This is a genomic window from Kitasatospora sp. NPDC036993, from assembly GCF_055607525.1.
The window spans coordinates 282,622-396,714 of record NZ_JBVJRP010000006.1; the positions used below are offsets into that span (position 1 = coordinate 282,622).

Annotated in this window: 94 protein-coding genes, 1 tRNA gene, 2 pseudogenes and 2 riboswitches (2 of these 99 cut by a window edge); of the genes and pseudogenes, 55 read left to right on the top strand and 42 right to left on the bottom strand. The window is 72.3% G+C overall.

Annotation, left to right across the window (positions count from 1 at the left end; translation table 11 throughout):
* From ACZ7C5_RS15205 to ACZ7C5_RS15225, 5 genes are all read left to right on the top strand, one after another.
* On the top strand, positions 1-913 hold the 3' portion of the coding sequence (locus ACZ7C5_RS15205) for a sugar ABC transporter substrate-binding protein (protein WP_470322726.1). It extends 386 nt beyond the left edge of the window; 913 of the gene's 1,299 nt are visible here — the last part of the coding sequence; its start codon lies off the left edge, out of view; it ends in the stop codon at positions 911-913.
* Positions 914-1,064: 151 nt separating this feature from the next.
* The gene (locus ACZ7C5_RS15210) at positions 1,065-2,684 is read left to right on the top strand and encodes an ABC transporter permease subunit (RefSeq protein ID WP_401083409.1); all 1,620 of its coding nucleotides are present in this window, start codon (positions 1,065-1,067) and stop codon (positions 2,682-2,684) included.
* Complete coding sequence (locus ACZ7C5_RS15215) at positions 2,681-3,538, top strand: sugar ABC transporter permease (protein WP_401083411.1); 858 nt, start codon at positions 2,681-2,683, stop codon at positions 3,536-3,538. Before ACZ7C5_RS15210 ends, ACZ7C5_RS15215 begins: the two co-directional genes overlap by 4 nt.
* A 201-nt stretch (positions 3,539-3,739) precedes the next feature.
* Positions 3,740-4,204, top strand: coding sequence for an SRPBCC family protein (locus tag ACZ7C5_RS15220; RefSeq protein WP_401083413.1), 465 nt, complete (start codon positions 3,740-3,742; stop codon positions 4,202-4,204).
* Between the two features lie 9 nt (positions 4,205-4,213).
* Positions 4,214-4,861, top strand: coding sequence for a nucleotidyltransferase domain-containing protein (locus ACZ7C5_RS15225; protein ID WP_401083415.1), 648 nt, complete (start codon positions 4,214-4,216; stop codon positions 4,859-4,861).
* 253 nt (positions 4,862-5,114) lie between these two features.
* Here the strand turns inward: ACZ7C5_RS15225 and ACZ7C5_RS15230 are convergent.
* The 3 genes and pseudogenes from ACZ7C5_RS15230 to ACZ7C5_RS15240 form a co-directional block, all read right to left on the bottom strand.
* Positions 5,115-5,366, bottom strand: a pseudogene (locus ACZ7C5_RS15230) (DUF6879 family protein); the annotation flags it as partial.
* 70 nt (positions 5,367-5,436) lie between these two features.
* Positions 5,437-5,706: a hypothetical protein gene (locus ACZ7C5_RS15235; RefSeq protein WP_470322727.1), complete on the bottom strand. Its 270-nt coding sequence runs from the start codon at positions 5,704-5,706 to the stop codon at positions 5,437-5,439.
* Positions 5,703-6,140 carry an ATP-binding protein gene (locus ACZ7C5_RS15240; RefSeq protein WP_401083420.1) on the bottom strand — a complete coding sequence of 146 codons (438 nt, stop codon included), beginning with the start codon at positions 6,138-6,140 and terminating at the stop codon, positions 5,703-5,705. Before ACZ7C5_RS15240 ends, ACZ7C5_RS15235 begins: the two co-directional genes overlap by 4 nt.
* 225 nt (positions 6,141-6,365) lie before the next feature.
* Between ACZ7C5_RS15240 and ACZ7C5_RS15245 the strand changes: the two genes are divergently transcribed.
* Positions 6,366-7,235, top strand: a complete 870-nt coding sequence (locus ACZ7C5_RS15245) for a helix-turn-helix domain-containing protein (protein ID WP_401083422.1) — start codon at positions 6,366-6,368, stop codon at positions 7,233-7,235.
* Positions 7,228-7,449 carry a DUF397 domain-containing protein gene (locus ACZ7C5_RS15250; protein WP_401083424.1) on the top strand — a complete coding sequence of 74 codons (222 nt, stop codon included), beginning with the start codon at positions 7,228-7,230 and terminating at the stop codon, positions 7,447-7,449. Before ACZ7C5_RS15245 ends, ACZ7C5_RS15250 begins: the two co-directional genes overlap by 8 nt.
* 65 nt (positions 7,450-7,514) lie before the next feature.
* On the opposite strand, the gene ACZ7C5_RS15255 is transcribed toward ACZ7C5_RS15250, so the two are convergent.
* From ACZ7C5_RS15255 to ACZ7C5_RS15275, 5 genes are all read right to left on the bottom strand, one after another.
* Positions 7,515-8,531: a ribonucleotide-diphosphate reductase subunit beta gene (locus ACZ7C5_RS15255; RefSeq protein WP_188299268.1), complete on the bottom strand. Its 1,017-nt coding sequence runs from the start codon at positions 8,529-8,531 to the stop codon at positions 7,515-7,517.
* The gene (locus tag ACZ7C5_RS15260) at positions 8,531-10,948 is read right to left on the bottom strand and encodes a ribonucleoside-diphosphate reductase subunit alpha (protein WP_401083744.1); all 2,418 of its coding nucleotides are present in this window, start codon (positions 10,946-10,948) and stop codon (positions 8,531-8,533) included. The genes ACZ7C5_RS15255 and ACZ7C5_RS15260 overlap by 1 nt, the downstream gene beginning before the upstream one ends.
* Before the next feature lie 194 nt (positions 10,949-11,142).
* Positions 11,143-11,301: riboswitch (cobalamin riboswitch) on the bottom strand.
* A 46-nt stretch (positions 11,302-11,347) separates the two neighbouring features.
* Complete coding sequence (locus ACZ7C5_RS15265; protein WP_470322728.1) at positions 11,348-13,051, bottom strand: glycosyltransferase family 39 protein; 1,704 nt, start codon at positions 13,049-13,051, stop codon at positions 11,348-11,350.
* Positions 13,048-14,154 (bottom strand): glycoside hydrolase family 26 protein, encoded by a 1,107-nt coding sequence (locus tag ACZ7C5_RS15270; RefSeq protein WP_401083428.1) that lies wholly within the window; start codon positions 14,152-14,154, stop codon positions 13,048-13,050. Before ACZ7C5_RS15270 ends, ACZ7C5_RS15265 begins: the two co-directional genes overlap by 4 nt.
* Positions 14,155-14,159: 5 nt before the next feature.
* Positions 14,160-15,578 carry a glycosyltransferase family 2 protein gene (locus ACZ7C5_RS15275; protein WP_470322781.1) on the bottom strand — a complete coding sequence of 473 codons (1,419 nt, stop codon included), beginning with the start codon at positions 15,576-15,578 and terminating at the stop codon, positions 14,160-14,162.
* Positions 15,579-16,030: 452 nt separating this feature from the next.
* Between ACZ7C5_RS15275 and ACZ7C5_RS15280 the strand changes: the two genes are divergently transcribed.
* The 3 genes from ACZ7C5_RS15280 (at position 16,031) to ACZ7C5_RS15290 (ending at position 20,649) form a co-directional block, all read left to right on the top strand.
* Positions 16,031-17,251, top strand: a complete 1,221-nt coding sequence (locus tag ACZ7C5_RS15280) for a GH12 family glycosyl hydrolase domain-containing protein (RefSeq protein WP_401083430.1) — start codon at positions 16,031-16,033, stop codon at positions 17,249-17,251.
* 108 nt (positions 17,252-17,359) lie between these two features.
* The gene (locus ACZ7C5_RS15285) at positions 17,360-18,787 is read left to right on the top strand and encodes a LamG domain-containing protein (RefSeq protein WP_470322729.1); all 1,428 of its coding nucleotides are present in this window, start codon (positions 17,360-17,362) and stop codon (positions 18,785-18,787) included.
* 185 nt (positions 18,788-18,972) lie between these two features.
* Positions 18,973-20,649, top strand: coding sequence for an ArnT family glycosyltransferase (locus ACZ7C5_RS15290; protein WP_401083434.1), 1,677 nt, complete (start codon positions 18,973-18,975; stop codon positions 20,647-20,649).
* A 38-nt stretch (positions 20,650-20,687) separates the two neighbouring features.
* Here ACZ7C5_RS15290 and ACZ7C5_RS15295 read toward each other — a convergent pair whose 3' ends face one another.
* The 5 genes from ACZ7C5_RS15295 to ACZ7C5_RS15315 all read right to left on the bottom strand — a co-directional run bounded on the left by ACZ7C5_RS15295 (position 20,688) and on the right by ACZ7C5_RS15315 (position 25,310).
* Entirely contained in the window at positions 20,688-21,182 is a 495-nt protein-coding gene (locus ACZ7C5_RS15295; protein ID WP_401083436.1) for a GNAT family N-acetyltransferase, read from the bottom strand.
* Between the two features lie 87 nt (positions 21,183-21,269).
* Entirely contained in the window at positions 21,270-22,094 is an 825-nt protein-coding gene (locus tag ACZ7C5_RS15300) for a histidine phosphatase family protein (RefSeq protein ID WP_188300093.1), read from the bottom strand.
* Between the two features lie 154 nt (positions 22,095-22,248).
* Positions 22,249-23,859: a monocarboxylate uptake permease MctP gene (gene mctP / locus ACZ7C5_RS15305; RefSeq protein WP_401083439.1), complete on the bottom strand. Its 1,611-nt coding sequence runs from the start codon at positions 23,857-23,859 to the stop codon at positions 22,249-22,251.
* Positions 23,856-24,119 (bottom strand): DUF3311 domain-containing protein, encoded by a 264-nt coding sequence (locus ACZ7C5_RS15310; protein WP_401083441.1) that lies wholly within the window; start codon positions 24,117-24,119, stop codon positions 23,856-23,858. The genes mctP and ACZ7C5_RS15310 overlap by 4 nt, the downstream gene beginning before the upstream one ends.
* Before the next feature lie 399 nt (positions 24,120-24,518).
* Entirely contained in the window at positions 24,519-25,310 is a 792-nt protein-coding gene (locus ACZ7C5_RS15315; protein WP_223245170.1) for a GntR family transcriptional regulator, read from the bottom strand.
* A gap of 336 nt (positions 25,311-25,646) precedes the next feature.
* On the opposite strand from ACZ7C5_RS15315, the gene ACZ7C5_RS15320 reads away from it, so the two are divergent.
* From ACZ7C5_RS15320 to ACZ7C5_RS15350, 7 genes are all read left to right on the top strand, one after another.
* Positions 25,647-26,918 carry an extracellular solute-binding protein gene (locus tag ACZ7C5_RS15320; RefSeq protein WP_401083443.1) on the top strand — a complete coding sequence of 424 codons (1,272 nt, stop codon included), beginning with the start codon at positions 25,647-25,649 and terminating at the stop codon, positions 26,916-26,918.
* Between the two features lie 91 nt (positions 26,919-27,009).
* Positions 27,010-28,035, top strand: a complete 1,026-nt coding sequence (locus ACZ7C5_RS15325; RefSeq protein WP_401083445.1) for a carbohydrate ABC transporter permease — start codon at positions 27,010-27,012, stop codon at positions 28,033-28,035.
* Complete coding sequence (locus ACZ7C5_RS15330; protein ID WP_188300098.1) at positions 28,032-28,862, top strand: carbohydrate ABC transporter permease; 831 nt, start codon at positions 28,032-28,034, stop codon at positions 28,860-28,862. Before ACZ7C5_RS15325 ends, ACZ7C5_RS15330 begins: the two co-directional genes overlap by 4 nt.
* 6 nt (positions 28,863-28,868) lie before the next feature.
* Positions 28,869-30,422, top strand: coding sequence for a glycoside hydrolase family 3 protein (locus tag ACZ7C5_RS15335; RefSeq protein WP_401083447.1), 1,554 nt, complete (start codon positions 28,869-28,871; stop codon positions 30,420-30,422).
* A gap of 437 nt (positions 30,423-30,859) precedes the next feature.
* Entirely contained in the window at positions 30,860-32,161 is a 1,302-nt protein-coding gene (locus tag ACZ7C5_RS15340; protein ID WP_470322730.1) for an extracellular solute-binding protein, read from the top strand.
* 231 nt (positions 32,162-32,392) lie between these two features.
* Positions 32,393-33,451, top strand: coding sequence for an SIS domain-containing protein (locus ACZ7C5_RS15345; RefSeq protein WP_188300100.1), 1,059 nt, complete (start codon positions 32,393-32,395; stop codon positions 33,449-33,451).
* Between the two features lie 497 nt (positions 33,452-33,948).
* The gene (locus tag ACZ7C5_RS15350) at positions 33,949-35,469 is read left to right on the top strand and encodes a sensor histidine kinase (protein ID WP_401083450.1); all 1,521 of its coding nucleotides are present in this window, start codon (positions 33,949-33,951) and stop codon (positions 35,467-35,469) included.
* Positions 35,470-35,926: 457 nt separating this feature from the next.
* Here the strand turns inward: ACZ7C5_RS15350 and ACZ7C5_RS15355 are convergent, their stop codons facing one another.
* Positions 35,927-36,178, bottom strand: coding sequence for a WhiB family transcriptional regulator (locus ACZ7C5_RS15355; RefSeq protein ID WP_014138019.1), 252 nt, complete (start codon positions 36,176-36,178; stop codon positions 35,927-35,929).
* Positions 36,179-36,547: 369 nt separating this feature from the next.
* A complete protein-coding gene (locus ACZ7C5_RS15360) occupies positions 36,548-37,519 on the bottom strand; it encodes a diacylglycerol/lipid kinase family protein (protein ID WP_401083452.1) in 972 nt (323 codons plus the stop codon).
* 50 nt (positions 37,520-37,569) lie between these two features.
* On the opposite strand from ACZ7C5_RS15360, the gene ACZ7C5_RS15365 reads away from it, so the two are divergent.
* Positions 37,570-37,998, top strand: coding sequence for a hypothetical protein (locus tag ACZ7C5_RS15365; RefSeq protein ID WP_188300103.1), 429 nt, complete (start codon positions 37,570-37,572; stop codon positions 37,996-37,998).
* A 54-nt stretch (positions 37,999-38,052) separates the two neighbouring features.
* Here the strand turns inward: ACZ7C5_RS15365 and ACZ7C5_RS15370 are convergent, their stop codons facing one another.
* The 8 genes from ACZ7C5_RS15370 to sodN all read right to left on the bottom strand — a co-directional run bounded on the left by ACZ7C5_RS15370 (position 38,053) and on the right by sodN (position 44,542).
* Positions 38,053-39,141, bottom strand: a complete 1,089-nt coding sequence (locus tag ACZ7C5_RS15370) for an RNA polymerase sigma factor SigF (protein ID WP_470322731.1) — start codon at positions 39,139-39,141, stop codon at positions 38,053-38,055.
* Positions 39,142-39,325: 184 nt separating this feature from the next.
* Positions 39,326-39,736: an ATP-binding protein gene (locus tag ACZ7C5_RS15375; protein ID WP_188300105.1), complete on the bottom strand. Its 411-nt coding sequence runs from the start codon at positions 39,734-39,736 to the stop codon at positions 39,326-39,328.
* A 188-nt stretch (positions 39,737-39,924) separates the two neighbouring features.
* Positions 39,925-40,401 (bottom strand): GNAT family N-acetyltransferase, encoded by a 477-nt coding sequence (locus tag ACZ7C5_RS15380; RefSeq protein WP_188300106.1) that lies wholly within the window; start codon positions 40,399-40,401, stop codon positions 39,925-39,927.
* A gap of 10 nt (positions 40,402-40,411) precedes the next feature.
* Complete coding sequence (locus tag ACZ7C5_RS15385; RefSeq protein WP_401083457.1) at positions 40,412-40,795, bottom strand: nuclear transport factor 2 family protein; 384 nt, start codon at positions 40,793-40,795, stop codon at positions 40,412-40,414.
* An 87-nt stretch (positions 40,796-40,882) separates the two neighbouring features.
* Positions 40,883-41,875 carry an ABC transporter substrate-binding protein gene (locus ACZ7C5_RS15390; RefSeq protein ID WP_401083459.1) on the bottom strand — a complete coding sequence of 331 codons (993 nt, stop codon included), beginning with the start codon at positions 41,873-41,875 and terminating at the stop codon, positions 40,883-40,885.
* A 24-nt stretch (positions 41,876-41,899) separates the two neighbouring features.
* On the bottom strand, positions 41,900-42,742 hold the full coding sequence (locus ACZ7C5_RS15395) for an ABC transporter ATP-binding protein (protein ID WP_401083461.1): 843 nt from the start codon (positions 42,740-42,742) through the stop codon (positions 41,900-41,902).
* A complete protein-coding gene (locus tag ACZ7C5_RS15400; protein ID WP_401083463.1) occupies positions 42,739-43,818 on the bottom strand; it encodes a FecCD family ABC transporter permease in 1,080 nt (359 codons plus the stop codon). The genes ACZ7C5_RS15395 and ACZ7C5_RS15400 overlap by 4 nt, the downstream gene beginning before the upstream one ends.
* 122 nt (positions 43,819-43,940) lie before the next feature.
* A riboswitch (cobalamin riboswitch) is annotated at positions 43,941-44,079 on the bottom strand.
* A 67-nt stretch (positions 44,080-44,146) separates the two neighbouring features.
* Positions 44,147-44,542 (bottom strand): superoxide dismutase, Ni, encoded by a 396-nt coding sequence (sodN, locus tag ACZ7C5_RS15405; RefSeq protein ID WP_188300111.1) that lies wholly within the window; start codon positions 44,540-44,542, stop codon positions 44,147-44,149.
* Positions 44,543-44,719: 177 nt separating this feature from the next.
* On the opposite strand from sodN, the gene sodX reads away from it, so the two are divergent.
* Positions 44,720-45,178 carry a nickel-type superoxide dismutase maturation protease gene (gene sodX / locus ACZ7C5_RS15410; protein WP_470322732.1) on the top strand — a complete coding sequence of 153 codons (459 nt, stop codon included), beginning with the start codon at positions 44,720-44,722 and terminating at the stop codon, positions 45,176-45,178.
* On the opposite strand, the gene ACZ7C5_RS15415 is transcribed toward sodX, so the two are convergent.
* From ACZ7C5_RS15415 to ACZ7C5_RS15430, 4 genes are all read right to left on the bottom strand, one after another.
* A complete protein-coding gene (locus ACZ7C5_RS15415; protein ID WP_401083467.1) occupies positions 45,175-45,762 on the bottom strand; it encodes a CGNR zinc finger domain-containing protein in 588 nt (195 codons plus the stop codon). The two genes, sodX and ACZ7C5_RS15415, sit on opposite strands and share 4 nt — an antisense overlap.
* Before the next feature lie 160 nt (positions 45,763-45,922).
* Positions 45,923-46,726, bottom strand: a complete 804-nt coding sequence (locus tag ACZ7C5_RS15420; RefSeq protein ID WP_470322733.1) for an amino acid ABC transporter ATP-binding protein — start codon at positions 46,724-46,726, stop codon at positions 45,923-45,925.
* Positions 46,723-47,697, bottom strand: a complete 975-nt coding sequence (locus ACZ7C5_RS15425) for an amino acid ABC transporter permease (RefSeq protein WP_317620390.1) — start codon at positions 47,695-47,697, stop codon at positions 46,723-46,725. Before ACZ7C5_RS15425 ends, ACZ7C5_RS15420 begins: the two co-directional genes overlap by 4 nt.
* Before the next feature lie 37 nt (positions 47,698-47,734).
* On the bottom strand, positions 47,735-48,661 hold the full coding sequence (locus ACZ7C5_RS15430) for an ABC transporter substrate-binding protein (RefSeq protein ID WP_401083470.1): 927 nt from the start codon (positions 48,659-48,661) through the stop codon (positions 47,735-47,737).
* Between the two features lie 942 nt (positions 48,662-49,603).
* Here ACZ7C5_RS15430 and ACZ7C5_RS15435 point away from each other — a divergent pair.
* Both ACZ7C5_RS15435 and ACZ7C5_RS15440 read left to right on the top strand, forming a co-directional pair.
* A complete protein-coding gene (locus tag ACZ7C5_RS15435; RefSeq protein ID WP_401083471.1) occupies positions 49,604-50,800 on the top strand; it encodes an NAD(P)-dependent malic enzyme in 1,197 nt (398 codons plus the stop codon).
* A gap of 98 nt (positions 50,801-50,898) precedes the next feature.
* Complete coding sequence (locus ACZ7C5_RS15440) at positions 50,899-51,861, top strand: zinc-binding dehydrogenase (RefSeq protein WP_401083472.1); 963 nt, start codon at positions 50,899-50,901, stop codon at positions 51,859-51,861.
* Positions 51,862-52,058: 197 nt separating this feature from the next.
* Here the strand turns inward: ACZ7C5_RS15440 and ACZ7C5_RS15445 are convergent, their stop codons facing one another.
* The 7 genes from ACZ7C5_RS15445 to ACZ7C5_RS15475 all read right to left on the bottom strand — a co-directional run bounded on the left by ACZ7C5_RS15445 (position 52,059) and on the right by ACZ7C5_RS15475 (position 62,650).
* Positions 52,059-53,099, bottom strand: a complete 1,041-nt coding sequence (locus ACZ7C5_RS15445; protein WP_401083474.1) for a PadR family transcriptional regulator — start codon at positions 53,097-53,099, stop codon at positions 52,059-52,061.
* A gap of 1 nt (position 53,100) precedes the next feature.
* Positions 53,101-54,009 carry a DUF4097 family beta strand repeat-containing protein gene (locus ACZ7C5_RS15450; protein WP_401083476.1) on the bottom strand — a complete coding sequence of 303 codons (909 nt, stop codon included), beginning with the start codon at positions 54,007-54,009 and terminating at the stop codon, positions 53,101-53,103.
* Positions 54,010-54,229: 220 nt separating this feature from the next.
* Positions 54,230-54,409, bottom strand: a complete 180-nt coding sequence (locus ACZ7C5_RS15455; RefSeq protein WP_188300118.1) for a DUF6104 family protein — start codon at positions 54,407-54,409, stop codon at positions 54,230-54,232.
* Between the two features lie 46 nt (positions 54,410-54,455).
* Positions 54,456-56,411 (bottom strand): protein kinase domain-containing protein, encoded by a 1,956-nt coding sequence (locus ACZ7C5_RS15460; RefSeq protein ID WP_401083478.1) that lies wholly within the window; start codon positions 56,409-56,411, stop codon positions 54,456-54,458.
* 252 nt (positions 56,412-56,663) lie between these two features.
* Positions 56,664-60,410 carry a multifunctional oxoglutarate decarboxylase/oxoglutarate dehydrogenase thiamine pyrophosphate-binding subunit/dihydrolipoyllysine-residue succinyltransferase subunit gene (locus ACZ7C5_RS15465; protein ID WP_401083480.1) on the bottom strand — a complete coding sequence of 1,249 codons (3,747 nt, stop codon included), beginning with the start codon at positions 60,408-60,410 and terminating at the stop codon, positions 56,664-56,666.
* Between the two features lie 233 nt (positions 60,411-60,643).
* On the bottom strand, positions 60,644-61,831 hold the full coding sequence (locus tag ACZ7C5_RS15470; protein ID WP_401083482.1) for a sensor histidine kinase: 1,188 nt from the start codon (positions 61,829-61,831) through the stop codon (positions 60,644-60,646).
* A gap of 81 nt (positions 61,832-61,912) precedes the next feature.
* Positions 61,913-62,650 carry a response regulator transcription factor gene (locus ACZ7C5_RS15475; RefSeq protein ID WP_030057574.1) on the bottom strand — a complete coding sequence of 246 codons (738 nt, stop codon included), beginning with the start codon at positions 62,648-62,650 and terminating at the stop codon, positions 61,913-61,915.
* Between the two features lie 616 nt (positions 62,651-63,266).
* Here ACZ7C5_RS15475 and ACZ7C5_RS15480 point away from each other — a divergent pair.
* The 4 genes from ACZ7C5_RS15480 (at position 63,267) to ACZ7C5_RS15495 (ending at position 68,522) form a co-directional block, all read left to right on the top strand.
* Positions 63,267-64,001, top strand: a complete 735-nt coding sequence (locus ACZ7C5_RS15480; protein ID WP_470322734.1) for a rhomboid-like protein — start codon at positions 63,267-63,269, stop codon at positions 63,999-64,001.
* Positions 64,002-64,215: 214 nt separating this feature from the next.
* Complete coding sequence (lon, locus tag ACZ7C5_RS15485) at positions 64,216-66,615, top strand: endopeptidase La (protein ID WP_470322735.1); 2,400 nt, start codon at positions 64,216-64,218, stop codon at positions 66,613-66,615.
* 106 nt (positions 66,616-66,721) lie between these two features.
* Entirely contained in the window at positions 66,722-67,288 is a 567-nt protein-coding gene (locus tag ACZ7C5_RS15490) for a GtrA family protein (RefSeq protein ID WP_470322736.1), read from the top strand.
* A gap of 19 nt (positions 67,289-67,307) precedes the next feature.
* Entirely contained in the window at positions 67,308-68,522 is a 1,215-nt protein-coding gene (locus ACZ7C5_RS15495) for an ROK family protein (RefSeq protein ID WP_401083750.1), read from the top strand.
* Positions 68,523-68,710: 188 nt separating this feature from the next.
* On the opposite strand, the gene ACZ7C5_RS15500 is transcribed toward ACZ7C5_RS15495, so the two are convergent.
* A complete protein-coding gene (locus ACZ7C5_RS15500) occupies positions 68,711-69,751 on the bottom strand; it encodes an ABC transporter permease (RefSeq protein WP_470322737.1) in 1,041 nt (346 codons plus the stop codon).
* A gap of 126 nt (positions 69,752-69,877) precedes the next feature.
* Here ACZ7C5_RS15500 and ACZ7C5_RS15505 point away from each other — a divergent pair, with 126 nt between their 5' ends.
* On the top strand, positions 69,878-70,327 hold the full coding sequence (locus ACZ7C5_RS15505) for a MarR family winged helix-turn-helix transcriptional regulator (RefSeq protein WP_401083492.1): 450 nt from the start codon (positions 69,878-69,880) through the stop codon (positions 70,325-70,327).
* Positions 70,328-70,538: 211 nt separating this feature from the next.
* Positions 70,539-72,035, top strand: a complete 1,497-nt coding sequence (locus tag ACZ7C5_RS15510; protein WP_470322782.1) for an MDR family MFS transporter — start codon at positions 70,539-70,541, stop codon at positions 72,033-72,035.
* Positions 72,036-72,137: 102 nt separating this feature from the next.
* On the opposite strand, the gene ACZ7C5_RS15515 is transcribed toward ACZ7C5_RS15510, so the two are convergent.
* Positions 72,138-72,389 (bottom strand): hypothetical protein, encoded by a 252-nt coding sequence (locus ACZ7C5_RS15515; RefSeq protein ID WP_401083496.1) that lies wholly within the window; start codon positions 72,387-72,389, stop codon positions 72,138-72,140.
* 26 nt (positions 72,390-72,415) lie between these two features.
* Positions 72,416-73,618 (bottom strand): inorganic phosphate transporter, encoded by a 1,203-nt coding sequence (locus ACZ7C5_RS15520; protein ID WP_470322738.1) that lies wholly within the window; start codon positions 73,616-73,618, stop codon positions 72,416-72,418.
* A gap of 337 nt (positions 73,619-73,955) precedes the next feature.
* Between ACZ7C5_RS15520 and ACZ7C5_RS15525 the strand changes: the two genes are divergently transcribed.
* Complete coding sequence (locus ACZ7C5_RS15525) at positions 73,956-75,536, top strand: C40 family peptidase (RefSeq protein WP_470322739.1); 1,581 nt, start codon at positions 73,956-73,958, stop codon at positions 75,534-75,536.
* Between the two features lie 69 nt (positions 75,537-75,605).
* Here the strand turns inward: ACZ7C5_RS15525 and ACZ7C5_RS15530 are convergent, their stop codons facing one another.
* Positions 75,606-77,885 carry an FdhF/YdeP family oxidoreductase gene (locus ACZ7C5_RS15530; protein WP_401083502.1) on the bottom strand — a complete coding sequence of 760 codons (2,280 nt, stop codon included), beginning with the start codon at positions 77,883-77,885 and terminating at the stop codon, positions 75,606-75,608.
* Here ACZ7C5_RS15530 and ACZ7C5_RS15535 point away from each other — a divergent pair.
* Positions 77,884-78,498 (top strand): annotated as a pseudogene (locus ACZ7C5_RS15535) (serine/threonine-protein kinase); the annotation flags it as partial. The gene ACZ7C5_RS15530 and the pseudogene ACZ7C5_RS15535 sit on opposite strands and share 2 nt — an antisense overlap.
* 92 nt (positions 78,499-78,590) lie before the next feature.
* Here the strand turns inward: ACZ7C5_RS15535 and ACZ7C5_RS15540 are convergent.
* Together ACZ7C5_RS15540 and ACZ7C5_RS15545 are read right to left on the bottom strand one after the other, a co-directional pair.
* Positions 78,591-80,516 (bottom strand): FAD/NAD(P)-binding protein, encoded by a 1,926-nt coding sequence (locus ACZ7C5_RS15540; RefSeq protein ID WP_470322740.1) that lies wholly within the window; start codon positions 80,514-80,516, stop codon positions 78,591-78,593.
* Complete coding sequence (locus tag ACZ7C5_RS15545) at positions 80,513-81,466, bottom strand: amino acid ABC transporter permease (RefSeq protein WP_401083508.1); 954 nt, start codon at positions 81,464-81,466, stop codon at positions 80,513-80,515. Before ACZ7C5_RS15545 ends, ACZ7C5_RS15540 begins: the two co-directional genes overlap by 4 nt.
* A gap of 660 nt (positions 81,467-82,126) precedes the next feature.
* Here ACZ7C5_RS15545 and ACZ7C5_RS15550 point away from each other — a divergent pair.
* From ACZ7C5_RS15550 to ACZ7C5_RS15580, 7 genes are read left to right on the top strand one after another with little or no spacing between them, the layout of a single operon-like run.
* Positions 82,127-83,287, top strand: coding sequence for an LLM class flavin-dependent oxidoreductase (locus ACZ7C5_RS15550; RefSeq protein WP_401083510.1), 1,161 nt, complete (start codon positions 82,127-82,129; stop codon positions 83,285-83,287).
* On the top strand, positions 83,284-83,838 hold the full coding sequence (locus tag ACZ7C5_RS15555; RefSeq protein WP_401083512.1) for a GNAT family N-acetyltransferase: 555 nt from the start codon (positions 83,284-83,286) through the stop codon (positions 83,836-83,838). Before ACZ7C5_RS15550 ends, ACZ7C5_RS15555 begins: the two co-directional genes overlap by 4 nt.
* 13 nt (positions 83,839-83,851) lie before the next feature.
* A complete protein-coding gene (locus ACZ7C5_RS15560) occupies positions 83,852-84,799 on the top strand; it encodes an ABC transporter substrate-binding protein (protein ID WP_401083514.1) in 948 nt (315 codons plus the stop codon).
* A gap of 42 nt (positions 84,800-84,841) precedes the next feature.
* Positions 84,842-85,840 carry an amino acid ABC transporter permease gene (locus ACZ7C5_RS15565; RefSeq protein ID WP_401083516.1) on the top strand — a complete coding sequence of 333 codons (999 nt, stop codon included), beginning with the start codon at positions 84,842-84,844 and terminating at the stop codon, positions 85,838-85,840.
* A 53-nt stretch (positions 85,841-85,893) separates the two neighbouring features.
* Positions 85,894-86,646 (top strand): amino acid ABC transporter ATP-binding protein, encoded by a 753-nt coding sequence (locus tag ACZ7C5_RS15570; protein ID WP_188296175.1) that lies wholly within the window; start codon positions 85,894-85,896, stop codon positions 86,644-86,646.
* A 55-nt stretch (positions 86,647-86,701) separates the two neighbouring features.
* Complete coding sequence (locus tag ACZ7C5_RS15575) at positions 86,702-87,688, top strand: ABC transporter substrate-binding protein (RefSeq protein ID WP_470322741.1); 987 nt, start codon at positions 86,702-86,704, stop codon at positions 87,686-87,688.
* 59 nt (positions 87,689-87,747) lie between these two features.
* Positions 87,748-89,016, top strand: a complete 1,269-nt coding sequence (locus ACZ7C5_RS15580; protein ID WP_470322742.1) for a serine/threonine-protein kinase — start codon at positions 87,748-87,750, stop codon at positions 89,014-89,016.
* Positions 89,017-89,224: 208 nt separating this feature from the next.
* Here the strand turns inward: ACZ7C5_RS15580 and ACZ7C5_RS15585 are convergent, their stop codons facing one another.
* Entirely contained in the window at positions 89,225-89,980 is a 756-nt protein-coding gene (locus ACZ7C5_RS15585) for a TetR/AcrR family transcriptional regulator (protein WP_401083522.1), read from the bottom strand.
* 117 nt (positions 89,981-90,097) lie between these two features.
* On the opposite strand from ACZ7C5_RS15585, the gene ACZ7C5_RS15590 reads away from it, so the two are divergent.
* The 3 genes from ACZ7C5_RS15590 (at position 90,098) to ACZ7C5_RS15600 (ending at position 94,884) form a co-directional block, all read left to right on the top strand.
* Positions 90,098-91,819, top strand: a complete 1,722-nt coding sequence (locus ACZ7C5_RS15590; protein ID WP_401083524.1) for a DUF885 domain-containing protein — start codon at positions 90,098-90,100, stop codon at positions 91,817-91,819.
* 172 nt (positions 91,820-91,991) lie between these two features.
* On the top strand, positions 91,992-93,605 hold the full coding sequence (locus tag ACZ7C5_RS15595) for an MFS transporter (RefSeq protein WP_401083526.1): 1,614 nt from the start codon (positions 91,992-91,994) through the stop codon (positions 93,603-93,605).
* 289 nt (positions 93,606-93,894) lie between these two features.
* A complete protein-coding gene (locus tag ACZ7C5_RS15600) occupies positions 93,895-94,884 on the top strand; it encodes a trypsin-like serine peptidase (protein WP_470322743.1) in 990 nt (329 codons plus the stop codon).
* 102 nt (positions 94,885-94,986) lie between these two features.
* On the opposite strand, the gene ACZ7C5_RS15605 is transcribed toward ACZ7C5_RS15600, so the two are convergent.
* Positions 94,987-95,058, bottom strand: a tRNA-Arg gene (locus ACZ7C5_RS15605).
* Between the two features lie 194 nt (positions 95,059-95,252).
* Between ACZ7C5_RS15605 and ACZ7C5_RS15610 the strand changes: the two genes are divergently transcribed.
* The 16 genes from ACZ7C5_RS15610 to ACZ7C5_RS15685 form a co-directional block, all read left to right on the top strand.
* Positions 95,253-95,702: a response regulator gene (locus ACZ7C5_RS15610; protein WP_401083752.1), complete on the top strand. Its 450-nt coding sequence runs from the start codon at positions 95,253-95,255 to the stop codon at positions 95,700-95,702.
* 84 nt (positions 95,703-95,786) lie between these two features.
* On the top strand, positions 95,787-97,448 hold the full coding sequence (gene argS / locus ACZ7C5_RS15615; RefSeq protein WP_401083530.1) for an arginine--tRNA ligase: 1,662 nt from the start codon (positions 95,787-95,789) through the stop codon (positions 97,446-97,448).
* A gap of 90 nt (positions 97,449-97,538) precedes the next feature.
* Positions 97,539-98,930, top strand: coding sequence for a diaminopimelate decarboxylase (gene lysA, locus ACZ7C5_RS15620; protein ID WP_401083532.1), 1,392 nt, complete (start codon positions 97,539-97,541; stop codon positions 98,928-98,930).
* Between the two features lie 139 nt (positions 98,931-99,069).
* Positions 99,070-100,362: a homoserine dehydrogenase gene (locus ACZ7C5_RS15625; RefSeq protein ID WP_188297497.1), complete on the top strand. Its 1,293-nt coding sequence runs from the start codon at positions 99,070-99,072 to the stop codon at positions 100,360-100,362.
* Between the two features lie 10 nt (positions 100,363-100,372).
* A complete protein-coding gene (thrC, locus tag ACZ7C5_RS15630; protein WP_401083534.1) occupies positions 100,373-101,518 on the top strand; it encodes a threonine synthase in 1,146 nt (381 codons plus the stop codon).
* Positions 101,519-101,858: 340 nt separating this feature from the next.
* Entirely contained in the window at positions 101,859-102,797 is a 939-nt protein-coding gene (thrB, locus tag ACZ7C5_RS15635) for a homoserine kinase (protein ID WP_401083536.1), read from the top strand.
* 602 nt (positions 102,798-103,399) lie between these two features.
* Positions 103,400-105,499 (top strand): transcription termination factor Rho, encoded by a 2,100-nt coding sequence (gene rho / locus ACZ7C5_RS15640; RefSeq protein WP_470322744.1) that lies wholly within the window; start codon positions 103,400-103,402, stop codon positions 105,497-105,499.
* Positions 105,500-105,639: 140 nt separating this feature from the next.
* The gene (locus ACZ7C5_RS15645; protein WP_401083540.1) at positions 105,640-106,776 is read left to right on the top strand and encodes an LCP family protein; all 1,137 of its coding nucleotides are present in this window, start codon (positions 105,640-105,642) and stop codon (positions 106,774-106,776) included.
* Positions 106,777-106,914: 138 nt separating this feature from the next.
* Positions 106,915-107,136: a 50S ribosomal protein L31 gene (rpmE, locus tag ACZ7C5_RS15650; protein ID WP_380229858.1), complete on the top strand. Its 222-nt coding sequence runs from the start codon at positions 106,915-106,917 to the stop codon at positions 107,134-107,136.
* 151 nt (positions 107,137-107,287) lie between these two features.
* A complete protein-coding gene (prfA, locus tag ACZ7C5_RS15655; protein ID WP_188297739.1) occupies positions 107,288-108,367 on the top strand; it encodes a peptide chain release factor 1 in 1,080 nt (359 codons plus the stop codon).
* 64 nt (positions 108,368-108,431) lie between these two features.
* Positions 108,432-109,298 carry a peptide chain release factor N(5)-glutamine methyltransferase gene (gene prmC / locus ACZ7C5_RS15660; protein WP_401083543.1) on the top strand — a complete coding sequence of 289 codons (867 nt, stop codon included), beginning with the start codon at positions 108,432-108,434 and terminating at the stop codon, positions 109,296-109,298.
* A 117-nt stretch (positions 109,299-109,415) separates the two neighbouring features.
* Complete coding sequence (locus tag ACZ7C5_RS15665) at positions 109,416-110,063, top strand: L-threonylcarbamoyladenylate synthase (protein ID WP_188297741.1); 648 nt, start codon at positions 109,416-109,418, stop codon at positions 110,061-110,063.
* Positions 110,064-110,095: 32 nt separating this feature from the next.
* Positions 110,096-110,737 (top strand): arsenate reductase/protein-tyrosine-phosphatase family protein, encoded by a 642-nt coding sequence (locus tag ACZ7C5_RS15670; RefSeq protein WP_401083754.1) that lies wholly within the window; start codon positions 110,096-110,098, stop codon positions 110,735-110,737.
* Between the two features lie 119 nt (positions 110,738-110,856).
* Positions 110,857-112,137 carry a serine hydroxymethyltransferase gene (locus ACZ7C5_RS15675; protein ID WP_401083547.1) on the top strand — a complete coding sequence of 427 codons (1,281 nt, stop codon included), beginning with the start codon at positions 110,857-110,859 and terminating at the stop codon, positions 112,135-112,137.
* Between the two features lie 172 nt (positions 112,138-112,309).
* On the top strand, positions 112,310-113,599 hold the full coding sequence (locus ACZ7C5_RS15680; protein WP_401083549.1) for an MraY family glycosyltransferase: 1,290 nt from the start codon (positions 112,310-112,312) through the stop codon (positions 113,597-113,599).
* A 297-nt stretch (positions 113,600-113,896) separates the two neighbouring features.
* Positions 113,897-114,093, top strand: the start of a protein-coding gene (locus ACZ7C5_RS15685; protein WP_188297744.1) for a hypothetical protein. Its footprint extends 247 nt past the window's final position; the window shows 197 of its 444 coding nt (coding positions 1-197); it begins with the start codon at positions 113,897-113,899; its stop codon lies off the right edge, out of view.

The following is a 114,093-nucleotide window of genomic DNA, read 5'->3' on the forward strand; positions in this document are numbered from 1 at the left end:
GCTGACCGCGGCGCAGAAGGCGCTGTTCCAGCCCGCCGCCCTGGAGGCCGTGAACCACGACGGCCGGCCGTACGGGCTGCCGTACGCGACCGAGAGCCTGGTGCTGTTCCGCAACACCGGACTCGCCCCGGACGCGCCCGCCACCTTCGAGGACCTCGCCGCCGCGGGGCAGGGCGCCGTCAAGGCGGGCCGGAGCGAGGTCCCGCTCGCCCTGCCGATCGGCCAGCAGGGCAACGCGTACGCGTTGCAGCCGCTGTTCACCTCGGCCGGCGGCTACCTGTTCGGCACCAAGGCGGACGGCGGCTACGACACCGCGGACCTCGGGGTCGGCGGGCCGGGCTCGATCGCGGCCGGCGAGCTGTTCAAGCAGTACGGAGAGAAGGGCGGCGGGCTGTTCAGCCGCTCGGTGGACACCAACGCCATCGCGCTGTTCACCGGGGGCAAGACGCCGTTCCTGGTGGCCGGACCCTGGGCGCTGGGCCAGCTCAAGCAGGCCGGGCTGCCCTACGCGATCTCGCCGGTGCCCGGCTGGGCGGGCAAGGGCCAGGCCAGGCCGTTCGTCGGGGTGCAGAGCTTCTACCTCTCCGCCAAGGCCAGGAACCTGCCGCTGGCCCAGGAGTTCCTGTTCCGCGAGATCGGCTCCGAGTCGGGCCAGCTGGCGCTCTACCAGGCCTCGCCGGAGCCGCCCGCGCTGACCTCCGCGCTCGCCAAGGCGTCCGCGACCGACCCCGACATCGCCGCCCTCGCGGCCGCCGGGGCGGGCGGTCAGCCGCTGCCGACGATCCCCGCGATGAACGCGATCTGGGGGCCGCTCGGCCAGGCCGAGGCGAACATCGTGGCGGGTGCGGACCCGGCCACGACCATGAAGCAGGCCGGGGAGGCCATCCGCGCCGCCCTGGGCCAGGCCCGCTGAGCCTCCTGCCTCCTGCCCGCCGCTCCTTCGTGCACCGCTCTTCCGTACACCGCGCCCTCGTACACCGCGCCCTCGCGTGCCGGCCCCCCGCACGCGCGCAGCCACCCGGACGGCCACCACCTCCGGGCGCCCTCCGGACCAGGGACCACCCATGACCTCCCCCACCCTTCAGGACAGCAGGCGCCCGGACGACGACTCCGCCGCCACCCCGGACCGCCCGCCCCGCCGGGCCCCCCGCCGGTCGGGCGCCGTCACCGCGCTCCTGGTGAAGACCGCCCTGCTGGGCGGCGTCGCCGCCCTCGCCGTCTTCGCGGCGCCCCGGCTGTACGACGGCGGGCACTGGGCCGCGCTCGGCGTGCTGGCCGCCGCCGTCGGCGCGACGTTCTGGATCTACCTCTCGCCGCGCCGGCTGCCCGCCAAGTACCTGCTGCCGGCCACCGGGCTCTTCCTCGCCTTCGTGGCCTACCCCGTGCTGTACATCGTCGCGGTCTCCTTCACCGACTACGGCGACGGCCACCTGCTCACCAAGGACCAGGCCGTCCGCAGCCTCGTCGAGCAGTCCGTCGAGCCCGTCCCCGGCAGCTCCTCGTACGCGCTCACCATCGCCACCGGACCGGAGGGCGGTCCCCTGGTGCTGCTGCTCACCGACCCGGACACCGGGCAGGTCTCGGCGGGCACCGCGCGCGGCCTCGCCCCCGCCCCCGCCGGGACGGTGGCCGGGCCGGACGGCCGGGTGACCGCCGCCCCCGGGCTGAGGCTGCTCACCTTCGGCCAGGTCAACGCCCGCTCCGCCGAACTGGCCGGCCTGCGGGTGCCGGTGGGCGGCGACGCCTTCGTCGTGAGCCAGGGCCTCTCGACGGCCACCACCGCCCGGCCCGCCCTCGTCCACGACCGGGCGGCCGACACCCTCACCGACACCCGCGACGGCACCGTCTACCACCCCGTCGACGGCCGGTTCACCGCCGCCGACGGCTCCGGGCGCACCCTGCCCGTCGGCTGGCACCGCACCGTCGGCTTCGCCAACTTCACGGCCGTGCTCACCAGCCCCGCCATCCGCGGCCCCTTCCTGGGGGTGCTCGCCTGGACCTTCGGTTTCGCCCTGCTCTCCACCGGCGCCTCCTTCGCCCTCGGCCTCGGGCTCGCGCTCACCCTGAACCACCCGCGGCTGCGCGGTCAGCGGGTCTACCGCTCGCTGCTGCTGCTGCCGTACGCGATGCCCGCGTTCATCGGCATCCTGATCTGGCAGAGCATGTACAACCGGGACTTCGGCCTGCTCAACCAGCTGCTGCACACCCGGATCGACTGGCTGGGCGAGGCCTGGAGCGCCCGGTTCGCGGTGGTCCTCACCAGCCTGTGGCTCGGCTTCCCCAACATGCTGCTGATCTGCACGGGCGTGCTCCAGGCGATGCCCGCCGAACTGAACGAATCCGCCCGGATCGACGGCGCCGGGCCGTGGACGGCGTTCCGGGCGGTCACCTTCCCGCTGCTGCTGGTCGCCGCCGCACCGGTGCTGATCTCGTCCTTCGCCTTCAACTTCAACAACTTCAACGCCATCCAACTGCTCACCGGCGGTGGGCCGTTCGACGGGGCGGGCGGCACGGCCGGCTCCACCGACATCCTGATCAGCTACACCTACCGGCTGGCCTTCGGCGGGCAGGGCGCCCAGTACGGATTCGCCGCCGCGCTGTCCATCGTCATCTTCCTGCTGGTCGGGCTGATCACGCTGGTGGGCTTCCGCCGGACCCGCGCCCTTGAGGAGCTGAACGCATGACCACCACCCGCTGGCTGCGCCGCCTCGGCTGGCGGCACCTGATCGCCGTGCTCGCCGTCTGCTTCGCGCTCTTCCCGCTGCTGTTCGTGCTCTCCGCGGCGCTCAACCCGCTCGGCACGCTCCAGTCGTCCACCCTGCTGCCCCGGCACGCCTCGCTCGCCAACTTCACCGCGCTCTTCACCGACGGGCAGTACCCGTTCGCCCGCTGGCTGGGGAACACCGCGCTGGTCTGCGGCACCTTCGCGGTGCTCAACGTGCTGCTCGGGGTGCTGGCCGCGTACGCCTTCTCGCGGTTCCGCTTCCGGGGGCGGCGGTTCGGGCTGATGGCGGTCTTCCTGGTGCAGATGTTCCCGCAGTTCCTCGCGGTGATCTCGCTCTACCTGATGTTCGCGAAGATCGGCGACGTGCTGCCGGCGATCGGCCTGGACACCCCGTGGGGGCTGGTGCTGGTCTACCTCGGCGGCGCGATGGGGGTGAACACCTGGCTGATGAAGGGCTACCTGGACACCATCCCGCGGGAGATCGACGAGGCCGCCAAGGTGGACGGCGCCGGACACGCCCAGATCTTCTTCCGGCTGATCCTGCCGCTCGCCGCGCCGATGCTGGTGGTGATCTCCATCCTGTCGCTGACCGCCGCGCTCAACGACGTGATCCTGGCGAACATCTTCCTGACCTCGAACGACTCCAAGACCGTCGCGGTCGGCCTCTACGGGATCATCTCCGGCCAGCAGGACCAGAACTACGGGCTGTTCGCGGCCGGGGCGCTGGTGACCTCGCTGCCGGTGATCGTGGTCTACCAGTTCCTCCAGCGGTTCCTGGCCCAGGGGCTGACCGCGGGGTCGGTCAAGGGCTGAACCGGGGGGAGAGAGGGTGTGAGGGCGGGGCCTGTCCTCGTCCGGTGTCCCGGCCCGGTGTCCGGGCCCGGTGCCCCCGTCCGGCGTCCGCGCGCCGGGCGGGGGCACGCCCATGTCACGTTTTCCGGTGGCTGCCCGGTCCATCTGTCGGGTGCGGTCGCCGACGTCCGCGCCGCCGCCCGCCGAGAGAGGGGAACGACCATGGAGACCCTGACCGTTCGACGCGTCATCGCCGCACCGATCGAGGACGTGTTCGACTGGTGTGCCACCACCACCAACCACACCCGCTCCCCGCTCATCCTCCGGGCCCGGCTTGCCCGGCCGGGAGCCGACGCCCCGTACGGCGTGGGGGCGGTGCGGCTGCACACCTGGGCGATCGGCTGGTTCCGCGAGCGGGTCACCACGTACGACCGGCCGTACGGCTTCGACTACACGGTCGAGCGCAGCGTGCCGCCGTCCCGGCACGAACTCGGCCGGATGACCTTCACCGAGGTCGCCGGCGGGACGGAGGTCGTGTGGACGACCACCTTCCAGGTCCGCCTGCCCTTCGGCGCGGCCCTCACCCGGGCGGTGGCGAAGCCCGTCATCGCCCACACCTTCGGCCGGATCCTCGCCGCCGCCGACGCCGCGCTCACCGCGGGGCGAGCGGGCGGGGGTCGGCAGTAGGTTGTGATGATGACTGACTCCCTGCCGCCCGGCGGCGTTGTGTTCGACGCGGACGAACTGGATGCCCGGTGGGCGGACGCGTGGCGGCCGGAACAGGTCGCGGAGCGGTTGGACGGGCTCGGCACACCGTGGTGCGTCGCGGCGGGCTGGGCACTGGACCTGTTCCGCGGTGGGCAGTCGCGGCCGCACGGGGATCTGGAGATCGCGGTGCCGGCGGCGGGATTCCCGGAGGTCCGGGAGCGCTTCCCCGAGTACGTGTTCGACGCGGTGGGCTCGGGACGGGTCTGGCCGGCGGGGGGAGCCGAGGCGCTGGCGGCCACGCACCAGACCTGGCTGCGGGATCCGGCGAGCGGCCGGTTCCTGTTCGACGTCTTCCGTGAGCCGCACGACGGCGGGACCTGGATCTGCCGGCGGGACGAGGGGCTGCGGATGCCCTACGACACGGTCACCGAGCGGACGGCCGACGGGATTCCGTACCTGGTACCGGAGTTGGTGCTGCTGTTCAAGGCGAAGGCGGCGCGGCCGAAGGACCAGGCGGACTTCGACGGGGTGCTGCCGCTGCTGAGCCGGGCGCGGCGGGACGCGCTCGGCGGGTGGCTGCGGCGGGTGCACCCCGGTCATCCGTGGCTGGCGGAGCTGGGGGACCTGGCGGGGTAGCCCGGGGGCCGGGGTGCTGCGTCAGCGCAGCCCGGCAGGGCAGGGGAGGAGCGGCCAGGTGGGAGGTGAGCGGTGCACGTGCGGAAATTTCCGTCCGGATCCGGCTGGAAATGAGAGGCGGCCCCTCGCGCGGGTGAGCGCGAGGGGCCGGGCGGCCGGGCCGGGCGTGCGCCGGAAGTCGGACCGGCCGACTTCCGGCGTCATGCCTCCCGGTGGCGGGAGGCCCATTCCTGCGGGCCACCTGCTTGCCCAGGTCGGTCATGGCGCGGACCCAGGGGTTGTCCGAGGCCTCGGCCGGGGCGAGGAAGTCCGCGAACTCCTCGCGTTCCTCATCCACGTCGTAGACGGCCAGCGTTTCGAGTCGGAACGCCGTTCGCTTGAACGTCTCGAAGAGCCGGCCGAAGTGCTCACCTTTGAGCATGGACGTCTTCCTCCAGGGGCGGCGTGGTGATTGTGACCTGTCTTGATGCTCCCGATCACCGGGGAACACGGTCAAGGACGCCATCTTTCGAGAACAGGAAAGCTGTTCGAATCCGCTCCCGCCCGGCGTGAACGTCGGGCGGGAGCGGGGGAGTTCAGGGGCTGGTGGTGATGGTGATCAGGTGGCTGGTCCAGTCGGTCATGTCGCCGACGTAGAGGGTGACGCTCCAGCTGTCGTTGCGGGAGAGGCAGTTGGTGACGCCCTCGCCGCCGCCGGGGCCGATGCAGAGCCGGATGAAGTCCCGGTGGGCCTCGCGGATGGGGAGGTCGCGGACGCGCTCCCAGAGGACGGGGAGGGCGTGGTCGAGGCTGGGGAAGTCGGTGGGGCGCATGATGCCGGCGATTCCGGCCCGGACGACGCTCACGCGGCGGCCGCCTCGGGGGAGATGTGGCACCAGACGAACTTCCCGACGCCACCCTCGCGCGGGCAGCAGCCCCACTGGGTGGCCAACTCCCTGACGAGCAGCAGGCCTCGGCCGCTCTCGGCGGTGGTGGAGGCGGGGCGGTACGAGGGCTCCTCGCCGTCGGCGTCGTGCACCTCGATGCGGAGCGTGTCGTCCGGGGAGAGCTGGAAGCGGACGAGGATGAGGAGGTTGTGCGGGGCGCGGCAGTGCCGGACGGCGTTGGTGACCAGCTCGCTGACCAGCAACTCGCCGGTGAAGACGAGGAGTTCGCCGGAGGGGTGGGGGAGGAGGAACTTGTGGAGCGCCCAGCGGGCGGCCCGGGGGGAGGAGCGGTGCCGGGGGAGCCAGCAGCTCCGCTCGATGGGGGCGGGTGAGGGGGAGAGGTCTTCAGGCATGGCAGGGCCACCTATGGGGTGTGCAGGTGAAAGCGGCTGAAGAGGGCATGGGGATGCCCGGTGAGTAGCCCACTGCGATCACGATGTGTCGATCAACAAGCTACGGTGAGTAGCATGCTCCTGGGGGCTTCCAAAGTGCAAGTCCCTACTTTGGAAGTGATCAAAGATTGTTGCGGCGGGCCTGGGGCGGCAGACTGACTGCGCACAGAAGCGGGGAGGTCACGCGTGCCGGTGAACAGGAATCCGACCGTCCGACAGCGGCGGCTCGCTCGAACTCTCAAAGAGATGCGGCTTGCTGCGGGAATGACGATTGCCCAATCGGCCAGACAGCTCGTCTGCGCCGAGAGCAAGATCAGTCGGATCGAGGCAGCGCAGTCCGGAATCAGGCTCGTCGATCTTCGGCTGCTGCTCGACCTCTATGGAGTGGTGGATCAGGCGACGCGCGGTCAGCTGGAGGACCTGTCTCGGGATGGACGTCTGCGTGGCTGGTGGGACAGGTATTCCGACACCCTGTCGCCGCTGTATGCCGACTACATCTCATTGGAGGCCGATGCCTCCGACGCCTACAGCGTGGAGACCTTCCTGATCCCGGGCCTCCTGCAAACGGAGGACTACACCAGGGCCGTCGTGCGGGCGCAGATAGAGGATGCCGACGATGGACAGGTGGAGAGGCTGACCAAGGTCAGGTTGGAGCGGAGGTCGGTGCTGGCTCGCGAGTCTCCGCTGCGGCTGTGGGTCGTGCTCTCAGAGTCCGCGTTGAAGCACCAGGTCGGTGGGCGGGCGGTGATGCGGGAGCAACTCGACTATGTGGTCACCATGGCGGACCGCTCGAACATCAACATTCAAGTGCTGCCGGAGGAATCGGATGTTCATGCCGCGCTCTTCGGGCCACTGGTGATCCTCAGCTTCCCTGAGAGCACTGAGACGGACGTCGTGTACGTGGACAGCCTCCTCAGCACCCTCTACATCGAGGAGCCGGGCGAGGTCTTCAAGTACTCCAACCTGTTCCGCCGGGCGTTGGCCGAGTCTCTGCCGCGCAAGGAATCGATCGCGCTCATCAAGCGCATTGCGAAAGGAAGGTACAGCGATGAGTAGCACCCCGCAGGGTGCGGCCGCTGTCGACCTCATCTGGCGAAAGTCATCGTTCTCAGGGGCTCAGAGCAACTGTATTGAGATCGCGGCTGGTGTCACCGAGGTTGTGCCGGTGCGTGACTCGAAGGATCCGAACGGGCCGGCGCTGCTCTTCCCGGCCGAGGCCTGGGCCTCGTTCCTCTCCGGGGTCAAGTCCGGAGACTTTCCGACCGGCTGAAACATCAGCGGTGCCCCGCACGGGCTGTGGCCGTGCGGGGCACCGCTGATGTCGTATCTGCTGGCTTAGAAGTCGTCGTCGAAGGCGACCGAGCCCTCGACGGCCACCTGGTACGCCGACACGCGACGCTCGAAGAAGTTGGTCAGCTCCTGGACGTTCTGGAGCTCCATGAAGCCGAACGGGTTGGTCGAGCCGTACCGGATCGGCAGGCCCAGCCGCGCCAGGCGCTGGTCGGCCACGGCCTCCAGGTACTCGCGCATCGAGTCGGTGTTCATGCCGGCCAGACCGTCGCCGCACAGGTCCTGGGCGAACTGGAGCTCGGCCTCGACGGCCTCCTCCAGCATCTCCGTCACCTGCTTCGCCATCTCGTCGTCGAAGAGGTCGGGCTCCTCCTCGCGCACGGTGTCGACCACCGACATGGCGAAGTCCATGTGCATGGACTCGTCGCGGAACACCCAGTTCGTCCCCGTCGCGAGACCGTGCAGCAGACCGCGCGACCGGAACCAGTACACGTACGCGAACGCGCCGTAGAAGAACAGGCCCTCGACGCACGCCGCGAAGCAGATCAGGTTGAGCAGGAACGCCCGGCGATCTTCCTTCGTCTGCAACGAGTCGATGTGGTCGACCGCGTTCATGTACTTGAAGCAGAACTGCGCCTTCTGGCGGATGGAGGGGATGTTCTCCACCGCCGCGAAGGCCGCGTTGCGGTCCTCCGGGTCGGGCAGGTAGGTGTCCAGCAGCGTCAGGTAGAACTGGACGTGCACGGCCTCCTCGAACAGCTGACGCGACAGGTACAGCCGCGCCTCCGGGGAGTTGATGTGCTTGTAGAGGCTCAGCACCACGTTGTTGGAGACGATCGAGTCACCCGTCGCGAAGAACGCGACCAGTCGCCCGATGAGGTGGCGCTCGCCCTCGCTGAGCTTCGCCAGGTCGGCGACGTCGGAGTGCAGGTCCACCTCCTCGACGGTCCAGGTGTTCTTGATGGCGTCCCGGTACCGGTCGTAGAACGACGGGTAGCGCATCGGGCGCAGGGTCAGCTCGAAGCCGGGGTCGAGCAGCATCTTCTGGCGGTCGTCGGACATTACTGGCAGGCCTCGCAGGACTCGGGGTTCTCCAGGGAGCAGGCGATGGCGGCTTCCTGCTCCGGGGTGAGGGTCGGACTGTTCACGGGCACCGGCGCGGGCGCGGGCGCGGCGGCACGTGCGGTGCCGGACGCGGCCTGGGCGATGCGGGTGGCCGGGCGCGAACGCAGGTAGTAGGTGGTCTTGAGACCGACCTTCCACGCGTAGGCGTACATCGAGCTGAGCTTGCCGATGGTCGGCGCCGCCATGAACAGGTTCAGGGACTGGCTCTGGTCCAGGTACGGCATGCGGGCCGCGGCCAGGTCGATCAGCGCGCGCTGCGGCAGCTCCCAGGCCGTGCGGTACAGCGAGCGCACCTCGGCGGGCAGCCAGTTCAGCTCCTGCACCGAGCCGTTGGCGTCGCGCAGCGCGTCGCGGGTCTGCTGGTCCCAGACGCCGAGGTCCTTGAGCTCGCGCACCAGGTACGGGTTGACCTGGAGGAACTCGCCGGACAGCGTCTCGCGCTTGAACAGGTTGGACACCTGCGGCTCGATGCACTCGTACACGCCGGCGATGGACGCGATGGTCGCGGTCGGCGCGATCGCGAGCAGCAGCGAGTTGCGCAGGCCGGTCTCGGCGATCCGGGCGCGCAGCGCGGTCCAGCGGTCGGCCCACTGCGGGGCGGCCGTCGGGAAGTGGTCGATGTGCAGCTCGCCGCGGGCCGCGCGGGTCTCGCCGTACGCCTCGTGGCGGCCGAGCTGCTCGGCCAGGTCGGCGGAGCGCTCGTACGCGGTGAGCATGATGCGCTCGGCGATCAGCGTCGAAAGGGCCTTCGCCTCGGCCGAGTCGAAGTCGATCCGCAGCTTGAAGAAGACGTCCTGGAGGCCCATCACGCCGAGGCCGACCGGCCGCCAGCGGGAGTTGGAGGTGCCGGCCTCGGTGGTCGGGTAGAAGTTGATGTCCACCACGCGGTCGAGGAAGGTGACGGCGGTGCGCACGGTGGCGTCCAGCCGCTCCCAGTCCATCGCGCCGGCGAGGTCGCCGGCGGAGGCCCCGGCGGCCACGTGGGCGCCCAGGTTGACCGAGCCCAGGTTGCAGACGGCGGTCTCGGAGTCGTCCGTGACCTCCAGGATCTCCGTGCACAGGTTGGAGGAGTGCACGGTGCGGCCCGGCAGCGCGGTCTGGTTGGCGGCGCGGTTGGAGGCGTCCTTGAAGGTCATCCAGCCGTTGCCGGTCTGCGCCAGGGTGCGCATCATGCGGGCGTACAGGGTCTGCGCCGGGATGGTGCGGACGGCCTTGCCGGCCTGCTCGGCCTTGAGGTACGCCTCGTCGAAGTCGGCGCCCCACAGGTCGACCAGCTCCGGCACGTCGGCCGGGGAGAACAGCGACCAGTCCTGGTTGGCGTTGACCCGGCGCATGAACTCGTCCGGGATCCAGTGCGCCAGGTTGAGGTTGTGGGTGCGGCGGGCCTCTTCGCCGGTGTTGTCGCGGAGCTCCAGGAACTCCTCGATGTCGGCGTGCCAGGTCTCCAGGTAGACGCAGGCCGCGCCCTTGCGGCGGCCGCCCTGGTTGACGGCGGCGACCGAGGAGTCGAGGGTGCGCAGGAACGGCACGATGCCGTTGGACTTGCCGTTGGTGCCGCGGATCAGGCTGCCGCGCGAGCGGATGCGCGAGTAGGACAGGCCGATGCCGCCGGCGTGCTTGGACAGCCGGGCGATCTGCGCGTAGCGGTTGTAGATCGAGTCCAGGTTGTCCAGCGGCGAGTCGAGCAGGTAGCAGCTCGACATCTGCGGGTGCCGGGTGCCGGAGTTGAAGAGCGTCGGCGAGGAGGTCAGGTACTCCAGGCGGCTCATCAGGCCGTACAGCTCGGCCACCTCGCGCACCGACTGCTCGCTGTCGCCGACCGCCAGGCCGCACGCGACGCGGAGCAGGAAGTGCTGCGGGGTCTCGATCACCTTGCGGGTGATCGGGTGGCGCAGCAGGTAGCGGGACTGCACGGTGCGCAGGCCGAAGTACTCGAAGCGGTCGTCGCCCTCGGGGTCGATCAGCGCGTCCAGCGCGGCGGCGTGCTTGGCGACGAAGTCGGCGGTGGCGTCGCCGATCAGGCCCTCGTCGTGGCCGACGGTGATCGAGGCCGAGAAGGACACCGAGCCCTGGCTGTTCGCCTCGTCGACGATCTCCAGCGCGAGCAGCCGGGCGGCCAGCTTCGAGTACTGGGGGTCCTCGGCGATCATCGACGCGGCGGCGTCCACGGCCAGCCCGCGCAGTTCGGCGAAGTCCGAGCCGGCGTGGCGGCCGCGCAGCGCGGCGGCGGCGACATGGCCGGGGTCCACCTCGGTGAGGTCGACGCTGCGGTCGGTGAGCAGCCGCAGCAGGGCGCCGCCGGGGTCGGAGACCGTCGGGTCGGTGAAAACGGTACCGGTGCCCTGGGCGGGCAGGGTGGCTGAGGCTGCGGTGGTCAAGGCGCTCTCTCCTGGCGGCGATCGGCGGCTGTGATCGGGGGGCCACCGGGCCGATGGGGGCAGGGGAGCACGGCACGAACGCACACGGCGTCGCGCGACGGTTACTCCCCGGCCCGCCCGCGAGGCCCGGAGGGGTACTGCTCGTGCTGGCGCGGCCTCTGCGGGAGGGCCGTGGCGCACACTGTCCGGCAGGTAATCGGACTCGCGGGCACGGCTGCTGGAGCCGCCCGCTCACCGCTGCGGGGCAGTCCCGGATTCGCACCGGGTTCCCCTGCGTCGACAGCAGAAGCGAGCATACATGTTGTGCCGCCGGACTGCGGTGGCACCATATGTTGTGGCTGTCGTGTCGCGGGTGTGGCTGAGCGGGGTGGCCCGTCAGTGCTTCAGATAGACCTTGTACGTGCTCGAATCACCGGTCGGTGAGGTGAATTGGGCGACCAGCCGGTAGTGTCCGGCGGCGGTCAGGGCGTCGCTCAGGGCCCGGTCGGTGGCCTTCGGCGCGGTGCTGTCGAGGACGACCACGGTGAACCAGCCGTCCCGGATCGCGGCCACGCTGCCGGCGTCGCCGTGGTGCTGCACCCCGGCGCCGTCGCGGTAGTCCGTGCCGGCCCGCGCGGAGACCCACTGCTCGGGTCGGGAGACGCCGCCCAGGTAGTACTCGGCGAGTCCGTCGACCTCGGTGAGGTAGCGGCCCTGGGGCTCCGCGTGGACCCGCAGGACGGCCAGCAGGCGGCCGGAGTCGGGCCCGTTCTGGTAGCGCAGGGCGGACTGCTCCAGGCCGAGGGCGAGCAGCGCGACCCAGACCAGGATGCCCAGCTGGGGGTGGCGGAAGTGGGCGCCGACCAGCCGGGTCAGGCCGACCCCGGCGAGCGGGGCGGCGAGCAGCATGCCGTAGCCGAGGTGGCGGAACAGCGCGCCGGAGGTGCCGGTCCACAGGTGGGCGGCGGGGACCAGCAGGGTGGTGACGGTCAGGACGGCCCCGAGCAGGGCGCGCCGGCCCCGGGTGGTGGGGACGGCGTCCTTCTCCGGCGCGTCGTGCTCGTTGATCTGCTCGTGGCGCGCGTAGGCGATGGTGCCGGCCACCGCGAGGACGGTGAACAGGCCGGCCCACTGGAGCGTGCCGAGCAGGATCGAGCCGGCTGAGCCGGGGGCGTTGCCGCGCGAGGGCGACCACCCCGCGACCCTGCCGAGGGTGCCGTACGGGAGCAGCAGCAGGAGGGTGCCGGCGCCCGTCAGCAGCGCGCGCAGGGCTGCTGGTCCCGGCCGCTGGTACGGCCGGGCGCAGGCGAACGCGAGGGCGACCAGGGCGGGGACGGCGAAGGCCGCGGAGTAGGCGACGGCGCAGGCCAGCGCCGTGGGTGGGGCGGCGAGCAGGGCCAGGGCCGGATGCCGTCGGGCGGTGAACACGGTGGTCCAGGCCGCGACGGCGACCAGCAGGACGGCGAGCGACTCGGGTGCGGCGTAGAAGCCGACCACGACGGTGGACTGGAGGACGGCGTAGACGGCGATGGCGCAGATGGCGACCCGCTCGTTGAACAGCCGCCGGGTCAGCGAGTACAGCAGGACGGTGGTGACCAGCGCGAAGCCGAGGCTGAGCAGCCGGGTGCCCCAGATGCCACCGGCGTTCGCGGCGGCGCCGGCCAGTGGCGGGTAGAGCCAGGGCGAGCCGTGCACCCGGTCGACCAGGTCGGTGGTGACCGGGGTGCCGTGCAGCAGGTGGGCCAGCTGCCGGCGGCCGGAGACCATGGCGGCGGCCTCGTCGGGGTGGGCGGCGGCCAGCAGGCGCAGCGAGAGCGCGGCCTGGACGGTGAGGACGGCGCCCAGCAGGCCGCGGGCGATCCAGCGGCGGCGCGGGCTGGGGCCCGGGTCCCAGCTGATCGCGGGGACCTGCGGGATGGTGTACGGGGCCAGTTCTATGTTGTCGGGGTTGTCCACCGCCACGGCCGTGCGGGGCCCGGCGGTGTCCGGTCCCGGCTCGGCGGTGTCCGGTCCTGGTTCGGCGGGTTCGGGCTCGGCGGCCCGGCGGCGGCGGGCCGCGCGGCCGTGCGGGACGGAGGGGAACTCGGACTCAGTGCTCATCTGGGGTTCCGGATGTCGAAGCCGTAACGGGGGTCGGACACGCGCTGCTTGAACGCGGCGAGGGTGTCCGGGACGGCCTCGACCCGCCAGTCCGCCCGCTTGACGATGTTGAACCAGACGAAGCCGACGACGTCGTCGTGCGCCTCCAGGCCGGAGAACAGCTGGTCGACGTCCGCGCGTTGGCGCTTGCCCTGCTCGGAGGCGGTCTCGCTGATGAAGAAGGGCTTCTTGGAGAAGCCGCGGATCTCGGCCATGGTCGGCCCGTACAGCGCCTCGAAGGTCTTCGGCCCGGTGCGGGTGAAGTAGCCGGTCATGCCCGCCCAGTCGACGTAGGTGTCGCCGGGGTAGTACGGCGCCAGGCGGGTGTTGGGCGCGGGGTCGGTGATGTTGGGGCTCCAGACCCAGATCACGTTGGTGGCGCCGGCCTGGTCGAAGATGTCGTGGACGTGGCGCCAGGCGGCCACGAAGTCCTCGGGGGTGGCGGCCTGACGGCCCCACGGGTACCAGTCGCCGTTCATCTCGTGGGCGATGCTGATGGCGATCGGCAGGTTGAACCTGGCGACGGACTTGGCGACGCCGCGCACGTAGTCGTCGGTGTCGCCGGCCGCGATCGAGGCGAGCGAGCGGTCGTGCGGTTCCCAGGCCATGAAGGGCAGTGCCCCGGCCTCGTGGATCCGGCGTGCGCCGGCGGTGTCGAAGCCGCCCTTCCAGTGGGCGTAGAACTCCAGGACGTTGGGCTGCTTGCCGATCGCGGCGCTGTAGCCGGGCAGCGCGTCCATCGTGGCGGGGACGTCGGGCAGGGCGGCGCCGAGGTACTTGTGGTCGGGCTTGAGCAGCGGCGTGACGTCGTACGGGACGCCGGCCGGCAGGGCCCTGGGCGTCCCGGCAGGCGCGCTCGGCGCGGCGCCCGGGGCCGTGCCGGGGGCCGTCGCGGGGGCGGCGCCGGGAGTGGCCGCGGCGGCGGGCCGGTCGAGGCCCTCCTGCATGGCGAAGCCGGGGTCCTCGGGGCCGCACCCGGTGGCGAGCAGCAGGCCGGCGGCGGTCAGCAGCAGGAGCGCCGGCCGGCGACGGAGCCGGCCGGCCCGTCGGAGGTGGGCGGGCATGGCGATCACACTGCTTCCGTGGGGCGCGGCTGGACGAGGACCCGGCCGACGATGGTGGCGTAGAAGAGGCCGGAGGCGAGGACGAGGGCGAAGTTGAGCGGGCCCATGGTGAGCATCCGCCAGATGCTCAGCAGCACCCAGAGCAGGGCCGTGCCGCCGCCCCAGACGATGACGCCGGTCCAGAACCGGCGGGTCTTGTTCTTCTTGGCGCCGGTGGAGCCGGTCGGCTGCCAGGCCATCCGGTTGCGGCGCAGGATGTCCCAGATGGCGAAGACGTGCGCCCAGCCGTACATCATGCGGGCGGCCCAGGCCTCCAGCCGGTAGGGATTGCGGTGCCAGAGCGGGAAGATGACCGTCGCGTAGATCAGCCCCGGCAGCACCAGCGCGGTGTTCTCCCAGCGGATCAGGTCGGGGCGGGCGAGCAGCAGGACGATCGGGATGAGCGGCGAGACGAGGGTGAACAGCGCCGTGTGGATGTAGTAGAAGAAGCCGGACAGGTAGCAGGCGCGGGTGACCGGCCGCAGCTTCGTCTGCCAGAACTTCTTGCTGGCGAGCAGGCTCATCGAGCCGGTGCACCAGCGGTACTGCTGGTTGAAGAAGCCGCCGACGTTGTCCGGGCAGACGCCGGTCGCCAGCGCCACGGGTATGTACTGGAGGTCCCAGCCGAGGCGGCGCAGGTCGAAGCCGGTGTGCACGTCCTCGGAGTGGCCGATCAGCGTGGTGCCGCCGTTCTCCTCCAGCGCCGCGCGCCGGTACACCGCGCAGCTGCCGACGCAGATGGCGCCGTCGCTGCGCTGCCGGGAGACCTGGACGGTCCGGTAGAACAGCTCCTGGACGGCTCCGGCGCCGCGTTCGATCCAGTTCTGCGAGTCCAGGATGCGGAAGAACTGCGGGGACTGGACGATGCCGAGGCGCGGGTCGGTCTCCAGGTAGGGGAGCGTCTCGTTCAGCAGGTCCGGCCGGGGCGCGAAGTCGGCGTCCAGGATGAGGATGTAGTCGCCGTCGGAGTTGCGGAAGCCGAACTGGAGGTTGCCGGCCTTCTTGAACCAGCCGAGCTTGTCGCGGGTGCCGTACACGAACCCGAAGTCGACGGCCATCTGCGCGAGCTGCGGGCTGTTGCTGTCGTCGAGGACGTACGGGGTGACGTCGCCCGGGTACTGGTCGCGCAGCCGGGCGACGTGGGTCCAGGTGTTGTGCAGCACCTCGATGGGTTCGCCGGCGACCGGCAGGAAGACGTCGACGGTCGGATAGTGCTCGGGCTGCCAGGACTTGACCAGGGCTCGGTGGGCGGAGAGGTCGAAGGTCTCGTTGAAGCCGTGCACCCAGCGGGAGATCAGGTAGTAGACGACGGTGAAGGCGAGCGGCGGTATGAAGAACAGGAACCACGGCGTCGCGCTCAGCAGGCCGATCTCGCTGGCCACCATGCAGGCGAAGCTGATGAGGGAGAAGCAGGTCAGCACCCACAGGTTGGTGCGGGCGTAGAGGTACTTCTCGGTGTTGTCCGGCGGTTGGGGGAGCAGGCCCCAGCGGTTGCGGGCGGCCGGATCGCGCCGGTTCCGGCGTCGTGAGGCGGGCGGCTGACCGCTTCCCGCGCGTCGCGCGCTCTCGGTGACCGTCACGTGCTCTACTCCCCCGGAACCGTATCGAGTCTGAACCGTCCCCGTGCGGCGGCCGTTGTCGGCCGGGCGAGAGGGGGGACGGCAGGATCGTACGGGACCGGTCGCTCCCCGTTCGCTTCCCCCTCTTACGTGGGCTGTCCGGAACCGATATCGAGTTCCGATCGTGATGTGAACGAGCGTGAGGTGAACGGCAGTGCGGCCGGGGCGCTTGTGTACGGTTGTCCGCTCGACGGGCGAGGACGGTTCGGGGAAGAGTGATGATCATCGAGGAGGGCACGGCCGGGCGCCTGGCGCGGAGCCTGCGGGCGGTCGCCGCGTTCGGCGCGGTCGCCGTACTGCTGGCCGGGTGCAGCGGCGAGGTCGGGGCGGTGGAACCGCCGGCCGCCACGGCGGCGGTGACGCCGGGCCCCGGCATCTGCTCGACCGCCCAGGAGCCGTTCCCCAAGCTGGCGATGGACGGCGGCACCAAGATCCTCGAACCGAACCCGTGGAACACCGCGGGCACGGTCTGCGTGGACCCGGTCGGGGACACCGGGTTCACGGTCTCCCGGATCGACGGCTTCGTCCCGAAGAACCCGCTCGCCCCGGGCGCCTACCCCAACGTCTCCACCGCCCCGGGCGCCGGCGGACTGCCGGTGCCGGTCAGCGCGCTCGGCGACGCCACCGCCGACTGGGACGCCAACGGCCGGGTGAGCGGCTCCTTCAACCTCTCCTTCGACCTCTGGTACGGCTCCAGCCCGGCCAACTGCCTGCCGGGGGAGAGCGCCGAGGTGATGATCTGGCTGGACGCCACCGACAACGTGCGGCCGGCCGGTGAGAAGGTGGCGGACGCCCAGCCGTTCGGGGACGCGACGTACCACGTCTACCAGGCGCCGGTCACCGGCCCGCACAGCGTGATCAGCTACGTGCGCACGTCGCCCACCCACACCACCCGCGGCCTCAACCTGCGGCTGTTCACCGCCGACGCGATGGCCCGCGGGTACGTCCCCAAGGACTCCTACCTGTGCCGGGTGCAGGCGGGCTTCGAGGTCTGGAGCGGCGGGACCGGCCTGCGCAGCGACTCCTTCGCCTTCCACAACCGGGTCGGCCTGCCGGCCGGCGAGGTCCCGGCGGGCGCGCCCGGGATCTGCCTGCGGCACGGCGGCGGCGGGCTCGCCGGCACGCCGGTGACCGTCGGGTCCTGCGGCGACCAGGCCGTCTCGACCGGCTGGACGGTGGGCAACGACGGTTCGCTGCGCGGGGGAGCGGCCTGCCTGGCGGCGGGCGCCGACCGCTCCTCGGTGACGCTGGCCGAGTGCACCGCGGGCCCGGCGCAGCGCTGGGTCACCGCCCCCGGGCAGCGGCTGAGGAACCAGGGCACCGGGCTGTGCCTGGGCACCGCGGGCGGCGCGCTCGCGGACGGTACGGCGGTGCTCCTGAGGCCGTGCGCGGACACCGTCTCGCAGCGCTGGAAGCTGCCGTACAACGGGGTGGCGTGAGCGGGGCCCGGTGAGCCGGCGTCGGGTGCCGCGGAAGGCGGCCGCACTGACGATTCGTCCGCGCACCCCCCATGGGCGTGTCGGGGCGGATGCCCTAGCATTCGGGCCATGAGCGATCGACCGGTACCGAGTGGCGAGCCGGGTCAGCCGTCCACGCCACCGCAGCAGGCACCGGCCGGGGGGGCCGCTCCGGCCACCGGTGTGCCACCGCAGTCCCCGAGCGGAGCCTTCGGCCCCGCGTCCGGCTACGGGCCGCCGCCGCCCGCTGCTCCCTCGCAGCCCCAGCAGATGACGCCGTATCCGGTCCCGCAGCCGGTGCCGCCGGTGCCCCAGCCGGGCGGCGGATCCGCCCCGGTGGTGCCCGGGCCGGTGCAGCCGGGGCCGGTGGCGCCGCAGCAGGCGCAGCCGCCCGGCGTGCCGCTGCCCGGACAGCCGCCGGTGCCGCAGCCCCTCGGCGGGCAGCCCTTCGGCGGGCAGCCCTTCCCGCCCGCCCCGCAGCCGCCGGGCCCGCAGGGGCAGGCCCCGCAGCCCGTGGCGCACTGGCAGCAGCAGGGCGGCTTCCAGCCGTCGGCCCCCGCGTCCGGCGGGCCGGCCTCCTCGTCCGCGACGCCGAACTGGGAGGCGCTGGCCGAGCGGAACGAGCAGGCGGCCAAGCGCGGCCGCCGGCTCAAGCTGGTCGGCGGGCTGACCGCCGTGGCGGTGCTGGCCGCCGCCGGTGGCGGCGGGTACTGGTACTACCAGCACGACAAGGACAAGAAGCCGCCGGTCCACGCCACCGGCACGCCCAGCCCGAAGGCCTCCAGCCCGTCGGGTCCGTCCAGTCCGTCAGGTCCGTCGAGTCCGGCGGGCGCGCCGGCCGGCAAGGGCATCGACAGCCCGCCGACCGTCGGCTCGCTGCCCGCGAAGAAGGGCCCGTCGGCGCTGAACCTGGGCGCCGACGCCAAGCAGGGGACGATGGCCGGCTTCTCCGGACAGGTCCTCAAACTGCCCAGCGGCCCGGACTCCTTCGCCTCGACGTCCGCGTCGGTCGTCGACGTGAGCAAGAGCTTCACCGTCTCCGCGCGGGTGCTGGTCGACGTGCCCAACGGCAACCGCAGCGCGATCAGCCAGGGCGACGGCCAGTACTACGCGTACTCGCTGGGCCGGGCCTCCAACAACGGGCACGACCAGTGGTACTTCAAGGTCCAGGTGCCGGGCGGCGGTTCGGCGATCGCCTGGTCCAAGGGCGACGCGACGCCCAACCAGTGGGTGCTGCTGACCGGGGTGTACGACGACCCGTCGGGCCAGCTCACCCTGTACGTCAACGGCGCTCCGCAGTCCTCGGCCAAGTCGGCCGGGGTGCAGCCGAGCGGCACCAACTCGCTGCAGGTGGGGCGGCTGAGCTCCAACTCGCAGTGGGCCGACCCCTGGCACGGCGCGGTGGCCGACATCCAGGTGTGGGACCAGGTGCTGCCCGAGGCCGACATCGTCAAGATCGTGGCCGGCCCGAGCTCGCCGCCGTCCGTCGCGCCGGTCGGTGCCTGGCTCGGCGGCTGACCCCGCCGGGCGGTGCCGCGGTCCGGTGAAGCCGGTCCGCGGAGCCCGCCGCAGGGCCGACCGGCCCTCGTGAACCTCCGGCCGCCGCCCCCGGCAGTGTGGGGCGGCGGCCGATGCGCGCCCCGGGGCGTGCGCCCCCGTCGGGGCGCGTCCGGATGCGAAGTCCCAGATGAGGAGCAGTACTGATGAGCGCGGACGGCCGCTGGATCCGGCCCGAGTCCACCCGCAAGCCCGTCCTCGGTGGGGCCGGGCCGGCCGGGACGGCCCTCGGCGAGCGTGCCCGCACGGCCGCCGGGCCCGCCCCGGCCGACCGGCGCCGCCGCAGGCCGGGCCCGCCCCCGGTGCCGCACCCGGCCCGGCCGGTCCTGCGGGCGGACTGGCTGCCGCTGCTGGCCGTGCTGCTGGTGCAGGCGGCGCTCTCGTACCACCTGATCCTCAGCAACACCGCCTTCATCGACGAGGGCACCTACATCTACGCCGGCTACCAGGAGGTCGCGCACCTGCGGCACGGCACCCCGGTGTCGACGTACGAGACGTTCTTCTCCGGCTCCCCGCTGATCTACCCGGTGGTGGTGGCCGTCGCCGACTTCCTCGGCGGGCTGAACGGCGCCCGGCTGCTGAGCCTGGCGTTCATGCTCTCCGCCACCGTGGCCGTCCACCTGGCCACCCGGCGGCTGTACGGCTCGCTCGCGGCGTTCTGCGCGGCGGCGGCCTTCGCCTCGCTCGGCCCGACCCAGTTCCTCGGCGGCCTGGCCACCTACGACGCGATGGCGCTGGCGGTCCTCGCCTGGGCCGGGTACTTCGCGGTGCGGCTGACCACCGGCGGCGGGTACCCGAGCCTGGTCGCCTCCGGGCTGCTGCTGGCGCTGGCCGGCGCCACCAAGTACGCGGCGCTGCTGTGGGTGCCGGTGGTGGCGGGCATCGCGGTGCTGGCCGGGCCGCGCGGCTCGCTGCGCGCCCGGGAGGCCTGGCGGCGCGGGCTGCTGCTCCTGCTCACCTTCGTGGTGGCGGTCGGCGCGGTGGCGCTGGCGGCCGGCGAGAAGTACGTCAACGGCTTCAACCACACCACGCTCAAGCGCGCCCCCGGCCACGACTCGTACTCCTACGTGGCCTCGGAGGCCGCCCGCTGGGTCGGTCCGCTGCTGGTGGTGGCACTGGCCGGGGTGCTGGTGCAGCTGGTGCGGGCGCGGCGGCGCGGCGGCGCGGCCTGGCCCGAGTTCTGGCTCGCCACCCTGCTGCTGCTGGCCGGGCTGATGGCGCCGGTGAACCAGATCCGCATCCACACCTGGCTGTCGCTGCAGAAGCACGTCGACTTCGGCGCCTGGTTCTCCTGCATCGTGGTGGGCCTGGTCCTGGCCCGTACGGTGCTGTGGCTGAAGGGCCGGCTGCACCTGGTGGCCGGGGTCGCGGCCGCCACCCTGGTGGTCGGCCCGCTGGCCTGGGTGGGCGCGGCCCAGGGCCGGGAGATGAACGGCGAGTGGTCGAACTCGACGGAGTTCGTCGCCGCGCTGGAGCCGTACATCGTCAAGGGCGAGGACCGCTACCTGGTCGAGAACTACAACGTCCCCGCGTACTACCTGCGCAAGCAGACGAACTGGCAGCAGTGGCACGACCTGGTGGCCGTCTTCCGGCGGGACCCGGACACCGGTCAGATGCAGAACGGCGTGCCCGCGATCCAGGCCGGCATCCAGGCCCACGAGTGGAAGGTCGTGGTCCTGGACTTCACCCAGACCGCGGCCGTCGACAAGGCGATCCAGCCCACCCTGAAGGCCGCCGGGTACCGGGTGGTCACCGTGGTGACGAGCGGGAAGCACGGCCGGTACACCGTCTACGTGGCACCCGGGTACGACAAGAAGCAGTGAGGCGCGGCGGGAGGCGGTGACGGGCGCCCGCGGCCCGCTCAGAACGCCATGGTGTAGACCATCAGGTCCAGCCCCGGGTACGGCGACCAGTCGCGCCCGGGGGTGCGCAGGAAGCCGACCCGCTCGTAGATCCGGTGGGCGGTGGTCATCTCGGGGCGGGTGGAGAAGGCCATGCCGGCCAGGCCGAGTTCGCGGCTGCGGGTGACGGTGGCGCGCACCAGCGCCTCGCCGACACCGCGGCCGCGGGAGGCGGCGGCGGTGGAGAGCATCCGTATCTCGCCCTCCCGCGGGGAGGCGATGTCCGCCCACTCGGTGCCGCCGACGGCGAAGGTCACGCAGCCGAGGACGCCGGCACCGGCCGGGTCGACGGCCACCAGGAGGTCGGCCTCGCGGGCCCGTCGTGCGGCGTCGCGCAGCAGCTCGACGTAGTCGCTGGTGGGCTGGGTGAAGCCGTCGCCGACGAAGGCCTCGACGGTGATCCGGCCGGCGTCGTCGAGGTCCTCGGGGAGGGCCTGGCGGATGAGGAAGTCCATCGGGCCAGTGTGCCGGAACCCCGTGCGGCGCGGACCTCCGGGGTCGGGCGGCCCGGGGCGGCGGAGCGGTCACCGGCCACCGGCCCGTCAGTCCTCCCTGGTCGCCAGGTGCTCGACCCCGTTCCAGCCGTCCGGCCGCAGCCGTCCCTCCTGGGCCCGCCAGAGGCTGGTGGAGCAGTTGTGCACCGGCCCGAGCGCGGTGAGCTGCTCCTCGGTGAGCCGGTCCAGCGCGTAGCGGAGCATCAGCACCGTGCAGTCGTGCGCGACCAGCAGGACGGGCCGTCCGGCCTCCTCCTCGCACAGGTCCCGCAGCACGCTGCGCACCCGCAGCGCGACGTCGGCCCAGGACTCGCCGCCCGGCGGGCGGTAGTACAGCTCGCCCATCTTGCGCCGGCGGGCCGCCTCCTCCGGGTGCTTGGCCTCGATCGCGGCCTTCGGCAGCATCTCCAGGACGCCGAGTTCGCGGTCGCGCAGCCGCTCGTCGTAGCGGACCGCGAGGGTGACGGGAACGGCGCCGAGCCCGGCGGCCTGGGCGAGCGCGATCCTGGTGGTCTCGGCGGTGCGCGCGTACGGCGAGCACCAGACGCTGCGCGGGCGGTCGGCGCTGGGCAGTCCGGCCCACCAGTGGCCGAGCGCCTGGGCCTGCTGCCGGCCGTGCAGCGACAGCGGGATGTCGGCGTCGCGGCAGCTGATCGGGACGCTGAGCGCACCGGTGGCGTCGGCCAGCTGGAACTCGACGTTGGCGGTGGACTCGCCGTGCCGGGTGGCGATCAGCACGGACGGCAGCCGGCCGGCCGCCACCGGGCGGTGGGCGGTGGCGTGGAGGTGCGGGTTCTGGGGGGTGACGTGCTGCTGGTGCTGGCTCTGGGTGGACTGGTGCTGGCCGTTGAGGGTGGTGCCGAGTTCTGCCATGGCCGCGAGCTCCCCGTGGTCGATCAGGTTCCGGCCGGATGCCGGTCCGGTCTGGTGGTGCCCGGCGTGCACGCCTGTTCATACATATGATCGCGCCGCCTTCTCCAGTGTTCACGGAGAAGGCGGCGCGATCACAGGGCGCGTACCGGGCGAATCAGTGCGCCGCTACAGGCTCCGGCGCGTTCTTCGGCTCCTCCTCGCCGGCCTCGGCGCTGTAGTCGGACGGCCTGGTCTCGTCCGGGCCGTCCGGCGCCTTGAGCGCCCGCAGCACCAGGGTGAGCGCCACCGCGACGAGCAGGTTGAGCACGAAGGCGGTCAGGCCGATGTAGCCGATCTCGCCGATGCCGGGGATCCCGGCCGCGCTGCCGCCGAAGTGCTTGGTGGCCGGGCTGGCGATCCCGTACGCCTTCCAGGTGCCGTACGCCATGCCGGCCGCCCAGCCGGCGAACAGCGCCCAGTGGTGGAACCAGCGGGTGAACAGGCCGCCGACGATCGCCACGAAGGTCTGGAGGATCCACAGCCCGCCCAGCAGCTGGAGGTTGATCGCGGCCTGCTTGTCCATGCCGAGCACGAAGATCAGCGCGCCGACCTTCACCAGCAGCGAGACCAGCTTGGCGATCCGGGTCTCGTCGGCGGGGGTGGCGGCGGGCCTGAGCCACTCCTTGTAGACGTTGCGGGTGAACAGGTTGGCCGCCGCGATGGACATGATGGCGGCCGGCACCAGCGCGCCGATGCCGATCGCGGCGAAGGCCACGCCGGTGAACCAGTCGGGGAACATGTCGGCGAACAGCCGCGGCACCGACAGCTGGGCGTTGAACCCCTTGACGCCCTTGCCGACGCCCGCCGCGATCGCCATGAAGCCGAGCAGCGCCAGCAGGCCCAGCATCAGCGAGTAGGCGGGCATGATCGCCATGTTGCGGCGCACGGTGTTGCGGGACTTGGAGGCCAGGACGCCGGTCACCGAGTGCGGGTACATGAACAGGGCCATCGCCGAGCCGAGCCCGAGCGTGGCGTACGTCCACTGCTTGTTCTCGGGGATGGTCAGCGAACCGGCCTTGGCCTCCTTGAAGTGCTGCGCGGCCGAGTCGAAGACGTGCCCGTAGCCGCCGAGCCGGATCGGGATGTAGATCACCGCGACGATGATCACGATGTAGACCAGGGCGTCCTTGACGAAGGCGATCAGCGCCGGGGCGCGCAGGCCGGAGGAGTAGGTGTAGGCGGCCAGCACGCCGAAGGCCAGGAACAGCGGCAGGTCCTTGACGAACCAGTTGGCGTTCTCCCCGCCGCCGACGCCCAGTACGTCCAGCACGGCCTGGATGCCGACGAGTTGCAGGGCGATGTACGGCATGGTGGCCAGGATGCCGGTGAGCGCGATCACCAGGGACAGCGGCCGGGAGCCGTACCGGCCGCGCACGAAGTCGGCCGGGGTCACGTAGCCGTGCACCCGGGAGACCGACCAGAGCCTGGGCAGGAAGAGGAAGACCAGCGGGTAGGCGATGATCGTGTACGGCACCGCGAAGAAGCCCGCCGCGCCGGTCGCGTACACCGCCGCCGGGACGGCGACGAAGGTGTACGCGGTGTAGAGGTCGCCGCCGAGCAGGAACCAGGTCACCCAGGTCCCGAAGCTGCGGCCGCCCAGGCCCCACTCGTCCAGGTGCGCGGCGTCGCTCGCGCGGCGCCAGCGCGAGGCGAGGAAGCCCATCACGGTGACCAGGACGAAGAACAGCACGAAGACCACGAGGGCCGGCACGTTGACGTCCCTCATCGCGCACCGCCCTTCCGGGCCGCCGTGCGGGCCTTCTCGTCCCGGTTGATCAGCAGGTAGGCGGCGACGGTGAACACCGCCGACACCGGCACCCAGAGCAGCTGGTACCAGTAGAAGAAGGGCACCCCGGCCACCGCCGGGTCGCTCTTGCTGTAGGAGGACACCCAGAGCATCGCGACGATCGGCACGAGCAGGGCGAGACCGGCCAGTACCCGCTCGGGCGTCACCGCGGGGACGGGCCTCCCGGGTGGCTCGGGCATGACATCTTCGACGGCAGGGTGATCAGAGGGCATCTTTCGGCTCCGCTCCGGAGGGGTTCCCCGTCGGCGCCGCAGCCCGGCCGGCGCGAAGCCGTACGAGCCCGCCGAGCAGCACCATCGGTGATCGGCAGTCAGATCGGTACGGCTGCGCAATCTAGAGCATGGGGTGATCCGTGTCACCGGAGTTGACGCAACTTCCCACCAGACGGACGTAACCGACCGGTGTGCGCCGTCGAAGGGCGCAAAGGAGCCGTCGGCGAGGGCGCGGAAATACGTTGTCATGGCAACGGAAAAGGATTCGCCGTCGCCGGACGTCGTCAAGCTGTCGGCGCGCAACGCAGAAGGCACCGGCGCGCGAGTCGCGTGCGCCGGTGCCCGAAGTGCGGTGGGGGAGTGCGGTTACTCCGGACGCTTCAGTCGGGTGATGAACTTGTAGCGGTCGCCGCGGTAGATCGAGCGGACCCACTCGACCGGATCGCCCTCGGCGTCGAAGGAGTGCCGGGAGAGCTGGAGCATCGGCAGGCCGAGGTCGGAGCCGAGCAGGCCGGCCTCGCGCGGGTTGGCCAGGGTGGTCTCGATGGTCTCCTCGGCCTCGGCCACGGTGACCCCGTACACCTCGCGCAGCGCCGCGTACAGCGAGTTGTGCCTGGCCAGGTTGCGGCGCAGGGCCGGGAAGCGCTTGGCGGACAGGTGGGCGACCTCGATGGCCATCGGGTCGCCGTTGGCCAGCCGCAGGCGCTCGATCCGCAGCACCCGGCCGCCGGGCTTGATGTCGAGCAGCGGGGCGAGCCGGTCGTCGGCGGTGATGTAGCCGATCTCGATCAGCCGGGAGGCGGGCTCCAGGCCCTGGGCCCGCATGTCCTCGGTGTAGGAGGTGAGCTGGAGGGCCTGGGCGACCTTGGGCTTGGCCACGAAGGTGCCCTTGCCCTGGATGCGCTCCAGCCGGCCCTCGACGACCAGCTCCTGGAGGGCCTGGCGCACGGTGGTGCGCGAGGTGTCGAACTGGGCGGCCAGGGCACGCTCGGGCGGCACCGGGGTGCCGGCGGGCTGGGTCTCGGTGAGCTGCAGCAGGTGCCGCTTCAGGCCGTAGTACTTGGGGACGCGCGCGGTCGGGTCGGTGCCGGCCTGCGTCGGGAGGTTGTTCACCTCGGGGCCGTTGACCTGGGCCGTGGTTCCCCCGTCGCTGCTCATCGGACCTGTTCTCCCGCTTCTCGCGAGGCCTTCGCCGACCCCGCCACATCGTTAACGGCTCACATCGTTGCATGTATGGCTACGGAACGAATACCTCATCACGCGATGAACGATGTGCGGTGTCGGCTTGATAACGGGTGGTCGAGATCGGTCGAACAGCCGTTGACAGGCCCATTGGTCTAGGCCAAGCTCCAGGCATCTGGTCTACACCACTAGACCGGTCACTATGAATCCCCCCACCCGTTCGAAGGGGTCGGCGGCACCTTTCCCCCCGCTTTGTGTGGGTCTGCCGCTACCGTCCGACGGGGGCACCCAGGCATCCCTCAGGAGGATGGCGTGAAGCGTCAGCTCATCGCGGCGGTCGGCGTCGCAGCAATGGTCGTCGGCCTGGCGGCTTGCAGCTCGGACGGCAAGGACAGCGGCGGTTCGTCCTCGGCGGCCAAGAACTACGACGGCAAGACCCTGACCGTGTGGCTGATGGACGGCTCGGCCCCCAAGGGCTGGGAGGAGAGCGTCAAGGCCGACTTCGCCGCGGCCTACCCGGGCGCCAAGCTCGAGGTCCAGACCCAGAAGTGGAACGGCATCGGCCAGAAGGTCACCGCCGCCCTCTCCGAGGGTTCGGTGGACGTCCTGGAGATCGGCAACACCCAGACCGCGGGCTACGCGGCCACCGGTGGTCTGCTCGACATCACCAAGGACAAGTCCGACCTGGGCGGCGCCGACTGGGCCGCCAACCTGAACGAGTCCTCGATCATCGACGGCAAGCAGTACGCCGCCCCGTGGCTGTTCACCAACCGCGTGGTGACCTACAACAAGGACATCTGGGCCAAGGCCCAGATCGCCGCCCCGCCGAAGACCCTGGAGGAGTTCTACACCGACCTGGACAAGGTCAAGGCCGTCTCCGGTGTCAGCGACGCCCTCTACATGCCCGGCCAGGAGTGGTACGTCTACTTCGGCCTGCTGACCAGCGAGGGTGGCAAGGTCGCCAAGAAGGAAGGCGACAAGTGGGTCGGCGGCCTGTCGAGCCCCGAGGGCCAGAGGGCGTTCGAGACCTACAAGAAGCTGCAGAGCCACTCGGTCACCGCGCCGAAGGACAAGGACGAGGCCACCCCGCAGCAGAAGGACCTCTTCGCCAAGGGTGACATCGGCACCATCATCGGCCTCGGCTGGGAGATCCCGAAGCCCGAGGAGCTGGCGGCCGACAAGATCGGCTACTTCGCCCTCCCCGGCGCGACCGCGGACAAGCCGACCAGCGTCTTCCTCGGCGGCTCGAACCTGGCGATCGCCCAGCAGAGCAAGAACCCCGAGCTCGCCAAGGGCTTCCTGAAGATCGCGATGAGCGACAAGAACGAGGGCCTCATCGCCTCCTCGGGCCTCATCCCGAACAAGGTCTCGCTCAACAGCAAGGTCACCGGCGACTTCGCCAAGGCCGCCCTGCCGGCCTCCGCCAACGGCGCGACCACCCCGAACGTTCCGACCTGGACCAACGTCGAGAACGAGCCGAACCCCATCAAGGAGTTCCTGACCGCGGCGCTGACCGGCGACCCCGTCGCCGCGGCCAAGAAGGCCGACGACGAGATCGCGAAGCGTCTCAACCAGAAGCAGTAAGGCAGTTGAGCGGCGTCGCTCACCGGCTCCCGGCGGGGGGTCGGTGGGCGGCGCCTTCCGTCGTGGTCGGGTTTGCAAGGAAGAGAGAGCGATGGCTGCGCAGTCGGAACGGGTGCAGACACAGTCCCCGGAGTCAACGAATTCCGTGGTGGCGTCGACAGACAGGTCCACCACCCCCGGTGCCGAACGCACCCCGAAGAGGAGCGGCAGACCATCGGACAGGCCGAGTACGGCGTCCAGGTTCGCCCCCTACCTGCTGCTGCTGCCGGCCCTCGCGGCGACGCTCGTCCTGCTGATCTGGCCGCTGATCGAGACCGTCGTGGTCTCGTTCCAGAACCTCAACAAGCGGCAGTTCATCCAGCACCTGACCGAGTGGAACGGCTTCGCCAACTACACCGACCAGCTCGGCAACTCCGAGTTCTGGGCGATCACCCTGCGCACGGTGATCTTCACGGCGGTCAACGTCGTGCTGATCATGGTGTTCGGCACACTGATCGGCCTGCTGCTCAACACCCTCGGCAAGGGGATGCGGCTGCTGCTCTCGGTCGGCCTGCTGCTGGCCTGGGCGATGCCGGTGGTCGCCGCGACCACCGTCTACACCTGGCTCTTCGACCAGCACTTCGGCGTCGTCAACTGGTTCCTGGACAAGCTGGGCTGGCACTCCATGGCCACCTTCAACTGGACCAGCGGCCAGTACTCCACCTTCTTCGTGATCATCCTGCTGATCGTGTGGCAGTCCGTCCCGTTCGTGGCGTTCAACATGTACGCGGGCCTGACCACGATCCCCAAGGAGCTCTACGAGGCCGCCCGGATGGACGGCGCCGGCTCGGGCAAGATCTGGACCTCGGTGATCTACCCGATCATGAAGCCCTTCCTCCTGGCCACGACCTTCCTCGAGGTCATCTGGGTGTTCAAGGCCTTCACCCAGGTCTACCTGATCAACAAGGGCGGCCCGGACGGCCTGACCCGCACCCTGCCGGTGCACGCCTTCCTGGAGGGCATCGGGTCCCAGCGCTTCGGCGTCGGCTCCGCCATCGCGGTGCTCACCATCCTGATGCTGGGCGCGCTGATGGCCTACTACTTCCGCATCATTCTCAAGCAGGAGGACGAGCTGTGAGGCGCTCGCTTTTCGGACGCACCTGGCCGAACGTGATCGCGGTCGTCCTCTTCGTCTTCTTCATCTTCCCCGTCTACTGGATGTTCTCGACCGCGTTCAAGCAGAACAAGGACATCGTCAGCCGGGACCCCGTCTTCCTGCCGCTGAACGGCACGTTCGAGCACTTCGACCGGGCCGTGCACGTCCCGCACTTCTGGACGTACGTCACCAACAGCCTGATCGTCACCGTCGGCGCGGTGGTCGGCTCGCTGCTGATCGCCACCCTGGCCGCCTTCGCGATCGCCCGGATGCGCTTCCGCGGCCGCAAGAGCTTCGTCCTCGTGGTGATGGCCGCCCAGATGGCGCCCTGGGAGGTCATGGTCATCGCGGCCTACCTGATCGCCCGCAACAACGACATGCTCAACAGCCTGGTGCCGCTGACCGCCTTCTATCTGATGATGGTGCTGCCCTTCACGATCTGGACGCTGCGCGGCTTCATCGCCGCGGTGCCGAAGGAGCTGGAGGAGTCGGCCATGGTGGACGGCTGCACCCGCACCCAGGCCTTCGTGAAGGTCATCTTCCCGCTGCTCGCCCCCGGTCTGATGTCGACCTCGCTGTTCGGCTTCATCACCGCGTGGAACGAGTTCCCGTTGGTCAACATGCTGAACAAGAAGGAGGCGGCGCAGACCCTCCCGCTCTGGCTCTCCTCCTTCCAGACCGCGTTCGGCACCGACTGGGGCGCGACCATGGCCGCGTCCACCCTGTTCGCCGTGCCGATCCTGATCCTGTTCATCTTCCTGCAGCGCAAGGCGGTCAGCGGCATGACCGACGGCGCCGTGAAGGGCTGAGTCAACGTGAGCATCCTCGTTCCCACCGTCACGGACAGCGACCAGCTGCACCGCGACGCCCTGACCGTCCTCCAGCCCGGCTTCGTCGGCACCGAGCCGCCGGAGTGGCTGCGCCGCCACCTCGCCGCGGGCCTCGGCTCGGTCGCGCTGTTCGACCGCAACGTGGTCGACCTCGACCAGCTGTCCGCGCTCACCGGGGCGCTGCGCGCCGAGAACCCCGACCTGCTGATCGCCATCGACGAGGAGAGCGGCGACGTCACCCGGCTGGAGGCGGGCTCCGGCTCGTCCTGGCCCGGCAACCTCGCCCTCGGCGCGATCGACGACCCGGCGCTGACCAGGGACGTCGCCCGCGAGCTGGGCCGGGCGCTGGCCGCGGCCGGCGTCAACTACAACTGGGCGCCCACCGCGGACGTCAACTCCAACCCGCGCAACCCGGTCATCGGGGTCCGCTCCTTCGGCGCCGACCCCGAGCTGTGCGCCCGGCACACCGCCGCCTGGGTCGAGGGCCTCCAGTCGGCCGGCGTGGCCGCCTGCTCCAAGCACTTCCCCGGTCACGGCGACACCGCGGTGGACTCGCACCACGGCCTGCCGGTCATCGACGTCGACCTGGACGTGCTGCGGGCCCGCGACCTGATCCCGTTCCAGGCGGCGATCGCGGCCGACACCAAGGCCGTGATGACCGCCCACATCATGATCCCGGCGCTGGACCCGAAGCTGCCGGCCACCCTGAGCCCGGCCGTGCTGAGCGACCTGCTGCGCGCCGCGCCGGCCGACGGTGGCCTCGGCTACCAGGGCCTGATCGTCAGCGACGCGATCGAGATGGGCGCCATCGCCGACACCTTCGGGATGGGCGAGGGCACCGTGCTGGCCCTGGTGGCCGGCGCGGACGCGATCTGCGTCGGCGGCGGGCTCGCCGACGAGGAGACCGTGCTGATGCTGCGCGACGCCATCGTGGCGGGCGTGCGCTCCGGCCGGCTCGCCGAGGAGCGGCTGGCGGACGCCGCCGAGCGGGTCAGGGCGCTGGGCAGCTGGGGCCGGATCGCGGCCCAGGGCGAGCGGGTCGAGCCGGACCTGGCGGTCGGCCTGCGGGCCGCGCGCCGGGCGCTCAAGGTGGTCCGGGCGCCGGGCCGGGCGGCGCAGCCGGTGAGCGAGCGCCCGTACGTGGCCTCGTTCTCGGACGAGCCGAACATCGCCGTCGGCGACGTCACCCCGTGGGGCGTGGCCGGCATGCTGGCCGACCGCTTCCCCGGCACCCGCACCCGCGAGGTGTCGGCGGCCCAGGCCGCGCCGGAGCTGCTGGACGCCCTGGTCGGCGAGGTGCTGGCCGGCGCCGAGGGTCGCCGCCTGGTGCTGGTGGTCCGGGACGCGCACCGGCACGCGTGGATGTCCGCCGCGCTGGACCGCCTGGTGGCGGCCCGGCCGGACGCCGCCGTGGTCGAGATGGGCCTGCCCCAGTCCGAGCCGGTCGGCGCGCTCTACATCGCCACCCACGGCGCCGCCCGGGTCTGCGGACTGGCGGCCGTGGAGGTCCTCACCGGACAGCCGGGAGCGGTCGGCTGAAACGATCGACGAGACGTCACCGGCCGTGTCCGGTAGGCGTCGGCCGACGGGCCCGTCATGCGCATGTCGCATGGCGGGCCCGTTCCGTTTTCCCCGCGTTGACCTGCGAATCCGTCAACTGACCGTGTTCCCTCAAGCGGGCCTTAAATCCATCTTAAGTTCTACTTACGGTGACGGAACGACAACTGGCGGCCACGCGGTACAACAGCTCTGCAACGGCCGCCCTAAGTAAGGCTTTTGGTCGTTGACACCACCTATGGTCTAGGCCAGAGTCCAGTCATCCGGTTCGAATTTCAACCTCGCCGGATGTGGTATCGGCCCTCCCCGAAGCTCTTCGCCGCCCCCTGTCCGGTTTTCCGCCGCGGGCGCCAATCACGCTGCCGGCGGGCAACACGGCTCTACACCCCTCGGAGGATGGCGTGAAGAAGCGTCAGCTCATGTCGACGCTCGGGACCATGGCACTGGCGGTCGGGCTGACAGCCTGTTCCTCGTCCGGCACACCCGCGTCGGACGGCGGCAGCGCGAACGGCTCCGCCGACGCGAAGGCCGCCGGCGGCACCGTCACCGTCTGGCTGATGGACGACGCCCAGAAGAACTGGCCGGACCTGGTCCAGCGGGTCAACGACGAGTTCGCGGCCAAGTACCCGAACGTCAGCCTCAAGCTCGTCTACCAGGGCTGGGCCGACAAGGTGGGCAAGCTCGACAAGGCCATCGCCGACGGCAACGCCCCCGACGTGGTCGAGCTGGGCAACACGGAGACCATGAAGTACGTGCTCTCCGGCGCCCTGGCCCCGGTGGACCGCAGCACCTTCGACAACTCCGACAGCTGGATCAAGGCGCTCGCCAACACCTGCACGTACCAGGACAAGCTCTGGTGCGTGCCCTACTACGCCGGCTCCCGCGTCGCCATCTACAACTCCTCGACCTTCCAGCAGGCCACCGGCAGCGCCGACTTCCCGAAGAACGAGGCGGACCTGCTGGTCGCCCTGGACAAGATCGCGGACAAGAACAAGGGCGACAAGTCCTTCTCCCCGCTCTACCTGCCGGGGCCGTACTGGTACGCCGCGATGAGCTACGTGGCCGCGTACGGCGGCGGCATAGCCAAGTTCGACAGCTCCGGCAACTGGCACGGCACCCTGCACGACCCCAAGTCCCAGCAGGGCATCAGCCACTTCGTCGACCTGGTGCGCAAGTACAACAAGGGCGACCTGGCGCAGAACGAGCAGAACCAGTTCGAGGCGATGGCCCGCGGGCGCACCGCGTCCTTCTACGGCAACGGCTACGAGGCGGCCAGCGTCACCGCGCCGGTCACCGGCGACCCGAGCATCAAGGACGCCGTCAAGCTGGCCACCATGCCGGGCCCGGACGGCAAGCCGCTGCCGACCTTCATCGGCGGCTCCGACCTCGCCGTCACCGCCAAGTCCCAGCAGGTCGCGCTGGCCACCGACTGGGTCCGGATGTTCACCAGCACCAAGTCCGAGCAGGCGCTGGCCGACAAGGACATCCTCCCGAACAACCTCACCCAGCTGAACCCGCTGAAGAACAAGCCGGCCACCGCGGCGGCCGCCAACGCCGTCCCGGACGCCTGGTTCACCCCGCTGGCCCCCGGCTGGGGCGCGATCGAGAAGCAGAAGATCATCCCGGACATGCTGACCGCGATCCTCAAGGGCAAGTCGGTGGACCAGGCCACCAAGGAGGCGGACGCCGCGATCGACCAGCTGATCAACAAGGCGTCCTGACCGACGGGGCGTCCTGACCGGTCGCCGCGCCCCTCGGCGCGCCCCTCCCGCTTCCGGCGGGGGCGCGCCGAGGGGCGCGCGCACGTGCCGACGGAGGTGCCCGGCGGCGGGTGCGCCCGTAGGATTGCGGCACGCAGAACCGCAGCGAGTGTGCGGACTCGCCGCCCGTGGAGGTCCCCGCCGGGCAGCCGCCCGAGCGGGGTCGAACCGTCACATCGGAGGCAGACCCAGATGTCCGACCCGCAGACTGTTTCCGTCCCCGGCCGGATCATGGCGGCGGAGATGGCCGAGCAGCCGGTTGTCCTCCAGCGCATCCTCGACGAGGGTGCCCCGAAGATCCGCGAGGTCGCCGCGCAGATCGCCGCCCGCAGCCCGCGCTTCGTCCTGCTCACCGCGCGCGGCACGTCCGACAACGCCGCGCTGTACGCCAAGTACCTGATCGAGATCCTGCTCGGCAAGCCGGCCGGCCTGACCTCGATGTCCACCACCACCGCGTACGGTGCCAGGCCGGACCTCACCGACGTCCTGGTCGTCACCGTCAGCCAGTCCGGCGGGTCGCCCGACCTGGTGGCCTCCACCAAGGCCGCCCGCGAGGCCGGTGCCATCACCCTCGCGGTGACCAACAACGCCGCCTCGCCGCTGGCCGAGGTCTCCGAGTTCCACATCGACGTGCTGGCCGGCCCGGAGAAGGCGCTGCCGGCCACCAAGACCTACACCGCCGAGCTGCTGGCGCTCTACCTGCTGGTCGAGGGCCTGCGCGGGGGCGACGGGGCGGCCGCCAAGGAGCTGCCGGGGCTGGCCGCCGGGGTGCTGGCCCGCAGGGCCGAGGTGAAGGCGCTCGCCGAGCGCTACCGCTTCGCCCAGCGCCTGGTCATCACCTCGCGCGGCTACGGCTACCCGACCGCCCGCGAGGCGGCGCTCAAACTGATGGAGACCACCTACATCCCGGCCACCCCGTTCTCCGGCGCCGACCTGCTGCACGGCCCGCTGGCGATGGTGGACAACGTCTCGCCGGTCATCGCGATCGTTCCGGACGGCAAGGGCGGCGAGGCCCTCCAGCCGGTCCTGGACCGCCTGCGCGGGCGCGGCGCGGACCTGGTGGTGGTCGGCCAGCAGGCGCAGGTGGAGGCCGCCTCGGCGGGCTTCGCGCTGCCGGCCGGCGTGCCGGAGGAGGTGCAGCCGATCCTGGAGATCCTGCCGCTCCAGCTGCTGGCCTACGAGGTCACCATCGCCCGCGGCCAGGATCCGGACGCCCCGCGCGCCCTGGCCAAGGTCACCGAGACGAGGTAGCCGGGGCCGGACGCGAGCCGGCCCCCGGTCCACAGTCGTGGGCCGGGGGCCGGATCTCTGAGCGGCGGAACATGGTTCGGGGGGCCGCGAGCACGAGGTCGCGGGTCCTGGGGCCGCGGGGCCGAAAACACTACGGGCCACGGCGCCGACACGGGACCCTCAACCCATGCGGCACCGTAGCCCGGAGCTGTCGTCGGGCACCGGAGTCGACCGAGAACTGTGCGGGGTCCTCGCTCGGCGGCGTCCGACCGAGGAGGGGCCGCGCGCGGTCAGGGCAGTTGCGCGGGGGCCTCTCCTTGGTGCCCTTTCATTGTGGACTAGACCAATCTCGGTTGTCCAGGCCTCTCGGCAAATTGGTCTAAACAACTTCAGGGGGGGGACGGCCGGCCACCGCGGAGCCCCGCCGGACCCTCGCCGAGCCGCCGGCCGGACCCCCGCGGAAGCCCGCCCACCGGTCCGCCGCGCCCCGCCGGGACCGGCGGCGCTACCCTCGCCATGTGCCCTCGCTGAACGAACTCGTCCGCCGCCACACCACCCTCACCGGGACCGATGTGGAGTGGCTCCACCACCTGGTCGCGGAGTGGCAGCTGCTCTCCGACCTCTCCTTCGCCGACCTGGTGCTGTGGATCCCCACCTGGGACGGCATCCGCTACGTCTCGGTGGCGCAGATGCGGCCCAACACCGGGCCCACCTCCTACCAGGACGACATGGTCGGCCACCTCGTCCCGCGCGGCCGCCGTCCGCTGCTGGACGCCGCCTTCGACGAGGGCAGGATCGTGCGCGAGGGCGACCCGGAGTGGCGCGAGGAGGTCCCGGTCCGGGTCGAGTCGATCCCGGTCCGGCGCGAGGGCAAGGTCCTCGGGGTGATCGCCCGCAACACCAACCTGCTGACCGTCCGCACCCCGAGCCGGCTGGAGCTCACCTACCTCCAGAGCGCCTCCGACCTGGCCCAGATGATCGCGGCCGGCTCCTTCCCCTACCCCGGCGTCGAGCAGGCCGACATGGACGCCGCGCCCCGGGTCGGCGACGGCCTGATCCGGCTGGACGCGGACGGCGTGGTTACCTACGCCAGCCCCAACGCCCTCTCCGCCTACCACCGGCTCGGCCTCACCACCGACCTGGTCGGCAGCCACCTCGGCCGGGCCACCGCCGACCTCGCCCCGCCGTCCCGCTCGGCCGTCCACGAGGCGCTGGTGAAGCTGGCCAGCGGCTGGGCGCCGCGGCAGACCGAGGTGGAGGCGCAGGGGGGAGTGGTGACCCTGCGGGCGATCCCGCTCAAGCCCAAGGGCGTCCTGACCGGCTCCCTGGTGCTCTGCCGGGACGTCACCGAGCTGCGCCGCCGCGACCGCGAGCTGATGACCAAGGACGCCACCATCCGGGAGATCCACCACCGGGTGAAGAACAACCTCCAGACCGTCGCGGCCCTGCTGCGGCTCCAGTCCCGCCGGATGGATTCGGAGTCCGGCCGGGCCGCGCTGGACGAGGCGGTGCGCCGGGTCGGCTCGATCGCCATCGTGCACGAGACGCTCTCCCAGGCGCTGGACGAGAAGGTGGCCTTCGACGAGATCGCCGACCGGGTGCTGGCGATGGCGATGGAGCTGTCCCAGGACGGGCGGGTGGCGACCCGCCGCAGCGGCAGCTTCGGCATCCTGTCCGCCGAGGTGGCCACCCCGCTGTCGATGGTGCTGACCGAACTGCTCCAGAACGCCCTGGAGCACGCGTTCGGTCCGACCGCCTCCGGGAACCTGGAGGTCAGCGCGCTGCGCGGACGGGCCCCCGCGACCGGGATGGGCTGGTCGGACAGCTGGAACGGCGGCGCCAGGCCGGAGGAGTACCTGCTGATCACGGTGCAGGACGACGGTCGCGGGATGCCGGAGGGGTTCGACCCGAAGACGGCCGGCAACCTCGGTCTCCAGATCGTCCGGACGCTGGCCACCGGCGAACTGGGCGGCACCTTCGACATGGTGGCCGGCCCGAACGGCGGGACCAAGGTGGTCCTGGAGATCCCGGTCCGCTGAGGCTCCGCTCCGTCGAGGCTCCGGGCCGGGGGGACCCCGGCCTGCCGGGAATCCGTGGTGCGAAGGAGCGCAGCGGGGGCGCGCACTCGGCGAGAGCGCCGGGTGAACGCCCCGCGCGCCGGAGTGCGGAAACAGAAACGAGGCCCTGTCGACCGGGGGGGTGGGTCGACAGGGCCTCTCAACCCGTTCCGGCCGTCGGGGGGAGTCGGCCGGAACGGGGGCTCTGGGTGGTGCGACACCTCGCCGGTGCGTTGCACACGGTGAGCGCCACAGCTCCACAATATTGCTCTAAGTGAACAGTATCAAGTGGCCGGGCGGGTCCGGTGTCGCGGGACCCGACTGGGCCGGGTCCTTTGTTCGGAAGGCTTCACCAGGAGGTGCAGGGAAGCCTTTGATCATGTGTCGATCGGTACTGCGGTGGCCGTCGGTGCTACGGCGTGTGATCAGACGGCGCTGATCAGGCGGTGCGGGCGCGGTTGCGGGCGGCGCGGCGCTTCATCGCGCGACGCTCGTCCTCGCTCATGCCGCCCCAGACGCCGGCGTCCTGACCGGTTTCGAGAGCCCACTGGAGGCACTGCTCCATCACCGGGCAACGGCGGCACACGGCCTTGGCTTCCTCGATCTGCAGCAGAGCAGGACCGGTGTTCCCGATCGGGAAGAACAGCTCCGGGTCCTCTTCGCGGCAGACAGCGCGGTGGCGCCAGTCCATGGTCGTCCAACTCCTCCTGCCGCGGGGGGTGGCCCGATCGGCACAATCGAATGGCTTGTGAATGTGAACGCTTTCACGAATCCCGCAACAGCAAAAGAGACCAAAGGCCTACCGGGCCCGGGTGGTCTGTGCTGGGGGGGATTCGGCGATTCGAGGGACACCCCGCGGTCGGCGCTCCTGTACTTCCGGAGTTGCCGTCGCTGCGATGTGTCCCGATCGCCATGTAGAGGTTCGCAAACCTCGGGCTCGGATACAACCCCCTTCGGGGAGGAATTTTGGATTCTTCGGTGTCGCCTAGCTCACAGCCAGTACTTCTATGGAGTGAAGGGGGCTTGTGCGTTCGAGAAGAAGGAGGAACCCCCCTTCCGGTCACACAATCACACGCAGTGCCCGCCGTACGCCTGTGAAACTGACGCGACTCCTGTCTCCAAGGTGGTCGCCGTCGACCTGGAAGGGGCTGGGTTCCTCTGAAACCAAGGTGAAGTGTCTGACGTCGTGATAGGAGACGACGTGCTTCCCCGAGGGGCCGGCCGGAGGGGCGTCGTCGCTCGAAGACGTGTACGACCGCAGGATCTGACGGACCGTTCGAGCAGTGCCGAACGCCGTCATCCGGGTGATGCCGAAGACGTCCAGATCCGTGTCGAAGGAGGCGAGCGGTGAAGGGTAGACCGGACGGTTGCCGAGGAACGTCCAGGGAGAGGTGTTGCTGACTATCGACAGGACCAGGCCGGGAACCGGCGCGCGGCCCGGCAGTTCCAGGGAGACCGGGCCGGAGCGGCGCTGGTCACGCTGGGTGAAGTAGTGCCGGAGCGCCTGGCCGACGTACAGGGCGTGGGTGGACTTGCGCCCGGCCCTGCGCTGGTCCTCGACCCGGCCGACCACCCCTGCGTCGAAGCCCAGCCCCGCGGTGAAGGTGAACCAGCGGTCCGGCAGGCCGTCGGTCATCGCCTTGCCCAGCCCGATCGGCCGCTCGCGGCCGTGCTCCAGCGCGTCCAGCAGGGCACCGGTGGCCTCCACCGGGTCGTTGGGCAGTCCCAGCGCGCGGGCGAACACATTGGTCGAACCGCCCGGCACCACGGCCAGTCGCGGGACCTTCTCGCCCGGGCCGTGCGCCAGCAGCCCGTTCACCACCTCGTTGACGGTGCCGTCACCGCCCAGCGCCACCACCAGGTCGACCGCGCCGTCCTCCGCCGCCTCACGGGCCAGGTCGCGCGCGTGGCCCCGGTACCTGGTCTCGGCGACCTCCAGCTTGAGGTCGCTGCGCAGGGCGTGGATCAGGACGTCCCTGGTCCGGCCACTGGTGGTGGTGGCCTTGTGGTTCACGACCAGGAGAGCGCGCATGGGGAAAGCCTACGGGTCGGTACGCACCGACCGGCGGCTACCCTGCTGGAGTGACCGCAGAAACCTCCGCACCCGTACCCGCGGCCGGCTCCGGCCGCCCGGCCTCCCTGACCCTGGGAGCCGCCATCACCGCCCTGGAGGGCGCCGCGCTGGCCCTCGTCGGCGTCTGGGACATGGTGGCCGCGCTGTCCGGCGAAGCCAGGCACCTGGCCCTGAACGAGTTCGGCGGAGCGGTGATCGTGCTGCTCGGCGTGCTGCCGGTGCTGGCCGCCCGCGCGCTGCTCAAGGAGCGCCGCTGGGGCCGCAGCCCGGCGGTGCTGACCAACTCGATCTGCCTGCCGGTCGCCTACTACATGGTCGAGAACGGCGGCGCGATGGTCGCGGTCGGCGCGCTGATCGGCGTGCTCGGCCTGGTGGGCATCGGCTGCCTGCTGAACCCGAAGTCGACGGCGGCCCTGTACGCCCCGTCCGAAGACTAGGGCCCACAGGGCCGACCGTGCGGCCGCCCAGCCCGAGCTGAGCGGCCGTCAGTCCTACTCCTCCACCAGCAGCTTCTCCCGCAGCTGGGCCAAGGTCCTGGCGAGCAGCCGGGACACGTGCATCTGGGAGATCCCCACCTCGGCGGCGATCTGCGACTGGGTCATGTTCCGGAAGAACCGCAGCACCAGGATCTTCTGTTCCCGGGGCGGCAGTTGGGCCAGCAGCGGCTTGAGCGACTCGCGGTACTCGACGCCCTCCAGCGCCTCGTCGGTGGCGCCCAGGGTGTCCGCGACGGCCGGCGACTCGTCGTCGCTGTCCGGCACGTCCAGGGACAGCGTGGAGTACGCGTTGGCGGACTCCAGGCCCTCCAGGACGTCCTCCTCGGAGATCCCCAGGTGCTCGGCCAGCTCGTGCACCGTGGGGGAGCGGCCGTGCCGCTGGGAGAGCTCGCTGGTCGCCGTGGTGAGCGACAGCCGCAGCTCCTGGAGCCGGCGCGGGACGCGCACCGCCCAGCCCTTGTCGCGGAAGTGCCGCTTGATCTCGCCGACGATGGTCGGCGTCGCGTAGGTGGAGAACTCGACCCCGCGCTCGTGGTCGAAGCGGTCCACCGACTTGATCAGGCCGATGGTGGCGACCTGGGTCAGGTCGTCCAGCGGCTCGCCCCGGTTGCGGAAGCGCCGGGCCAGGTGCTCGACCAGCGGGATGTGCATCCGCACCAGCTGGTTGCGCAGTTCGACCCGCTCCGGGGAGCCCTCGGGCAGTGCGGACAGCCGGACGAACAGCGCGCGGGCGGCCTCCCGGTCCGGGGCGCCCGAGCGGTGCGAGACCTGGGTGGGCACGGCGACGTGCGGCCCGGCCTCGTTCGCCTCGCCGGCCTCGTTCGCCGAGGCCGTCGCGTCCGTCGTGTTCGCCTCGTCCGTCGCGTTCGCCTCGCCGGCTTCGTCCGTCGCGGCCGTCTGGTCCACCGGGTCCGGAGGGGGCGTGGAGGCAGGCGTCGGCTCGGACGTCGGCTCGGTGGGGTGGCTCATCCGGTGGGCGTCCTTCGGGTGCGCTTCGTCGTTGGCGGCGAGGCCGGGAACGCTCGCCTGGGTCGGTACGGCAGGTCCCGCCGTCGCGAGGCCGGTACGGTCCAGATCACTCACGGCCATTCCCCCGTTCCGTTCCGGGAGCACCGGGGCCGGTGGCCCCGGAATCGTCTCGTTGGTCGTACCGCATGGGTGGCGGTACCGGAGCCGTCCGTCGGTCCCCGGAGCGGGGAGCGGCGGACGGCCCTTGCGCGGGTGGTGCTCGGTGCTGCTCGGTCGTGCGGTGCGGTGCTGCGCCCGACTAGTGGGCGGGTGACCCGCCGCGCTTCTTGTGCAGGCTGATCGTCACGGTCTTGTCCTCGGCGACCGAGGAGTCGACCTCACCGGCCAGCGCGGAGAGCACGGTCCAGGCGAAGGTGTCCCGCTCGGGGGCCTTGCCGTCGGTGGTCGGTGCGGCGACGGTCACCTTCAACGAGTCGCCGACCAGCCGGAACTCGCAGGACAGGACGGAGCCGGGCACCGCCTGCTGGAGCAGGATGGCGCAGGCCTCGTCGACCGCGATCCGCAGGTCCTCGATCTCGTCGAGGGTGAAGTCCAGCCGGGCGGCCAACCCGGCCGTCGCTGTTCGCAGGACGGAGAGGTAGGCCCCGGCTGCGGGCAGCCGGACCTCCACGAAGTCCTGAACACCGAGATCGCCGTCGATCTTGGACACCCTTGCCTCCTGGGTGACGCGCTGTGCTTTCTTGGTACCCCGCTTGTTACCGCTTGCTACCCCCGAAGGGGGTCCGGCGTCGCGGATCCGCCATCGCTCTGCCTTCCGCACCCCGGTTCGGGAGTTACTCATGGTAAGGCATTGCGACGCAGGGTGGCAGACCCTTTCTCCGGACTGCGGAAGGCCGTTCAGGGCCGCCCGACGGCGGTCAGCGCCTCGTCGGTGAGCCGGTACACCGTCCACTCGTTCATCGGCACCGCGCCGATCGACTTGTAGAAGTCGATCGAGGGCTGGTTCCAGTCCAGGACCGACCACTCCACCCGGGAGTAGCCGCGCTCGACGGCGATCCGGGCGAGCTCCAGCAGCAGTGCCTTGCCGTGGCCGCCGCCGCGCGACTCCGGGCGGACGTAGAGGTCCTCCAGGTAGATCCCGTAGGTGCCGCGCCAGGTCGAGAAGTTGCGGAACCAGACCGCGAAGCCGACCGGCTCGCCGGTGACGTCGTCCTCGGCGATCAGACCGTACAGCGCCGGGTCGGCGCCGAACAGGGCCTCGTGCAGCTGCTCCTCGGTGGCCTTCGCCTCGTGCAGGGCCTTCTCGTAGTCCGCGAGTTCGCGGACCATGGCGTGGATGACGGGGACGTCGGTGGCGACGGCGGTGCGGATCATGCCTGTGAGCCTACTGCTCGGGACCCGTCTCGTCCCAGGCCTGGAGGGAGGTCTGGTCGACGATCCGGCCGTCCCGCAGGCCGGCCATCGAGGACATCAGCACCCGGACCCCGTCCGGATACCGGCAGGACTCCAGGAAGGCGACGTGGTCGCCCTGGACCACCACCTGTTCCAGCTTGTGGGTCATCTCGCGGCCGTAGACGTCGTCCAGCATGGCGCCGATCTCCTCCCGCCCGTGCATCACCAGGGGGTGGCTGGGCTGGGTCCTGCGATCGACCATGCGCAGTTCGGCGTCCTCCGCGTAGAGCGCCAGGAGGGTCTCGGCGTCGCGGCGCTCGATGCCCTCGCGCAGCGCGCGGGTGTCGAAGGCGGTGGGGGCCGCCATGGTGGCCATGATCTCGCTCCTCCGGTCGGGTTCCGTCGGCTCGTACCTCTGAGCGTACGCCCGCCGCCGGGGCCGGAGGAGCGGGACCGGGGCCGGTCAGCGGGCCGGTACGGTGCGCAGGTACTCGGCCAGCGCGCTGATCGCGGCCGGGTTGCGCGGGCTCTCCACCAGGTCGACGTAGTCCATGACGAAGATCCGGCCGTTCCTCACCGCGGAGACGTTCGCCAGCGGCGGGAAGGACGTGAGGAACTTCCGCTTCTCCTCGGCGCCGGGCGTCGCGTAGTCGTTGATCACGATCACCTCGGGGTCGCGCTCCACCACGCTCTCCCAGCCGGCCGTGACCCAGCTGTCGGCGAGGTCGCCCATGATGTTGGTCCCGCCGGCCTTGGCGATGATCTCGTCGGCGGCGGCGAACTTGCCCGCGGTGTACGGCTTGTCCTGCCCGCTGTCGTACAGGAAGACGGACGGGCGGCGCTCCGGCTGCGGGACGGCGGCGATCTGCGCCTTGAAGCCGGCGACCAGCTTGTCGGCACGGTCCTTGACGTCGAAGATCTCGCCGAGGTTGGCCAGGTCGGTGTAGAGCGCCTCCAGCGGGTCCATCACGCCGCGCTCGGTGCCCTTGCCGCTGCGGCAGGACTCGCTGAGCACGTACGAGTCGACGCCGAGCGCCTTGAAGGCCTGCGGGGTCACGCCGCTGCCCTCGTCGAAGCCGTAGTGCCAGCCGGCGAAGACCAGGTCGGCCTTGGCGTCCAGCGCGATCTCCTTGGTGATCCGCTGCTTGGAGAGCCACTTCGTCTGCTGGTAGCCGTCCTTCCAGGCGACCTTGTCGAGCTGCCCCTTGTCGTCGGGCATCACGTAGCCGGCCATCCGGTCGGCGAGGCCGAGCGAGAGCATCAGTTCGGTGATGCCGACGTCGTTGGTCACCACCCGGGCGGGCTTCCGGTCGAAGGTGAGCTCGTCGCCGCAGTTGCGCACGGTCACCGGGTAGTGGGCGGAGTCGGCTGCGGCCTCCTTCGGGGCGATCTCGGCGCCGCAGGCGGTGAGTCCGAGGACGAGCAGGGCGGCGGTGGCAACGGCCTTGGTACGCACGGTGGTTCCTTCGGAGGGGGCGGATCAGGCGGAGTGGTCGGAGGGGGCGAGGCGGTCGAACAGCAGCTGGAGGGCGCCGGTCACCGGGTGCCGCACCGGGGTGCCCCGGACGCCGAACACCTCGGCCAGCAGGGCGGGTTCGAGTACCTCGTGGGGCGGGCCCGAGGCGACGATCCGGCCGCCCCGCAGCACGTACAGCAGGTCGCAGTGGCCCGCCGCCAGGTTGAGGTCGTGCAGCGCGGTGAGCACCGTCGGTCCGGCCTCGCGGGCGAGCGCCAGCACCTCCAGTTGGTGGGCGACGTCGAGGTGGTTGGTGGGTTCGTCCAGCACCAGCAGGCGCGGCTCCTGGACCAGCGCGCGGGCGAACAGCACCCGCTGCTTCTCGCCCCCGGACAGGCTCAGGAAGCCCCGCTCGGCGAGGTGTCCGGCGCGGACCTTGCGCAGTGCCCCGGCGCAGCGCTCCTCGTCCCCGTCGGACGGGGCGCCGAAGCCCCGGCGGTGCGGCAGCCGGCCCATGGCCACCACCTCGGCCACCGTGAAGTCGAACTCGGCGGAGTGCTCCTGGGTCAGCGCGGCCACCCGGCGGGCCGACTCGCGCGCCGTGAGCGCGTGCAGGTCGTCGCCGGCGAGCCGGACGACGCCGCCGGCCGGCTTCAGCACCCGGTAGACGCAGCGCAGCAGGGTCGACTTGCCGCTGCCGTTCGGGCCGACCAGGCCGACCACCTGCCCGGCGGCGGCCGCCAGGCTCACCTCGTGGACCAGCCGGGTGCCGGCCAGCTCCACCGAGACGGCGTCGACGGCGAGGTCCTGGGCCAGGGCCGGGCCGGTGGCTCCGGCCGCTTCGGACGGCGTGGTCACGTCGGTCATCGGGTGCCTCCGAAGGCCTGGCCGCGGCGGCGCATCATGATCAGGAAGGCGGGCACGCCGAGCACCGCGGTGAACACCCCGACGGGCAGTTCGGCGGGCGCCAGCAGGGTGCGCGACGCGATGTCCACCCAGACCAGCAGCAGCGCCCCGGCGAGCGGCGCGATCACCAGCACCCGGCGGTGCCCGGCGCCGACCAGCATCCGCGCCAGGTGCGGCATCAGCAGTCCGACGAAGCCGATCGCCCCGCTGACCGCGACCACGGTGCCGGTGACGGCGGCGGTCACCACGAACAGCTCGCGGCGCAGCCGGTCCGGGTCCACGCCGAGCGAGGCGGAGGTCTCGTCGCCCATCGCGAGCGCGTCCAGCCGCCCGGCGGCGCAGGCCAGGTAGGCGAGGCCGGCCAGCACGGTGACGGCGGCGATCGGCACCTTGCCCCAGGTGGCGCCGCCGAGGCTGCCGAGCAGCCACATCATGGCGTCCCTGGCGGCCTCGCCGCGGTCGGCGGCGAAGACCATCAGGGTGGTGGCGGCGGAGAAGCCGTAGGACAGGGCGGTGCCGGTGAGCACCAGGCGCAGCGGGGTGAGCCCGTACGCGGTGCGGGCGGCGAGGTACACCAGCGTCATGGCGGCCAGCGCGGAGCCGAAGGCGGAGGCGGAGATCGCCCACACCCCGAGCGAGGCGAAGGCGCCGAACAGCAGCACGGCGTTGGCGCCGACGGCCGCGCCGGAGGAGATGCCGAGCACGAAGGGGTCGGCCAGCGCGTTGCGCACCAGGGCCTGGACGGCGACCCCGCAGGCGGCGAGTCCGGCGCCGACCACGGCGGCCAGCACGGTGCGCGGCAGCCGGATCTCCCAGACGATCGCGTACGCGGCCGCCTCGTCCGCCTCCAGCCGGCCGCCCGTCAGCCCGGCACCCAGCAGTCGCAGCACCCGGGGCAGGCCGAGCCCGGAGGAGCCGAGGGCGACTCCGCAGACCAGCGAGAGCAGCAGCGCGGCGGCGAGGCCGGCGGCGAGCGGGACGACGGGTATCCGGCGGGTGGGCGGGCCGGCTGCACGGTCTGCGGGTGCGCGGTTCACGGGTGCGCCTTGCCTCGGGCCGCGGGTGCGCCGGGCCGGGCGCGTGCCGGGGCGTGCCGGGGCGCCGGTCCCCTCGCAGTCCGCGGCGAGTTGTCGGGAGGTCAGCGGCCGGGGGCGATCGGGCTGGCGCGGCCGTACGGGCGGGTACGGGCCGTGCTCACCGTTGCGGGTCAGCGCCGGATTCACACCGGACTTCCCCCTCGGACGCCCTGGCAGCATAACAGCCACTCAGGGCAGGCAACCCTTACCGGGCAGGGCTGGACGTGAACGCACGACCGCCCCCGTCCGGCGGTGCGGACGGGGGCGGTCGGCTGGCGACGCGTCAGGCTCAGGCCTGCTTGGTCTCCCAGAAGATCTTGTCGACCTCGGCGATCAGGTCCAGCAGGGCCTGGCCGGTGGCCGGGTCGGTGGACGCCTTGGCGGCCGAGGCGGCCTTCAGGGTGTCGTTGACCAGCTGGTGCAGCTGCGGGTACTTCTCGAAGTGCGGAGCCTTGAAGTAGTCGCTCCACAGCACCGAGATGTGGTGCTTGACGGCCTCGGCGCGCTGCTCCTTGATGATGACGGCGCGGGCGCGGAAGTGCGGGTCCTCGTTGGCCTGGTACTTCTCCTGGGTGGCCTTGACGGACTCGGCCTCGATCCGGGCCTGCGCCGGGTCGTACACGCCGCAGGGCAGGTCGCAGTGGGCGTGGGCGGTGGCGCGCGGTGCAAACAGACGAGAGAACATGGGAGTCCTTCCTTAGATCGTCTTCCCGCGCCCGAGATTACCCCTCCGTCCTCCCGGTTTCGCGATCGGGCGGGGGGCCCAGGGCGAAAGACGGACCAGGAAACGGGCCAATCCGGACATCGAACAGGTGACGGCCCGTACGGCAGACTGGGGGCGGGCCGAGCGGGAGGAGGAGCCGTGGCGCGGAGCACGCGGCCGGAGGGCGCCGGAGCGGGGCGGCGGGGCCGGGGCGGCGTGCTGCCGCTGGGGCTGGTCGACGTGGCGGGGCCGTCCATGGTGCCGACCCTGCGCGAGGGCGACCGGCTGCTGGTCCGCTACGGCGCGCCGGTCCGGCCGGGCGCGGTGGTGCTCTTCCGGCACCCGTTCCAGCAGGACCTGCTGGTGGTGAAGCGGGCCGCCGGGCGCCGGGCCGAGGGCTGGTGGCTGCTGTCCGACAACCGTCCGGTGGACAGCGACAGCCGCAGCTACGGCGCCGTGCCGGACGAGCTGGTGCTCGGCCGGGTGCTGCTGCGGCTGCGTCCCGACCCGGTCTGGCTGGCGCCGGGCCGCCGGCTGGAGCGGCTGCTGCTCACCCCCCGGCTGGCCCGGCTGCCGGGCCTGGCCCGCCGGTTCGGCGTGTGGGTCGAGGAACCCTAGGCCCCGGCCCCGGCCCCGGCCGCGGCCTCCTGGCGCTTGCGGGCCCGGTAGGCGGCCACGTTGGCGCGGGTCGCGCAGCGGTCCGAGCAGTAGCGGCGGGAGCGGTTGGTCGAGGTGTCCAGGTAGGCGTTGCGGCAGGGCGCGGCCTGGCAGATGCCGAGCCGGTCGGCGCCCAGCTCGGTCAGGTGGACGGCCAGGCCCATGCAGGCCACCGCGCTGAAGTGCGCGGTGGCGGTGGGCGAGTTGTCGGCCAGGTGCAGGTGCCAGCGCGGCCGCCCGGCGTCGTCCAGGAAGTCGTGCCCGGAGATCAGCGGGCTGACGGGGTACTCCATCAGCAGGCTGTTCAGCAGGTCGACGCCGCGGATCTCGTCCCCCTCGGCGGCGGCCTCGAAGACCCCGCGCAGGCGGGTCCGCACGGCCCGGAGCCTGGGCAGGTCGGACTCGTCGGCGAGCGTGGCGGCCCGCGAGGAGTCGGAGAACAGGCCGCGCACCGCCTCCACGGAGGTCAGCGCGTCGGTGCCGCGCTCGGGCTCCTCGGTGTTCACCAGCCGAACGGCGAGATCGGCGTACGCGGCGAGCTCCACAGGGGTCCTTCCAGAATGCGGTAACGGGCTTACTGCCTCCAGCCTATTACCCGGGCGGGGACTCCACCCTACGGCCCGGGCGGCGGCTGCGGCCCACGGCCCGGGCGGAAAACGGTCGGCGCCCGGCAGGGGAGGCCTGCCGGGCGCCTGGGGCACGGGTTCAGAGCACCTTGGACAGGAAGGCCCTGGTCCGCTCGTGCTGCGGGTCGGTGAGCACCTCGCGGGGGTTGCCGGACTCGACCACCACGCCGCCGTCCATGAACACCAGCGCGTCGCCGACCTCGCGGGCGAAACCCATCTCGTGGGTGACGACCACCATGGTCATGCCCTCCTCGGCGAGGCCGCGCATGACGTCCAGGACGTCGCCGACCAGCTCCGGGTCGAGCGCCGAGGTGGGCTCGTCGAAGAGCATCAGCTTGGGCTTCATGGCCAGCGCGCGGGCGATCGCGACGCGCTGCTGCTGGCCGCCGGAGAGCTGCGAGGGGTAGTTCCGCGCCTTGTCGGCGAGGCCGACCCGCTCCAGCAGGGCCATCCCGCGCTCGCGGGCGTCGGCCTTGCTCTCGCCCTTGACCTGGACCGGCGCCTCCATGACGTTCTCGACGGCGGTCATGTGCGGGAACAGGTTGAAGCGCTGGAAGACCATGCCGATGTCGCGCCGCTTGAGGGCGACCTCGCGGTCCTTGAGCTCGTGCAGCCGGTCGCCCTTCTGCTGGTAGCCGACCAGCTCGCCGTCCACCCAGAGCCGGCCGCCGTTGATCTTCTCCAGGTGGTTGATGCACCGCAGGAAGGTCGACTTGCCGGAGCCGGACGGGCCGATCAGGCAGAACACCTCGCCCTTCCTGACCTCCAGGTCGATGCCCTTGAGCACCTCGACCAGGCCGTAGGACTTGTGCACGTTCTCGGCGCGGACCATGGGCTCGGCGGACGCGGCGGCGCCGGCCGGGGTCTTGGTCAGGTCGGTCATACGTGACCACCTCCCTCGAGGCCGGGAACGACGTCGGCACTCGTCTTCGGGGCGGGCTTCCCGGCGAACAGTCCCCGCAGCCGTTGCAGCGGGGTGGGCGGGAGGGTGCGGTTGGAGCCTCGGGCGTAGTGGCGCTCGATGTAGTACTGACCGATGGTCAGCACCGAGGTGAAGAACAGGTACCAGAGGCTGACCACGATCAGCAGCGGGATGTTCTGGTAGTTCCTGGAGTAGATGACCTGGCCGGCCCGGAAGATCTCCTCCAGGGAGATCACCGAGACCAGCGAGGTGGTCTTGAGCATCGAGATGGTCTCGTTGCCGGTCGGCGGGATGATCACCCGCATGGCCTGCGGCAGGACGATCCGGCGCATGGTCTGGAACCGGCTCATGCCGAGCGCGTGCGAGGCCTCGGCCTGGCCCTCGTCCACCGACTGGATGCCGCCGCGGACGATCTCCGCCATGTAGGCGGCCTCGTTGAGGCCGAGGCCCAGCAGTGCCGCGACGAACGTCGGGATCAGCACGTTGGTCTGCTCGGACCAGAACTCCGGCCCCCACGGGACGCCGATCGACAGCTTGGCCCAGATCAGGCCGAGGAAGTTCCAGAACACCAGCTGCACCAGGACCGGGGTGCCGCGGAAGATCCAGATGTAGACCCAGGCGACGCCGGCCAGCAGCGGGTTCGGGGACAGCCGCATCACCGCGAGGATGATGCCGCCGACCACGCCCATGAGCATGGCGAGCACGGTCAGTTCCAGCGTCACCAGCAGGCCGTGCATGATGCTGTCGTGGAACAGGTACTGACCGACGATGTCCCACTTGAAGGCGGGGTTGGTGAAGGCGGCGCTCAGCAGCATGGCCGCGAGCACGGCGATGACGACGGCGCCCGCCCAGCGTCCGGGGTGGCGGACCGGGACGGCCTTGATGATCTCAGGCCGCCCCCTCTGCGCCGTCCCCTTGTCCAAAGAGTTCACGGTGTGGCCTCGGGGGAGAAGATGAAGCGTACGAGGGTCAGCTGACGGCGCCGTTGACGGCCGACTTTTCGATGGCACCGGCCTCGACACCCCACTTGGTGAGGATCTGCTTGTAGGTGCCGTCGTCGATCAGCGACTGGACGGCGCCCTGGATGGCCGGGGTGAGCTTGGAGCCCTTGGCCAGGGCGACGCCGTAGGGGGCCGTGCCGTAGGTCTCGCCGACCTTCTCCAGCTGGCCGCCGGACTGCTTGATCGCGTAGTCGACGACCTGGGAGTCGGCCATCAGCGCCTGGTCGCGCCCGGAGACCACGGCGTTGGTGACGTCCGTCTGGAGGTCGAACTTGTCGCCGCCGTTCTGGACGCCCGGCTTGCCGGCCTTGGCGCAGTCGGGGTCGCGGGTGTCCTTGATCTCGTCGGCCTGGGTGGTGCCGGTCTGGACGGCGACCTTCTTGCCGCAGAGGTCCTTCGGGTCGACCTTCTCCGGGTTGCCCTTCTTCACCGCGACGGCGCTGCCGGAGTTGAAGTAGGTGACCATGTCGACGATCTGCTCGCGCTCCTTGTTGTCCGTGAAGGACGACATGCCGAGCTGGAACTTGTTCGACTGGATGCCGGGGATGATCGCGGTGAAGCCGGAGTCCTGCACCTCGGCCTTCAGCCCGAGCTTGGCGGCGATGGCGTTGGCCAGGTCGACGTCCATGCCGATGACCTTGCCGCTGTCGTCCTTGAACTCGTCCGGCGCGTACGACGCGTCGGCGCCCACCACGAGCTTGCCGGCCGTCTTGACGTCGTCCGGGACGAGCGCGGCGAGCTTGGGGTCGGCCTTGACCTCGTTGACGGTGGCGGAGGCGTTGGGGGCGCCGCCGCTCTCGGTCTTGCTGCTGCTGCAACCGGTCAGCACGAGGGAGACGGAGGCGGCGACGACGCCGGCTGCGAAGAGCCGGTTGCGCTTGGTACGGGCGGTCATGAAGGGGGATCTCCATCCTGGGGGAGAGAGGTCGGGCGGAGCGCGCCGCGGGAGCGGCGCACCGGAACAGCGAGCCGGACGTCCGGGTACGGGTGCGTGGTGCCGTACGTCGTCGTACGTGCAGGCCGGGTCGTGCAGTTGCCCGGGTGCGCGGGAGCCACCCGGGGCCTTACGAGGTACTGCTTCCGCCACCCTCCGCCGAGGTGGACGTTGACCGAACCGCCTCGACCAGGGGCCTGCTCGATCCGAGATGGGGGGAATCCTGCCATCTGATGACGGTCAGGTGGCCCTCATCCAGATCAAAATCGGATAACGAGGGGTCACGCTGTCCGCTATTCGGACTTATTCCGTGACCCTGTCACTCTGCGCATAAGTATGCGGACCGGTGGGTGTCGTTCCCGGAGGCCCGCCGCCCGCGCCCCGGATGCCGCCGCCGGTGGTCCCGGCCTGCCGGGCCCACCGGCGGGTGTGTCAGAATTCGTCACCGGGTGACCCCCGAACGCTCGAACCAGACCGACGAGCCCCGACAGGCTCGGGGTGCTCAGGAACGGAAGCCTCAACGCGGCTCCGTATCCGGGGCTCCGACTCCCCTCGGATCTGTTTCACTCCTGCGGGTACGCGTGCGCTCACGCCGTCCGCCGCCGCCGGAGCCCGGTGTTTCCGACTCCGGGCCCCCGAGCGCGACGGCGCGGCGATGAACCGTGCGTGACGAGGACGAAAAGGCATAGGTGCGATGCCTCCGTCCGACCTAGGCTCGGCCCGGAAGCACAACGCGGGCAACACCAGACCCCATAAAACCCTCATCCGAGGGCGCCGCCCGACGGCAGCGCCCCGACCCTGAACACCCGGGTCCGCTTCGGCGTACCCGGTTTCCGGTTTCCGGACGGGTCGTCCTGTCCGTCGGCCCGTGCGTCCTCGCCGATCAATGACGAAGAGGTCATCGTGGCAGCGGAGATCATTCACAGCAGCACCCAGGACACCGACGATCCGGTCGACGCGGTCTTCGCGCTCCACCGCGGCGGCAAGATGGAGATCCGGGCGACCGTCCCGGTGCGCGACGCGGACGACCTGTCCCTCGCCTACACCCCCGGTGTCGCGCGGGTCTGCACGGCCATCGCCGAGCAGCCCGAGCTGGTCAACGACTACACCTGGAAGTCCAACACCGTCGCGGTGGTCACCGACGGCACCGCGGTGCTGGGCCTCGGCGACATCGGCCCGCAGGCCTCGCTGCCCGTGATGGAGGGCAAGGCCATCCTGTTCAAGCAGTTCGGCGGCGTGGACGCGGTGCCGATCGCGCTCGCCTGCACCGGGGTCGACGAGATCGTCGAGACCGTGGTCCGGCTGGCGCCCTCGTTCGGCGGCGTCAACCTGGAGGACATCTCCGCCCCCCGCTGCTTCGAGATCGAGCGCCGGCTCCAGGAGGCCCTGGACATCCCGGTCTTCCACGACGACCAGCACGGCACCGCGATCGTCACCACCGCCGCCCTGTGGAACGCGGCCAAGGTGACCGGCCGTGAGATCGGCTCGCTGCGGGCCGTCATCTCCGGCGCCGGCGCGGCCGGCATCGCCATCGCCAAGATGCTGGTCGCGGCCGGCATCGGCGACGTGGCCGTCTGCGACCGCAAGGGCGTGGTGTACGAGGGCCGCGGCGACCTCACCGACGTCAAGGCCGAGATCGCCGGGCGGACCAACCGCTCCGGCCTCAAGGGCTCGCTGGCCGACGCGCTGGCCGGCGCCGACGTGTTCATCGGCGTCTCCGGCGGCACCGTGCCGGAGGAGGTCGTCGCGACCATGGCCGAGGGCGCGTTCGTCTTCGCGATGGCCAACCCCACCCCGGAGATCCACCCCGAGGTCGCGCACAGGTACGCCGCGGTGGTCGCCACCGGCCGCAGCGACTTCCCGAACCAGATCAACAACGTGCTGGCCTTCCCCGGCATCTTCGCGGGCGCCCTCCAGGTCCGCGCCTCCCGGATCACCGAGGGCATGAAGCTGGCCGCCGCCAAGGCGCTGGCCGGCGTCGTGGCCGACGAGCTGACGCCGCAGAAGGTCATCCCCTCGCCGTTCGACGAGCGGGTCGCGCCGGCCGTCACCAAGGCCGTCGCCGAGGCCGCCCGGGCGGAGGGCGTGGCGCGGATCTGACGATCCGGCCGCACATCCGGCCGACGGCCAGGGGCCGGGACACGCGTCACACGTCCGCGTGGTTCCCGGCCCCGGCCGTCGGGGCTATCGTCCGGGGCATGTTCGCTGCCTACGCCGCACGTACCGACGCCGCCGACCCGCTGAGCGGGCTGGAGCTGGGCGACCTCCCCGAGCCGCAGGCCCGTCCGGGCTGGAGCGTGGTCACGGTCAGGGCCGCCAGCCTCAACCACCACGACCTGTGGTCGCTGCGCGGGGTCGGCCTGCCCGCCGAGAGGCTGCCGATGATCCTCGGCTGCGACGCCGCCGGCGTCGACGAGCACGGCAACGAGGTGGTCCTGCACTCGGTGATCGGCCAGAGCGGCCACGGGGTCGGCCCGGACGAGCCGCGCTCCATCCTGACCGAGCGCTACCAGGGCACCTTCGCCCAGCGGGTCGCGGTGCCCACCTGGAACCTGCTGCCCAAGCCCGCCGGGCTGAGCTTCGAGCAGGCCGCCTGCCTGCCCACCGCCTGGCTGACGGCCTACCGGATGCTGTTCACCAACGCCGGGGTCAAGCCCGGTGACACCGTCCTGGTGCAGGGGGCGGGCGGCGGGGTGGCGACCGCGCTGATCGTCCTCGGCAAGGCGGCCGGCCTGCGGGTCTGGGTCACCGGACGGAACGAGGCCAAGCGCGCCAGGGCGGTGGAACTCGGCGCCGACGCGGCCTTCGAGAGCGGCGCCCGGCTGCCCGAGCGGGTGGACGCGGTCCTGGAGACGGTCGGCGCCGCGACCTGGTCGCACTCGGTGAAGTCGCTGCGCCCGGGCGGCACCATCGTCATCTCCGGGGCCACCTCGGGGCCCAACCCGAGCGCGGTCGAGCTGAACCGGATCTTCTTCCTGGAGCTCAGGGTGGTCGGCTCGACCATGGGCACCAAGGAGGAGCTGGCCGGGCTGCTCTCGTTCTGCGCCAACACCGGCGTCCGGCCGGTGATCGACTCGGTGCTGCCGCTGGCCGAGGCCGGGGACGGCTTCGCCCGGCTCGCCGAGGGGGACGTCTTCGGGAAGATCGTCCTGAGGCCCTGAGGCCCTGAGGCCCTGAGGCCCTGAGGCCCTGAGGCCCTGAGGCCCTGAGGCCCTGAGGCCCTGAGGCCCTGAGGCCCTGAGGTCCTGAGGTCCTGAGGCCCTGAGGTCCTGAGCCTGCGGCGTCGTGACGCGCGGCGGCCCGGTGTCCCCGTCGGGGAGCACCGGGCCACCGGCGCCGTCCGGTTCCCGCGGCCGGCTCAGCCGAGCAGCCGCTTCAGCCGCTCGCCCGCGGTGCCCAGCACCGTCTGGGCCTCGGCCAGCTTGTCCGCGCTCACTCCACCGTCCCTGGCCGTGTCGCGGACCTGGTCGCGGAAGCGGTCGAGCAGCCGCTCCAGCTCGCGGGCCGGGTCCCCGGCCGGGTCGGTGCGGGCCCACGCCGGAAGGTCGGCCGGGGCGCCGGGGCCGTCCTCGTCCAGGTCGATCCTGGTCACGGTGACCTGCTCGGCGGCTCCGGCCGGTGCGGCCGGCCCCTCCGCGCCCTGGCCCCAGCGGGCCGCGTCGGCCAGCCCGGCCAGGCCCTTGGTCAGCTCGGACAGGCCTTCGGCCAGCCCGGTCGGCCAGTCGCCCTTCGCGGCGTGCTCACGCACCTGCTGCTCGACCCGGCGCTTGATCCGCAGCGCCTCCTGCTGCGCGGCGTTGCGCGAGGCCTTGGCCTGCTCGCGCAGCCGGCGGGCCTCCGCCTCGGCGGCCTTCGCCTTGGCCTTGGCGGCCTTCTCCTGCTCCCGCGCGCGCTTGGCCTGTTCCTTGGCCTGCTGCTTGAACTGGGCGAACTCCTCCTTGGCGCGCTGCCAGGACTCGTTGTCGCCCCAGGGCCCGGCCCACGGGTCGCCGCCTTCGGCGCGCTCCGGCCGGGGCGCCTGCTTGGCGGCGTTCCACAGCTCCTCGCGCAGGTCCTTGGCGCTGTCCCTGACGTCCTCGCGGATCGCCCCGGCGAGCTGTGCCACGGAGTCGTGGATCTCCAGCTCAAGGTCGTCCAACTCGCCCTGTCTGGCTTCGAGTTCGGTGCGGCCGGCGTCGGTCAGCCGGTACACCTTGCGGCCGCCCTCGGTGCTGTGGCTGACCAGGCCCTCCTGTTCGAGCTTGGCCAGTCGCGGGTAGACCGTCCCGGCGGAGGGGGCGTACAGGCCCTGGAACCGCTCCTCCAGCAGCCGGATCACCTCGTAGCCGTGCCGCGGCGCCTCGTCCAGCAGCTTCAGCAGGTAGAGCCGCAGCCGGCCGTGGCCGAACACGGGAGTCATCTCAGGCCTCCTTCGTGAGGTTCGGCGTGCCGGGACCGGCCGGCAGCTCCTTGACCACCACCGGGCCCTCGTCCTCGGACTCGGGGCGGCGCAGCACGGTGACCGCGCCGGAGACGGTGGTGACGTGGAGGCTGCCGCGGCCCTCGCCGAGCCGGCCGGAGATCTTCTTGGCGCCCCAGGTGCTGCTCATCTGGAGCTCCTCGAAGGTGCTGGAGACGTCGCCGCTGGTGGAGCCGGCCTCGACGGTGGCGTCGGCCAGCGAGGGGATGCGGACCACGACCGCGCCGCTGACCGTGTTGACCTTGACCTCGGTCTCGCCGGCCACGTCGAGGTCCAGGGTGACGGCGCCGGTGACGGTGTTGGCCTGGACCCGGTCGGCGGTGCCGGCGATCACGGTGAGCCGGCCGGAGACGGTGTTGACCTTGAGCCGGCCGCCGACGGCCTGGGCGTCCACGTCGCCGGTGACGGTGCTGGCGTCGATCCGGCCGGTGACCCCGGCGAGGGTGGTGTCGCCGTTGGCGCTCTGCACCGAGACGTGCCCGTCGACGCCGCTGACGGTGGCGTGGGCCGACACGGTGCCGACCTTGACCTCGACCTCGGCCGGGACGGTCACCGTCACGCCGGCGATCCGCTTGCGCTTGAGGGAGCCGAAGAAGCTCTTCACCGAGCCGACCGACTTGAGCCAGTCGCCGAACTCGCCCCAGCTGTTGATGTCCTTGTAGGTGACCGTCAGGACGCCGTCCACCAGGGTCACGTGCAGCGGGTCGCCGACGAGTTCGGTGATCTCCAGGCGGGCCGGGCCCTCGGCCGCCACCACGTTCACGGTGCCCTCGATGGTCCGCACGTGCAGCGCGCGCACCGTCTCGTCGAAGGTGATCCTCTCGGGGCCGTCGACCGTCCACTGGCTCATCTCTGCCGCCTCCCTCGTCGATCGCGATGTATCGCGTTCTCTTCTAAAGACGATATATCGCGTGCTGGCAGAGTCAAGCGTGTTCACCCCCGTCCCGACCCCGATCCGACCCCGATCCGTCCCCGAGGTCTCCCCTACGGGGGGCGTTCGGAACGGCGCCCGAACATGCGCGGGGCCCGGGAGGCGGTTGCCTCCCGGGCCCTCGGCGGGCGTCACCCGGTCACTCGTCGTCCTCGTCGTCGAGCCGCGCGAGCCAGGTGGCCAGCCGCTCGACCGGGACCTCGAAGTCCGGGTTGAGGTCGACGAACGTGCGCAGCTGCTCGGCCAGCCACCCGAAGGTGACCTCCTCCTCGCCGCGCCGGTTCTCCAGCTCCTCGATGCCACGGTCGGTGAAGTACACGGTTCGCTCCGGTCCGGTGGGGATTGACCTGGTCAGGATAGTCCGGTCAGCTTGCCCGCCAGGTGCTGACGGTGACCTTGGCGGCCCCGGAGACCGGGTCGGCCTGCTCGATCGCCGCGATGGCGACGTTGCGGGTGACCCGGTCGCGGACGCACAGCAGGCGGCCCGGCGCGGCCCGGTTGAACGAGAGGTCGGTGTCCGGCCTGGAGTCGATCGCGGCGGCGCACTCCTCGGCGGTGACGGCCGGTTCGGTGATCACCGCGAAGTCCGACTTGTCGTCGCCGTAGCTGGTGAAGGAGTTGGCCCGGCTGCCGCCGGTGCCGCCGGCGTTGATCACCCCGAGGCCCCACTTGAGGTCGGTGGAGCGGGGCACCACGGTGCCGGAGTCCAGGTCGATCCGGTACGCGTCGGAGGAGTACTCGGCGCTGGGGATCGCCAGCGACTTCTTGTCCAGCATCGCGGAGTAGCCGGCCGGGCGGGCCGGGGCCGAGACGGTGCTCTGCCCGGACTTCGAGGGCGCGGCCGTCACCGGGGCGGCGGAGGGGGTGGCGGAGGGGGAGGCGCTCGGGGAGGCGCTCGGCTTCGTCGGCTCCTGGCTCCGGGACACGGTGGCCGCGGCGGCCGGCTTGTCGTCCGCCTTGCCCAGCTTCTTCATCAGCACCACGCCGCCCGCGGTGCCGCCGACCGCCATCACCAGCGCGACGGTGAGCAACACCTTCCAGGACACCCCGCCCCTGCGTGCGGGCTCCGGTGCGGGCGCCGGGTCGGAGCTCACCACCGGGCCGGGCGGCGGGGTGTCGTAGGACGGCGGCTCCGGCTGGAGCCGGACGGTCGGCCGGGTGGGCGGCACCGGCGCGGCCGGGGCGCCGGTGGGCGGCTGCGGCGCGGCGTACGAGCCGATCGGCGGCGGCCCGAAGCCGGGCGGGGGCGTCACCGGCTGCCGCGGCGGGTGCACCGCGGTCGCCGGGTGGGTCGGCGCGGTGGCCGGCGGCGGGGGAGCGGCCGGCATCGCGGGCAGCGGGGTGGGCGGGGTCGAGGGCGCGGCCGGCAGCGGGGTCGGCGGCGTCCTGGGCAGGTCCGAGCGACGGGTGATCTCGGTGTTGACCTCGCGGGGCAGCCAGTCCTCGCCGAACCGCAGCTGGCCGCCGACCTCCGGGTGGCTGCGGGCGATCCGGATGATCTCGGCGGGCGTGGGGCGGTCCTCGGGGGACTTCGCCAGGCAGCGCTGGATCAGTTCGCGCAGGTCCGCGGGGACGGCCGTGAGGTCCGCCTCCTCGTGCACCACCCGGTAGAGCACCGCGGTGTCCGGGCCGTCGCCGAACGGCGCGGTGGCGCCGGCCACGTACGCGGCCAGGGCGCCGAGCGCGAAGACGTCGGTGGCCGGGGTGATCGCGCGGCCCTGGGCCTGCTCGGGGGACATGAAGGCGGGGGAGCCGATCCGGTAGCCGGTGCCGGTCAGCGCGGTGGCGTCGGCGGCCCTGGCGATGCCGAAGTCGATCACCCGCGGGCCGTCCCCGGCGACCAGCACGTTGGCGGGCTTGAGGTCGCGGTGGACCACCTCGACGCTGTGGATCGCCTGGAGGGCCTCGGCGATGCCGCCCATCAGCAGCAGCACGGTGCGCACCGGCAGCGCGCCGTTCTCGCGCACCACCTGCTGGAGGGACGGGCCGGGGACGTACGCGGTGACCAGCCAGGGGGCGTCGCCGTCCAGGCCGCCGGAGTCGATCACCTGCGCGGTGTAGAGCCCGTGGATGCGCTGGGCGTTGCTGACCTCCTGGGCGAAGCGGCGGCGGAACTCGCCGTCCTCGGCGAACTCGGGGCGCACCACCTTGAGCGCGACCGGGCGCCCGCCCGGGGTGTAGGACAGGTAGACCCGGCCCATGCCGCCGGCGCCCAGCCGGGCGAACAGCCGGTAGCCGCCGACCTCCCTGGGGTCGTCCGGAAGGAGCGGCTGGAAGACCGGCGGGAGCTTGCCGGCGTCCCGAGGCGTGTCGGCGGTCATGTGGTGATCCCCCTGGGAGAGCGGTGAGGCGGTACGGCCGCGGCGGCCCGGTGCGATGACGGGCACCGGGGGTCGCCGAGCGGCGAGGCATAACCTATCGATCCGTCAGGAGCCCGTGCACCGCGGTGCGGTTTTGGTTGCAGAGCTGGGACCTGGGCCCGGCGGCGCGGTGGACCGCGAACGCCCGCGGCCCCGCACTCCCGGTGGGGAGTGCGGGGCCGCGGGCGTTCGGACCGTGGGGGTCTCGGCGCGTCAGAGCGCGAAGACCTCCTCGACCAGTGCCTGCTGCTCGGCGATGTGCCGCTTGGCCGAGCCGACCGCCGGGGACGAGGCCGCCGTGCGGGCGACGCGGCGCAGCCGGGAGTCGCCGCCGCTGCGGCCGATGACGACCTGGAGGTGGTCGACCAGGTTCATCGCGATGAACGGCCAGGCGCCCTGGTTGGCCGGCTCCTCCTGGGCCCAGACGAACTGGACGTCGTCGCCGTAGCGGGCCAGCTCCTCCTGGAGCTCGGCCACCGGCAGCGGGTAGAGCCGCTCGACCCGGACGATCGCGGTGTCGGTGACGCCGCGCTCGGTGCGGGCCGCCTCCAGGTCGTAGTAGAACTTGCCGGCGGTGATGACCACCTTGCGCACCTGCGCCGGGTCGACGGTGGAGTCGCCGATGACCGGGCGGAACGAGCCGGACAGGAACTCCTCGGTCGCACTCGCCGCGGCCTTCAGACGCAGCATCGACTTCGGGGTGAAGACGACCAGCGGCTTGTGGTGCGGATTGTGCGCCTGCCAGCGCAGCAGGTGGAAGTAGTTCGACGGCAGGGTCGGCATGGCGACCGTCATGTTGTTCTGCGCGCACAGCTGGAGGAAGCGCTCCGGGCGGGCGGACGAGTGGTCCGGGCCCTGGCCCTCGTAGCCGTGCGGCAGCAGCAGGGTGATGCCGGAGTGCTGGCCCCACTTCTGCTCGGAGGACGCGATGTACTCGTCCACCATGGTCTGCGAGCCGTTGACGAAGTCGCCGAACTGCGCCTCCCACATGACCAGCGCGTTCGGGCGGGTCAGCGAGTAGCCGTACTCGAAGCCCATGGCCGCGTACTCCGACAGCAGGCTGTCGTAGACGGTGTAGCGGGCCTGGTCCTCGGTGAGGTACTGGAGCGGGGTGTAGTCCTCGCCGGTCTTGCGGTCGATCAGGACGGCGTGCCGCTGGCCGAAGGTGCCTCGGCGGCTGTCCTGGCCGGCCAGGCGGACCGGGTGGCCCTCCATGAGCAGCGAGCCGATGGCGAGGGTCTCGCCCATCGCCCAGTCGATGGTGTTGTCCTCGACCGAGCCGGCGCGGCGCTGCAGCTGCGGCAGCAGACGCGGGTGGACGGTCAGCCAGTCCGGGTGGTTGACCTGGGAGGCGGCGATCCGCTTGACCATCTCCTGGGAGATGCCGGTCCTGATGGAGACCGGGAAGTCGGCGACCGGCTTGCCGGCGGTGGCGTCGGCCGGCGCCTGGGCCGCGTCGCGGACCTCGGCGAAGACCTTCTCCAGCTGGCCCTGGAAGTCCTGGAGCGCCTGCTCCGCCTCTTCCATGGTGATGTCGCCGCGACCGATCAGGCCCTCGGTGTACAGCTTGCGCACCGAGCGCTTCTTGTCGATCAGGTCGTACATCAGCGGCTGGGTGAACGACGGGTTGTCGGCCTCGTTGTGACCGCGGCGGCGGTAGCAGATGAGGTCGATCACCACGTCCTTGTGGAACTCCTGGCGGAACTCGAAGGCGAGCCGCGCGATGCGGACCACGGCCTCCGGGTCGTCGCCGTTCACGTGGAAGATCGGGGCCTCGATCATGCGGGCCACGTCGGTGCAGTACATCGAGGAGCGCGAGGACGCCGGGGCGGCGGTGAAGCCGACCTGGTTGTTCACCACGACGTGCACGGTGCCGCCGGTGCGGTAGCCGCGCAGCTGCGACATGTTCAGGGTCTCCGCGACGACGCCCTGGCCGGCGAAGGCCGCGTCGCCGTGGATCTGGATCGGCAGCACCGGGAAGGTGGTGCCGCCCTGGTCCAGGATGTCCTGCTTGGCGCGGGCGATGCCCTCGACGACCGGGTCCACGGCCTCCAGGTGGGAGGGGTTCGCGGCGAGCGAGACCTTGATGGTCTCGCCGTCCAGGCCGGTGAAGGTGCCCTCGGCGCCCAGGTGGTACTTGACGTCGCCGGAGCCGTGCATCGACTTCGGGTCGAGGTTGCCCTCGAACTCGCCGAAGATCTTGCCGTACGGCTTGCCGACGATGTTGGCCAGCACGTTCAGCCGGCCGCGGTGGGCCATGCCGATGACGGCCTCGTCGATGCGGTGCTCGGCGGCGGCGTCGATGGTCGCGTCCAGCAGCGCGATCAGCGACTCACCGCCCTCCAGCGAGAAGCGCTTCTGCCCGACGTACTTGGTCTGCAGGAACGTCTCGAAGGCCTCGGCCGAGTTCAGCCGGCGCAGGATCCGCAGCTGCTCCTCGCGCTCGGGCTTCGAGTACGGCTTCTCCAGGCGCTCCTGCAGCCACTTGCGCTGCTTCGGGTCCTGGATGTGCATGTACTCGATGCCGACGGTGCGGCAGTAGGTGTTGCGCAGCAGGCCGAGGATGTCGCGGAGCTTCATCATCTTCTGGCCGCCGAAGCCGCCGACCGCGAACTCGCGCTCCAGGTCCCACAGGGTGAGGCCGTGGGTGGTGACGTCGAGGTCGGGGTGCTTGCGCTGCTTGTACTCCAGCGGGTCGGTGTCGGCCATCAGGTGACCGCGGACCCGGTAGGAGTGGATCAGCTCCATGACGCGCGCGGTCTTGTTGACCTCGTCGTCGTGGGTGGTGGCGACGTCGGTGGCCCAGCGGACCGGCTCGTACGGGATCCGCAGCGACTCGAAGATCTCGTCGTAGAAGCCGTTCTCGCCGAGCAGCAGACGGTGGATCTCGCGCAGGAACTCGCCGGACGCCGCGCCCTGGATGACGCGGTGGTCGTAGGTCGAGGTCAGCGTCATGATCTTGGAGACGCCCAGGCGGGACAGGGTCTCCGGGGCGGAGCCCTGGAACTCGGCCGGGTACTCCATGGCGCCGACGCCGACGATGGTGCCCTGGTTCTGCATCAGGCGCGGCACGGAGTGCACGGTGCCGATGCCGCCGGGGTTGGTCAGCGAGACCGTGACGCCGGTGAAGTCGTCCATGGTCAGCTTGTTGGCGCGGGCCCGGCGGACGATGTCCTCGTAGGCCTGCCAGAAGCCGAAGAAGTCGAGCGTCTCGGCCTTCTTGATGGCCGCGACGACCAGCTGGCGGTCGCCGTTCGGCTTGACCAGGTCGATGGCCAGGCCGAGGTTGACGTGCTCCGGCTTGACCAGGAAGGCCTTGCCGTCCTCCACCTTGTAGCTGTAGTTCATGCCCGGGGCGGCCTTGATGGCCTGGACCAGGGCGTAGCCGATCAGGTGGGTGAAGGAGACCTTGCCGCCGCGGGCGCGCTGGAGGTGGTTGTTGATGACGATGCGGTTGTCGATCAACAGCTTCGCCGGCACGGCGCGGACCGAGGTCGCGGTCGGCACCTCCAGCGAGGCGTCCATGTTGGTGGCGACGGCCTTCGCCGGGCCGCGCAGCTGGACCAGCTCGGGGCCGGCAGCCGCGGCGGGCGCGGCCGGCGCCGGGGCGGCGGCCTTCGGGGCCGGGGGCGCGGCGGGCGCGGCGGCGAGCGGAGCCGGAGCGGCGGCCGGGGCCTGGGCGGCCGGAGCCGCCGGGGCGGCGGGCGCGGCCGGAGCAGCAGCGGCGGGCGCGGGGGCAGCGGCAGGGGTCGGCGTGGGGCCGGCCTGGGTCGCGGCCTGGGTCACTGGGGTCACCTCGGTACCGGGCTTGTAGTCGGCGAAAAAGTCCCACCAGGCTCGGTCGACCGAGTTCGGGTCCTGGAGGTACTGCTGGTAGATCTCGTCGACGAGCCACTCATTGGGGCCGAAGCCAGTGGAGCTTGCCGAGCTGTTGGGGGTTTCAGGGGACTGTGGCGACACGGCGGCAACCGCCCTCTTCCGCTTCCTTTTGGGATGTTTGGACAGCGGGGATTAAGGCTACGCCCCTGACCAGTGATCGCGCAGTCCCCGGGGCCCAGGCGTCGCCCAGATCACAGTGCTGACCTGCACTTTGGCTGAAAAAGTGCGTTAGAAAGCCGTATCTGCGGGGAACCGATCAGCCCTGAACAGAGCCTATACCTGGACCAAACCGGACAAAAAACCGGCCTGAATTTCTAGTGATCTTCGTAGGCCTCTGTGTCGGATCTGTGACAAATGTCCCGGCCGTCGCCCTGGCGCCGCCCGGGCAGTCTGACCTCGATCCGGCAGCCGCGCGGGGACTCGGCCACCGCGATCCGCCCGCCGTGCAGGTCCACGGCCCAGCGGGCGATGGCGAGGCCCAGCCCGGTGCCGCCGTCCGCACCCGGTCCCGCGGCGGTCGCCGTGCCGCTGCGGCTGAACCGCTCGAAGACCCGGGTGCGGTCGGCCGGCGGGATGCCGGGGCCCTCGTCCTCGACCTCCAGCAGCAGGCCGCCCTCCCCGTCATCGGGCCTCGCCCGTACCGTCACGGTGCCGCCGGGCGGGGAGTGCTTGCAGGCGTTGTCGACCAGGTTGGCGACCACCTGGTGGAGCCGCTCCGGGTCCGCCACGCCGGTCAGGCCGGTCGGGCTGACCTCCAGGGCCAGCCGGACGTCCCCGCGCCGGGAGAAGGCACCGCCGGCCGTCGCGCCGTCCACGGTCACCCCGCGCAGCACGCCGTCCAGGAACTCGCGCACCTCGAAGGTGCGGGCGTCCAGGGCGACCACGCCGTCGTCGATCTTGGAGAGGTCGAGCAGGTGGGTGACCAGGCGGCCGAGCCGCTCGGTCTGCTCCAGCGCCGCCCCCAGGGTCGCCGGATTGGGCTGGACGACCCCGTCCACCACGTTCTCCAGGACGGCGCGCAGCGCGGCGATCGGCGTGCGCAGCTCGTGCGAGACGTTGGCGACCAGCTCGCGGCGGTGCCGGTCGGCGGCCTGGAGGTCGGCGGCCATCGCGTTGAAGGCGGCGGCCAGTTCGCCGATCTCGTCGCGGGAGTTCACCTCGACCCGGCGGCTGTAGTCGCCGGAGGCCATCGCGCGGGCGGCGGCCGTCATCTCGCGCAGCGGGGAGGCCAGTCCGTGCGCGAGGAACTGCATGAAGAGCAGTGAGGCGATCATGGAGAAGACCATGATGATCCGGATCTGGGTCTCGGACCGGATCGCCACGACCACCATCCCGGTGGCCAGGAACACGGAGACGATCACGAGCAGGGCGAGCTTGCCCTTGATCGAGCGGACCGGGTCGAGCGGCCGGACGTCGGCCCAGACCCGGTGGGCGGCGCGGGCGGCCAGGTTCTGCGGCCGCGCGCCGTCGGATTCCCCGTTGCGTTGCTGTGGAAAGGTCATTGGTCCCTGTAGTCCCCGCGTGGTGGCGCGGCGTCGTCCCGGACACGGGCCCCCCGGCGGCCCGTCGTCCGTGCGGCGCCGTCAGGAGAGCGGAGCCTCCAGCGCGTAGCCGACGCCGTGGACGGTGCGGATCCAGCTGGCGCCGATCTTCCGGCGCAGTGCCTTGACGTGGCTGTCCACGGTGCGGGTGCCGGAGGCGTCGGTCCAGTCCCAGACCTCGGCCAGCAGCTGCTCACGGGTGAGCACCGCGCGCGGCTGGGCGGCCAGGCAGGCGAGCAGGTCGAACTCGGTCGGCGTCAGGTGGACGTCGCCCGAGGCCAGCCGGACCCGGCGCTGCACGTGGTCGATCTCCAGCTCGCCGAAGCGCAGGCTGCCCAGGGCCGGTGTGCGGGCGGCCTGCTGGGCGCGCTCGACGCGGCGCAGCAGGACGTTGACGCGGGCGGCCAGTTCGCGCATCGAGAACGGCTTGGTCATGTAGTCGTCCGCGCCGACGCCGAGGCCGACCAGCAGGTCCGTCTCGTCGTCGCGGGCGGTCAGCATCAGCACCGGCACCGGGCGCTGGGCCTGGATCCGGCGGCACACTTCGAGGCCGTCGAAGCCGGGCAGCATGATGTCGAGGACCACCAGGTCCGGCTGCCAGGTGTGGAAGCCGTCGACCGCGCCGGGGCCGTCGTGGGCCACGGCGACCTTGAATCCCTCGGCGCCCAGCCGGGCGGCGATCGACTCGGCGATCGTGGGCTCGTCCTCCACCACCAGGACTCTGCGCTGGCTGCTCACAGTGCCACCGGTGTTGTGGTTGTCCTGCTGAATCTCTGTCACGGTCACGCCACCGCCCCCAGGGCTGCGGGCCGGCCATCTGTGGGGATGGCGGGCTCCGCTCGTAGTCTTGTTCCGTCGTGGACTGTGCCGGGTCCGCCGTCCCGCCGCGCGATCGGGAGCCGAGGACGGATGGTCGGCCGCCCATGTCTCCCGCGCACTTCGCAGCGTACGGACAGTGGATGCTTCCCGGCAGGTGGACCGGACGTTTCCGGCCCGTGGGCCGGCTGTCGGGCCGCCCTCGGACCCACTGCACGAGTGGGCACGGGCCGATACCTTACCCGGCGAATTTTCACCGCGTAACGGTACGTATGCACTCCAGTTGACGCCAAGTCGCCGGTCAGAGGCCCTGCTGTCGCGTTAATGGAGAGAAGGTCTGGACCAATGCCGGGAATCCGGCGGCCCGCCGCGGCGGCGGTCTTCACGGGCTTTTCCCAGGTGCCTCTCAGAACCTCGACGTACGGTGACCGCGACGACACCCGACCGGGCGGAATCCGCAGTGCGGGCCGGTACGTTGGACACCTGGCGGGAGTCGGTGGCTGCGGCGTGGAGCGGAGGCGGCATGGCTGGTCCGGGGCGGGGTGCCGACGGGTTCGGGACCATGGGAGCGCCGTACGGAATGCTCCGTCTCGGCCTGCGCGCCGGTGTCGTGGAGTGGCTGCTGGAACGGATGCCGACACCCCGGCGGACGCCCTTCACGCTCGGATATCTCGCCGTCGTGGGAGCCACCACGACCTTCGCCAGGCTCGCCGATCCGGAACTCGTGCAGCGGTTGCAGGAGGCCTCCAGTTCGGACGGGCACAACCTCCTCCAGCATCCTTTGCGTGCGCTCGTGCTGAGCGGATTCTGGGTGGCCGGCGAGGTGTGGATGCCGTACCTGTGGGGATTCGCCGTCACCCTCGCGCCGCTGGAACGCAGGGTCGGGCCGGCCCGGGCGGCGGCCGTGTTCGCCGCCGGGCACGTCGCGGCGACGCTGCTCTCCCAGGGGGTGGTGATCACCGCGGTGGAGACCGGGCGGATGGCGCCCGAGGCGATGGACTACCTGGACATCGGGGTCAGCTACGGCGTGCTCGCCTGCCTGGGCGCGCTGGCCGGGCTGCTCTCCTGGCGCGGGCGGCTGCTCGCGCTGGGCGGCGCCGGGCTGATGATCGCCGAGCAGATCGCCACCGACAAGGACGTGATCACCGGAGTGGGGCACCCGGCCGCGGTGCTCACCGGGGTCGCGCTGTGGCGCTGGCTGCGCCGGATCGAGCGGCGTCCGCCCCGGCCGCGTCCGGCCGCCGTGACGGCGGCCGCCCCCGCGGCCGCCCCCGCGGCCGGCGGTGCTTCCGCGCGGGTGCGGCCGGCGCGTTGACGCCGCCGCCCGGGCGGGGCCTCCCCGGGGCCGGAGCGTTCACTTCAGGCTCCCTTAAGGCGCGGTCGGTGCTTTCGGTGCTCTTTTGACGGAGCCGGAAGCGGTGCTTCCCGTGCCGAATCGTGTTCGCTCACGGCGAACTGGACGCCGGGAACATCCGGCGCCCGCGAAGCCTTAGTCAGGTCGACTCAACTTCACTGACCGGGGAGAGATCATGGCATCGACGTCCACACCGCTCACCCTGCCCGTACTGCCGCTGGACGACGAGGTCGTCCTGCCGGGCATGGTCGTCCCGCTGGACCTGAAGGACTCCGAGGTGCGCGCCGCGGTCGAGGCCGCCCGCGCGGCGGCCACCGGCTCCGGCAAGCCGCAGGTCCTGCTGGTCCCGCGGATGGACGGCTCGTACGCGGCGGCCGGCACGCTGGCCACCGTGGAGCAGGTCGGCCGGCTGGCCGACGGCGAGCCCGCCGCGTTGGTGCGGGCCGTGCGCCGGGTCAGGATCGGCGTCGGCACCACAGGCCCCGGCGCCGCCCTCTGGGTGGAGACCACGCCCTTCGAGGAGTCCTCGGCCGGGACACCGGTGGCCGGGCGGGCCGCCGAACTGGTCAAGGAGTACAAGGCGCTGTCCACCCAGTGGCTGCGCAGGCGCGGCGCCTGGCAGGTCGTCGACCGGGTGGACCGGATCGAGGGCGTCGGCGAGCTCGCCGACAACATCGGCTACGCCCCCTTCGTCACCCCCGAGCAGAAGCTCAGGGTGCTGCTGGAGGCCGACCAGGTCGCCCGCCTGGAGTACGCGCTGGCCCTGCTGCGCGACCACCTCGCCGAGGAGGAGGTCAACGACACCATCCGCAAGGACGTCGAGGAGGGCGTGGCCAAGCAGCAGAAGGAGTTCCTGCTCCGCCGTCAGCTGGAGGCCGTCCGCAAGGAACTGGCCGAGCTGAACGGCGAACCGGCCGACGAGGAGGGCGACTACCGCGCCCGGGTCGAGGCCGCCGACCTCCCCGCGGGCGTCCGCGAGGCGGCGCTCAAGGAGGTCGACAAGCTGGAGCGCGCCTCCGACCAGTCGCCCGAGGGCTCCTGGATCCGCACCTGGCTGGACACCGTCCTGGAGCTGCCCTGGAACGAGCGCACCGAGGACGCCTACGACATCGCCGGCGCCCGCGCGGTGCTGGACGCCGACCACGCCGGCCTGACCGACGTGAAGGAGCGGATCGTCGAGTACCTGGCCGTCCGCAAGCGCCGCTCGGACCAGGGGCTCGGGGCGGTCGGCGGCCGCCGGGGAGGCGCGGTGCTCGCCCTGGTCGGCCCGCCCGGCGTCGGCAAGACCTCGCTCGGCGAGTCGGTGGCCCGTGCCATGGGCCGCGAGTTCGTCCGGGTCTCGCTCGGCGGCGTCCGGGACGAGGCGGAGATCCGCGGCCACCGGCGCACCTACGTCGGCGCGCTGCCGGGCCGGCTGGTCCGGGCGATCAAGGAGGCCGGCTCGATGAACCCGGTCGTCCTGCTGGACGAGATCGACAAGGTCGGCTCCGACTACCGGGGCGACCCGGCCGCCGCCCTGCTGGAGGTGCTGGACCCGGCACAGAACCACACCTTCAGGGACCACTACCTGGAGGTCGAACTCGACCTCTCCGACGTCGTCTTCCTCGCCACCGCCAACGTGCTGGAGGCCATCCCCGAGCCGCTGCTCGACCGGATGGAGCTGGTCCGGCTGGACGGCTACACCGAGGACGAGAAGGTCGTCATCGCCCGCGACCACCTGCTCCCGCGCCAGCTGGAGAAGGCCGGCCTCGACGCCGGGCAGGTCGGCGTCGACGAGGAGGCGCTGCGCCGGCTCGCGGGGGAGTACACCCGCGAGGCGGGCGTCCGGAACCTGGAGCGCTCGATCGCCCGGGTGCTGCGCAAGATCGCCGCCCAGGCCGAGCTGGGCGAGCGCGAACTGCCCGCCGCGGTCGGCGCGGAGGACCTGCGCGCCCTGATCGGCCGGCCGCACCACGTGCCGGAGTCCGCCCAGGAGCCGGCCGAGCGCCGCACCGCCGTCCCGGGCGTGGCCACCGGCCTCGCGGTGACCGGCGCCGGCGGCGACGTGCTCTACATCGAGGCCTCGCTGGCCGACGCCGAGACCGGCGGCAGCGGGCTGACCCTCACCGGGCAACTGGGCGACGTGATGAAGGAGTCCGCGCACATCGCGCTCTCCTACCTGCGCTCGCGCGGCGCCGAGCTGGAGCTGCCGGTCACCTCGCTGCGCGACCGCGGCGTGCACCTGCACGTCCCGGCCGGGGCCGTCCCCAAGGACGGGCCGAGCGCCGGCATCACCATGACCACGGCGCTGGCCTCGCTGCTCTCCGGCCGCAAGGTGCGCACCGACGTGGCGATGACGGGCGAGGTGTCGCTGACCGGGCGGGTGCTGCCGATCGGCGGGGTGAAGCAGAAGCTGCTCGCCGCGGACCGGGCCGGGATCACCACGGTGGTCATCCCCAAGCGCAACGAGGCCGACCTGGACGACGTCCCGGCCGAGGTGCTGGAGCGGCTCACCGTCCACCCGGTGGCGGACGTGCGGGAGGTGCTGGAGCTGGCCCTGGAGCCGGCCACGGCCGCGGTGCTGGTGGCCGCCTGACCGGTGCCCCGGCCGTCCGACCGGTGCCCTGGGCGCCGGATGGGCGGCCAGGGCACCACCGGCGATCTGGAGGGCCGACGGCATCCCCGCGTGCGAGACTGCGGAGATGCCGTCCCCCACGCAGCGCGCCCTGGCCCGGGTGCCCGACCGGCTGCGCCCCTTCCTGGTGCGGCACCGCCGGCTGGTGAAGTTCCTGCTGGTCGGGAGCGGCTGCTTCGCGCTCACCACGGTGATCGACTTCGAGCTCAAGCTCACCGTGCTGGCGGGCAAACCGGTGGTCGCCCTGACCATCGCGACCGTGATCGGCACCGTCGTCTCGTACGTGCTGAACCGCCGCTGGGCCTTCCGGGCCGACGGCCGGCCGCGCGAGGTGCTGATGTTCGTCCTGGTCAGCGCGGTGGCGATCGCCGTCAACGACCTTCCGCTGGTGGCCTCGCGCTACCTGCTGGACCTGCGCGAGCCGTACACCAGCCCCTTCCGGCAGGAGGTCGCCGACTTCCTCAGCGGGATGGTCGTCGGCACCTTCGTGGCGATGCTGTTCCGCTACTGGGCGATGCGGCGGTGGGTCTTCGTCCCGCTCGCCGGGCCCGTCCCGGCCGGGCCCGCCCTGGCGGCGGCGGTGCCCCAGGAGCCCGGTCACGCGGCACCCGAGCTGCCACGGGACGTGCCGTGAAGGGGACGGGGTGAGCCTCATGCGCGAGCCGGACGCGGTCCGGACCGGGCCCGCCAGCCAGCAGGGGATGCGCCGGGCCAACCTGGCCCTGGTGCTCGGGATGATCGCGAGCGGCCCGCGCTCGCGCGCCGAGGTGGCCGCCGGGACGGGGCTGACCAGGGCCGCCGTCTCCTCCCTCGCCGAACAGCTGATCACCGCGGGCCTGGTGGTCGAGGAGGGCCCCGCCACGCCCAGCGGCAAGGTCGGCCGCCCGGGCACCGCGCTCGGCCTCAACCCGGCCGGGCCCTGCGGCCTCGGCGCCGAGATCGGGGTGCGGCACCTGGGCGCCTGCGTGGTCGACCTGCGCGGGGAGGTCCGCGCCTGGCGGCGCCGGGAGGTCTCCAACCACGACCGCGAGCCCGCCGCCGTCATGGCGGACCTCGCCCACCTGCTGAGCGGGGCCGTCACCGAGGCGGGGCTGAGCCCGGCCGGGCTCACCCTGGCCGTGCCCGGGCTGGTCGGCGGCACCGACGGAGTGCTCCGGCGGGCCGCGAACCTGGGCTGGCAGGACGTCCCGCTGGCCGCGGGACTGCGCCCGGCGCTGCGGGCGGCCGGGGGCGGCCTGGCCGGGCTGCCGATCGAGGCGGACAACGAGGCCAACCTCGGCGGCCTGGCCGAGCGCTGGCTGGGCGCGGGCCCGGAGGACTTCCTGTACGTCTCCGCCGAGGCCGGGGTCGGCGCGGCGATCGTGGTCGGCGGCCGGCTGCTGCGCGGGGCGGGCGGCTTCGCCGGCGAGTTCGGCCACGTGCCGGTCCACCCCGGAGGGCCCCGCTGCGCCTGCGGGGCGGCCGGCTGCCTGGAGCAGTACGCGGGCGAGGCGGCGGTGCTGCGGGCGGCCGGTCTGGCCGGCGCCCGGGGCGACTGGGTGAAGCTGCTCGCCGACCGCGCCGGGGCCGGGAACGCGGCGGCTAGGGCGGCACTGGCCGGGGCCGGCACGGCGCTCGGCACCGCGGCCGCCGGCGCGGTGAACCTGCTGGACCCGGCGGAGGTGGTGCTGGGCGGCGGCTACGCCAGGCTGGCGCCCTGGCTGCTGCCCGCGATGCGGGCCGAGCTGGCCGCCAGGGTGACGGTGCGGCCGTGGTCCGACGACCGGCTGACCGTTTCCCGGCTGGGCCGCCGGGGCCCGCTGCTGGGTGCGGCGGTGCGGGTCGTCCGGGCCGTCGTCGCCGAGCCGGGGCCGTTCACGGCGGCGTGACGGCCTGACGGCCTGACTGCCTGACTGCCTGACGGTTTGAGGGCGGGACGGCGGGACGGCGGGACGGCCGGGGAACGGGCCCTCGGACGCCCGGGACGGGCCCGGACGGGCCGCACAGGCACACCCCGGACGCGCCGAGCCCCCGGCCGCGGTGGCCGGGGGCTCGGCGGAGTCGGGTACGGGGCGGCTCAGGCCTCGACGGCGGCCGGCGCGTCACCCTCGGAACGCCCGCGCCGCAGCACGGCCAGCAGGGCGATGCCGATGCCGACCAGTGCCCAGACCACCATGACCAGGATCGGCAGCCCCAGGTTGGTGGAGCCGAAGTAGGCGATCGACTTGGTGGCGGTGGTGCCGGCGCCGTTGGGGATCCACGAGCCGATGGCCCGCCAGAACGGCGGCGTCATCGGCGCCGGGTAGACCCCGCCCGCGCTCGGGTTGCCGAGCACCACGAAGATCAGCACCGCGACGCCGATGCCGAGGATGTCGAACAGGCACTGGAGCGCCATGGTGAAGGCGCCGACGGTGAACACCACCAGGGCGCCGATGGCGCTGAGGCCGAGGACCGAGCCGGGCAGCGCGTCCAGCACCGGTCCGGCGATCACCGTGCCGAGCAGGCCGGCTCCGATCGAGTAGACCGCGAGGACGCCGAGGCGGATCAGCAGACGGTGGGTGTTGGCCGGCTTGGAGCCCGCGCTGATGCCCAGGATCGAGGCGACCAGGTAGCCGCCGACGCACCAGCCGATGACCAGGTAGAACGCGGAGAGGCCGTTGTTGTCGCCCTTGGCGAGCGGCACCACGTCCTGGACCTTGACGGTCCGGCCCTGGCTCTGGTCGATCGCGGTGGTGATGGTCTCGGCGGCCTTGGCGGCGGCGGTGCCGCGGGCGTTGCCGACCAGCAGGGTGTCCTGGGTGGAGGCCGGGTCCACGACCAGCGCGGCGTAGAGCTTCTGGTCCTTGATCAGCTGGGTCGCCGTCTCGGCGTCCGGCGCGGTGCTGGCCCGGACGGCGTCGTTCGGCACCGCCTCCAGCGCGCCGACCAGCTTGGGGGCGACCTGCGGCGGGGCGACCACCGCGATGGAGAGGTTCTGCGGGGCGGGCTTGTGCAGCGCCCCGATGTAGGAGGTGATGAAGCCGAGCTGGAGCAGCAGCACGCCGAACACGAGCAGTGCCGCGCGCGGGGTGACCGCGCCCTTCAGTTCGGCGACGAAACCCTGCCCCGGGGCTGCCATCCACATCTCCTTGCGTAATGGGGAAAAACGGTACTTCCAGAACCGATACTTCATACCATGAACTAGTTGGCTTGTCGCACCTCCCGCGCCGCACCGGGCTCGGCGCCGCTGCGCGATACTGGCGCGGTGAGTGACGAAGAAGCCCTGGTGGCGGTGGAGCGCGAGGTCGCGCTGATGTTCCGGCGGGGCCGGGCCAGAGTGGCGGAACTCTCACGGCGGGTGCACCCGGGGCTGGAGGGCATGGCGTACAGCCTGCTCGCCTACATCGAGCAGGCGGGGCCGGTGCGGGTGACCGACGTCGGCGTGCACTTCGCGATCGGCAAGGCGACGGTGAGCCGGCAGGTCCGGACGCTGGAGGAGCTGGGCCTGGTCGCCAGGGAGACGGACCCGCTGGACCGCAGGGCCGCGCTGGTGTCGCTCACCGAGGACGGGCGGCGGCGCTACCTGGCCGCGCGGGGCGTCCGGTTGCGGCGGGTGCGCGAGGTGATGGGCGGCTGGTCGCCGGAGGACGTGGCCCGCTTCGCGGAGCTGCTGCACCGCTTCAACGACGTCCTGGAGGAGCCGGCGGCCGAGTGACCGGGAGGTCGCCGGCGAGGCGACCGCGGCCCGTGGGTGCGGTCTTTACTTCCCCTTGAAGAAAGTTGCCTAACTCAACCATTCGGCTTATGGTTGCTTACGGCAACGAACTTTCATGATCCGCGTATCCCGCGCGCCCCGCCGAAGGACCCAGATGACCGTGACCACCGAGGCCGCGAGCGGAACCGCCGCCGCGACCGACAGTCAACAGATGACGCACCGACAGGTGATGGAGGCGCTCTCCGGCCTGCTACTCGGCCTCTTCGTGGCCGTGCTCTCCTCGACCGTCGTCTCCAACGCCCTGCCGCACATCCTGGCCGACCTGCACGGCGGCCAGTCCGCGTACACCTGGGTGATCACCGCGTCGCTGCTCACCCTCACCGCCTCCACCCCGATCTGGGGCAAGCTCTCCGACCTCGTCAGCAAGAAGCTGCTGCTCCAGATCGCCCTGCTGATCTACATCGGCACCTCGGCGCTGGCCGGCCTCTCGCAGAACACCGGCGAGCTGATCGCCTGTCGCGCGCTCCAGGGCATCGGCGCCGGCGGTGTCGTGGCGCTCGGCCAGATCTGCCTGGCCGCGATGGTCCCGGCGCGCGAACGCGGCCGGTACAGCGGCTACTTCGGCGCGGTCTTCGCGCTCGCCACCATCGGCGGCCCGCTGATCGGCGGCGTCATCGTGGACACCGCCTGGCTGGGCTGGCGCTGGTGCTTCTACGTGGGCATCCCGTTCGCGGTGGTCGCGATCCTGGTGGTGCAGCGCACCCTCAAGCTGCCGGTGATCAAGCGCAAGGCGAAGATCGACTACCTGGGCGCGGTGGTCATCACCGCCTCGGTCAGCCTGCTGATGATCTGGATCACCCTGGCCGGCAAGAACTACGCCTGGCTGTCCTGGCAGACCGCGGCCATGGTCGGCGGCGGGGTGCTGCTGGGCGCCCTGGCCGTCGTGATCGAGCGCCGCGCCGCCGAGCCGATCATCCCGCCGAGCCTGTTCAAGTACCGCACCGTCACCCTGGCCGCGCTCGCCAGCGTGCTGGTCGGCGTCGGGATGTACGGCGCGACCACCTTCCTCAGCCAGTACTTCCAGCTGGCCCGCGCCAAGTCCCCGACCATGGCCGGCCTGATGACCCTGCCGATGATCCTCGGCCTGGCGGTCTCCTCCGCGGTGGCCGGGCGGCTGATCACCAAGTACGGCAAGTGGAAGGCCTACCTGGTCTCCGGCACCGCGCTGCTCGCGGTCGGCTTCGGCCTGCTCGGCACCGCCAGGGCCGACACCAGCTACGTGCTGCTCTCCGTCTACATGGCGATCACCGGCGTCGGGCTCGGCCTGACCAGCCAGAACCTGGTGCTCGCGGTGCAGAACACGGTGCCCAGGCACGAGCTCGGCGCGGCCAGCTCGGTGGTCACCTTCTTCCGCACCATGGGCGGCGCGATGGGCGTCTCCGCGCTCGGCGCGCTGATGTCGAACAAGGTCGGCCACTACCTGGCCGAGAACCTGGCCGCGGCGCACATTCCGGCGTCGGCCGCGGCGTCCGGCGGCGGCATCCCGGACCTGGCCAAGCTGCCGGCCCCGATCGTGCCGCTGGTGACGGACGCCTTCGGCCACGGCGTCGGCACCATCTTCCTGTGGGCCGCCCCGTTCGCGGCGCTGGCCTTCGTCACGGTGCTGTTCATCCGGGAGACGGCGCTGAAGACCGCCACGGAGGGCTGACCGGCCGGGGACTGACCGGCCGGGGACCCACGGCAGCCGGGATACGCGAACGGGCCGGGGAGTGCGGACACACTCCCCGGCCCGTCGTCCTGCGTGCGGCGGCTACCTGCCGGCGATCAGCGACAGTCCGTAGAGGACGACCGCGCCGCACAGCGCGAAGCAGACGTACGCGCCGGCCAGGGCGAGCCTGCCGCCGCCCGCGGCCGCGGTGCCGCCGTCCTCACCGGCGGCACCCGCCGCGGCCTCGCGGCGGGACAGCGCCAGGATGCCGAGCGCGAAGACGGCGACCACGGCGACGGTGACGCCGAAGCTGATCCCGGCGGTCTGGGCCAGGGCGTTCCACTTGATGTGCATGGTGAGTGCTCCTCAGCCTGCGGCGCTCAGGCCGCGACCGTGGTCGAGGCGGGGGTGGGGGCGTTCGCCGTACCGGTCGGTGCGACCTCGACCGGTGCGACCTCGACCGGGGTGACGTCGACCGGGGTGACGTCGTTGACGTTGTCCGCGCTGACCGGCTGGCGGCGGGAGATCAGCCACATCGCGGCCGAGCCGGCCACCAGCACGGCGCCGACCAGGGCGATGCCCCAGTTGCCCTGCTCGGCCAGCAGGGCCGCGCCGCCGGACACCACGGCGGCGGCCGGCAGGGTCAGGCCCCAGGTGTAGACCATGCGGCGGACCAGGCTCCAGCGCAGCTCGCCCTTCGGGCCGCCGAGGCCGGCGCCCATGATGCCGCCGGAGCAGACCTGGGTGGTGGAGAGGCCGAAGCCCATGTGCGAGGAGGTCAGGATGACGGTCGCGGCGGCCGACTCGGAGGCGAAGCCCTGCGGGGGGCGGATGTCCGCCAGGCCCTTGCCCATCGAGCGGATGATCCGCCAGCCGCCCATGTAGGTGCCGAGCGCGATCGCGGCGCCGGCCGAGACGATCACCCAGACGGGGGGCAGCGCGCCGTGCGGCAGGGCGCCGACCGAGACCAGGGTGAGGGTGATGATGCCCATCGTCTTCTGGGCGTCGTTGGTGCCGTGCGCGAGCGAGATCAGCGAGGAGGAGAAGATCTGGCCGGTCTTGAAGCCCTTCTCGGTGGTCGCGGTGTCGCCCTTGCGGGTGATCGCGTAGGCCAGCTTGGTGGCACCCCAGGAGGCCAGTCCGGCGACGAACGGCGAGGCGACCGCGGGGATGAGGATCTTGGTGATCACGGTGTCGAAGTTGACGCCGTTCATGCCGACGCCGACGACGGTGGCGCCGATCAGGCCGCCGTACAGGGCGTGCGAGGAACTGGACGGCAGGCCGCGCAGCCAGGTCAGCAGGTTCCAGAGGATCGCGCCGGCCAGGGCGGCGAAGATGATCTCGGGATGGACTCCGGCCTTCTCGTTGACGATGCCGCCGGAGATGGTGGTGGCGACCTTCACGGACAGGAACGCGCCCGCGAAGTTGAGCAGGGCCGCGATGGTGACCGCGACCTTCGGACGAAGGGCCCCGGTCGCGATCGCGGTGGCGGCCGCGTTGGCGGTGTCGTGGAACCCGTTTGTGAAGTCGAAGGCGAGCGCCGTGATGATCACAACGGCCACCAGGAACGAGATGTGTTCCATACCCAAACAATCGTCTTAGTTGTCGCACGGACGTTGATGACGTCGCGACCGTAGGTCTGCTTGGTAAACGGAAGGTGAACTGGATCGGGAATCATGGTTCCGATGGTTGACTCGCGGTGACCAGTGCCTTTCATCGGAGTGACCCAGGGCGCGCTGAACTGGACATTAGCGAAGAACATGCCGGTTCGACCGGATTTGCTGAGAGCTGTCTCACAGGTCCATCGAGAATTAACCTCCCGGTCCGCGCGCGCCCTGTTTCCGGCGAGTGACCCGTGGGAGGATCTGCGGGATCCGGGAAGCCGGGACAGGGGCAGTGTGCGGCGGGGAGGACCAGGCCATGGGCGGGGCGGGGCAGAGAGCGGAGACGGCACGCGTACGGCCCTGGGTCCGGGCGGCACTGCGCTGCGGAGCCGTCCTCGCGGCCGCCGCGCTCGCGCTGCCCGTGGGCGCCCGGGCAGCCTGGGCCGCGCCCGACCCGGGGACCGGCCAGACCGCCGCCGGCGCGGACCCGCTCGCCGCCGCCAAGGCCACCCTCGGCCCGATGCTCGACCAGCTGCACGCCCTCTACCAGAGCGCCGAGGCCGCCACCGAGCAGTACAACGGCGCCGTCGCCAAGGTGGCGGAGCAGCAGACCTCGCTCACCGACCTCCAGGGCCGGTCCGACCGCCAGCAGAAGCAGGTCGACGCCGGCACCGACATCGCCTCGCAGCTCGCCGCCGCGCAGTACCGCAACGGGGCCACGTCCGCGTACGCCGAGCTGCTGCTCTCCAAGGACCCGTACGAGGCGGTCGTCATCGCCGAGCTGCTGGCCTCGGCCAGCCGCTCGCAGTCGGAGTTCCTGGACAAGCTGAAGAGCGACCGGGACGCGCTGGACGTGCTGCGGAAGCAGACCGAGGAGGCGCTGAACACCTCCCGGACGCTGGTCGCCCAGCAGGACTCGGCCAAGGCCAAGGCGGCCGCCGACCTCGCCGCGGTCGAGCAGGCGGTCGCCTCGCTGACCGGCGCCCAGCGGACCGAGCTGGAGCAGCTGGAGAAGGCCAGGGCGGACGAGGCGCAGCTCGCGTTCCTCGCTTCGGGGGCGCTCGGCAAGGGGGAGCGCACGCCCTCCTTGCAGGGGCGCGCGGCCATAGCCTTCGCGCTGGCGCAGCTGGGCAAGCCGTACCTGTGGGGCGGCACCGGGCCGGGCTCCTACGACTGCTCGGGCCTCACCTCGCAGGCCTGGCTGCACGCGGGCAGGCCGATTCCGCGCACCAGCCAGGAGCAGTGGGCACAGCTGCCGCACGTGGCGCTCGACCAGCTGCGGCCCGGCGACCTGGTGATCTACTTCCAGGACGCCTCGCACGTCGGGATGTACATCGGCGGCGGGCTGGTCGTGCAGGCGCCGCGGCCCGGGGCGTTCATCAAGATCTCGCCGATCGGCTCGATGCCGATCCTCGGAGCCGTCCGGCCCGACCCGTCCGGCGCGGCGGACGACGCCGGCGGCGCGTGGAAGGTGCCCGACCTCCCGTCGGGCTGGGACTCCGTCACGCCGATAGCGCCGAGCCCGGCCGGCCAGGTGCCGACCCCGCCGGCCGCGGGCGGCGCGGTGACGCCGCCGGTGGTGCCGGAGACGCCGGGCGGGACCGGTACGCCGAGCACGCCGGGCGGCACGGGTACGCCGACCGACCCGGGGACGCCGTCGAACCCCGGCACGCCGTCGGAGACCGGGACGCCCACGCCGACCCCGACCGGGACGCCGAACACTCCGGCCCCGACCCCGACCGACACCCCGGGGACGCCCACCCCGACCGGGACCGGGACGCCGACCGGCACCCCGACCGGCACCGGGACGGGGAGCCCGACCGGCACCGGCTCGGCGAGCGCCACGGCGCAGGGCAGCGCCACGGCGACGCTGCCGCTGGGCACGCCGACCCACTGACGCGGTCGCGCGGAGGCCGCCCCACGTCACCGGACGCGGGGCGGCCTCCGCGCCGTTCCGGCCGCCGGGTCAGGCGCCGCTGTCGGGGGCGAAGCGGATGACGACGGCCTTGGAGGTGGGGGTGTTGCTGATGTCGGCGGTGGAGTCGAGCGGCACCAGGACGTTGGTCTCGGGGTAGTAGGCCGCCGCGCCGCCGCGGGCGACGGGGTAGTGGACGACGCGGAAGTGCGGGGCGCGGCGCTCCACGCCGTCGCTCCACTCGCCGACCAGGTCGACGTACCCGCCGTCGGTGAGCCCGAGCTCGTCGGCGTCGGCGGGGTTGACCAGGACCACCCGGCGGCCGCCCTTGATGCCGCGGTAGCGGTCGTCGAGGCCGTAGATCGTGGTGTTGTACTGGTCGTGCGAGCGCAGGGTCTGGAGCAGCAGCCGGCCCGGCGGGACCTCGGGGGCGGTCAGCGGGTTGACCGAGAAGTTGGCCCTGCCGGTCGCGGTCGGGAAGGTGCGGGAGTCCCGGGGGCCGTGCGGCAGGGTGAAGCCGCCGGGGCGGCGGACCTTCTCGTTGTAGTCCTCGAAGCCCGGCACGACGCGGGCGATCCGGTCCCGCAGGGTGTCGTAGTCGGTGGCGAAGTCCTCCCACGGCACGGTGTCCCGCGGGCCGAGCACGGCGCGGGCGAGGCGGCAGACGATCGCGGTCTCGGAGAGCAGACCGGGCGCGGGCGGACGCAGGCCGCCGCGCGAGGCGTGCACCTGGCCCATCGAGTCCTCGACGCTGACGAACTGGGCGCCGCGCCCGGTGACGTCCCGGTCGGTGCGGCCCAGGGTGGGCAGGATCAGCGCGCGGGCGCCGGTGACCACGTGCGAACGGTTGAGCTTGGTGGAGACGTGGACGGTCAGCCGGCAGCGGCGCATCGCGGCCTCGGTGACCTCGGTGTCCGGGGTGGCCGCGACGAAGTTGCCGCCCATCGCGAAGAACACCCCGATCCGGCCGTCGCGCATCGCGCGGATGGTGTCCACCGAGTCGAGTCCGTGCTCGCGCGGCGGCTCGAAGCCGAACTCCCCGCCCAGCGCGTCCAGGAAGGCGGGGGCCGGCCGCTCGAAGATGCCCATCGTCCGGTCGCCCTGGACGTTGCTGTGCCCGCGCACCGGGCAGACCCCGGCGCCGGGGCGGCCCACGTTGCCGCGCAGCAGCAGGAAGTTGACCACCTCGCGGATGGTCGGGACGGCGTGCTTGTGCTGGGTGAGGCCCATCGCCCAGCAGACGATGATCTTCTCGGACCTCAGCACCAGCCGGCCGAGCTCCTCGATCCGCTCCCAGGGGAGGCCGGTCGCGGCGAGCACCTCCGCCCGGTCGGTCGTCAGCGCCTGGGCCTCGAACTCCTCGAAGCCGTGGCAGTGTTCGGCGACGAACGCGCGGTCCACGCCGTCCCGCTCCAGGACGATCCGGTTGAGCGCGCGGAACAGCGCGAGGTCGCCGCCGAGGCGGATCTGGAGGAAGAGGTCGGTCAGCTTGGTGCCGTGGCCGACCAGGCCGCGGGCGTGCTGGGGGTTCTTGAACCGCTCCAGGCCGGCCTCCGGCAGCGGGTTGACGCTGACGACGGTGGCGCCGGCCCGTTTGGCGCGCTCCAGCGCGGAGAGCATCCGCGGGTGGTTGGTGCCGGGGTTCTGGCCGGCCACGATGATCAGGTCGGCCTGGTAGAGGTCCTTGAGGCCGACGCTGCCCTTGCCGATGCCGAGCGTCTCGGTGAGCGCCGAACCGGAGGACTCGTGGCACATGTTGGAGCAGTCCGGCAGGTTGTTGGTGCCGAGCCGGCGGGCGAACAGCTGGTACGCGAAGGCGGCCTCGTTGCTGGTCCGGCCCGAGGTGTAGAAGGCGGCGCCGTCCGGGGTGTCCAGGGCCTTCAGCTCCTCGGCGATCAGCGCGAAGGCGTCGTCCCAGGAGACCGGCGTGTAGTGGGTGGCGCCCTCGTCGAGCAGCATCGGCCGGGTGAGCCTGCCCTGCTGGCCGAGCCAGTAGCCGGAGCGTCCGGCGAGGTCCGCGACCGGGTGGGCGGCGAAGAACTCGGCGCGTATCCGGCGCTCGGTGGCCTCCTCGGCGACGGCCTTGGCGCCGTTCTCGCAGAACTCGGCGGTGTGCGTCCGGTCCGGCTCGGGCCAGGCGCAGCCGGGGCAGTCGAAGCCGTCCGGCTGGTTGACCTTGCGCAGGGTGGCCAGGGTGCGGCGGGCGCCCATCTGCTCGGCGGCCATCCGCAGGCTGTGGCCGACGGCGGGCAGCCCGGCGGCCGCGTGCTGGGGCGCCGACACCTCGGGGGAGTCCTGCGCCGGGTCGCTCTGCGGGGCCTGCTTGGCCATGACTGCGCTCCTCGGGCTCTGCTGGTCCGAGCCGCCGCACCGGCGCGGGGCTCGGGTCCATCCTTCCACCGGCTCCGTGCGGAGGGGAGGGCCGTCGGTAGAGTCTGGGCGTCAGGACGGGGAGGGGGAGGAGGGGCACGTGCGAGTCGGTGACGTCCTCGACGGCCGGTACGAGCTGGAGGAGAAGCTCGGCCAGGGCGGTTTCGGGGTGGTGTGGCGGGCCAGGGACACCCGGATGGGGCGGCCGGTCGCGGGCAAGGTCATCGGGCACCACGACGGTGACCGGGTGAAGGCGGCGCTGCGGTTCGTCCGGGAGGCGGGCGCGGCCGGCAACCTCTCGCACCCGCACATCGTCACGGTGCACGACCTCGGCCAGTGCGAGGTGGGCGACCGGCAGGTCACCTACCTGGTGATGGAGCTGCTCACTGGCCGCACCCTGACCGAGGTGCTGCGGGCGGGGGCGCCCGAGCCCGCGCTCGGCCTGCGCTGGGGCCGGGAGACCAGCAGCGCCCTGGCGGCCGCGCACGACGCGGGCATGGTGCACCGGGACATCAAGCCGGACAACGTGATGATCACCGATGCCGGGCACCTCAAGGTGCTGGACTTCGGCATCGCCCAGCTGGACACCGGCGCGGGCGGGCTGACCACCACCGGGACGATCGTCGGCAGCCCGGTGGCCCGCCCCGCACCCGCCCTCGCGGCCGCTCACGCCGCCAGGACCGGCGCCGGGAGCGCGGCCAGCGCCCGGAGCAGCGCGCGGGCGGCCGCGTCGTTCTGCCGGAATCCCGGGGAGTCGGTGCGCGGGCGGGCGAAGGCGGCCGCCGCGCGCAGGCTGGTGTGCGGGCCGAGGGCGGTGCGGCGCGGGTGCGGGGCGCCGCCGAGGGCGGGGTCGAGCAGCCGGCTGTCGGCGGGGGCGATGGTGACCAGGCCGGAGCGGTGGGTGTAGTCCGGGTCGGTGACCACCTCCTCGACGATCCGTCCGGTGCGGTGCAGCTCGCGCAGCACCGGGTCGAGGGTGCGGCCCAGCGCGTGCTTGGGCAGGTACGCCTCGACCAGGGCGGTCGCGGTGACGTGGTGGCCGGGCACGGTGCTGCCGGAGGCCCGCCAGGTGCCGCTCGCCTCGTCCCGTTCGATCCGGACGTCGGCGCCGAGGAAGCGCACCACCCCGGCCTCGGAGAGGGCGAGCAGCTGGCGCAGCCGGAAGCCGGGCGGGCCCGAGGCGAGGTAGCTGAAGTAGCCGAAGAACCACGCGTCCACCTCCTCGGCGACCGAGCGGGCGGTGAGCCGGCCGCCGGCCGTCAGCCGGGGGAGCTGGCCGAACAGCGAGAGCAGGGCGAGGAAGGCGCCGAGGTCGGCGCTGTGCGCGGGGTCGGCGCGGCGGTCGGCGTCGGCGGTGACGTACTCCCGCAGGTACGCCTGGAGTTCCTCGTCGGAGCCGAGTTCGAGCCCGGCCAGCGGGCGGTCGAGCCGTTCGAAGTCGATCCGGTCGGCCGGGTCGGGGACGGCCTCGGCGACCAGGGCGGCGAGTTCGGGGGAGTACCAGCCGTGCCGGTCGTACCCGGCCAGGAACTCGGGCCAGGGCAGGGCGGTCCGCTCGGGGTGGGCGTGGAACAGCTCGTGGTAGTAGCCGAAGCCGACCTCCTTGGCCATCAACGGCCAGAAGTCGCGGCGCAGTTCGAGCGGTCCGCCGGTGGCGAGCACGGCGTCCACGGCGGCCGTGTCGAAGTACCGGGGGAGCGGGGCGCGCGGCCCCTGGAGGGGGTAGCCGGTCTTGGAGTGGTACGGGACGCCGCGCCGGGAGCCGAGGTGCAGCACCGGTTCGCGGCCGGAGGGCAGGTAGCGCAGCGCGGCCCCGTCCCCGGTGGGTTCGAAGCGCCCGCCACGGCCCTCGGTGAGCAGGGCGACCAGGTCCACCGAGGCGAGGCCGAGGCCGCGCAGCACCACCTGCTCGCCGGGGGCGAGGCCCGCCAGCTCGGCGGCGACGTCGGCGGAGTAGGCGGGCGGCAGGTGGAAGCGGCCGTGCCGGGCGGCGAACTCGGCGTCGGCGGCGAAGCGCGGGTGCGGAGTGGAGTCGAGGTGGCCGAGGGCGAGCACGACGTGGTCGGCGGTGAGGGTCCGGTCGGTGAGGTGGACGGTCTGCGGGCCGTCGGCCGGGCCGTCGATCCGCCGGACGGTGTCGCGGTGGACGGTGACCTCGATGTGCGCCGGCAGGTCGGCGACGGCGCGGCGGAACACCCAGTCCAGGTAGGCGCTCTGGGCCCGGCGGGTGGGGAAGTCGGTGGGCGCGAGGGTGCGCAGCTCGGCCCGGACGGCCGGGTCGGCGACCTCCAGGTAGGGCGCGAACTCCTGTTGCCGGACGGCCCATTCGGCGAGCGAGGGGCCGGGGCGGACCGGCCCTTCGAGGGTGGAGCGCTCGTCGGTGAACATCGTGACGTCCTCGGCCATCGAGTTCATCCGCAGCAGCGGGGACTGGTCGTGGCGCCAGATCCGGCCCGCGCCCGGCGGGTGCGGGTCGACCAGGTGGATCGCCAACGGCCGGTCGGCGGGCAGGAGTTCGGCGGCGTTGGCGGCGATCCGCTCCAGCAGTCCGGTGGCGCGCGGGCCGGCGCCGACGATGACCAGGTCCGTCATGCCCGCACCACCTTGGTGAGGGCCGCGCGGGCCCGCTGGAGCGGGGTGGGCGGCAGTCCCTCGCGGGTGGCGCCCTTGGCGAAGTGCCGCTCCACGTAGTACTGGCCGATGGACAGCAGGGTGGTGACCACCAGGTACCAGATGGTGGCGACCATCAGCATCGGGATGACCTGGTACGACTGGAGGTAGACCAGCTGTACCGAGTAGAGCAGGTCGGAGACGGCCAGCACGCTGACGATGCTGGTGCCCTTGAGCGCGCCGATCAGCATGTTCCCCGCGGTCGGCACGATCGCCCGCATCGCCTGCGGCACCACGATCCGGCGCAGCACCCGCCACCGGCCGATCCCGAGCGCCGCGGCCGCCTCCAGCTGGCCGCGGTCCACGGAGAGGATGCCGCCGCGGATCACCTCGGCGGCGTACGCGGTCTCCAGCAGGGTGAGCCCGATGACGGCGGTCAGGGTGGGGCCCATCAGGTTGACGGTCTTGACGGTGACGAACTCGGGGCCGAACGGGATGCCCAGGCCGAGGGTCGGGTAGAGCGCGCCGATGTTGAAGAAGAACAGCAGCTGGACCAGCGGCGGGGTGGAGCGGAACACCCAGATGTAGCCCCAGCTCAGCGTGCGCAGCACCGGATTGGTGGACAGCCGCATGGTGGCGAGGAGGGTGCCGAGCACGAAGCCGAGGGCGAGGGTGACGGCGGTCAGCCAGAGGGTCAGGGTGAGCCCGTCGAGCACGGAGCGGGCGGTGAACCAGTCGGCCACCACGCTCCACTGGAAGGCCCGGTTGCGGATCACCGAGTTGACCGCCATCGCGGCGAGCAGCAGGGCGACGGCGGCGGCGGCCCACTGGCCGGGCTTGCGGCGGGCGACGATCCGGGCCTCGGCGGCGGGCGGCGCGGCGGGGTGGTCGTGTGCGGAGGGGGCGGGCAGGACGTCCTGCGGGGTGGCCATGGATCGGGCTCCTGGCGTGGCGGGAGTGTGGGCGGCGGGCGGGTACGGCGGTGGTCACGTACGGACGGCCTGGGCGGCCGGCCCGCGTCCCTCAACGCGGCCGGCCCGGTTGCACTGCACTCCTCCGTGATCGTACGCATGCGCGATCGACGGCTGTCAAGGGTGGTCGCGGGGCCGGAAGCGGTCGTTCGACGGCCGTCGGAAAAGTGACAGGAGATCGCAACAGTGCGGCAATGATGGACGGTTGACGGACGGCTCGGGCGGCTGTTCAACTTGAGCCCATGTACGCCGAGCAGCCCCTGGTCACCCGCGACCACATCGACTTCGGTCGGGTGTGGTCCGCGGCGTGTCGCGGCTGACCCGGCAGCGAGCCGCCCGTCCGGCCTCCTGATCCCGCCCGGCGCTGACCGCCTCGGGGGATCCTCCCTCGGATCGCCCCGTCGCGGGCCGGAATCCGTCATCCCCATCTGACGGTACGTCAGGCACGCTCCGCCGCCGCGAAGTCCGCACCGCACTCCGGCATTCCGCGACTTCCCTCCCCGCTCGGCCACCCTTCCGTCACCGTCACCGTCACGTGCTCGACGGCCGCCCCGCCGCGGCCGGTTCCGGTCCTGCCCACCCGCAGCCCGCCGGACTTCCGCCCACCCGAAAGGTTCCGCCATGCCCGTCGAATTCCTCGGCATCGCCGCCACCGGCGACGGTTCGGAGACCACCGCCCGCACCACCGCCGCCTTCGACCGCGACTACACCCTGCGGCTGGCCCGGGCGCACGAGGACCACGGCTGGGACCGGGTGCTCTTCGCGTACGCCGCCGGCGCCCCGGAGCCGGCGGCCGGGGCGGCCTTCCTCGCCTCGCACCTCGACCGGCTGCAGATCCTGCTGGCGCACCGGCCGAACGTCTCCTACCCGACCTTCGCCGCCAAGACCTTCGCGACGCTCGACCGGATCAGCGACGGCCGGCTGACCGTGCACTTCATCACCGGCGGCAACGACCACGAGCAGCGGCGCGAGGGCGACTTCCTGACCAAGGACCAGCGCTACGAGCGCACCCGCGAGTACATCGGCATCGTGAAGAAGGCCTGGACCAGCCACGAGCCCTTCGACCACGAGGGCCCGCACTACCGCTTCGAGGACTTCGTCTCGGACGTCTTCCCCGTCCAGCAGCCGCGCCCCGCGGTCTCCTTCGGCGGCTCCTCGGACGCGGCCTACGCGGCCGGCGGCGCCGAGGCGGACATCTACTGCCTCTGGGGCGAGCCGCTGGCCCGCACCGCCGAGCAGATCGAGCGGGTGAGGGAGGCGGCCCGGGCCGCCGGGCGCAGCGAGACGCCGCGGATCCAGGTGGCGTTCCGGCCGATCATCGCGCCGACCGAGGAGCTGGCCTGGGAGAAGGCGCACCGGACGGTGGCCGCGATCCGGGCCCGCCGGGGCGCCGACCGGCCGGGAACGACCCCGGAGAACGCCGGGTCCAGGCGGCTGATCGAGATCGCCGAGGCCGGCGAGCGCTACGACCGCGCGCTGTGGACCCCGACCGCCGCGGCCACCGGCGGGGCGGGCAACTCCAACGCGCTGGTCGGCACCCCGGAGACGGTCGCCGAGGCGCTGCTCGACTACCACGACCTCGGCGTGGACATCCTCTCCGCGCGCGGCTACCACCTGCTGGACGACGCGATCGACTTCGGCCGGTACGTCATCCCGATCGTCCGCGAGGAGGTCGCCAAGCGGGACGCCGCCAAGGCCGCCGAGGCAGCCAGGGCCGCCGAGGCCGCCAGGGCCGAGCAGGCCGAGCGCGACCGCCACCAGCTGATCGCGGTGCAGGCGTGAGCGCAGCGGCCGGCCCCGCGGCCGGGTTCCGCCGGGTCGCCATCGACGATCCGCTGGTCGAGCCGCTGCTGCGCGAGCTCACCCACGAGTACGTCACCCGGTACGGCCCCGAGGCGCACCAGGAGATGACCCGCTACCCGGGCGAGGCCTTCGCCGAGCCGCACGGGGTGCTGCTGCTCCTGCTGGAGGACGGCGAACCGGTGGCCGGCGGCGCGTACAAGCGCTACGACGAGCACACCGCCGAGGTGAAGCGGATGTGGACGCACTCCGCGCACCGCCGCCGGGGCCTGGCCCGCAGGGTGCTGGCCGAACTGGAGCGGACGGCGGCCGCGGCCGGCTACACCCGGATCTACCTCACCACCGGGCCGCGGCAGCCCGAGGCCAGGAACCTCTACCTGGCGGCCGGCTACACCCCGCTGTTCGACGTCTCGGCCGATCCCCTGACCATCGGCCCGCTCGCCTTCGAGAAGCGGCTGCCGCAGGGGTGGCTGCCGGAGCGGCAACCACCCTTCTCCGAGCCGCAGTTGACCGCTTCGGCCCCGACCTCCTGAAAGGCCCCGCCCCGTGAGAACCACCACCGTCCGCCGCCGCCTGCTCGCGGCCACCGCCCTGCTGCCGGTCCTGGCCCTGGCCGCCTGCGGCTCGGACCCGAAGATCGCGGGCGCGGCGGGGGCGGGCGGTCCCGCCGCCACCGCCACCGAGGACGTCGTCGCCGGGCTGGCGAAGTCGGAGGCCGCCGCCGCGCTGCTGCCCGAGGAGGTCCGCAAGGCCGGCACGCTGAAGTTCGGCTCGTCCTTCGGCGCGCCGCCCAGCGCGTTCTACGCCGACCAGGCGAGCAAGAAGCCCGCCGGGATCGACGTGGACTTCGGCGACGCGGTCGCCAAGCTGCTCGGTCTGACCGTGCAGCGGGATGCGGCCGCCTTCGAGACCATCCTGCCCGCCCTGGACAGCGGGAAGTTCGACATCGGCACCGGCAACTTCGGGGTCACCACGGCCCGGCTGAAGACCGTCGACTTCGTCACCTACATCGACGACGGCCAGGGCTTCGCCGTGAAGCGGGACAACACCGCGATCCAGCCGGTCACCGACCTGCTCCAGCTGTGCGGGCTGACCGTCGGCACCGGTGCCGGCACCACCTTCGAGACCACCCTGAACAGCCGGAAGAACATCTGCGCCGACGCCGGGAAGAAGCCGTACGAGGTCAAGGCGTTCAGCGAGAGCGGCGCCGTGCTGACCAGCCTCCAGCAGGGCCGGGTGGACATCGAGATGTCCACTATCAACGGCCTGCGCCACCAGGCCGCGCAGGAGGCCTCGGGGACCCGCTTCCTGGGCGAGTTCCACCGCCTCGACGTCGGCTTCGCCCTGAAGAAGGGCTCGAAGCTGGCCCCGGCGCTCCAGGCGGCGGTCAACCAGCTGATCAAGGACGGGACGTACGAGCGGATCCTGCGCAAGTACGGGGTCGCCGAATCGGCGATCAAGGAGTCGCAGATCAGCCCGCCCGAGCACACCTGAGCGCCGGCACACCGAGCGCCGGCCCGCCCGAGGAGACCCCCGATGACCGTCACCACCGAGACCCCGGCGGCCCCGGTCCGCCGGCCGGCCCCGGCCGCGTCCGACCTCGACGAACTGGACGGCCTGCGGACCGTCCCCGCCCGGCACCCCTGGCGCTGGGCCGCCGGGATCGCCGCGCTGGTCGTCCTCGCCCAGTTCGCCCACGGCCTGGCCACCAACCCGGGCTGGGACTGGGCCACCTTCCGGCTCTACTTCACCGCCGACACCATCCTGCGGGCGATCGGGCGCACCCTCGAACTCACCGCCTACGGCACCCTGCTGGGCTTCCTGCTGGGCACCGTGGTGGCCGCGATGCGGCTGTCCCGCAGCGTGATCCTGCGGTCCATCGCCTGGGCCTACGTGTGGGTGTTCCGCTCGATCCCGCTGATCGTCCAGCTGGTGTTCTGGTTCAACCTCTCCTACCTGTACAAGCGGTTCGGGTTCGGCATCCCGTTCGGCCCGACCTTCGGCGAGTTCGAGACCGTCGGAGTGCTCAGCGCGGTCGGCGCGGCGGTGCTCGGCCTCGGGCTGCACCAGGCCGCGTTCGCCGCCGAGATCATCCGCGGCGGTGTCATCGCGGTGGACGCCGGCCAGCGGGAGGCCGCCGCCGCGCTCGGCATCCCGCCCTGGCGGCAGGGCTGGCGGATCGTGCTGCCGCAGGCCATGCGCGGCATCCTGCCGGCCGCCGCCAACGAGGTGATCTCGCTGCTCAAGGGCACCTCGGTGGTCTACGTGATGGCCATCGGCGAACTCTTCTACCAGGCCCAGGTCGTCTACGGCCGGACCGGCCGGGTGGTGCCGCTGCTGATGGTCGCCACCGTCTGGTACGTGCTGCTGACCACCGCGCTCTCGATCGGCCAGTACTACGTGGAGCGCCACTTCGCCCGCGGCGCCCGGCGCACCCCGCCGCCCACCCCGTGGCAGCGCGTCCTGGCGTTCGCCCGGAGCCTGCCCGACCGCACCCGTCCCGCCGCCGCCCGTACCTCCGGAGGACAGCCGTGACCACCCTGACCAAGCCGGAACCGACCCCGGCCGACCCGGCGCAGGCCACACCGATGGTGCAGGTCCGCGGCCTGCACAAGAGCTTCGGCCGGCTGGAGGTGCTGCGCGGCGTCGACCTGGACGTCCCGGCCGGATCGGTGACCGTGGTGCTCGGCCCGTCCGGCTCCGGCAAGTCCACCCTGCTGCGCGCCATCAACCACCTGGAGAAGCTGGACCGCGGCCACGTCGCCATCGACGGCGAGCTGATCGGCTACCGGCGCTCCGGCGACCGGCTGTACGAGCTCAAGGAGCGCGAGGTGCTGCGCCAGCGCACCGGCATCGGCTTCGTGTTCCAGAACTTCAACCTGTTCCCGCACCTCACCGTGCTGGAGAACCTGGTCGAGGCGCCGGTCGCCGCGCTGCGCCGCCCCAGGGCCGAGGCCAGGGCGACGGCGCTGGCGCTGCTGGAGCGGGTCGGACTGGCCGACAAGGCCGCCGCCTACCCCCGGCAGCTGTCCGGCGGGCAGCAGCAGCGGGTGGCGATCGCCCGGGCGCTGGCGCTGGAGCCGAAGGTGCTGCTGTTCGACGAGCCCACCTCGGCGCTCGACCCCGAGCTGGTCGGCGAGGTGCTGGACGTCATCAAGGACCTGGCCCGCAGCGGCACCACGATGATCGTGGTCACCCACGAGATCGGCTTCGCCCGGGAGGTCGCCGACAGCGTGGTGTTCATGGACGGCGGCGTGGTGGTCGAACAGGGCCCGCCCGCCGAGGTCCTGGACCGGCCGCGGCACGAGCGCACCCGGGCCTTCCTGGCCAAGGTCCTCTGACCCGCGCAGCCCCCGCAATCCCGTCAAGTCCCCTTCACCGAACAGGAGTCACGCCATGTCCCTACCCCGTCGCGCCCTCGTGGCCGCCGCCGGCGCCCTCGCCGCCGCCCTCGTCCTGGCCGGCTGCGGCAGCGGCTCGACCGGGGGGACGGAGCTCGCCGCGGCCAAGGGCACCACCGCACCGGACGGTACGGCGGTGAACCTCTCGCCGAACCAGAACCGGGTCACCACGCCGAAAGTGGACGCGATCGCGGCGCTCGTCCCGGAGGAGATCAGACGGAAGGGGACGCTGACCGTGGTCGACTCCATCGGCACCACCCCGCCGCTGGACTTCTACGCCAACGACGACAGGACCATCATCGGCGTCGAACCGGACATCGCCTCGCTGGTCGGCAACGTGCTCGGCCTCAAGGTCGAGTTCAACCCGGTCTCCTGGGAGAACATCTTCGTCGGCCTGGACAGCGGCAAGTACGACGTCGGCCTGTCCAACATCACCGTCACCGAGGCCCGCAAGGAGAAGTACGACTTCGCCACCTACCGGCTGGACGTCCTCGGCTTCGAGGCGAAGAAGGGCAGCGGCCTCAAGGTCACCGGCCCCAAGGACCTCGCGGGCAAGGTGGTCGGCGTCTCCACCGGCACCAACCAGGAGAAGCTGCTGATCTCCTGGAGCGAGGAGAACGTGCGGAACGGCCTCAAGCCGATCGACATCAAGTACCACCAGAGCACCGAGTACTACCTGGCGCTCTCCTCCGGCCGGATCGAGGTCTTCACCGGCCCCAACCCGAGCCTGGCCTTCCACGCCGTGCAGACCGGCGAGACCGAGGTCGTCGGCACCTACTCGGGCGGCGGCGCGGACGTCCTCGGCAAGATCGCGGCGACCACGAAGAAGGACAACGGGCTGGTCAAGGCGCTGAACGGGGCGCTCGACGAGCTGATCAGGAACGGCACGTACGGGCAGGTGCTCAAGCGCTGGGGCCTGGAGAACGAGGCCGTGCAGAGCTCCGAGATCAACCCGCAGGGGCTGCCCAAGCCCAAGCCGTGACGGCATCGGGCCGGGCCGGCCCCGGCTCGTTCACCCGTTCGCCTCCAGCCGGGACTAGGGTGACCCCTCCGCCGGCGAACGCCGAGCGGGTGCGGTCGAGTTGGGGGAAGGGCATGGAGAAGGGCGAGGTGCTCGGCGGTCGCTTCCGGCTGGAGCAGGAACTGGGCAGGGGCGGCTTCGGCGTGGTCTGGCGGGCGACCGACCCGGTCATGCACCGGCAGGTGGCGATCAAGGTGCTGCTCGCCGAGCACGCCACCGACCGGGAGGCGGTCGGCCGGTTCGTCCGCGAGGCCCAGACGGCCGGCGGCCTCAGCGACCCGCACATCGTCACCGTGTACGACTACGGGTGGATCGAGACCGGCCAGGTGAGGATCCCGTACCTGGTGATGGAGCTGGTTCCCGGCCGGGCGCTGTCCGAGGTGCTCAAGGACGGCCTGCCGGACCACCGGAAGGCGCTGCGCTGGATGCGGCACGTGTGCAAGGCGCTGGACGCCGCGCACCGCTCGGGGGTCGTCCACCGGGACATCAAGCCCGAGAACGTGATGATCGAGGAGGACGGCGAGCGGGCCAGGGTCCTGGACTTCGGCATCGCCCGGCTGGTCACCCAGACCGTCCGGCTCACCTCCACCGGCAACGTGGTCGGCACCGTCCCGTACCTGGCGCCCGAGTGCTGGTCCGGCGGCGCGGTGGACGGCAGGACCGACCTCTACGCGCTCGGCATCATGCTCCACCAGGTCTCCACCGGCGCGCGCCCGTTCCACGCCTCCTCGGCCGCCGAGTACATGTACAAGCACCTGGAGGAGGTCCCGCCCCGGGTGCGCAGCAAGGACCCGGCGCTCGCCGAGCTGATCGCCGGGCTGCTCGCCAAGCGGCCCGAGCAGCGGCCGGCCTCCGCCGGCGAGGTGCTGGAGCGGCTGCGCGGCATCGAGGAGGGGATGTGGCTCCCGGGCGACCCCAGCCCGGAGCAGCTGCGGCGGCGGGCCGACCAGGCGTGGCGGTACGGCGAGGCCGGCGAGGCGGCGGAGGCGGTGCAGATCCTCACCGGGCTCGTCCCCGACTTCGCCCGGATCTGCGGCCCGGACGACCCGCGCACCCTGCGCACCTGCCACGACCTGGCCCTCTGGCTGGCCGGGGACGGCAGCCCGGGCGCCGCCGTCGCCCTGCTGGACGAGCTGGCCCGGGTGCCGGGCGCCACCCCGGAGGCCAGGGCGGACGTGCGGCGCGACCTCGCGCACTGGCAGCGGGAGGTCGCCCGGCTCGGTCCGGGCCGGGCGCGGGCCCTCGCCCCGGTCCTGGGGGTGCTGCTCGGCGGCGGCGCGCAGGGCTGAGGCCGGTCCGCCCCGGCGCTCCGGCGGTCCGCCCCGGGCGTGCGGGCCGCCGAGCCGCGGCCGGAGCGGGCACCGGGCGGATTCCGCCGACCGGGACGGCCTGGCCCGCCGCCCCGGCCCCTGGCACGGGGGTCGTCGGAAGCCTCAGGCCCGCACGCCCGCACCCCGGCGCTCGCACCCGTCGCCACGCCCGCCCTCGCGCCCGCCCTCACTCCTGCCCGAGCACCGCGCGCAGTCGCTCGGCCCGATCGGCCTGCGGCCCCTCCAGCGCGAGCAGCCCCGTGAGCACCCGGGCCGTCTGCGGATCGTGCAGCGCCGTCGCCGCCGCCATCGCGGTGAACTGGTCCACCAGCCAGTCGCGCAGCTCCGCCACCGGCAGCGTGCGTCCCTCGTCCAGCCAGCTCAGCGACGCGCCCTCGACCACCGCGATCCACGAGCGCACCAGCAGCGTCAGCCGCGGCCCGGCCTCCCGCACGCCCAGGTGGCGCAGCGTCCGCCGCAGCGCCGCCCGCCGGACGTCGTCCACGATCGCCGAGGTGCGGGCGGTCTCCACCACCGAACCGCCGCGCAGCAGCGCCGAGTAGCCCGCGTCGTGCTCGGCCACGAACGCGAAGTAGCCGTCCAGCACCGCCGACAGCTGCTCGGACGGCGTCCCGGTCACCGGCACCGCGAAGCGGCTGGTCAACTCGTCCGCCGCGGAGCGCAGCGCGGCCTCGTACAACTGCTGCTTGCCGCCCGCGAAGTAGCGGTAGACCAGCGGGCGGGAGGCCTCGGCGGCCTCGGCGACGTCGTCGAGGCTCACCTCCTCGGGCGGCCTGGCGGCGAACAGCTCCAGGGCGACCGCGATCAGCTGCTCGCGCCGTTGCTGGACCGGCAGCCGCCGGTAGCCGCTGCGGCGCGGGCGCGGCTCGATTACGGCCGGGGCGGGCGGCTGACCGGCTGCCGGGGCGGGGCGGGCGTCCATGGCGGCCAGCGTAATGGGCGTCGGACGGATCGGATCCTGTCGCGCCGAACGGATTTTCGCAGGCGGGGCCGGTGGCAAAGGGGTTGCAAAGCCGCCGGACCGCGAAATGATGTCCGAATGCGTGAAGAACTGATCACCGCCGACGGCGCCACCCCTCGCCGCATTGCCGACGACCACGTCCGCGAACTGGCCGAACTCGACCCGCTGACCGCGGTGTACCTCGGCCTCAACCTCGATGACGACCGACTTCCCGACCTTTCCCCGGCCGGCTCGGAAGCACTGGCCGACCTGGCCCGCCGCACCCTGGCGAAGCTCGACGAGGCCGAGCGGGCCGGCGTCGCCGAGGACGAGGCGGAGCGCCGCTGCGCCCGGCTGCTGCGCGAGCGGCTGAGCGCCGAACTCGCCGTCCACGCGGCGGGGGAGCACTTCCGCTCGCTGCGCAACCTCGGCTCCCCGGTGCACGACCTGCGGGAGTCCTTCACCCTGATGGGCACCGACACCGAGGCCGAGTGGCAGGTGGTCGGCCGCCGGCTGGCGAGGGTCCCGGTGGCGTTCGAGCAGTACCGGCAGACGCTGGCCGGGGGCGTCGAGCGCGGGCTGCTGTCCGGCCCGCGCCAGGTGGCCACGGTGCTCGGGCAGTTCGCCGAGTGGCTGGGCGAGGACGCGTCCGCCGAGGGCGCGCCCGGTGCCTGGTTCGGGCAGTTCGCGCAGGGCGCTCCGGAGGGCCTGCGCGCCGAGCTGTCGAAGCACGCGGCGGCCGCCGACGCGGCGCTGGCCGAACTGCGCGACTGGCTGCGCGACGTGTACGGCCCGGCCGTGGCCGGCGCCCCGGACACCGCGGGCCGGGAGCGCTACGCCCGCTGGGTGCGCTACTGGACCGGTGCCGACCTGGACCTGGACGAGGCCTACGCCTGGGCCTGGAGCGAGTTCCACGACCTGCTGGCGCAGATGGAGGCCGAGGCCGAGAAGGTCCTGCCGGGCGCGGGACCGCTGGCGGCGATGCGGTGGCTGGAGTCCGACGGCCCGGCCATCGAGGGCGCCGAGGCGGCCAGGGAGTACCTCCAGGGCCTGATGGACCAGGCCGTCCGGGACCTCCAGGGCACCCACTTCGACCTGGCCGAGCCGGTCACCCGGGTCGAGTCGAGGATCGCCCCGGCGGGCAGCGCCGCCGCACCGTACTACACCGCGCCCTCGCTGGACTTCAGCCGCCCCGGGCGGACCTGGCTGCCGCTGCTCGGCCGGGACCGCTTCCCGGTCTGGGACCTGGTCTCCACCTGGTACCACGAGGGCGTGCCCGGCCACCACCTCCAGCTCGCGCAGTGGAACTACGTCGCCGACCGGCTCTCCACCTACCAGGTGAGCCTCGGCGGGGTGAGCGCCAACCTGGAGGGCTGGGCGCTGTACGCCGAGCGCCTGATGGACGAGCTCGGCTACCTCACCGACCCGGGCCACCGGCTCGGCTACCTCAACGCCCAGATGATGCGGGCGCTGCGGGTCATCGTCGACATCGGCATGCACGTCGGCCTGGACTTCCCGGCGGACTCCCCGTACCGGCCGGGCGAGCCGGTCAGCCCCGAGTACGCCCGGGAGTTCTTCGGCCTGTACTGCGGCCTGTCCGCCGACTTCCTGGACAGCGAGCTGGTCCGCTACCTGGGCCTGCCGGGCCAGGCGATCGGCTACAAGCTCGGCGAGCGCGCCTGGCTGCGCGGCCGGGCGGCGGCGAAGGCGGCGCACGAGGCGCGCGGCGAGGAGTTCGACCTCAAGGCCTGGCACATGGCGGCGCTCTCGCAGGGCTCGCTGGGGCTGGACGACCTGGTCGCGGAGCTCTCGGCGCTCTGACCCGAGGCCGCGGAACCAGGCCCCCGGGACTCGGTCCCGAGTCCCGGGGGCCTGGTTCTTTTGTCCCGCAAGTCCGATTTGGTGAGGTTTTTCCTTGCCATTCGTCCGGAGCGGGGTTTGGCTGGAAGGCGACTGCGTGACCTCTCCGTCACCACTCCGGAAGGCTCGAACCGTGTCTGCGCAACCCGCAACCGGTCATGGGACCACGGACCGTCGCCGCTGGTGGGCGCTGGCGGTCATCGCCACCGCCCAGCTCATGATCGTGCTCGACATCACCATCGTGAACATCGCACTGCCGTCCGCCCAGCGGGACCTGGGCATCTCGGACGCCGACCGGCAGTGGGTGATCACCGCCTACACGCTCGCCTTCGGCGGCCTGCTGCTGCTCGGCGGGCGCGTGGGCGACCTCTTCGGCCGCAAGCGCGTCTTCACCGTCGGCCTGCTGGGCTTCGCCCTCGCCTCCGCCCTCGGCGGCGCGGCGGTCGGCCCGGCCATGCTCTTCGGCGCCCGTGCCCTCCAGGGCGCGTTCGGCGCCCTGCTCGCCCCCTCCGCGCTGGGGCTGCTCTCCACCACCTTCTCCGATCCCAGGGAACGCAGTACGGCCTTCGGCATCTTCGGTGCCATCGCCGGCGGCGGCTCCGCGATCGGCTTCATCGCCGGCGGTCTGCTGACCGAGTACCTGGACTGGCGCTGGTGCCTGTTCGTCAACGTGCCGATCGCCGCCGTCACCGCCTTCGCGGCGTTCACCGTGCTGCGGCGCGACCACGTCGAGAAGGGCCGCCGGATGCGGCTGGACCTGCCCGGGGCGCTGCTCGGCTGCGGCGGCCTGCTGGCGATCGTCTACGGCACCTCCGAGGCCGTGACCCGGGGCTGGGGCGACGGCCTGGTGGTCGGCCCGCTGGTCGTGGGCGTGGCACTGCTCGGGCTGTTCGTCCTGGTCGAACGCCGCACCGCGCACCCGCTGCTGCCGATGCACATCGTCGCCGACCGCAACCGCGGCGGCGGCGCCCTGTCGGTGGGCCTGGCGATGGTCGGCATGTTCGGCCTGTTCCTGTTCCTGACCTACTACCTCCAGGCCATCAAGCACTTCTCGCCGATCGTGTCCGGGCTGTCCTTCCTGCCGATGACGGCCGCCATCGTGCTGAGTTCGACGGGCCTCGCGGCCCGGATGATGACCAGGGTGCCGTCCAGGAACCTGATCGGCCCCGGGCTGCTGCTCGCCGCGGGCGGCATGGCCTGGCTGACCCAGATGCGGGTGGACAGCCCGTGGGCTGGCATGGTGCTGCCCGCCGAGCTGCTGATCGGCTTCGGCATGGGCCTGGTGTTCATGCCGGCGATGAGCCTGGCCACCCTCGGGGTCGCCCCGAACGAGGCCGGCGCGGCCTCGGCCACCATCAACTCGGCCCAGCAGGTGGGCGGTTCGGTCGGCACCGCGCTGCTGAACACGGTCGCGGCGAGCGCCACGGCGAGCTTCCTGGCCACCCGGATCGCCTCCGATCCCGCGGTGCGGGCCCAGGGTGCGGTGCACGGCTACGTCGTCGCGACCTGGGTGGCGATGGGCGTCCTGCTGGTGGCCGCGCTGGTCGCGGTGCTGATGATCGACCACCGGCCGGCGCCCGCCACGGCCACCGCCGTCCCGGTCGGGACGGAAGCGGCGTCCGGGGCGCGGGCGGTGGACGGGCGGCCGAGCCCGCGGGCCGTCGCCCGGGCCGACGTCAGGGCGAACGTCGAGGCCGTCGCCGAGGTCCGGGCCGACGCGGGGCCGGAGCGGCCACCGGGCGACTGAGGACGTGAGGCGAGGCCTCGCGGTCAACCTCCGGCGCCTGCCCGACTCCTGGCCACCGGCCGGGGACCAGGGAGGCGCCGCCGTGCCGCCCGACGACGGCCGGTACCGTGGCCGGGGCTTTCGCCCGTACCGCCACCGGGAAGCGGTGCCCGCCGACCGGTGACGCCGGGGGCGGCCGGATGCCGGTTTCTCATCGAGCTCCAAGGCGCCGGTCACACCCTTTCCAGGCTGAGGCGGCATAGTCGTGGCCGAACGCCGCCCCCCGATCGCCCCGGCAGGAGAAACAGGCATGGGCAAGCACCGCCGCCAGAGGTCCCGCCGCCGCGGACTGCTGGCACCGTCCCTGTTCACCGCGCTGTCCGCCGTCGCGGTCGCCGCCGTCCTGACCGGGACGAACGGACTGGACCTGTCCGACACGACGACCGCGGGGAAGGCCGCCCGCAGCACCCGCACCGTCGCCGCGCCCGCCCCGGCCACCGGACCGGCGGCACCCGCCGCCGCCACCCCCGCCGCGGCCCCCACCCCCACCCCCACCGCGACCGCGCCCCCGAGCCCGAGCCCGAGCCCGAGCCCGACCGCCGGTCCGGCCGACCCGGCGACGGCGACGCCCGCCACCCACGGCGCCGCCCTCGGCACCACGGGACCGGCCCCGGCCGACGACCGCGAGACCGGGACGGTCGGCGCCCTGTTCAGCGGCGCGGTGGCGGCCGGCGACCACTTCTGCACCGCCAGCGTGCTGCACAGCGCCACCGGCAACCTGCTGCTGACCGCCGCGCACTGCCTCAGCAGCACCGACGGCGTCACCTTCGCCCCCGGCTACCGCGACGGCTCCGCCCCGTACGGCACCTGGCGGGTGACCGCGATCCACACCACCGCCGGCTGGTCCCAGAAGGGCGAGGTGGACGAGGACTTCGCGATCCTGGAGACGGCCCCCAGCAACGGCCGCGAGGTCGAGGACGTGGTCGGCGGCAACCGGCTGGGCGCCGACGAGCCGTTCGACGCGACCGTCCGGCTCTACGGCTACCCGGGCAACTCCGAGACGCCCGTCCTGTGCACCAACACCACCGGGCAGCAGAGCGCCTACCAGCGGGTCGTCCAGTGCCCGGCCTACCCGGCCGGCACCAGCGGCGGTCCGTGGATCAACACCGCGACCGGCGACGTGATCGGCGCGATCGGCGGCTACCAGCAGGGCGGCGACACCGAGGACATCTCGTACAGCGCCTACTTCGACCACACCATCGCGGACCTGTACGCCCAGGCCGAGGCGGCCGCCTCCTGAGCCCGGGGCGGGATCCCGCCCCGCCGGGCCCCGGACATGACGAAGGCCCAGATCCGTGGATCAACTCCACTGATCTGGGCCTCTGTTGCACTTCCCGCGAAGTGCCCCCGGTAGGATTCGAACCTACGCACCCGCCTCCGGAGGGCGGTGCTCTATCCCCTGAGCTACGGGGGCCTACTGGCCTGTCGGCCGCTCGCGCTTCCGACGTGAGAACAGTATCAGGCTTCGGCCATGGTCCGTGCACGGGTTCCGGGAAGATCGTCCGGGCCGGGCCCCGGCCGCCGGCCGGGCTGGGGAGCGGGGAGCGGAAGTGTCCAAAGGCCGGACGGGGCGGCGGGGCCGCCGATACCCTCGGTGAGGTGTCGGGAGTGTCCGGGCGGGTCCTCGTGGTGGACGACAGCGAGGTGATCCGCCAGCTGATCAGGGTCAACCTGGAGCTCGAGGGCTTCGAGGTGGTGACCGCCGCCGACGGTGCCGAGTGCCTGGAGGTCATCCGCCGGGTGCAGCCCGACGTGGTGACGCTGGACGTGATGATGCCGCGGCTGGACGGCCTGCGGACGGCGGCCCGGCTGCGGGCGACCCCGGACACCAGCCGGCTGCCGATCGCGATCGTGAGCGCCTGCACCCCGGCGGACCTCGACCTGGGGGAGACGGTCGGGGTGGACGGCTACCTCGGCAAGCCCTTCGACCCGGCCGACCTGGTGGCCCTGGTCCGGCGCCTCGCGGCGGGCGGGCCCGTCGGACCGTCCGCCGAAGAGGCCGGGGGGCCGCCCGACGGAGTTCGCCCTGAGCGAACACGGCGTACCGATCACGGCTGAGACCCCCGCAACGACGGCGCCCGGGCGTCTCGACCGGTAAACCGGGTGGCGGGCGGGCACCCCGTCTCGCCTACGCTTGGCGTCGTGACCCCCGCAGACCTTTCCCAGGCAATCCAGGCCGCAGTGAGCTCCGCCGTCGAGGCGGGCGAGCTGGCCGTCGCCGTGCCCGAGCACGTGACGGTCGAGCGGCCCAAGAACAGGGACCACGGCGACTACGCGACCAACGTGGCCCTCCAGCTCGCCAAGGCGGCCGGCAAGCCGCCGCGAGCCGTTGCCGAGGTGCTGGCCGAGCGTCTGCGAGGGATCACCGGCGTCACCAAGGTCGACATCGCCGGTCCCGGCTTCCTGAACATCACCCTGGACACCGCCACCGCCGGTGCGCTGGCGCGCGCCGTCGTCGAGGCGGGCGAGGCGTACGGCCGCAACGAGGCCCTCAAGGGCCTGAAGATCAACCTGGAGTTCGTCTCCGCCAACCCGACCGGCCCGATCCACATCGGCGGCGTCCGCTGGGCCGCCGTCGGCGACTCGCTGGCGCGCGTGCTGCGGGCCTCCGGCGCCGACGTCACCACCGAGTACTACCTCAACGACGCCGGCGTGCAGATCACCAAGTTCGCCGCCTCCCTCCAGGCCGCCGCGAACGGCCGCGAGGTGCCCGAGGGCGGGTACGTCGGCGAGTACATCGTCGACATCGCCAAGGCGCTCACCGAGGCGGTCCCCGGCGTGCTCGACCTGCCCGAGGCCGAGCAGCTCGACGTCTTCCGCGCCGAGGGCCTGAAGCTCATGGTGGCCGAGATCAAGCGCTCGATGGACGAGTTCGGCACCCACTTCGACGTGTGGTTCTCGGAGCGGACGCTGCACGACTCCGGCGCGGTCGAGAAGGCCATCGACCGGCTGCGCGAGCAGGGCCACGTCTTCGAGCGGGACGGCGCGGTCTTCCTGCGCACCACCGACTTCGGTGACGACAAGGACCGCGTCCTGATCAAGGCCGACGGCGACAAGACCTACTTCGCCGCCGACGCCGCGTACTACCTGTCCAAGCGGGACCGCGGCGCCGAGGTCGCGCTCTACATGCTGGGCGCCGACCACCACGGCTACGTCAACCGCCTCAAGGCCATCGCGGCCTGCGCGGGCGACGACATGAACCACAACATCGAGGTGAAGATCGGCCAGTTCGTGAAGATGCTTCGCGACGGCGAAGAGGTCCGCATGTCCAAGCGGGCCGGCAACATCATCACGATCGACGACGTGGTCGAGTGGATCGGCGTCGACGCCGCCCGCTACACCCTGGCGCGCTCCTCCACGGACTCGACGATCACGCTGGACATCAACCTGCTGACCAGCCAGACCAACGAGAACCCGGTCTTCTACGTCCAGTACGCGCACACCCGGATGTGCGGGGTGGCGCGCAAGGCCGTCGAGCTGGGCGTGGACAAGGGCCCGGCCGAGCAGTTCAGGCCCGAACTGCTCGCCACCGAGTGGGAGTCCGACGTGCTCGGCCACCTCGCGGAGTTCCCGCGGGTGCTGGCCGCGGCCGGCGAGCTGCGCGAGCCGCACCGGGTCGCCGTGTACCTGGAGAAGCTCGCGGGCAAGTACCACCGCCTGTACGAGAACTGCATGTTCCTGCCCAAGGGCGACGAGGAACTCACCGACACGCACCGGGCCCGCCTCTGGCTGGTCGAGGCGACGCGCACCGTGCTCGCCAACGGGCTCACGCTCCTGGGCGTGACGGCGCCCGAGCGGATGTAGGCACCACCCCCACGTGCACTGCGGGGGGCGGCTGACGGTCAACGGGGACCGTCGCCGCCCCTCGCCATAGGTCTCGAAGGACTTACGAGCATGAGTCGTTCCGCACACCCCGCAGGACCCCGTCACGGCGACGTCCTGCCCGAGGGCCACTACCAGGCCCCGCCCGCCGACCTGAACGCGCTCGACCCCAAGGTCTGGGCGCGCACCGTCGCCCGGAACGCCGAGGGCGTGGCCACCGTCGGCGGCATCGACGTCAAGCGGCTGGCCGCCGAGTTCGGCACCCCGGCCTACGTGCTGGACGAGGACGACTTCCGGGCCAGGGCGCGCGCCTGGCGGGACGCCTTCGGCACCGAGGCGGACGTCTACTACGCCGGCAAGGCGTTCCTCTCCAAGGCCGTCGTGCGCTGGCTGCACGAGGAGGGCCTCAACGTCGACGTGTGCAGCCCGGGCGAGCTGGCGGTCGCGCTGGCCGGCGGGATGCCGCCGAGGCGGATCGCGCTGCACGGCAACAACAAGTCGGTGGACGAGCTCGAGCACGCGGTGAAGACCGGCGTCGGGCACATCGTGGTCGACTCGTACGAGGAGATCGAGCGGCTCGCCGCGATCGCCGCCCGCCAGGGCGTGCGCCAGCAGGTGCTGGTCCGGGTCACCGTCGGCGTCGAGGCGCACACCCACGAGTTCATCGCCACCGCGCACGAGGACCAGAAGTTCGGCCTCTCGCTCACCGGCGGCGCGGCCGCCGAGGCGGTGCGCCGGGTGCTCGGCCACGACAGCCTGGAGCTGCGCGGCATCCACTCGCACATCGGCTCGCAGATCTTCGACATGGCGGGCTTCGAGGTGGCCGCCCGCCGGGTGGTCGGCCTGCTGGCCGGGATCCGCGACGAGCACGGCGTCGAGCTGCCCGAGATCGACCTCGGCGGCGGCCTCGGCATCGCGTACACCAGCGAGGACGACCCGCGCGAGCCGGCCGAGATCGCGGCCGCGCTGGCCGACATCGTCCGCCGCGAGTGCGCCGCCGTGCGGCTGAAGGCGCCCCGGCTGAGCGTGGAGCCGGGCCGGGCGATCGTCGGCCCGACCGCGTTCACGCTGTACGAGGTCGGCACCGTCAAGCCGCTGGAGGGCCTGCGCACCTACGTCAGCGTGGACGGCGGGATGTCCGACAACATCCGCACCGCGCTCTACGACGCCGAGTACTCGGTGGCCCTGGTATCGCGCACCAGCGAGGCGGAGCCGATGCTGGTGCGGGTGGTCGGCAAGCACTGCGAGTCCGGCGACATCGTCGTCCGGGACGCCTTCCTGCCGGCCGACCTGGCCCCGGGCGACCTGGTCGCGGTGCCCGCCACGGGCGCCTACTGCCGCTCGATGGCGAGCAACTACAACCACGCCCTGAAGCCTCCCGTGCTCGCCGTCAAGGACGGTGCGGCGCGGGTGATCGTCCGGCGCGAGACGGAGGAGGATCTCCTGCGTCTGGATATCGGATGACGAAATCCTTGTCTCAGATCATGGAACGACCGTAGATCCGTACGGAAAGTCCCGGAGACTGGTACGGACCGAAGTTTCCGGCGGCCACGGAAAACCCGCCGGAAATTACCGAAGCACGAAGAATGCAGAGCGGAGTCGGATGATGCGTACGCGCCCGCTGAAGGTGGCGTTGCTGGGTTGTGGTGTGGTGGGCTCCGAGGTGGCGCGCATCATGACGACGACGGCCGACGACCTCGCCGCTCGCATCGGTGCTCCGGTCGAGCTCGCCGGGATCGCGGTGCGCCGGGCCGGGCGGACCCGCCCCGGCGTCCCCGAGCACCTGATCACCACCGACGCCGAGGCCCTGGTCAACCGGGGTGACATCGACGTGGTGGTCGAGGTGGTGGGCGGCATCGAGCCGTCCAGGTCGCTGATCCTGTCCGCCTTCGCGCAGGGCGCCTCGGTGGTCAGCGCCAACAAGGCGCTGCTCGCCAAGGACGGCACCGAACTGCACGCCGCGGCCGCCGAGGCCGGCGTGGACCTGTACTACGAGGCCGCGGTGGCGGGCGCGATCCCGCTGCTGCGCCCGCTGCGCGAGTCCCTCGCGGGCGACAAGGTCAACCGGGTGCTGGGCATCGTCAACGGCACCACCAACTTCATCCTCGACAAGATGGACACCACCGGCGCCGGCTACTCGGAGGCGCTGGAGGAGGCCACCGCGCTGGGCTACGCCGAGGCCGACCCGACGGCCGACGTCGAGGGCTTCGACGCCGCCGCCAAGGCCGCGATCCTGGCCGGCATCGCCTTCCACACCAAGGTCACCGCGGCGGACGTCTACCGCGAGGGCCTCACCGAGGTGACCGCGGCCGACATCGCCTCCGCCAAGGAGATGGGCTGCGTGGTCAAGCTGCTCGCGATCTGCGAGCGGGCCGCCGACGGCGAGTCCGTCACCGCGCGCGTCCACCCGGCGATGATCCCGCTCTCGCACCCGCTGGCCTCGGTCCGCGAGGCGTACAACGCGGTGTTCGTGGAGGCCGAGGCGGCCGGCCGGCTGATGTTCTACGGCCCCGGCGCGGGCGGCTCGCCGACCGCCTCCGCGGTGCTCGGCGACCTGGTCGCGGTCTGCCGCAACAAGCTGGCCGGCGCCACCGGTCCCGGTGACTCGGTGTACACCAGGCTGCCGGCCAAGCCGATGGACGAGGTGGTCACCCGCTACCACGTCAGCCTGGACGTGGACGACCGCGCGGGCGTGCTCGCCCAGGTGGCGTCCGTCTTCGCCGAGCACGGCGTCTCCATCGACACCGTGCGCCAGCAGGGCCGCGACGGCGACGCCTCGCTCGTCGTGGTCACCCACCGTGCCACCGACGCCGCGCTGTCGGCGACGGTCGACAAGCTCCGCGCGCTGGACAGCGTGCGGGACGTGGCCAGCATCATGCGGGTCGAAGGGGAATAAGGAACCAGCCATGAACGCCGTTGCCGAGAACGTCGTCCGAGGCGCGCACACCCACCAGTGGCGCGGCCTGATCGAGGAGTACCGGGACCGCCTGCCGGTCACCGCGGCCACCCCGGTGGTCACCCTGTTGGAGGGCGGCACGCCCCTGGTCCCCGCCCAGGTGCTCTCCGAGCGCACCGGCTGCGAGGTCTACCTCAAGGTCGAGGGCGCCAACCCGACCGGCTCCTTCAAGGACCGCGGGATGACGATGGCCATCTCCAAGGCCAAGGAGGAGGGCGCGCAGGCGGTCATCTGCGCGTCCACCGGCAACACCTCGGCCTCCGCCGCCGCGTACGCGGTGCGGGCCGGGATGGTCTCCGCGGTGCTCGTCCCGCAGGGCAAGATCGCCCTCGGCAAGATGGGCCAGGCGCTGGTGCACGGCGCCAGGATCCTCCAGGTCGACGGGAACTTCGACGACTGCCTGACGCTCGCACGCGAACTGTCCGAGAAGTACCCGGTGGCGCTGGTCAACTCGGTGAACCCGGTGCGGATCGAGGGCCAGAAGACCGCGGCCTTCGAGATCGTCGACATGCTCGGCGACGCCCCCGACATCCACGTCCTGCCGGTCGGCAACGCGGGCAACATCACCGCGTACTGGAAGGGCTACCGCGAGTACGCCCACCCGTCGCCCGCCGCCACCCTTGACGGGGGCGCTTCGCGCCGCACCCTCCCTGCCATGTCGACCCGCACCCCGCGGATGTGGGGCTTCCAGGCCTCCGGCTCGGCCCCGATCGTGGACGGCGCGCCGGTGCTCAAGCCGCAGACCATCGCCACCGCGATCCGGATCGGCAACCCGGCCTCCTGGGACTTCGCGCTCGCCGCGCGGGACGAGTCCGGCGGCCTCATCGACAAGGTGACGGACCGTCAGATCCTGTCCGCCTACCGGCTGTTGGCCTCGCAGGAGGGCGTCTTCGTGGAGCCCGCCTCGGCCGCCTCGGTGGCCGGCCTGCTGGCCAAGGCGGAGGCCGGCCTGGTCGACCCCGGCCAGCGGATCGTCTGCACCGTGACCGGCAACGGCCTCAAGGACCCGGACTGGGCGGTGGCCGGCGCGCCGCAGCCGCAGGTCGTCCCGATCGACCCGGAGACGGCCGCCCGGAGCCTCGGGCTGCTCGACTGACGGGCCATGACACCCGGCGGGCCGACCCCTTCGGGGGCCGGCCCGCCGAAGTTCTCCGCTGACCGCTTCCGTGTCAACCGAGCCGCGCACCGCCGCCCGTTCCCGGTGCGCATTCCGGCCAGAACCGCAACACACCGGATCGAAGGCCCACGGGGTGTACCGCTCGGGAACCTCTCTTCGATACTCTGGCTTCGGCCGTGTGGCACATGCCCCGGGCCCGGCGGGTCCGGGCCGCGCCGACCGTCGCGACCGCCCGCCCCGGAGGGGCCGCGGTCCGTTCCCCACCCTCGCACCGACGACGCGCTCCGCGCCGCCCGATTTCCCCAGGAGAGTCCACCGCATGGCCGGTCCCGCGTTCCGTGCCGCCGCCGTCCGGGTCAGGGTTCCCGCGACCAGCGCCAACCTCGGCCCCGGCTTCGACGCCTTCGGGCTCGCGCTGGGCCTGTACGACGACGTGGTCGTCCGGGTCGCCGACTCCGGCCTCTCCGTCGACATCGCCGGTGAGGGCGCCGAGACGCTGCCGCGCGACGAGCGCCACCTGCTGGTCCGCGCGATGCGCGCCGCCTTCGACCGGCTCGGGGGCCAGCCGCGGGGCCTCGAAATCGTCTGTGCCAACCGGATACCGCACGGCCGCGGCCTCGGCTCCTCCTCGGCCGCCATCTGCGCCGGCATCGTGGCCGCCCGGGCGGTGACGATCGGCGGACCGTCCGCGCTGGACGACGACGCGCTGCTGGCCCTCGCCTCCGAGCTGGAGGGCCACCCGGACAACGTCGCGGCCTGCCTGCGCGGCAACTTCACCATCGCCTGGACCGACGAGGAGTCGGCCAGGGCGGTCGCGCTGGAGCCGTCCGAGCAGGTCGTCCCGGTGGTGTTCGTGCCGGCCGGCGAGGTGCTCACCGAGACCGCGCGCGGACTGCTGCCGAAGACCGTCCCGCTGGCCGACGCCGCCGTCAACGCCGGCCGCTCCGCGCTGCTGGTGGAGGCGCTGACCAGGCGCCCGGAACTGCTCCTCACCGCCACCGAGGACCGGCTGCACCAGGACTACCGCGCCTCCGCGATGCCGGACAGCGCCGCGCTGGTCGGCGCACTGCGCGCCGAGGGCGTCCCCGCGGTCATCTCCGGGGCCGGTCCGACCGTGCTGGCGCTCACCGACGAGGCGGGCGCCGACGGGGTGCTCTCCTTCGCCGGGCACCACGGCCACGGCGGTGACCCGGCGTTCGCCGCGCACCGCCTGGACGTCGACCGGGCCGGGGCCGTCGTGCTCCCACTGGACGTCTGAGCAGCGCGAACGGCCCGTCCGGGGCCCGGCGCAGGCACCCTGCCGAGCCGGCCCCGACGGACACGATTGGCAAGCGCAAGGCTGGGGAATGTCTCAGGGGGTCGGTAGTGTTAACCTCATTGCTGCACCAGGTGCCCTCCGGGGCTAGGTGCACCGCGTCCCGATCCCCGCGCTCCACGGCAGTGGAGTCCCGGCGATGCACGGGGCGACGATTCTCCGGGAGCCCACCGCAGCGCGTACGCAGCCTGCCTGCGCACATGCGGCCGCATCCCGAAGCCGTGACGGCACCTGACTCCCACCCGCGGCCTCCCACCTAGAGGCCAGGACGGGCGGAGCGCGGGCCACCGTCACGCGACGGGGGCCCGGGATTCGCAGGAAGCGTGGGGGTTACGCCCCCAGGGGAGGTCGACACACGACCGGCCCACGCGCCACTCAGCACCACCGTGCTTCACGCACCGCACCTCGTACGTAGCTCTCCCTCGACGGGCTCCCGCCATTCGAGGGATCACCGCCTCGGACCGACGCAGTCGAGCGTTGGTCAGGACAGCACAACCGGTCGCCGAGCCAGACAGGCCGACGTCCGCTCCAGGGAAGGACCCTTAGTGAGCGACTCCACCGATCTGATGGGCGCGCGCCCGGACGCCGAAGCGTCGGACGCGGCCGCCCCCGCTGCCCCGGCGCGGCGCCGCCGCAGTGCCGCCGCCGGCCTGGACGGCATGGTCCTGGCCGAGCTCCAGAAGCTCGCCGCGGACCTTGGCATCACCGGTACCGGACGCATGCGCAAGAGCCAGCTGATCGAGACCATCAAGGAGAAGAGCGGCGGGGACCCGCTGCTCGCCGCCGGTGGCACCGCCCCGGCCGCCAAGCGTGCCGCCGCCAAGGCGGACGCCGAGGCCCCGGCCGAGAAGCCGGCCCGCCGCACCAAGGCCGCCGCCGCCAAGGCGGAGGCCGAGGCCGCGGCCGCCGCCGAGTCGCAGGCCCAGATCGAGATCCCGGTCCAGGCCGCCGCGGAGACCGCCGCCCCCGCCCGTGCCGAGCGCACCCGCCGCCGCGCCACCGCGGCCGCCGGCGCCCCCACCGCTCCGGCCGGCGAGGCCGAGGCCGCCACCGTCGCGGTCGCCGAGCCGAAGCAGGCCGAGGCCCGCCCGGCCGAGACCCGCGGCTTCGAGGGCCGCGAGGACAGCCGGGAGAGCCGTCGCGACCGCCGTGAGCGCCGCGACCGCGGCGAGCGCACCGACCGTACCGAGCGCACCGAGCGCCAGGAGGGCGGCGAGGCCCAGGACGCCGACGGGCGCGAGTCGCGTCGCGACCGCCGCAGCCGCCGCGACCGCACTGAGCGCACCGAGCGCACCGAGCGCCAGGGTGGCCAGCAGCAGGGCGGCCAGGCCGACCAGCAGAGTCGCCAGGCCCAGCCGGCCCAGCAGCAGCCGGCCCCGCAGGGCGGTTACGAGGACGACGAGTTCGGCGACGGCCGCCGTGGCCGGCGCGGGCGCTACCGCGACCGCCGTGGCCGCCGCGGGCGCGACGGCTTCGAGGCCGGCCCCGTCGAGACGCCGATCGGCGAGGACGACGTCCTGATCCCGGTCGCGGGCATCCTCGACATCCTCGACAACTACGCGTTCGTGCGCACCTCCGGCTACCTGCCGGGGCAGAACGACGTCTACGTCTCGCTCGCCCAGGTCCGCAAGAACGGCCTGCGCAAGGGTGACGCCATCACCGGCGCGGTGCGCCAGCCGCGCGACGGCGAGCGCCGCGAGAAGTTCAACGCCATGGTGCGGCTGGACTCCGTCAACGGCATGGACCCGGAGAGCGGCCGCGGCCGCCCCGAGTTCAACAAGCTCACCCCGCTGTACCCGCAGGACCGGCTGCGCCTGGAGACCGACCCGGGCGTGCTGACCACCCGGATCATCGACCTGGTGTCGCCGATCGGCAAGGGCCAGCGCGGTCTGATCGTCGCGCCGCCGAAGACCGGCAAGACCATGGTGCTCCAGGCGGTCGCCAACGCGATCACCCACAACAACCCCGAGTGTCACCTGATGGTCGTCCTGGTCGACGAGCGTCCGGAAGAGGTCACCGACATGCAGCGGTCGGTGAAGGGCGAGGTCATCTCCTCGACCTTCGACCGCCCGGCCGAGGACCACACCACCGTCGCCGAGCTGGCCATCGAGCGCGCCAAGCGCCTGGTGGAGCTGGGCCACGACGTGGTCATCCTGCTGGACTCGATCACCCGCCTGGGCCGCGCCTACAACCTGGCGGCGCCGGCCTCCGGCCGCATCCTGTCCGGTGGTGTCGACTCGACCGCGCTGTACCCGCCGAAGAAGTTCTTCGGTGCCGCGCGCAACATCGAGAACGGCGGCTCGCTGACCATCCTGGCCACCGCGCTGGTCGAGACCGGCTCGCGCATGGACGAGGTGATCTTCGAGGAGTTCAAGGGCACCGGCAACATGGAGCTCAAGCTCGACCGGAAGCTCTCGGACAAGCGCATCTTCCCGGCCGTCGACGTGGACGCCTCCAGCACCCGCAAGGAGGAGATCCTGCTCGGCAGTGAGGAGTTGGCCATCGTCTGGAAGCTGCGCCGGGTGCTGCACGCGCTCGACTCGCAGCAGGCGATCGAGCTGCTCCTGGACAAGATGAAGCAGACCAAGAGCAACGCCGAGTTCCTGATGCAGATCGCCAAGACCACCCCCGGCTCCGGCGACTGACGGTAGCCGGACGGCTGTCGAAGCACGGAACCCCGGATCGCGCGAGCGGTCCGGGGTTCCGTGCGTCCGTGCCCGGGTTGTTCCAGAGTTGGGACACGTTGAGGCCTTTGGATCATGTTGTCCGATTTACTCTGGACCGTATGGCCGAGCACAAGAGGGTCCCGAGTCGCCGCCGCAAGGTCCTGCGGACGGCCGCCTGCGCGTTCGTCGCGCTCGTCGTCCTCGGCGCCGGTGCGGCCGTCTACGCGTACGTGCGGTTGAACGACAACATCAGGAGCGTCGACATCGACGGCCGGCTCGGCGACGCCAGGCCTCCGGCCGCCACCGACGGGTCCTTCAACATCCTGGTGCTGGGCTCCGACTCGCGGGCCGGCGACAACGGCTCGGTGGCCGGCGGGGACACCGGCGACACCGCCCGCTCGGACACCGCGATGGTGCTGCACGTCAGCCAGGACCACTCCCGCGCCCAGATCGTCTCGATACCGCGCGACACCCTGGTCGCCCGCCCCGACTGCACCGACGCGAAGGGCGGGGCGGTGCCGGCGGCCAAGCGCGCGATGTACAACAGCGCCTTCGAGGCCGGCGGCGCGGCCTGCGCGGTCAAGACCACCGAGCAGCTCACCGGACTGCGGATGGACCACTACCTCCAGATCGACTTCGCCGGCTTCGCCCGGGTCGTCGACGCGATAGGCGGGGTCACCGTGAACACCACGGTGGCCATCCACGACAAGGACAGCGGGCTCGACCTGCCGGCCGGTGAGCACCACCTGGACGGGAAGCAGGCACTGGCCTTCGTGCGCACCAGGCACGGCGTCGGCGACGGCAGCGACCTCGGCCGGATCGAACTCCAGAAGCAGATGGTGAAGTCCCTGCTGGCGCAGGCCGGGGGGACCGGGCTGTTCACCAACCCGGTGAAGCTGTGGTCGATCGGCGACACCGCGACCAGGAGCATCACCACCGACTCCGCGCTCGGCTCGGTGAACTCGCTGGTGGGGCTCGCCCAGGAACTCAAGGGCATCGGCCCGGACCAGCTGAGCATGGTCACCCTGCCGGTGGAGACCGCCCCCAGCGACCCGAACCGGGTGGTCCAGCAGCAGCCGCAGGCCGACCAGGTCTGGGCGGCGCTCAGGGCCGACCGGCCGTTCCCGCAGGCGGTCGTCTCCGCGCAGCCGGAGAACCCCGCCCAGGCGGCCCCCACGGCCGCTCCGACGGCCGCCCCGTCGACGGGTGCGAGGAGCACGGGGAAGGCCACCGCGAAGGCCGGCACGGCGCGCTGAGCGGCGCCCGGAATATCCCGGAGTGACCCCCGGTTTGGGAAGAAGCGGCCGGTCCTGGCAGACTGGTCCGTCGGTCCCGGTTCACGTGCGGCGCTCCAGCCGCCGACCCGGTGCCCTCCAGAACCCTAGGAGATCCCCTTGAAGTCCAACGTTCACCCCGAGTACGTGGTCACCCGTGTGACCTGCACCTGCGGCGCCGAGTTCACGACCCGCTCGACGGAGAAGTCCGGCGAGATCCGTGCCGAGGTCTGCTCGCAGTGCCACCCGTTCTACACCGGCAAGCAGAAGATCCTCGACACCGGTGGCCGCGTGGCCCGCTTCGAGGCCCGCTTCGGCAAGCAGCACAGCGCGAAGGCCTAGCGCTCGCTCGGCGCCGGTTCCCGGTGCCCCCGTACTCGTCGTCGGGGGTGCCAGGGGGCCGGCGCCGTTCGCGTCCCCCCGCGCGTTCCGCGTTTCCGCCCGTACCGAACCACCCCCACACGTACCGATTCCCCGGGAAGAAGGCCACCCCATGTTCGAGGCAGTCGAAGAGCTCCTCGTCGAGCACGCCGACCTCGAGAAGAGGCTGGCCGACCCGTCCGTCCACGCCGACCAGGCCAACGCCCGCAGGCTGGCCAAGCGGTACGCCGAGCTGACCCCGATCACCCGGGTCTACCGGCAGTGGCGGCAGGCCGGCGAGGACATCGAGGCGGCCCGCGAACTCGCCGCCGAGGAGCCGGAGTTCATCGCCGAGGTGAAGGACTCCGAGGCGCGCAGGGACGAGTACACCGAGGAGCTGCGGCTGCTGCTGGTGCCGCGCGACCCGAACGACGACAAGGACGTCATCCTGGAGATCAAGGCGGGCGAGGGCGGCGAGGAGTCCGCGCTGTTCGCCGGCGACCTGCTCCGGATGTACCTGCGCTACGCGGAGCGGGTCGGCTGGAAGACCGAGCTCATCGACGCCAACGAGTCCGACCTCGGCGGTTACAAGGACGTCTCGGTGGCCGTGAAGACCAAGGGCAGCACCGAGCCCGGCCAGGGCGTCTGGGCCCGGCTGAAGTACGAGGGCGGCGTGCACCGCGTGCAGCGCGTCCCCGCCACCGAGTCGCAGGGCCGCATCCACACCTCCGCGGCGGGCGTGCTGGTCACCCCCGAGGCGGAGGAGGTCGAGGTCGAGATCGTCGCCAACGACCTGCGGATCGACGTCTACCGCTCCTCCGGCCCCGGCGGCCAGTCGGTCAACACCACCGACTCCGCGGTCCGGATCACCCACCTGCCGACCGGTATCGTGGCGTCCTGCCAGAACGAGAAGAGCCAGCTCCAGAACAAGGAGCAGGCGATGCGCATCCTGCGGTCGCGGCTGCTGGCCGCCGCGCAGGAGGAGGCCGAGCGGGAGGCCTCGGACGCGCGCCGCAGCCAGGTCCGTACGGTGGACCGCTCCGAGCGGATCCGGACGTACAACTACCCCGAGAACCGCATCTCGGACCACCGCACCGGATTCAAGTCGTACAACCTGGACCAGGTCCTGGACGGCGAACTGAACGCGGTGATCCAGTCCTGCGTCGACAAGGACGCGGCGGCCAAGCTCGCCGCCGCGGCCCAAGAGAACTGAGACCGGCGCGCCCCAGCCCGCGTTTCCGCCCGGAGCCGGAGCGCAGAAACAAGAGGTCGTACGGATGAACCTGCTGCTCGCCGAGGTGGCCCAGGCCACCCAGCGGTTGGCCGCGGCCGGCGTGCCGTCGCCGCGCTTCGACGCGGAGGAGCTCGCCGCCTACGTCCATCGGGTCAAGCGCAGCCAGCTGCACACGGTGAAGGACGCCGACTTCGACGCCCGCTACTGGGAGGCGGTCTCGCGCCGGGAAGCGCGCGAGCCGCTCCAGCACATCACCGGGCGCGCGTTCTTCCGCTACCTCGAACTGGAGGTCGGCCCCGGGGTGTTCGTGCCCCGGCCGGAGACCGAGACGGTCGTCGAGTGGGCGATAGACGCGGTGCGCGACATGGACGTGGCCGAGCCGCTGGTGGTGGACCTGTGCTCCGGCTCCGGCGCGATCGCCCTCGCCCTGGCCCAGGAGCTGCCGCGCTCCACCGTGCACGCCTTCGAACTCGACGAGGGCGCGCTGGAGTACACCCGGCGCAACATCGAGGCCAGCCAGGACCGCGCCCGGGTCACCCTGCACGCCGGTGACGCCACCAAGGCCTTCGAGGACGACCGCTCCTGGGACGGCCGCTTCGACCTGGTCATCTCCAACCCGCCGTACATCCCGCTCACCGAGTGGGAGTACGTCGCCCCGGAGGCCCGCGACCACGACCCGCAGATGTCGCTGTTCTCCGGCGAGGACGGCCTGGACACCATCCGCGGCATCGAGCGGGTGGCCGCCCGGCTGCTGCGCCCGGGCGGCGCGGTGGTGATCGAGCACGCCGACCAGCAGGGCGGCCAGGTGCCGTGGATCTTCAACGAGGAACACGGCTGGACGGACACCGCCGACCACCGTGACCTGAACAACCGGCCTCGCTTCACGACCGCCCGGAGGGTCGGGTCGTGAAGCATGTAGCGCAGTACGACCGCCCGGAGGGTCGGGTCGTGAAGCTCAAGCGCAGTACGACTGCGCGCAAGGCCGTGCTGTAACCGTCATGAGCCACTCCGGAAGGGGACCGCACCGATGAGCCGCCGTTACGACTGTGCCGATGCCGGGGACCGCGCCACCGGGCTGCGGGAGGCCGCCTCGGCCATCCGCCGCGGCGAACTCGTCGTGCTGCCCACCGACACCCTCTACGGGGTCGGCGCGGACGCCTTCTCCCCGGAGGCCGTCGGCGAGCTGATGGCCGCCCGCGGCCGCAGTCGCAACACGCCCTCGCCGGTGCTGGTCGGCTCGCCGACCACCCTGCACGGCCTGGTCACCGACTTCTCCGAGCAGGCCTGGGAGCTGGTCGACGCCTTCTGGCCCGGCGGTCTCACCCTGGTCGCCAGGCACCAGCCCTCGCTGCGCTGGGACCTCGGCGACACCCGCGGCACCGTCGCGGTCCGGATGCCGCTGCACCCGGTCGCCATCGAGCTGCTGAACGCCACCGGCCCGATGGCCGTCTCCAGCGCCAACCGGATCGGCGGTTCGTCCCCGCTGACCTGTGACGAGGCGCAGGCCCAGCTGGGCGACGCGGTCTCGGTCTACCTGGACGGCGGGGCGGCCGAGGACGCCGCCACCTCGTCGATCGTGGACGTCACCGGCAAGGTCCCGGTCCTGCTGCGGGCCGGCGCGATCAGCGTCGAGCAGCTGAGGGAGGTCGTCCCAGACCTGGAGGCCGGCAGTTGACGCCGACCGTCTCGCTGCACGCAGGGCCGGGCATAGCGCCGTACCTGAGCGTGGGCCCCAGGCCGCTGGACCACTTCCGGATCCTGTTCGTCTGCACCGGCAACATCTGCCGCTCGCCGATCGCCGAGCGGCTGACCCGGCGTGAGCTGGACACCCGGCTGAGCCCCAGGGTGGCCGGGCGGATCCTGGTCGAGAGCGCCGGCACCTGGGGCCACGTGGGCGCCCCGATGGAGGACCACGCCGTGACCGTGCTCGACGAGTACGGCGCCGACAGCGGCGGCTTCACCGGCCGCGAGCTGCTGGACGAGCACGTGGTCGAGGCCGACCTGGTGCTCACCGCGACGCTGGACCACCGCGCCCAGGTGATCTCGATGGGCCACGAGGCGGGACTGCGCACCTTCACGCTGAAGGAGTTCACCCGGCTGGTGCGGACGATAGACCCGGGCACCCTGCCGGACCCCAGGCGCGGCGCCGACGTCACCGAGCGGGCCCGCGCGCTGGTCAGGGCCGCCGCCGCGCTGCGCGGCTGGCTGCTGGCCGCCACTCCGGAGTCGGACGAGGTGGACGACCCGTACGGGGCGCCGATCGGCATGTTCCGCAACTGCGGCGAGGAGATATTCCACGCGGTCGACCCGGTGGTCACCGCGCTCACGGGCGTGCCCGCGCCGCGCTGACCCGGTCGGCGGCGGGTCCGGCGCCGAAGGGGCCGGACGGCCGCAGCTCGGCGGGCCGGGCGGCGGCGGCGGTCCTACGCTGGGTGGCACAGTCCCCCGCAGCGCCCGGGAGCCCCGCCATGACCGTCACCGATGCCGCGTCCGGCCCGACCACGACGACAGGGCGCCCCCGGGTGTCCGAAGTGCTGCACCGGGCCGATCCGCAGCTGGCCGACCTGCTGGCCGCGGAGGCCGAGCGTCGCGCCGAAACGATCCAGCTGCTGGCGGGGGAGAACCTGACCACCCCCGCCGTCCTGGCGGCGCTCACCGGCCCGCTGATCGACAAGTACGCCGAGGGCTACCCGGGCCGCCGGCACCACACCGGCTGCGCGCTGGCGGACGCCGCCGAGCTGCTGGCGATCGACCGGGCCCGTGAGCTGTTCGCCGCTCCGCACGCCAACGTCCAGCCCCGGTCGGCGACTTCGGCGATGCTGGCGGCGTACGCGGCGCTGCTGAAGCCCGGCGACGGGGTGCTGGCGATGTCGCTGGAGCACGGCGGCCACCTCAGCTGCGGCTCGCGCGCCAACTTCTCCGGCCGCTGGTTCGACTTCACCGGCTACGGCGTGCGCGAGGACGACGGGCTGATCGACCTCGACCAGGTGCGCGAGCTGGCCCGGCGGCACCGCCCCAAGGCCATCGTGGCCGGCTCCATCTCGCACCCCCGCCACCCGGACTGGGCGGCGTTCCGGGAGATCGCCGACGAGGTGGACGCCTATCTGATCGCCTCCGCCGCGCAGACCACCGGGCTGATCGCGGCCGGGGTGGCGCCCTCCCCGGTGCCGTACGCGGACGTCACCGTGGCGGCCACCCACAAGCTGCTGCGCGGTCCGCGCGGCGGCCTGCTGCTGTGCACCGCCGAGCTGGCCGAGCGGATCGACCGGGCGGTGTTCCCGTTCAGCCAGGGCGGCGCGGCGATGAACGAGGTGGCCGGCAAGGCGGTGGCCCTCGCGGAGGCCTCCACGCCCGGCTACCGGGCGTACGCGCAGCGGACGGTGTCCGGGGCACGGGCGCTCGCCGAGGGGCTCGCGGAGGCCGGCACGCGCCCTCTGACGGGCGGTACCGACACCCATCTGGTGACCGCCGACGTGAGCCCGCTCGGCGTGACCGGCGCCGAGGCCGAACGGCGCTGCGCGGCGGCCGGACTGCTGCTCGGCAAGTGCGCGCTGCCGTACGACCCGGCGCCGGCCGCCGAGGCCTCCGGCATCCGGCTGGGCACGGGCACGGTGACCAGCCAGGGGATGGGGGAGTCCGAGCTGGCCGAGATCGCCGGGCTGATCGCGCGGGTGCTCGCCGGGGGTGCGCAGGCCCCGGCCGCGGCGCGGGTGCGGGAGCTGGCGCTGGCCTTCGCCGACCGGGCCTGACGGAGATCGTCCGCGGGTATCCGGATCCCCTACCCGGGAGGGCGAACCGCGATGCACGGTCCCGGCGTCCGACTCAATAAGGTGTGTGCCGTGGCGACGCACCTCGAAACCCGGGAAGGCAGGGGAGTACCTTCGGTACCCCCCGGTTCGACAGCGATGCAGGAGGCCAGTGGTGCGTGAGTATCTGCTGGTGCTGTTCTGCACGGCCGCCGTCACCTACCTGCTGACCGGCCCGGTCCGGAAGTTCGCCATCGCGGCCGGCGCCATGCCGCCGGTGCGCGCCCGTGACGTGCACCGCGAACCGACGCCGCGGCTCGGCGGCATCGCGATGTTCGGCGGACTGTGCGCGGGCATCCTGGTCGCCTCGCAGCTCGACAACCTGAGCAAGGTGTTCTCGCAGGGCACCGACATCCGCGCGCTGCTGTCCGGCGCCGGGATCATGTTCCTGCTCGGGGTGCTCGACGACAAGTGGGGCGTGGACGCGCTGGTCAAGCTCGGCGGCCAGATGATCGCCGCCGGTGTGATGGTCTGGCAGGGCGTCACGGTGATCACCCTCCCGGTGCCCGGCGTCGGCCCGGTCGCGGTGAGCCCGACCCAGGGCATGGTCATCTCGGTCGTCCTGGTCGTCGTCATGGTCAACGCGGTGAACTTCATCGACGGCCTGGACGGCCTGGCCGGCGGCATGGTCTGCATCGCCGCGATGGCCTTCTTCCTGTACAGCTACCGGCTCTGGTACGGCTACACGATCTCCGACGCGGCCCCCGCGGTGCTGTTCAGCGTGCTGCTGATCGGCATGTGCCTGGGCTTCCTGGCGCACAACATGCACCCCGCGCGGATCTTCATGGGCGACTCGGGATCGATGATGCTCGGCCTCATGCTGGCCGTCGCCGCGATCTCCATCACCGGCCGGGTCGACCCGGACCTGATCAGCAGCGAGACCGGTTCGCAGACCGCCACCGTGCACACCCTGGTGCCGATCTACATCCCGCTGCTGCTGCCGCTGACGGTCATCGCGCTGCCGCTGGCCGACCTGCTGCTCGCCGTGGTGCGCCGCACCTGGGCCGGCCAGTCCCCGTTCGCCGCGGACAAGCGCCACCTGCACCACCGGCTGCTCCAGGTCGGGCACTCGCACAGCCGCGCCGTACTGATCATGTACTTCTGGGCCGCGCTGATCGCCTTCGGCTCGGTGGCCTTCTCGGTGACCAACACCGGCCGCACCGTCGTCCTGACGCTCGCCGGGCTCTGCCTGGTCGGCCTGGTGGTGCTGCTCACCCCGCGGTTCCGCCCGCGCGCCCCGCGGGCGGTGCAGTCCTTCGTCCCCCCGCGCTACCGCCGCCGGCAGACCGCTCCGATGGCCGAACTGTCGGCGAAGGACAAGCAACTCCTGGGTGAAGCCGGCCGGGGCTCCGGCACCGGCTCCACCGCGGCCGACCAGCACCACAAGGCCACCGGGCGTCGCTGACAAGGAAGTTGGCGGCGAGTCGGATCGCTTCACCCGAATGGCGGAGCCGCTGCGCCTATGGTGTGACAGGTGCCACACATTCATGGTAAAGCTCTCATCAAATAGTTTGTGATACCGTTCACGAGTATCGAGAACACGCCGAAAGACCTGACAGGTGGATGACTTCCGTCCCTGTCGGTCTCCCTCACCGGGCCCGCCGTTCCTGCGGGCGGCCCGCGGCGATGCCTCGGTCCGGCGTCACCCGCCACCGCTGTGCCCGTCCCCCCGCCACATCGACATGCCGCCGGAGCTGCCGACATGCCGTCCACCGACGCCCGGATCCTCCGAGGCGCCGCGATTCCCACTGCGGTCGCCGGGATCATCGCCATGGCGATCTCCTTCGCAGTCGCCGGCGGGAAGGGGCTGCTCGGCGCCCTGTTCGGCGCACTGCTCGTGATGGCCTTCTTCAGCTTCGGCCAGGTCGCGCTCGACCGGCTGACCAGGTCGAACCCGCA

What these genes read in the sequence shown, in the direction of transcription:
- ACZ7C5_RS15480 (WP_470322734.1), top strand. Translation starts at nt 63,267, where the DNA reads ATGCTCCGTCTCGGCCTGCGCGCCGGTGTCGTGGAGTGGCTGCTGGAA.
- ACZ7C5_RS15500 (WP_470322737.1), bottom strand. Translation starts at nt 69,751, where the DNA reads ATGGCAGCCCCGGGGCAGGGTTTCGTCGCCGAACTGAAGGGCGCGGTC.
- ACZ7C5_RS15225 (WP_401083415.1), top strand. Translation starts at nt 4,214, where the DNA reads ATGACTGACTCCCTGCCGCCCGGCGGCGTTGTGTTCGACGCGGACGAA.
- ACZ7C5_RS15285 (WP_470322729.1), top strand. Translation starts at nt 17,360, where the DNA reads ATGAGCGATCGACCGGTACCGAGTGGCGAGCCGGGTCAGCCGTCCACG.
- ACZ7C5_RS15440 (WP_401083472.1), top strand. Translation starts at nt 50,899, where the DNA reads ATGTTCGCTGCCTACGCCGCACGTACCGACGCCGCCGACCCGCTGAGC.
- ACZ7C5_RS15385 (WP_401083457.1), bottom strand. Translation starts at nt 40,795, where the DNA reads ATGGCCACCATGGCGGCCCCCACCGCCTTCGACACCCGCGCGCTGCGC.
- ACZ7C5_RS15420 (WP_470322733.1), bottom strand. Translation starts at nt 46,726, where the DNA reads ATGACCGACCTGACCAAGACCCCGGCCGGCGCCGCCGCGTCCGCCGAG.
- ACZ7C5_RS15210 (WP_401083409.1), top strand. Translation starts at nt 1,065, where the DNA reads ATGACCTCCCCCACCCTTCAGGACAGCAGGCGCCCGGACGACGACTCC.
- ACZ7C5_RS15665 (WP_188297741.1), top strand. Translation starts at nt 109,416, where the DNA reads ATGAGCCGCCGTTACGACTGTGCCGATGCCGGGGACCGCGCCACCGGG.
- lysA (WP_401083532.1), top strand. Translation starts at nt 97,539, where the DNA reads ATGAGTCGTTCCGCACACCCCGCAGGACCCCGTCACGGCGACGTCCTG.
- ACZ7C5_RS15270 (WP_401083428.1), bottom strand. Translation starts at nt 14,154, where the DNA reads ATGCCCGCCCACCTCCGACGGGCCGGCCGGCTCCGTCGCCGGCCGGCG.
- ACZ7C5_RS15510 (WP_470322782.1), top strand. Translation starts at nt 70,539, where the DNA reads ATGACGCACCGACAGGTGATGGAGGCGCTCTCCGGCCTGCTACTCGGC.
- prfA (WP_188297739.1), top strand. Translation starts at nt 107,288, where the DNA reads ATGTTCGAGGCAGTCGAAGAGCTCCTCGTCGAGCACGCCGACCTCGAG.
- ACZ7C5_RS15325 (WP_401083445.1), top strand. Translation starts at nt 27,010, where the DNA reads ATGGCTGCGCAGTCGGAACGGGTGCAGACACAGTCCCCGGAGTCAACG.
- ACZ7C5_RS15355 (WP_014138019.1), bottom strand. Translation starts at nt 36,178, where the DNA reads ATGGACTGGCGCCACCGCGCTGTCTGCCGCGAAGAGGACCCGGAGCTG.
- ACZ7C5_RS15240 (WP_401083420.1), bottom strand. Translation starts at nt 6,140, where the DNA reads ATGCCTGAAGACCTCTCCCCCTCACCCGCCCCCATCGAGCGGAGCTGC.
- lon (WP_470322735.1), top strand. Translation starts at nt 64,216, where the DNA reads ATGGCATCGACGTCCACACCGCTCACCCTGCCCGTACTGCCGCTGGAC.
- ACZ7C5_RS15570 (WP_188296175.1), top strand. Translation starts at nt 85,894, where the DNA reads ATGGTGCAGGTCCGCGGCCTGCACAAGAGCTTCGGCCGGCTGGAGGTG.
- ACZ7C5_RS15550 (WP_401083510.1), top strand. Translation starts at nt 82,127, where the DNA reads ATGCCCGTCGAATTCCTCGGCATCGCCGCCACCGGCGACGGTTCGGAG.
- ACZ7C5_RS15575 (WP_470322741.1), top strand. Translation starts at nt 86,702, where the DNA reads ATGTCCCTACCCCGTCGCGCCCTCGTGGCCGCCGCCGGCGCCCTCGCC.
- ACZ7C5_RS15530 (WP_401083502.1), bottom strand. Translation starts at nt 77,885, where the DNA reads ATGGCCAAGCAGGCCCCGCAGAGCGACCCGGCGCAGGACTCCCCCGAG.
- ACZ7C5_RS15625 (WP_188297497.1), top strand. Translation starts at nt 99,070, where the DNA reads ATGATGCGTACGCGCCCGCTGAAGGTGGCGTTGCTGGGTTGTGGTGTG.
- ACZ7C5_RS15600 (WP_470322743.1), top strand. Translation starts at nt 93,895, where the DNA reads ATGGGCAAGCACCGCCGCCAGAGGTCCCGCCGCCGCGGACTGCTGGCA.
- ACZ7C5_RS15675 (WP_401083547.1), top strand. Translation starts at nt 110,857, where the DNA reads ATGACCGTCACCGATGCCGCGTCCGGCCCGACCACGACGACAGGGCGC.
- ACZ7C5_RS15450 (WP_401083476.1), bottom strand. Translation starts at nt 54,009, where the DNA reads ATGAGCCAGTGGACGGTCGACGGCCCCGAGAGGATCACCTTCGACGAG.
- ACZ7C5_RS15540 (WP_470322740.1), bottom strand. Translation starts at nt 80,516, where the DNA reads ATGACGGACCTGGTCATCGTCGGCGCCGGCCCGCGCGCCACCGGACTG.
- ACZ7C5_RS15470 (WP_401083482.1), bottom strand. Translation starts at nt 61,831, where the DNA reads ATGACCTTTCCACAGCAACGCAACGGGGAATCCGACGGCGCGCGGCCG.
- ACZ7C5_RS15585 (WP_401083522.1), bottom strand. Translation starts at nt 89,980, where the DNA reads ATGGACGCCCGCCCCGCCCCGGCAGCCGGTCAGCCGCCCGCCCCGGCC.
- ACZ7C5_RS15295 (WP_401083436.1), bottom strand. Translation starts at nt 21,182, where the DNA reads ATGGACTTCCTCATCCGCCAGGCCCTCCCCGAGGACCTCGACGACGCC.
- ACZ7C5_RS15545 (WP_401083508.1), bottom strand. Translation starts at nt 81,466, where the DNA reads ATGGCCACCCCGCAGGACGTCCTGCCCGCCCCCTCCGCACACGACCAC.
- ACZ7C5_RS15280 (WP_401083430.1), top strand. Translation starts at nt 16,031, where the DNA reads ATGATCATCGAGGAGGGCACGGCCGGGCGCCTGGCGCGGAGCCTGCGG.
- ACZ7C5_RS15290 (WP_401083434.1), top strand. Translation starts at nt 18,973, where the DNA reads ATGAGCGCGGACGGCCGCTGGATCCGGCCCGAGTCCACCCGCAAGCCC.
- ACZ7C5_RS15315 (WP_223245170.1), bottom strand. Translation starts at nt 25,310, where the DNA reads ATGAGCAGCGACGGGGGAACCACGGCCCAGGTCAACGGCCCCGAGGTG.
- ACZ7C5_RS15395 (WP_401083461.1), bottom strand. Translation starts at nt 42,742, where the DNA reads ATGACCGACGTGACCACGCCGTCCGAAGCGGCCGGAGCCACCGGCCCG.
- ACZ7C5_RS15360 (WP_401083452.1), bottom strand. Translation starts at nt 37,519, where the DNA reads ATGCGCGCTCTCCTGGTCGTGAACCACAAGGCCACCACCACCAGTGGC.
- ACZ7C5_RS15495 (WP_401083750.1), top strand. Translation starts at nt 67,308, where the DNA reads ATGCGCGAGCCGGACGCGGTCCGGACCGGGCCCGCCAGCCAGCAGGGG.
- sodN (WP_188300111.1), bottom strand. Translation starts at nt 44,542, where the DNA reads ATGTTCTCTCGTCTGTTTGCACCGCGCGCCACCGCCCACGCCCACTGC.
- ACZ7C5_RS15255 (WP_188299268.1), bottom strand. Translation starts at nt 8,531, where the DNA reads ATGTCCGACGACCGCCAGAAGATGCTGCTCGACCCCGGCTTCGAGCTG.
- ACZ7C5_RS15515 (WP_401083496.1), bottom strand. Translation starts at nt 72,389, where the DNA reads ATGCACATCAAGTGGAACGCCCTGGCCCAGACCGCCGGGATCAGCTTC.
- ACZ7C5_RS15300 (WP_188300093.1), bottom strand. Translation starts at nt 22,094, where the DNA reads ATGGCAGAACTCGGCACCACCCTCAACGGCCAGCACCAGTCCACCCAG.
- ACZ7C5_RS15590 (WP_401083524.1), top strand. Translation starts at nt 90,098, where the DNA reads ATGCGTGAAGAACTGATCACCGCCGACGGCGCCACCCCTCGCCGCATT.
- ACZ7C5_RS15445 (WP_401083474.1), bottom strand. Translation starts at nt 53,099, where the DNA reads ATGACTCCCGTGTTCGGCCACGGCCGGCTGCGGCTCTACCTGCTGAAG.
- ACZ7C5_RS15250 (WP_401083424.1), top strand. Translation starts at nt 7,228, where the DNA reads ATGAGTAGCACCCCGCAGGGTGCGGCCGCTGTCGACCTCATCTGGCGA.
- ACZ7C5_RS15220 (WP_401083413.1), top strand. Translation starts at nt 3,740, where the DNA reads ATGGAGACCCTGACCGTTCGACGCGTCATCGCCGCACCGATCGAGGAC.
- ACZ7C5_RS15460 (WP_401083478.1), bottom strand. Translation starts at nt 56,411, where the DNA reads ATGACCGCCGACACGCCTCGGGACGCCGGCAAGCTCCCGCCGGTCTTC.
- ACZ7C5_RS15525 (WP_470322739.1), top strand. Translation starts at nt 73,956, where the DNA reads ATGGGCGGGGCGGGGCAGAGAGCGGAGACGGCACGCGTACGGCCCTGG.
- ACZ7C5_RS15265 (WP_470322728.1), bottom strand. Translation starts at nt 13,051, where the DNA reads ATGAGCACTGAGTCCGAGTTCCCCTCCGTCCCGCACGGCCGCGCGGCC.
- ACZ7C5_RS15520 (WP_470322738.1), bottom strand. Translation starts at nt 73,618, where the DNA reads ATGGAACACATCTCGTTCCTGGTGGCCGTTGTGATCATCACGGCGCTC.
- ACZ7C5_RS15490 (WP_470322736.1), top strand. Translation starts at nt 66,722, where the DNA reads ATGCCGTCCCCCACGCAGCGCGCCCTGGCCCGGGTGCCCGACCGGCTG.
- ACZ7C5_RS15340 (WP_470322730.1), top strand. Translation starts at nt 30,860, where the DNA reads ATGTCGACGCTCGGGACCATGGCACTGGCGGTCGGGCTGACAGCCTGT.
- ACZ7C5_RS15345 (WP_188300100.1), top strand. Translation starts at nt 32,393, where the DNA reads ATGTCCGACCCGCAGACTGTTTCCGTCCCCGGCCGGATCATGGCGGCG.
- ACZ7C5_RS15565 (WP_401083516.1), top strand. Translation starts at nt 84,842, where the DNA reads ATGACCGTCACCACCGAGACCCCGGCGGCCCCGGTCCGCCGGCCGGCC.
- ACZ7C5_RS15645 (WP_401083540.1), top strand. Translation starts at nt 105,640, where the DNA reads ATGGCCGAGCACAAGAGGGTCCCGAGTCGCCGCCGCAAGGTCCTGCGG.
- thrC (WP_401083534.1), top strand. Translation starts at nt 100,373, where the DNA reads ATGAACGCCGTTGCCGAGAACGTCGTCCGAGGCGCGCACACCCACCAG.
- ACZ7C5_RS15380 (WP_188300106.1), bottom strand. Translation starts at nt 40,401, where the DNA reads ATGATCCGCACCGCCGTCGCCACCGACGTCCCCGTCATCCACGCCATG.
- prmC (WP_401083543.1), top strand. Translation starts at nt 108,432, where the DNA reads ATGAACCTGCTGCTCGCCGAGGTGGCCCAGGCCACCCAGCGGTTGGCC.
- ACZ7C5_RS15215 (WP_401083411.1), top strand. Translation starts at nt 2,681, where the DNA reads ATGACCACCACCCGCTGGCTGCGCCGCCTCGGCTGGCGGCACCTGATC.
- ACZ7C5_RS15310 (WP_401083441.1), bottom strand. Translation starts at nt 24,119, where the DNA reads ATGCCCGAGCCACCCGGGAGGCCCGTCCCCGCGGTGACGCCCGAGCGG.
- ACZ7C5_RS15275 (WP_470322781.1), bottom strand. Translation starts at nt 15,578, where the DNA reads ATGGTGGCCAGCGAGATCGGCCTGCTGAGCGCGACGCCGTGGTTCCTG.
- thrB (WP_401083536.1), top strand. Translation starts at nt 101,859, where the DNA reads ATGGCCGGTCCCGCGTTCCGTGCCGCCGCCGTCCGGGTCAGGGTTCCC.
- ACZ7C5_RS15430 (WP_401083470.1), bottom strand. Translation starts at nt 48,661, where the DNA reads ATGACCGCCCGTACCAAGCGCAACCGGCTCTTCGCAGCCGGCGTCGTC.
- mctP (WP_401083439.1), bottom strand. Translation starts at nt 23,859, where the DNA reads ATGAGGGACGTCAACGTGCCGGCCCTCGTGGTCTTCGTGCTGTTCTTC.